A 112,259-nucleotide genomic window follows, 5' to 3' on the forward strand; every position below is an offset into this window, starting at 1 on the left:
GACGTCCTCCTCCGTCGAGCCGTTATCGAGCATCAGGAGGAACGGAAGCTTCTGGCCGTGTCGGGCCCGTCCCGCGAGCGCGAAGTTGAGGTCGCGGGTCACGTCCTCCATCTCGTAGAAGGGGGCCTTGCTCGGCAGCCGTTTGAAGAGGTGTCGGGGTGCCTTCGGATCCTCATGCACGTCGCGGACGAGCCGTTCGAGCGCGAGCTGGACGGGAATGGCCGCACACATGCCGTCGCCGTCGGCGTGATGCCGGACTCGGATCGGTCGGCCGGCGAGAACGGTTCGACGGAGCAGTCGGGCCAGATCGCGGAGGTCCGCATGGATCGGCTCGAACGCCTCCCACTCGACGAGCGGGTCGATCGCGGCCGGCTCGGCGCGTTCGTCGAGGGCCGCCTCGTAGCGCTCGCGGGCTTCCGCGGCGCGGTCGCCGGCGAGCGGCTTCAACGAATCGACCTCAAGCTGGAGGGCGTCCCCGCGGGTCTCCACCGTCCCCGCGACGTGGACCATATCGCCGACCTCGACGCTCGGGTACGCCCGGACGCCCGCCTCGGCGAAGGCCGCACAGGCGATCACGCCGGTCGCGTCCGCGACGCCGAAGATCGTCGGGCCGCCGGTCTGTTTCGCCTGCACGACTTCCCCCTCGACGGTGACCTCCGCACCCGGCGAGAGCCCGCGAACACGGGAAACGTCGGGCTCGTGTTCGACCGTCTCGGTCGTGTAGTCGGCGAACGTCTCGTCGTCGAAGGCGATATCGCCGTTCTCCCTGACGTCGGTCAATCGAACGATCAACCGGTCGCCGACCGCGTACTCGCCGTCGAGGTTCGACTCGTGGATGAGCCCGGAGACGACGTCGGAGACGTCGACGAAGACGCCGTAGTCGACGACGCCGTTGACCTCGGCGTGATAGCACGCGTCGGTTTCGACGTCGGCGAGGGTGCAGTCGGGTGCCAAGTCGTAGACGACCGGCCGATCGGTGGACGCCTCCCCGGCGGTCGCCCCCTCGGCCGTCGTGGCTTCGGGTTCGGGGCTCGAATCGCCCCGCGTGCCGGAATCCCCGGCGGATGGTTCACTCATACACCAGTAGTCGGGAACGACCGGTTTTAAGGCTGTTCTCTTGCGTTTCGCCGGTGCCTCGGCGGCAGCGCCGGTGTCGATCGGGCGGGCGGTCATCCCTACCGCCCGTCCGGAACCCCTATGAGGCGACGGCGACTTCTTCGAGGTATGCGACTGTTCCGGTCGAACGAGCTCCTCGGGATCGCCCGGGAGACCATGGAGTTCATCCTCGAAGCCAGCGAGGAGACTCATCCCAACGAGTACATGGGGTTCCTTCGCGCGGACGACGCGCGAAAGCTCGACATCGACCGGGAGGGCCACGTCATCACCGACGTACTCGTCATTCCCGGCACCGAATCGAATCCGGTGAGCGCGAGCGTCCGCTCGCACATGAAGCCGAACGACATGCGCTCGGTCGGGTCGGTTCACTCCCACCCGAATGGGGCGCTGCGGCCGAGCGCGGCCGACCTCGCGACGTTCGGGCAGGGCGAGGTACACATCATCGTCGGGGCGCCGTACGGATGGGGCGACTGGAAGGCGTTCGATAACGACGGCCGTCCACGGACGCTCGAGGTGCTCGACGTCGAGGTCCCCGATCAGCACTTCTTCGATTTCACCCAGGAGGACATCGACCGCGAACTCATCGAGGAGGGATACGAACGGGGTGTCGTCGAGCCGGACGACCCGACCCGTGACGGCGGCGAGGGCGGACGGAACGACGACGAACGGAAACGAAACGGCGACGAGGACGGACGGGACGGTACCGGCAGCGACGATGCGAAACGCGGCGGGTTCCTCTCGTGGTTGCGATGAGCGGGACCCGGGTCGTCGCGCAGGGAACCTTCGATCTGCTCCATCCCGGCCACGTCCACTACCTGCGGGACGCGGCGGAATACGGCGACGAACTCCACGTGATCGTCGCCCGCGACGTGAACATCACGCACAAGGCGAAACCGATCCTGCCGGCGGAACAGCGACGGGATATGATCGCCGCCCTCGAAGTCGTCGACGAGGCCCACCTCGGCCACCCGGAGGATATCTTCGTTCCCATCGAGCGGATCGACCCCGACGTCGTCGTTCTCGGTTACGACCAACATCACGAGGAGGCGGCCATCGCGGACGCGCTCGCCGACCGTGGACTCCGCTGTCGGGTCGAGCGGGCCACCGCGAGGGAGCCCCGTGACGGCGAGGTGCTCTCGACCGGCGACATCATCGACCGCGTTCTCGACCGCCGGAGCATCGACGGGACGACGGGATAGGGCCGGCCGCCGGTCGGTGGGCGCCTCCCGGTATCGGCGTTTCGACACCGCGCGGAAGCGCGGAAGCTATATGGACCGATCCCTAATCCATACTCAGTGTCGATCCCTGACCGATATCCGGCAGTCCTCGCGTCGACCGCGATGGGCGTCTATCTCCTCCTCATCGTCGGTGCGACCACCTCGATGGCCGAGGCGGCCGCCGCGTGTACGGGCTGGCCGGCCTGTGGCGACGGCTACGCGTTACCCACGGAGCGTGCGGGGTGGGTCGCGCTCGGCCACCGGGCGCTCGCCGTCGCCGTCGGTCTCCTCGTCGTCGTCTCGACGGCCCTCGCGTGGCGAAATCAAGAGCCACGCCGGGTCCGGCTGGCGCTCACGCTTGCGCTCGTTCTCTTCCCTGTCCAGGCCGGTCTCGGTGCGCTCACGGCAACCGGCTGGCTGCCGGCAGCGCTCGGCTCCGCGCACCTCCTCGTCGGCGTCGTCATCTTCGCCGGCGTCATCGCCGCGCTCGCGTGGTGGCTGGAGGGCGAAACCGGGACGCCCGACGACGCGCCGGGCGACTTCGAGCCCGGTACGGATCACCTCCCGCCGGCCGAGGAGGCCCCGGAGGCACCGATCCCGACCGCGACGATCCCCCGCTTAAAAGCGACCGTATTCGCGTACTTCCGGCTGATGAAGCCACGGCTCATGTGGCTGCTCTGTCTCGTCGCCGCCGCGGCGATGGCGCTCGCTGGCGGCCCCGGGTTCACCCCCGCCACGGTCGCGGCGACCCTCGTCGGCGGCTCGCTCGCGATCGGTGCCTCCGGGACGTTCAACCACGTCCTCGAACGCGACGTGGACAAACGGATGCAGCGAACCAGCGACCGCCCGCTGGCGACCGACCTCGTTCCCGTCCCCCGGGCGGTCGCGTTCGGCCTCCTGTTGACGGCCCTTTCGGTCGGGTTGTTCCTGACGGTGAACGTCCTCACGGCCGCGCTCGGGCTGTTCGCCATCCTCTTTTATAGCGTCGTCTACACCCTCGTGTTGAAACCGAACACGGTACAGAACACCGTCCTCGGCGGCGCGGCCGGCGCGCTCCCGGCGCTCATCGGCTGGGCGGCGGTGACCGGCGAACTCGGCGGCGGAGGGCTGTTGCTCGCGCTCGTCATCTTCCTGTGGACGCCCGCGCACTTTTATAACCTCGCGCTGGCGTACAAGGACGACTACGAGCGCGGCGGCTTCCCGATGATGCCGGTCGTCCACGGTGAGACGGCCACCCGCCGGCACATCATCTGGTACCTCGGCGCGACGCTCGTGGCCGCCGCGGTGCTCGCGCTCGTCGCCGAGCCGCTCGGCGGGCTGTACGCCGCCGTCGGCGTCGCCCTCGGGGCGATCTTCCTCTGGATGGTCGTCCGGCTGCACTACGAGCGGACGGAGGCAGCCGCGTTCCGCGCGTTCCACGCCTCGAACGCCTACCTCGGGCTCCTGCTGTTCGCCGTCGTCATCGACGCGCTCGTCATCGATGCCATCATGATCTGATCGGACGAACCGGCCAGCAGCCATCCCACCCATCCAACGATTTCGAATGGCTACCTCAACGATCACCGAACACGTCTCCGACCTCGTGACCAGCGTCCGCGAGGCGGCCCCCTCGCTTCGGACGCTCGGGATCGCGGCGTTCGTTCTCAACCTCCAGCTCGTCGCGGTGGTCGGCTACTACGCCGCGCTCGGGTCGTTCCCGTCGACCCCGCGATACGTCGCCTACGGGCTGATCTGGGTGAACGTCTCCGTGCTCGTCCTCTGGAAGGTGCAGATCCCGTCGGGGTACGGGTTCGAGACGCGCCGGCGGGCGCTGACGATCGCCGCGAGCTACTTCGCGCTGCTCGCCTTCTTCGCGGGGCTCGTCGCCACCGGCGTCCCCGACCACGCGGTCAACACCCGGATCGCGTGGCTGCCACCGGGGTGGGGTCCCGCGTTGGTGCATGCCGGCCCGTGGCTCACCGTCATCGTGATGCCGGCGTACGTGCTCGGCTATCTCGCGTTAGCGAAGTTGATATATATCGCCGTGTTGGAGGCCTCGGGGTCGCTCGCTGCCGGGATCCTCGGGCTGTTTTCGTGTATCTCGTGTACCCTCCCGATCCTCGCGATGATCGGCTCCGCGATATTCGGTGGAACCGGGCTGCTCGCGGCGACCGCGCTCGACGCCTCCTATGACCTCTCGACGGCGGTGTTTCTGATCACGGTCGCGCTGCTGCTCTGGCGACCGGGGATCCGTGGTCGGAGATGATCGCTTCGGGAACACCTTATATACCGAGCGGACACGATCGTCGAGTATGACGCGAGTCGAGGTCGAATACTGCGTGCCGTGTGGGATGTTGAATCGAGCGAACGACGTCGCGCGGGCGGTCCTCGAACAGTTCGGCGAGGGCGTCGAGGAGGTCGCACTCGTCACCGGCGACGACGGGATCTTCATCGTCCGCGTCGACGGCGAGGTCGTCTTCGACAAGACCGAGGACGACTACGACGTCGACGCGATCGTGCGCGCGGTGAAGCCACACGTCGGTGCGGCCGCCTGAGAATGGTCGTTTCCGATCCGTCAGGTCACAGGCGACCTTCCACGTGCAGCGTCAACGATCCGCAAGGATCGCGTCCGCGAACGTCGCCATCGCGGCTTCTGGGTCGTCGCCTTCGAGCCCGACGATGACGTGATCGAGCCCCATCGCCTCCAGCCGGTCGAAGTAGCCGCGAAACCATTCGACGCCCGCCCGATAACCGAGATGAAGCGGTTCGGGTTCCGCTTCCGGGTCATCCGCGAACGCGACACGGACGGCGATAACGAACGGCTTCTCGCCGGCGAGCGCCCGCCACGAGTCGAGATACGATTCGAGCGTCGACTCCGGCAGGTGATAAAAGAGCCAGCCGTCGCCGTGCTCGGCGATCCACTCGCGTGACTGTCTCGCGTTCCCAGTCGGCAACAGCGGAATCGTGCCGGCATGTGGCTTCGGGAGGACGTCGAGCTCGCCGTCCAGGCTTCCCCAACGTCCCGTAACGTCCGGGAACGATCCCCGCCAGCAGGCGCGGATCGCCTCCATCGACTCCCGAACGGCGGCGCCCCGTTCCGCCGGGTCGACATCGAAGGCGGCGTACTCCGGTTCGCGGTCCCCGGAGGCGACGCCCAACACGAGCCGTCCCGCTGAGATCCGGTCGACCGTCGCCGCCGAGGCCGCGACGTGGATCGGGTGCCGAAGCGGGAGGACGACGCTCGATGTGCCGAGTGCGACCTCGTCGGTGTGCGCGGCGAGCGCGCCGAGCAGGGGCCACGGGGCGAGCCCGCCGCCGGCATCGCCGAAGCGCGGCCAGTACGTCGGCACGTCGCGGATCCAAAGCGCGTCGAAGCCGAGCGCCTCCGCCCGGGTCGCGAGGTGCAACTCCGCCGCCACCGGTGCGGTGTCGCGCCGCACGCCGGTGAGCGGGAGGCCGAGACCGACGGTGAGCGCGTCGCCCTCGAAGCATCGCTCGAATCCGACGTTAAACCGCTCGCTCGTGATCGGTTCCGTCACGTGGTGTCCCGTTTCATTACGCGGCGTCGTCCGTCAGCGCTGTTCGAGACCTCCCTCGACGACGCTGGCGAACGCGACGTTCGGCCGGACACGCTCGATCTCCACCGTCGGTCGATCCCCCGGCTGGACGCCCGGGACGATGACCACGTAGCCGCGATCGACCTTCGCGATCCCGTCGCCCTGATCGCCGATCGACTCGACCGAGACCTCGCGAATCTCTCCCTCCTCGACCGGTGGGCCCGGATCCGTGGCGGTGCTACGCGATCCAGCGGATGGGTCCGAAGCGGGTTCCGAGCGCGTATCGGCCGGATCGCCGGCCCGTTGATCCGACGGTTCCGCCGTCAATCCACCCATCGTTGACCCCCCATCGAGGATCGCAACGCGATACGTCTCGCCGGGAACGAGGACCCCGTTTTCGACCTCGTTCATGGGTACATCGACGGTAAAGCCGTCTTCGTCCTCCTCGACGGTGGCGGTAAAGACGGTACGGAGCGAGTCCGGAATATCGACCATTGGATGCATCTAGATTGTGCGCAATCGACTTAGTTCCGCTGGCGCCGACACGGTGTGGGGCCGGGGAGCCAGCGACTACTCGGCCGTCTCCGGGCTCGGTTTGGGGGCGCCGTCACCACACGCGGTTTCGAAGCGTCATCACCGCACGCGGTTCCGAAGGTCATCCTCGCCCGCGGAAAGCCGGTCGACGTTTTCGGCGAGGATATCGGTCACCCGGTCGAAATACGCCGGCGTGTGCCCGGCGTTATGTGGGGTGATCGTGACGTTCGTGAGCCCCCACAGTGGGTGATCCTCCGGAAGCGGCTCTGGATCGGTCACGTCGAGTGCGGCGCTGCGAATACGGTTGCTGCGGAGCGCGGAGACGAGCGCGTCGGTATCGACGACCCCCCCGCGGGCGATGTTGATCAACACGGCATCCGGACGCATCGTCAACAACGCGTCGCCGTCGACGAGCCCCGCCGTCGCCTCGGTGAGCGGACAGGCGAGCACGACGAACTCGGCGTCGATGATCGCCTCGTGGAACTCCTCGAAGCCGTACACCTCGTCCGTCGGTCCGCCCTTTTCGGGCGAGTATCGAACCCCGACGGTGTGGACGTCGAACGGGTCGAGCCGGTCGACGATCGCCTCCCCGATCGCACCCAGACCGGCGATGACGACGGTGGAGCCCTGCAGCTCCGTGGTCGGAAAGCTTCGCCACTCCCGTCGGTCCTGCTGGCGCTGTGCCCGATAGAACTCCCGGGCGTGGCCGATCATCGCGCCGATCACGTACTCGGCGATGTTCGGCCCGTGGACGCCCGAGGCGTTGGTGAGGGCGACCCCGTGTTTCTCGAAGGCGTCAAGCGGGAGGTGGCCGGTCCCGGCGTAGACGCAGGCGAAGAGTTCGAGGTTCTCGGCGTCCGCCAACGCCGCCTCATCGATGGAGAACCCGACCGCGATCCGTGCGGTTTCGAGCAGCTCACGCTCCTCGGCGGGCGTCCTCGCGAACGCTACGTCCAACTCCGGAAGCCGCTCGCGGATCGTCTCCGCGAGATCCGGCGCGGAGAGCCCGTGTATCTTCTGTCGTAACACGACGACGTCTGTCTCGACCATGGCTGTGGATCGATCGGCCGCCTCAAAAGCGTCCGCGTCCCGGCGGTTCTGTCTGGACGGGCGGTGAAGTCGCAGGGTGGACTGACGACAGACGCATACGAACGGCATCACCGGGTCGGACGAAAAATCACCGTGACTGTCGCTGTTCCACCTTGTTCAACTCGATCAAAAGCCGGAAGACCGCCTTCACGAGGTTGGCGTCGAGATCGAACCGCTCGGCGTTCTCACCGGCCCGATCCATCACGCGCTCCTCTTGGCCCTCATCGGTGGTCGGGAGATCCCGTTCGTTTTTGACCGCGGCGACGGTGTCGGCGACGTACGTTCGACGGGCGATCAGTTCGACGATGTCGCGGTCGATCTCCTGGATCTCCGCGCGCAGTTCGTCGAGCGTCATCTCCTCGGGGTTGGGTTGGTCAGTGCTCATGGTGTATCGGTCTGTGTGTTCGTCTCGGTGGCGGGCCCATCGATGACTCGCGCCCCATCGTTCCGCGTCGCCGTCCGCCGAAGCGTTCCGGGACGCTCGCTCCAGCGGTCGGCGACGGCGTCGAGGTCGTGGTCGGGGTTTTCGGGCTCGGCGACGGCGACGACGCTCGGCCCGGTCCCGGACAGCGAGACGCCAGCGACGTCGGGCATCGCCTCGACGGCCGGGTCCGGATCGAAACCGAGCGCGGCCGAGAACGCCAGGCCGTTCACCGACATCGCCTCGACGTAGCGGCCGGTAGCGGCGAGGTCGGCGACGAGGTCGGCCATCCGCGCGACGGCCGAACACCGGTCCACGTCGGCATCGGCGCTGTAGGCGCGCTCGGGCGGCGTCCAAACGAGCACGTCCCACTCGACCGGCTCGCGCGAGCGGAGTTCGTCGTTCGTGTTGTCGGTGAGACAGATCCCGCCGAGCATCGAGGCGCTCGCGTCGTCGAACGCGCCGGTGACGGTGACTCCCGCCTCGCGGGCAGCGCGGACGCCGAGACGACATGCGTCGATACGGGTGACGTCGACCGCCGGATCACCAGCGTCGTCGCCGACGGTCAAACCGAGTGCGGCACAGGTCGCGAGCACGGTCGCGTTGGCGGCGGCGCTCGAACTCTTGAGGCCGGCGGCGAGCGGCACGTCGCTTTCGGTTTCGACCGTGCCACCCTCGCCGTCGCCCCACCGCTCGGTCGCGAGTGCGACGCAGCGCTCGATGAGCGTCGTGTCCGCGTCCGGGGCCCCAGCGATAGTCCCTTCGACGCCGTTCGTCGCCGCGTTCGGGTCGAGTTCGACCCGAGCGCGCGTCTCGACGTCGATGCCGAACGCGGCGCCGGTGCCCGTCGCCAGCGCGTTCAACACGGTTCCCGCGCCGAGCGCGGCGGCCCGTCCCTCCATACACGCACGCCGTTAAGCGACCTCAAAGAGTTGGCGGTCCCGGCCGAGCGTGCCGCCCGCACGAAGGTCAGTCGTGGGCCGGTCCCGGCTCACCCGTCGCTCGGCTCCGCGTGACGAACGGCAGCGTCAACGTCGTACCAGTTCGGGTCCGCACGCATCGCGCCGTCCCGGCTTCGAATATCGACCTCGACGGAGACGGTTTCGTCCCCATCGGAGAACCGATCCCCGGGCCCAAAGCGCGCCCTGCGGTATTCGAATCCGACCGGCTCCCGTGACGGATCGTTCGGACGCGTCTTGTACGCGTCGACGCGGAACTCGAGGATCCCGTACTCGAACCGGCCGGTGTTTTCAACCTCGAGCTCCGCCGTGATGATCGTCCGAGTGTTGCATTCGGTCACGTCCGTCACCGTCGCCTCCGTGACGGTCACCCCGGCGTCCTCGGGATCGACCCGATCCGGGGTTGGCTCTCCATCGTCGTCATCGCCGTCATCGCCGTCATCGTCACCATCGTCGCCATCGTCGTCATCGTCGCCATCGTCGCCATCGTCGTCATCCGCCCCGTTCGCGTCGGTTCCGTCGTCATCATCTCCGTTCCCCCCAGTGTCGTCCGATGGATCGTCGGGCTCCCCGGGAGCGGGTTCCGGTTCCTCGAAACAGCCCGCGAGCGCGATCGGGATCGCCAGCGCGGTCAGCCGCCGGCGACTCAGCCGTGTCGACGCCGAATACACCGGCTTCGGGGTTTCGGAAGTCGCTTCGATCCCGTTCTCGTCATCCATTTCTGTCACATCCATACGGTCTTTTCCCGTCATCCGACCCACGCTCCGAGCATGCCGGTCATTCCACCGACGACGCCGGATCCCACCGTCGTCGCCGCGAGGGCGCCGAGCGCGTCCGAAAAGCCGTACGCCTGGTCGGCCGCCGCACCTTGGGATCCGACGACGAGCCCGATCACGATCAGGCCGTAGCCGAGCGCGCCGACGCCCGAGCCGACCCCACAGGTCGACGCCGCCTCCCGAGCATCGTACGCCCGGGAGCCGACGAGCATGCCGAGGACGCCGGCGACGAGCGGTGCCCCGACGAGCGCCGCCGCGGTGACGGAGAGGTACAACTGGGCGACGAAGATCGGCCCAAATCGTTCGGCGTCCCCGGTCGCTTCGGCCGCGAAGGCGGTCTCAACCCAGCCGGTCGTGACGACCCCGACGAGGCCGACGCCGGCGCCGATGATCGCGAAGCACGTCACGAGGAGGCCGGTCTCTGCGACTCGCATCAGGTCACCACCCATCCATCGGCGAGCGGTCCCTGCCAGCCGGCGCGTTCCTCCCACGCATCCCCGGAGAATCCGGTGGGCAAAAGGAATTCGCCCGCGCGAACGACGTAGCCGTACTGGACACCGGCGTGCTCGTCGAACGCGTACCGTTCCCCCTGCGCCTCGTGATGGTAGATCCGATGCCAGTGTGTCGCCGCGTCGGGACCTTCGGTTCGACTGACGCCCGGATCGATCGGCTCATCGTCCTCGGTACGGGCGTCGACGGCGATCGCATCGAGGTGATCGGCGGCGGTCTCCGCGTCCGGATAGCGTTGAACGTAGACGGGAACTCCATCGAGATCCTCCGGCCAGCCCTCGAACACCTCGTCCGGGTCCTCATCCGGCTGCGGTCGCTCGGCAAAGACGACGAAGAGTTCGGCGGTCCGGTCCCCGGGTCTGACCACCGGCCCGAATCGAGCCCGGATCTCCTCGCGCCGGTCGCCGCCTATCGGGCTGCCATAGATCCGGGGTCGCTGCTCGCGTGAGAACTCGTCGTCGTACGGTAAGCCGACGTATGTGGTAAGCCCCTCGCTCGCGACTGCCAGCTCGATGAGCGTCCCTTCGCGAACCTCCCGTCGGTCGTCACTGTCCACCGGCAGCGGGTACAGCATGCGGTTGAGGAGCCGATTGTGTATCGGATCGCGGGAGAACTGTTCGTCGACATAGGCGTCCGTGGCCATCCCACCGAACGTCCGTCGCATCCGATCGATCTCCTCGAGGAAGCGGTCGACGTCGTCGCGTCTCGCGAACTCCTTGAGGACCGTCACGTGTCGCTCGGTTCGTTGTTCGATCCGCCCTCGGGGTCCGAAGTGTGGTTCGAGCGCGTCGCCCGCGGTCTCGGCGGCGGCCATGCCGACGGCCTCGAGTCCCTCCGCCTGTTCGACGTCGACCGCCTCGTCCTCCTCGACGGCCTCACGTACGGCATCGATCTCGGAGACGACACCACCCACCGCCTCGAGATAGGTCTCGACGGCCTCCGGGTACTCCGTCGCGAACCAGAGGGCGTCGTCGACGACACGGCGGGTCGCCTCCGCGAGCGCCTCGTTGTCCCGACCGTCGTCCGCGGACGCGTCGATCGCTTCGTCGTTCTCCGGCGCGTCGACCGCATCGACTGCGGCGTCGCCGGCATACTCGTCCGGATAGCGTACCCCTTCCGCGCCGAGACAGCCGGCGAGTCCGGCGACGAGTCCGGCACCGAGCACCGCACGCCGGGTCCGTTTCATACCCCCTTTCCACGGTGGCGACGTATAAATATAGCCACGCGATTATCGTGACCGAATATTCGACGGGGGCGACGTCGGTGCATCGCCCGGGGGTTTCCACCGGGCGGAGCGGGTCCCTTTTGAACGACGACGACGGACGTACCGACATGTCCACGCACGCACATGGCGACGTCCCACCCACGTCGATCGGTATCGAACTCCGCGAGGAGGGCGTCGTCGTCGAGTACCTCGACGGGCGAACGACGCTGTATCGGGGCGTGCCCGAAGCGGTCGAGGGATCCTTTATCACCGGACCCGGCAAGGAGACCCATGTGCTCGTCACCGACCCGACGGAGACGGAGGGCGTGATGACCTACGTGAACGACTACAAGACGGACGACGAGATCCTTCGCGACTCCGGCGTCGGACGGGTCATTCTTGAAGACGGCGAACGCGAGGAGGTGTTCCCGGGGGTCATCGTCGGCCGAAAGGGACAGCGCAACGAGGTCGTCGCCGACCCGGAGGTCGCCGGCGGACGCGTGTTCGTCTTCGTCGAGGACGAGTGGCAGGAGGCGAGCTACGAGCTCCTTGCCCCGCCGGAGGACGGTCTCGACGCGTACCGATGAGCTTCCACAAGCCGTGGCGCGACCTCGATCGGGGAACCGTTCGGAGCGCACCGGACCGCTACGCGTGCTATGAACTCGGCGACGCCGACGGCAACACGGTCGGGTTCGGCACCGGCGTCCTCCGCGATGAGCTGAAGGAGACGCTCGCGTACGGCGATGCCGCGAAGGTCCGCTGGGAGCTCGCCACCTCCCCCGAGCACGCCGAGCGGATCCTGGAGGAGCACGTCGAGGGGTAGTCGGTTCTCATTCACCCTGTTCGTCGTCATCGACGAGCGAGGAGAGGACGAGCCGTTTCATCCCCCGCCTGAGGAGCCCGCTCGCCGCGGGCTGAGAGATGTCCAGGTCGGCCGCGACGTCCCCAAGCGTCGCATCGCGCGGCTCCTCGAAGTAGCCCGTCTCGAGCGCGACGAGAAGCGCCTGTCGCTGTGCGTCGGTCACTCCCGCGTCCGCTCGCTCCAAACTGGCATACTGGTTCACACGCAACAGCTCGATCCCGACGTCGTTCCGTTCCGCGTACTCCCAGAGCGAGCTCAGTCGCTGTCGCTCGGGCATCCAAACCGTCAACACCCACCCGTTTCCGTCGTTTTTCATATCGAGGATGACGCCGTTCGCGGCCGAGATGATCGGCGAGATGACCTTCGCCTCGTCGGTGTACTCGAAGCTGTAGATCGCCCGCCCGTCGCCCGGTTCGATCACCCGTTCGAACTCGCCGACGGTGTGATCCAGCCGCAGTCCGTCCTCGAATCGATCGAAATCGTCCGACTGGATGCGATAGAAGAATTTTCCGGACGTCGGGTCGGTCCCCGCCTCCAACACCGAGGTGACCGTCGCGCTGCCGTCATGCGTGACCGTCTTCGTGAGGACGATGTCGGGATGTTCGATACGGATGGCGGCTTTAATATCGCTCATGGATGGTCGGGTGTCGGGTGATGACGGTGGATTCGTGGATCCGCTGGCGTTGTGAGGCGCTGTCGGTTCGACGTCGATCCGATGGTCGTACACCGGATTAACTCGGTCGGTGCCGGCTCCGTGGACTCCCCCGGGTGCGTACCGAGGGTCGACTCTTACTGGGCGTCCCCGTCGCCGGCGTGGCGCTCGGGTCGATCGCGGGCGCTGGGATTGGCCGACGCCCTGAACGGCACCTTCGCCATCGTCGCCTGGACGGGTTCACCGGCCACCTCGGCGAACGCGTCGGGGAGGTGCACGTCGAACGCGAGGTCGACGTCCGTTTTATATATCGAGTCGTCGAGGGGCACGTCGGTCGCGGCCTGAAGCGTCTCCGCCGGCACGAATCCGAGGCCGATGTTGGTCTCGAGCTCCGGGCTCCATCCCGCCGACGTCAGGTAGCCGCACTCCTCGCCCGTCTCGGGGTCCGAGATGAGCCAGTAGTCGGAAGGCCAGCCCGTGATCGGCTCGCCGCCCAGTTTCAGCCCGACCAGCTTGTGTGTAAACGGGAACCCGCCGTCCTCGATGACCGCACGCTGCCGTTCCAGCGCGGCCTTGCCGATGTACTCTCTGCCGCCGTCATCGGGAACGTGATAGCCGAGGTTGACCTGGAACGGCGACGTCTCGTGATCCATGTCCTGGCCCAGAGAGAGGATGCCGGCGGCGATCCGTCGGCGTCCGTTCACCGGCGTCGCGGCGCCGCCGTGAGCTTTGACCGTCTCAAGCACCGGGTTCCAGACGGCCTCCGCGTTCGCGGTCGCCTCGCGGACGTAGATCTCGAAGCCCGCCTCGCCGGAGAACCCCGTTCGGCTCACCAACACCGGGGCGCCGCCGATGGTCGCCTCCAACAGCCCGTAGTACGGTACGTCCTCGACCGCGTCGCCGATGAGCGACTCGATCACGGATGCCGATTTCGGCCCCTGCACCTGCATCGGCGAGACGTCGATCTCGTCGATCTCGACCGCGAAGTCGTGGCCGTCGGTGACCCCCCGCAGCCACAACAGCAGGTCGGAGTCGGCGATGGAGAACCAGAACTCGTCCGTGTCGGGTCGTAACAGGACGAAGTCGTTGAGGATGCCCCCGTCGTGATCACAGCAGATGGCGTACTTTCCGGACATCGGCTCGATGTCGGTCGCATCGCGCGTGATGACGTAATCGACGAACGCCTCGGCGTCGGGGCCTTTCACACGGATCTGTCGTTCGACGGCGACGTCCCACAACGCGACGTGGTTGACCAGCAGGTCGTATTCCGCCGCCGCGCCCCCGTCTTCGGGGTTGATGTAGGCACGCGGGTGGTACATGTGGTTGTACATCGTCGCCTGATGACAGCCCTCCTCGACGGAGAGGTGCCAGAACGGCGATTTGCGTCCTCGCGTGGAGATCACGAGGTCGATGTCCGCATCGCCCGTCTGTCTGAGGTTTCGCGGTACGCTGCGGTCGGACTGGTCGATGCTCGGATGGTTCGGATGGCGCCCGGATCCCGTCATCGTCGGGTTATCCGCGGGTCTCGCCGTCCCGGTCGAAAAGCGATACCCAGAGTCGTTCGAGACGGCGGGTGCCGAACGGCGGAGTACCGCTCGCAGGGGCGTAGAACTTCGGTTCGGCGTCACGGTTTCGACCGACGGCGTCGTTTCGCTGGTGCATACACAAACATAGCCGATGGAGCCACATCGCTCTCGGTGTTAACCGAATAACCCACTTATATACGACCGAGGCCGGACCCGCCTCGGCTCGGTCCGAATATGAACGTGGATCACTGGAGATAGTCGGGCCCGTCGCCATCACAGGACCCCTCGTGTGTCTCCGCCTCCTCCCGGTCGGCGAAGAGTAGTTCACACACCTCACAGGCGTACCAGGTCATCCCGTCCCGTTTCGTCGACGTGACCATGCGTAGTGGTACCATGTCAGGGGTAAAACCGTTGTCGCCGCCACACGCTTCCGACGCCGACCGTCCCGAGCCCCCTCGACGCCGACCGTCCCGAGCACCACCGGTCGGCCCCGACGCATCGGGCAAGCGTAAAGGGTGACGCGCCGCTATCGGATATATGAACGATACCCCTGGCGTCCGGCTCACGGTTCGTGCGGCCGAAAAGCGGGACGCGGGACGCGGTATCGCCCGGCTCCCCGAATCCGCCCGACGGCGACTCGGCCTCCTCAGCGGTGACACCGTCCGGATCGAAGGCGATCGCACGACGGTTGCGAAGGTGTGGCCCGGCGGGCCCGACGCCCATGACGGCTCCATACTCATCGACGCCGACACCCGCGCGAACGCCGGCGTGAAAGTCGGCGACACCGTACACGTCGTCCCCATCGACGTCGCGGACGCCCAGCGGGTCACCTTCGCCGCACCGGCGCGGCTCGCGACCGTCGACGTCAGCCGCGAGGCGGTCGAGCGGGCGCTCGCCCGTGACCTCCGTGACCGGCCGATCACGCGCGGCGAGGCGGTCCACGTCGAGCGGCTCGGCGGGCTCCGCTTCGTCGTCGCCGGCTGTGAGCCGTCCGGCACGGTTCGGATCGTCGATAGAACCAATGTGCGTGTCAGCTACCGCGAGGACGACTCGGACGCGACGTCGAGTTCGGGGTCAAGCTCGTCGACGTCGGACGCCTCCGGGAGCAGGTCGTCGGGACGAGGGTCGTCCGAAGCCGCGGGGGGTGACTCCGGAACCGGAGCTGGGACCGGAACCGATGGTGCCGCAGGGTCGCGATCGGGGAGCCGACGTGGCTCCGGCCGCTCCTCGCCCGTCGGTTCGGGTCCCGACGACGTGGAGCCACCGGCGGAACACACCGCGGGGGCGACCTACGAGGACATCGGCGGGCTCGATGAGGAGTTGGAGTTGGTCCGTGAGACGATCGAGCTGCCGTTGTCGGAGCCGGACGTCTTCACCCGGCTCGGGATCGACCCGCCGAAGGGCGTGCTGTTGTACGGCCCGCCCGGCACGGGCAAGACGCTCATCGCGCGCGCCGTCGCCAACGAGGTGGACGCGACGTTCATCACCATCGACGGCCCCGAGATCATGTCGAAATATAAAGGCGAGAGCGAGGAGCGGCTCCGCGAGCGGTTCCAGCGGGCGAGCGAGCAGGCGCCCGCCATCATCTTCTTCGATGAGATCGACTCGATCGCCGGCAAACGCGACGACGGCGGCGACGTGGAGAACCGCGTCGTCGGCCAGTTGCTCTCGCTCATGGACGGCCTCGACGCCCGCGGCGACGTGATCGTCCTCGGGGCGACCAACCGCGTCGACAGCCTCGATCCGGCGCTCCGGCGCGGCGGCCGGTTCGACCGCGAGATCGAGATCGGCGTCCCCGGCGAGGCCGGACGCCGGCAGATCCTCGACGTCCACACGCGACGGATGCCGCTCGCCGAGGACGTCGACCTCGACCGGATCGCCGCCCGCACCCACGGCTTCGTCGGCGCCGACATCGAGGGGCTCGCACAGGAGGCCGCGATGGTCGCGTTACGACGCGCCCGCGCGAGCGATTCGACCGCCCTCTCGGAAGTGACGGTCGGGAAGGCCGACTTCGAGGCGGCCCACGCCTCGGTCGAGCCGAGCGCCATGCGCGAGTACGTCGCCGAGCAGCCGACGACGGACTTCGACGACGTCGGCGGGCTTGAGGAGGCAAAGGAGAAGCTCGCGCGGGCGGTGACGTGGCCGCTCTCGTACGCGCCGCTGTTTTCGGCCGCCAACGCGGACCCCCCGACGGGCGTGTTATTACACGGCCCGCCGGGGACGGGAAAGACGCTTCTCGCGCGGGCGATCGCCGGCGAGAGCGGGGTCAACTTCATCGAGGTCGCCGGTCCCGAGCTGCTCGACCGCTACGTCGGCGAGTCCGAAAAGGCCGTTCGGGACCTCTTCGATCGGGCCCGTCAGGCGGCACCCGCGATCGTCTTTTTCGACGAGATCGACGCGGTCGCGGCCGACCGCGACGGGGCCGGTGGCGGCGACTCCGGCGTGAGCGAGCGGGTCGTCTCACAGCTGTTGACGGAGCTGGATCGCGCGAGCGACAACCCGAACCTCGTCGTGCTCGCGGCGACGAACCGTCGGATGGCGCTCGATCCCGCCCTGCTCAGGCCGGGACGATTGGAGACGCATGTGGAGGTTCCAGAGCCCGACCGCGACGCGCGCCGGAAGGTGTTCGCGGTCCACACCGAGGGGAAGCCGCTCGTCGACGGGGTCGATCTCGATCGGCTGGCCGACGAGACCGAGGGCTTCTCCGGCGCGGAGATCGCCTCAGTCTGCCGTGAGGCGGCCCTGCAGGCGATAGAACGGGTCGCCGACGAACACGGGGAGGCGGCGAACGACCACGCCGACGAGATCGGGGTTACCGACGACGACTTCAGCGCCGCACTCTCGACAGTGCGGGCCTCACGAGCGTAGACCGGGCCTCACGAGCGCGGATCGGGCGGGCCGCACGAGCGCGGATCGGGCGGGCCGCACGAGCGCGGATCGGGCGAACCGCGCGGACCCAGAACCGCTCACCGCCGGCGCGGGCAACGCCTTTGGTCGGTCCGTACATACCGTCTCCATGGCCGGCGAGGGATCCGGCGTCGATGCCGACGACACCCCGACCGTCCGTGGGCTCGCGAGGAGCGCCGCCGCGGCGATCCGCTCGCGACCACCCCTCGACCTGTTCCTCGTCGCGATCCCGCTGCCGCTGCTTCTCGTCGCGCTCTCGGTGCTCCCCGGCACGGAGACGTGGCGATTCTCGCTCGCCGCCGAGGGCGTCCTCGAAAGTCGAACGACGCTGTGGACCGCCTTCGCCTCCAGTTTCGTCCACACCTCCGGAACCCATCTCATCGACAATGTGGTGAACTACTGGTTGCTCGTCGGGGTCGCATATCCGCTGTCCGTGATCGCGGGGTGGCGACGGCGGCTGCTCTACTCGATGGTGATCTACCTCACCGTCGTTCCGCTCGCCTCCGCGTGGACGACGCTCGCGATCCTCGGCACGGTGACGAACGCCCCGGCGGCCGGGTTCTCGGACGTCAACGGCGCGCTGCTCGGCTACCTCGTCGTCGTCTGGTTCGTCGCGCTGTCGCGTGAGGGTCCGTCGGCTGGTGACGCCGCCACACCGGCAGCCGCCGACGTCGACGCCCGCTGGTCGATCGTCGTCGCCCTCGGAGCCCTCACGGTCGTCTTTCTCGCCCCGGGCGGCGTCTCCTACTTTCCGCCGCTGCCGTCCATCGCCGCCGCATTCGCCATCGCGACGGCCGTCGCTGCCGTCGGCCTCCTCGGCACCGTCGGACGGCCCCGGATCGGCGGACTCGACCTCCCGGCGGCGCGCGAACTGCTCTACGTGACCGCCGGAAGCGTCGCGTTCGCCGGGATCCTCGGGTCGCTCGTCTTCGTGCCGTTCGGGAGCAACGTCTACGCGCACCTCGTCGGGTTCGTCGTCGGGTTCATCGTGCCGTACGTGGCGTTCGTAGTCGTCGGCCGGTCAGCCACGCCGGCGTGAGCGTCCCTGAGGGACCATGCGGTGGTTTGCGGTGGTTTGGGGTGATTTCGACTCGCTTACCCGCGGAACAGCCGGAAGGAGCCCTGGCCGACGACGACCGCCTTCGTTGCGCCATCATCGTCGGTGCTCGTCACCCGCATGTCGCTCACCCCGATGGAGCCACCGGCGCGGACGACGTGCGCCTCCGCGCGGAGGTCGCCGGTCGCGGGCCGCAGGTAGTTCGTGTTGAGATTCACCGTCGCGACGCCGCCGGCGAGCGGATCGTCGAACGTCGTCCGCTGGGCGATCCCGCCCGCGGTGTCGATCAGCGTTGCGGCGACCCCGCCGTGGATGGTGCGACCGTCCTCGTTCGTCAGTTTCTCCGCGAACGGTATGGAGAGGACGATCCGGCCACGTTCGGCGGCGTCAACGCGCGTATTCAGCCAGGAGAGGTAGCCGTGCTCCTCCTCGATCCGCCGCCGGATGAACGAGACCGCGTCCTCCGCGAGCGGCTCGGCGTCGTCCGGGTCGAACTCGTGCATATTCCGGGCTCGCGGGGCGGGGGTTTGTACGCACCGGAACGTCGCGGCGGCTATCGACCGACACCCAGTCGGATCGGGTCCTCGATCGGTCGGATCGTCACCGTCACCGCCTCGCCGACCCCGAAGGCAGCGTCCGGGCAGACCAGTTTGACGCCGATCCGCTCGCGGCGCGACGCGAAAAGCGACAGCCCGACGATCCGCTCCCCGTTCGCACACACCGCCACCGGGTCCCAATCGATCCCTCGTCCCTGCCGGCGACCAACCCGTGTGCCCAACAGCGTGATGCCGCCGGCGTCATCCCCCTGTGTGACGCCGCCGTCCTCCACAGCCTTCGCCCCGGCGCGAGGAAACGTGCCGCCAGCCGCATAGTGGGTGAGTCCGCCGTCGAGCGGAATGCCCTCGTCGCTCGCCAGCGCGGCGAACCGGTCCGCCGTTTCATGCGGTCGTCGCGGGGTATCGAGCACGACGTGTGCCGGGCCGCGCTCGACGACCGTCCCCCGCCCGCTCCAGGCCACCGGTTCCACGTCGACGTCGATGTCGACCGGAAGGGAGCCGCTCGCTCGAAGGGGATTCTGCCCCGGCGGCCGAAAGCCGAGATGCACGTGATCGGCGACCCACCGGCCGAAAAAGCCCGAGCGCGTGGTCGGTCCGAGGTCGTCGCCGACGCCGACGCGGTCGCCCGGCTCGACCGCCGGGACGACGTGGAGCACGCGGGCGGTCGTGCCGGGTTCCGCACCCACGGTCGCACAGTAGTCCGCCGCGAGGTCGATGACGATCACGTGGTCGGTGTCGGCGGCGTACGGCCGGTTCGGACAGCCGACCGTATGGGTCTCCAGAACGGTTCCGGCCACCGGTGAGATCCCCCGCCCATCGCCCGGATAGAGGTCGATGGCCCGGGCGTCGTCGTGTTCCGGGTAAGGGGAGTTGAACCGCGAGAACCGCCGGTAGCGGTGAAGAATTCCGCGCGGGAGCGTGACCGTGGCCGTCACGTCCGGTCCATGCCTGCGTGGCCGCCGGTTCCCTCGGTCTTCGACACCGCATCGCCGTTTCCCTCGGTTCCCGACACGGAACCGGTGGCAGCTTCCGCGTCGGTCCCTTCAACGTCCGGTTCCTCCCCAACAGTCGGTTCCCCCCGGGGTCCCTCGGCGTCGGCCCCCGTGTCAGCTCCCGCGTCGGCATCCCCGTCCGTGTCGGCGAGGGCGATCGCATCGATGCAGAATCGGGCGCCGCCCGCCTCTCCCTCCTCGGCAACGATCGACCAGCCGTGTGCCTCGACGATGTCGCCGACGATGGCGAGCCCGAGCCCCGTGCCCCCGCCGAGCGAAACGCCGCGATCGAACACCCGCGTCCGTTCGTCATCCGGGATGCCGGGCCCGTCGTCCTCGATAGCGATCCGGGCGGTGGTATCGCCACGCTCGATTCGGACCTGAACCGAGACGTCCTCGCCGCCGTGTTCGACCGCGTTTCGGAACAGGTTCGCGAGGAGCTGTGCGAGCCGGTCGGGGTCCGCCTGAATCGTCGCATCCCCGTCGATCGAGAGGGTCGCCTCCGCGGTCTCCAGCCGCGACCAGACGGTTCGGACGGTCGCATCCACGGAGACCGCATCGAGCGAGTCAACCGCCTCCCCCGCGGTCGCGAGCGAGAGCAACCCGTCGATCAGGTCGTCCATCTGCGCGTGGGCCTCGGCCGCCCGTTCCAGCGCCATCTCCCGCTCATCTGGCACGTGTCTCGCGAGTTCGACCGCGGCCGTGGCGGCCGCAAGCGGGTTTCGAAGGTCGTGGCTGACCACCCCCGCGAAGTCCTCCAGCCGCTCGTTCTGCCGTTCGAGCTGTTCCTCGCGTCGCTCGAGTTCCTCCTGGCGGCGCTCACGCGCCGTCACGTCACGGAGCAGGAAGACGTGTCCCCGATCGGCACCGCGTGGGTCGCGGATCGGATCCTCCTGCACGTCGAAGTAGCGCCCGTCGATCTCGATCGGTTGCCCCCGGTCGGAGTCGAGCAGGGGGAGCAGCGTGGAGAGGGTCAAGTCGGCCGCGTCGTGCGGAAGCAACCGCTCGGCGGCGGGATTGAGGTCGCGAATTCGGCCGTCCGAGCCGGCGACGATGACCGGGTCCTGCATCACCTCGACGGCGGTGTCGCGCGCGGCGATCGTCGCATCGAGGGTCCCGAGCCAGAACACGGTTCCGTAGAGGAAGACCCCGTGAAGCACGAACGCGACCGGCGTCCAATCGAGGAAGCCGAAGCTTCCGACGTCGAAGACGGTAGCGACCCCGGCGACGAGCGGAAACGTCGCGCCGAGCAGCAGCAGAAACGTCTGGAGCCGGTATCGATTGCCGATCCGATGATAGACGTCGAGGGCGACCAGCACGCCGACGAGATACAGCGCGTACGCGTAGAGGAGAAACGCGACACCGGCGGGACCGATCCCGAGTTCCAAGAGCGTGAACGGGCCGTCCTGGACGGCCTCGAAGGACCGCCGAGCGAGTCCGTGGGTTCGGCTCGACCACGCGAGCAGCACCCAGATCACCGCCGGTGCCGCGAGCGCGACGATCCAGCGTTCGGTTCGCCAGCGGTCGTAGCCGCCGTACGCGAACGCGAAGCTGACCCAGAGGATCGGGAGGGCGGCCACGAGCGGCGTGGCGAGCTGGAGGGCGATCGCCATCACGTCGGCGGAGGAGGCGGCGATCCGCACGGCATAGAGGAGGGAGACCCCGGCGGCGGCCGCGAGATAGAACGCGACCTCGATCCCGCCCGGCTCGTCGCGTTCGAGCCACGCGTCCCGCGCGAGCCAGAGGGCCACGACGCCCACGACCACGCAGACGAACAGGTAGACCCTGACGGGTAACGCGGCGAGGTCGCTCATCGATACCGAATGGACACTCACGACGGGCAAAACGTTTGCGTCGGACGCCCGTGTCACGACCGTCGTCGGTCCTCGTGAACGGTTCACGCGGCGACGTACAAGGGACATACAACCGTCCACAAGAGCCTTCATCCTCGGCGACTTCGCCGCTTCCATGGAGATCCTCCGCGGCCGGGGGGAGTCGCCGACTGCCGATCGGGAGGTCACCGCGGCGCTGCTCGACCGCGCGGCCGACGCCGGCATCACCACGATCCGCGTCTGGCGGCCCCACCGGCACCTCGCGTTCGGTCGGCGGGACGCCGCGGCGGCCGCATACGATCACGCCCGGCGGATCGCCCGTGATCATGGGTACCCGCCGATCGAACGTCAGGTCGGTGGGCGGGCGGTCGCATACACCGGGTCGATGCTCGCGTTCGGGGTCGCGCTGCCCACGGAGAACGGCCGCCGTGGGATCGACGAACGATACACGACCGCGACCCGAATACTCCGTCGGGCTCTCCGCGAGACCGGCGCATGCGTCGAGGCCGGGGAACCCGACGCCTCCTTCTGTCCGGGTGCCCACTCGCTGCGGGTGCCCGCCGGCGGAAAGGTGGCCGGCATCGCCCAGCGCGTCCGCCGCGATGCGGTGCTCGTCGCCGGGTGTGTGATCGTCACGGAGGCGGACGCGGCGGCCGTCGGAGCCGTCCTCGATCCCGTCTACCGCGCGCTCGACGTCGCCTTCGATCCCGACGCGGTCGGCAGCGTCGAAGCCGCCGGCGGCCCGGTCGCGATCGGCCCCGTCGCCCGCGAAATCGAGGATAGGTTTATAAACAGCGACTGGGGAAACGGAACGCGACGTGTCCGGTCGGTGGAGTGAGTCCGATACGGACGGGTTCGACAACGATTCCTACAGGAAGTACATAAATAACCGGCGACCACGCCGACAAACACTATTTAAAAACAGACGACTACGCTCACGGCAGCTATTTAAATAACGGACAACCACCTCCATAGAGGTTATATAAACAACCGACGATCGCCGACCCCGGACGCTTGACCGTCGATCCAGCTCTATGACCGTCCATCCCGCCTCACGACCGGCCATCCCGCTTTCGACGTGCTTTTTATTCGCGGGTGACTCGGTTCGTCCATGGCCGAATTCAAGATCGTCGTCGCCGACCCCGAGACCGGCGAGACGTTCCAGCGAGAGGTCGACGGACAGGACGCGAACCGATTCCTCGGACGGGAGATCGGCGACGAGGTCGACGGCGACCCCGTCGGGCTCGCCGGCTTCACCCTCGAGATCACGGGCGGCTCCGACGAGACGGGCCGACCGATGCGCACGGACGTCTCCGGGACGCGCCTGAAGGAGCTCCTCCTGGATGGCGGCGTCGGCTTCAAGCCGAGCCGCGGCGGCGAGCGCAAACGGATCACCGTCCGCGGGCGCGAGATCGCCGACGACGTCGCGCAGGTGAACGTCTCGGTCGTCGACGGCGACGGCAGCGTGGCCGACGCCCTCGGCGAGGGCGACGCGGACGAGGAGTAAGGACCCGTTTTCGATGCCGCGCGTTCCCTCCGACGACGAGCACCTCGCTTCCGTTCGCGTCACCCTCGCCCGCAGCGGGGGCACCCGGCGGCTCTGCGTCCGGCTGCCCGGTCCCGAAATCCCCGAGAACCGCCTCGAAAGCGGCGACCTCGACCGCCTCGACGTCGACCCCGACGACCTCGTTCGGGTGACGTTCGACGGCGAGGAGCGCCACGCACGGATCGAGGCCGACTCGCGGGGACGGCTCATCCGCGGCGCGTTCGACCACCGCGGGCTGGCCCGGTCGCCCGGCGACGGGACGGACCGGCTCGCGGCGTGGCTCGATCGACACGGCCGGGAGGCGGGCGACCCGCTCGTGCTCGACGTGCTCGTCCCCGGCGAGTCCTACGGGCTCCGACTCCCCGGCGAGCGGGTCGTCTACGACGTTCACCGCGGACCGCGTCAGTCGCTTTCGGACATCGCGGAGGGGCTCGACGGCTGATCGGCTCGACGGTCGATCGGCGCAACCCGATCCCGCCGAGCGCCAAGCGGGCACCTTATTCTCCCACGCCTCATATCCCGGGTCATGCAACAGGTCGACGCGGACCTCTCGACGCTCGACCGGGCGATCATCAACGCGTTCCAGGGCGGGTTTCCCGTTACCCCCAACCCGTTCGAGCCGGCGGCGGCCGCGCTCCGCGAACGCGGCGTGGACGTGACCGGCCCGGAGCTGTGTGATCGGATCCGTACGCTGGACGAGGAGGGCATCCTCTCGCGGTTCGGGGCGCTCGTCAACGCCGAGGAGATCGGCGGGGCCGCCTCGCTCGTGGCCATGCACGCGCCCGAAGAGCGATTTGAGGAGGTCGTCGAGACGGTGAACGGGTTCCGGGAGGTCGCACACAACTACGAGCGGGAACACCCCCATCTCAACGTCTGGTTCGTGGTGAGCGTCGCCGATCACCCCGACCCCGACAAGGACGGCGACGACCGCGTGGAGGAGGTCCTCGCCGAGATCGAGGCCGCGACCGGCCAGGAGACGTACAACCTCCCGAAACAACAGGAGTTCCACGTCGGCGCGAAGTTCCTCGTCGACGGCCCGATCCCCGAGGGCGACGTCGATCTCTCGGATCTCGGCCCCGCCGTCGAGCCGTCCGGCCGATCGACGCTCACGCCGGAGGAACGCGATCTCGTCGTCGAGATACAGGGCGGACTCCCGATCACCGAGACGCCGTATGCGGACGTCGCGGCCGCCATCGACGCCGACGTCGAGTGGGTGGTAGAGACGATCAAGCGGTTCAACGTGGAGGGGAAGGTCCGGCGGGTCGGCGTCATCCCGAACCACTACGCGCTCGGCTACACGGAGAACGGGATGACCGTCTGGGACGTCCCCGAGGAGGTCCTCCCGGAGGTCGGCCCCGCGGTCGCATCGCTCGAGTTCGTCACCCACTGTTATGAGCGCCCGCGACACGCGGGCGTCTGGGAGTACAACTTCTTCGCGATGACCCATGGGCGGACGGAGGCCGAAAGCGAACGGCGCGTCCAGCAGGTCAAAGAGACGATGAACGAGTACTGGGACGTCAACGAGGACGACTGGGACACGCTGTTTTCGACACGGATCCTGAAAAAGACCGGAATCAGGATGGCCGAACGCGCCGAGAGCAACACCGTCTGACCGCCCGATCGACCCGCGATCACCCGTCCAGCAGAAACCTACCCATGATCCCGCTCTATCACGATTTCGTCGACGAGACGGTGCTTATCTTCGGCGGCGGCAGCGTCGGCGCGCGGAAGGCCCGTCGGTTCGCCGCCGAGGCCCGCGTCGTCGTCGTGAGCCCGACGTTCGACGAGTCGCTGATCGAGTTATCGAGGGAGGGATCCGCCGGCAACAGTGATGCCGACATCGCGGACAGCCTCACGCTCGTCCGCGCGGCACCCGAGGCGGGCGCTATCGACGGATGGATCGATCGGGTGTCGCCGGCGTTGGTCGTGGCGGCCACCGACGACCCCACGATCAACGACGCGATCGAGGCGGTCACCGAACGGGAAGGGGTGCTTATCAATCGCACCGACGTGTCCGGCGGTCGACGGCCCGGGAGCGTCGTGGTTCCCGGTACCGTCGAGGATGGACCCATCAGCGTGGCCATCTCGACGGGCGGCACCAGCCCGGCGCTCACGCGAGTCCTTCGCGAGCGGATCGGCACGGAGATCGACGGGGCCGGGGAGATGGCGGCGCTCTCGGGATCGATCCGAACGGAGCTACAGGAGCGGTCGATCGATCCCGACGAGCGACGGGCCGCCGTCCGCGCCGTCGTGCGGTCGGATCGGGTTTGGAAGGCTTTACAAGAGGGGAGATCCAAGGGCCGAAAAGAGGCAGAAAAGGTGATCGAGGAGGTGTTACACGGGTGAACGAACCGGGCGCGATAACGGGCGTGAGCGTCGACCATACGCGTGCGTCCGTCGACGAGATCGACCTCGCGGGCGAGGATGGCGTTCGGGCAACCGTCTCCGATCTCCTCGCGCGAAAAGGCGTCGAGGAGGCGTTCGCGATCCAGACCTGTAACCGCTCGGCGGCGTTCGTCGTGACCGACCGCCACGCGAGCGCGACGGCGGCGCTACGGTCGTTCGCCCCCGACGTTCGCGACGGCGCGATCCGGCGTTTCGGCCACGAGGAGAGCCTGGAACACCTGATGCGTGTCGCGTCCGGGCTTGACTCGCTCGTCCTCGGCGAGGACCAGATCATCGGGCAGGTCCGCGAGGCCTACGAGGAGTCCCGCTCGGCGGGCGGGATCGGTCCGGTGTTGGAGGACGCGGTGACGAAGGCGATCCACGTCGGCGAACGCGCCCGCAACGAGACGTCGATCAACGAGGGGATCGTCTCGCTCGGTTCGGCGGCCGTCGAGTTGGCCACGGCGGAGACGGACCTCGACGGCGCACGGAGCGTCGTCGTGGGGGCCGGTGAGATGGGAACGCTCGCGGCCCGTGCGCTCGATGAGACGCCGGTCTCGGAGATCATCGTCGCCAACCGGACGATCCCGCACGCCACGTTCGTTGCGGAGGAGTTGGAGACCGAAAGCGACGCGATCCCCCTCGTCGACCTTCCCCGTGTGATCCCGGATGTGGACCTCGTCATCGCCGCCACGGGAAGCCCGGATCCGGTGATCGGCGCGGAGTCGGTTCCCCCGGTCGGCGAACTCGTCTGTGTCGATATCGCCAGACCGCGGGACGTCGACCCCGCGCTCGGTGAACGGCCCGATGTGTCGCTTTTCGACATCGACGCGCTCGAACAGGTCACCCGGAAAACCCGCGAGCGGCGCGAGGACGGGGCACGGGCGGTGGAGACGATCATCGACGAGGAGCTCGACCGGCTCCTCGATGCATATAAACGCAAGCGTGCCGACGACGCCATCTCGGCGATGTACACGTCCGCGGACCGAGTAAAAGCGACCGAGGTCGACGCCGCGCTCTCGAAGCTTGAGGCGCAGGGCGGGCTCACGGACGACCAGCGTGAGACCGTCGAGGCCATGGCGAACGCCCTCGTCGGGCAGCTCCTCGCCGCGCCCACGAAGTCGCTCCGCGACGCCGCCGGCGAGGACGACTGGGAGACGATCCGCACGGCGCTGGAGCTTTTCGACCCCGAGTTCGACGCACCGCCGGGGACCCCTGGAGACGCCCGTGAGTCGGATGGGTCCCAAGATCACGCCGCCACCGCCGAGCGCTCAGACGACTGACCCCGCGTGCGGGTCGATCCAGCGACCCCCGACCGCACGACGCATCGTTTTTACCCCGGCGGGTTGCTCATCCTCCATGGACAGAAGCGAGTACGTGCGTCGTCTCGACGAGCGATTGGAGACCGACGCGTACGCCGATGTCGACGCCAGCGCGAACGGGTTACAGGTCGGCTCGGTCGAGGGCGAACTCGACCACGTCGCCTTCGCGGTCGACGCCGCGGCGGCGACGATCCGCGAGGCGGCCGCCGCGGACGCGGACGTGCTCGTCACCCATCACGGGATCTCGTGGGGCGGGATCGAGCGGGTGACCGGTCGAACCTACGATCGGATCGCCGCGCTCGCCGAGGCGGATATGGGGTTGTACGTCTCGCATCTCCCCCTCGATGGGCACGCCACGCTGGGCAACGCCGCCGGCGTCATCGACGCCGTCGACTTCGAGGACGCGGGAGGCTTCGGCGCGCTGGGGCCGGTGACGATCGGTCGGCTGGCGACGGCGGCCGAACCGGTCCCGGTCGGGGTCCTTCGGGAGCGGCTCGATGGGTTCGCGGAGCGCGAGCGGCCGACGCAGGTGTTGCCGTTCGGCCCGGATCGGATCGAGCGGGTCGCCGTCGTGACCGGCTCGGGGGTCGACTGGCTGGAGGAGGCGGTCGACGTCGGGGCCGACGCGCTGATCACGGGGGAGGGCAAACAGCAGGTCTACCACGACGCCCGCGAGGCCGGGATCACGGTGTTTCTCGCCGGCCACTACGCGACCGAGACGTTCGGCGTCCGCGCGCTGGAGGCGCTCACCGCCGAGTGGGGGATCGAAACGACCTACGTGAGCCACCCGACGGGACTGTAAACTACCCCGACCTACTCACTCACTTCGTTCGTTCCTTGAGGTCGGGGGCTCCACCTCGCATTTGCTGATCGGCGGATACCGGCGACGCGTCTCGGCGCGCCCTTGTCGACGCCGATGAGCGCGGCATCGGCGATCACGATCGACCCGCCAATGGCGATCCCGATCGATCCGAGCGATATCCTCAAGCGGCATCGAGCCGTTCTTCCGGTGTGGTCTCCCGGCCTGCTCCACCGACCGGCTTTGCCCTTGCAGCCCTCGTGACGGTGATGTGCTTTGTGATCGGCGTCGCCGTGCTCGGCGCGTGGCCGCCGTTCGTCGCCGTCGAGAGCGGGAGCATGGAGCCAGCTATCGAGCGCGGCGATCTGGTCGTCGTCACCGCCATCGACCGTGGACCGTGGGGTGGGATCGACGGGTCCTCGACGCCCGGCTCCGAGTCCGGCTCCGGCGACATCATTGTCTTTTCACCCCCCGGACACGAGGGGCCGCCGATCCTCCACCGGGTCGCGTTCGCCGTCGAGTCGGGCGAGGATTGGACGGAGCGAGGGGATGGCGACCTGATCGACGGGGAGTGTGAGACGCTTCGATACTGTCCGGCCCCCCACGACGGCTACATCACGTACGGCGACGCCAACGGCGAGTACGACCAAAGCGCCGGGCTCGCACCCGTCGTGCATCCGGACTGGATCGACGCACGGGCCGCCGTCACGGTGCCGCACCTCGGCTGGCCGCGACTCGGGTTCGACGCCGCCGTCGCGCACTTCGGGACGGTCGGAGTGGTGGCCGTCGGCACGTTCATCGCGTTCTCGGGCGGCGTGCTCGGCGTGCTACTCGGTCGAGTGTATGATCGCCTGTGAGGTAGCTTGGAGCGGTTAGCCCGCCTCCGGCTCCGTGTGGCCGTTTTCGGTGGCCGGCTTATCCTCAGCGGTCTCCTCCAGCGTCACCGAATCGGTCGCGGCGTTTCGGAGGGCGTCGGAGCGACCGAAGGCGCCGGGGGCGATGGCGAGCGTCCGGATCCCGTAGCCGTTGGCGATCTCGAGGACGGGTTTGAAATCCGTATCACGAGAGGCGACCGCGAGCGTCGACATCCGGCCCTCGGCGGCGAATCGCGTCGCGTCGACGGCCAGTTTTACGTCCACGTCGCCGCTCGTCACGACGACCTCGAAGCCACGGGCCTCCGCCGCCTGAATGAGTCCCGGGGTCGCGTGCTCGTCGAGGTAGAGCCGGGTCGCCACGAGGTGACCCTCCGCGGCGGCCGCCTCCCGGATATCGTCGAGGTCGACGTCGAACTCCTCGCGCAACACGTTCGGGCCGTCGACGAAGAGGGCGACCCGTCGCCGCTCGTCCGTCGACTCGCTGTCGTTCATGCCCGGTCTATCGGTGGCTCGGTGATATGAGTGCTGATTTCGGGTGTTTCAGTGTCGGTTTTGAACGATCGGGACTCAGTACGGGCTCGGCGTGTCGAGGTCGCGTTTAAACGTGTAACAGTAGCGCTCCATGTCGTTCGCCTCATAAAAGCGGTGGGCGTTCTCACGCCAGAGGCCGGAGGCGAGTTCCACACAGGAACAGTCCCGCTCGTCGGCCCAGTCGGCGATCCACTCCAGAAACCGGCCGCCGTAGCCGGATCCGCGTCGCGGCTCGTCGACGACGAGGTCGTGTACCCACGTATGTTTCCCGTGATAGAGGTTGGTCGTGACCACGAGCCCCGCCAGCGCGACCGGGTCGCCCGCGGCGTCCTCCATCCGAAAGAGGCGATAGCCCTCCCCGCGCCGCATCCGATCGATCAGCGTCATAAACGTCGCCTCATCGACCGGCCGGAGCTGTGCCATCAGCGGATGACACGCCCGGATCGCGTCCTCGTCGGTGAGTTCGGTGATCGTGACGGGTCCTGCGCCGTCGCTCGTGTCCATGCCGTCCAGTCACCGTGGGATCAGTTAAGTGCCCGCGCTCCGGTGAATGGGCGCATCGAATGGGCCTTCCCTCCTTTGCGAGGCGGAGGACGCTCTCCACCCCTCCATGGAGACGGGGACGCTCTCCACCCCTCCATGGAAACAGGGACGCTCTCCACCCCTTCCTGAAAGCATGAAGACGACTGATCAAACGCGTATGCATGTTCCTTATATCCGTATTATATCCTCAAAGCGCCACCAAGTCGCTATACGAAGCGTTCATTAGGGATGTCCATCTTTTTGGAGATAAGATGTCTACAACCGACACCTACACCGTTACTTCCGAACAGAACGATCATGGTTGCGTCACTGTTCGTGCACATCCACGCAACGCGACCTTCCACGTCGTCGACTACGCAGACGAGAGCGACCGCGAGCGTATCGGCGACCTCCCCGCCGGCTCCGTCGTGAAACTCGAACTCTCGCGTGCGGGCCGCCGCGGTAACGTCTGGTGTGCCGAGTCGGTACACACCGCCCACACGGACGGCGGCGAATAACGGCCACGGCTACCGGGACCCCGATTCGTGCCGATCGGGTCCCGACGGTGTCTGCCGGCTCCCTCCTCCGCGTTTTCCCGATCATTCACACGACAGCGACAGCGAACGCCCCGGCGTCGATCGCGAGATGCCGCCGGCGAGATGCCGCCGGCGAGATGCCGACCGCGACGGCAAGACCTTAGGCGCGTCCCGTGGAGGCTCATATATGACCGAGCGATCGCCACCACTCCACGGCGTCCACGAGGATCGCGGCGCGAAATTCACCGACTTCGGCGGCTGGGCGATGCCCGTCACGTTCGATTCGATCCGCGAGGAACACGCGGCGGTACGCGAACGGGTCGGCCGGTTCGACGTCTCACACATGGGCGAGATCGAGGTCGCCGGGCCGGACGCGACGGCGCTTCTGAACCGGCTCACCACGAACGACGTCTCGGCGCTCTCGCCGGGCGACTCCCAGTACGCGGCGATCACGACCGAGGAGGGCGTCATGCTCGATGACACGATCATCTATCGGCTGCCCGATGGGACCCCGGCCGGCGAGGCCGTGAACGCGATCGAGGGGATGACCAATGGGAACCTCGGGGAGCCCGACGGCGACCCGGCATACCTCTTCGTTCCGAACGCCGGTCACGACGAGGAGACGTACGACCGCGTCGTCACCCACCGCGATGAGTGGGGCCTCGAGGCGGCGGTCGAGAACACGACGACCGGATGGGCGATGATCGCCGTGCAGGGTCCCGACGCGGAGTCGGCCGTCGATGCGGCGGTCACGGCCGGCGACGCCGCCGCCCTCCCCCGGTTCGATGCGACGGTGGCCGACGTCGCGGGCGTCCCGAGCTGGGTCGCCCGAACGGGCTACACCGGCGAGGACGGCTTCGAGATCGTCTGTCCGGCGGACGCCGCCGAGGCGGTCTGGGCGGCCTTCGAGGACGTCCAGCCGTGTGGGCTCGGCGCGCGGGACACGCTTCGTACGGAGATGGGCTTCCTGCTCTCCGGGCAGGACTTCGATCCCGACGATGAGCCGCGGACGCCCGACGAGGCCGGGATCGGGTTCGCCGTCGACCTCGACACGGCGTTCATCGGGCGCGACGCGTTGGCCGAACAGCGGGATGCGGGGCTGACGGAACGGTTCATCGGCGTGCGGCTGCTCGACCGGGGCGTTCCCCGCGGCGGCTACGCGGTCACCGACGGCGACCTCACGCGGATCGGTCACCTCACCTCCGGAACGATGAGCCCGACGCTCGAGGAGCCGATCGGATTGGGCTACCTCCACGTCGATCACGCCGTCGACGGCGCGGAGGTGGCGGTCGTCGTGCGCGGCGACGAGAAACGTGCCGAAGTCGTCGAGCCGCCGTTCCTCGACCGGTAACGCTCGGGCATCGAAGGAGTCGATCCGCCGACGAGCGTCGAAGGAGTCGATCCGCCGAGCACGCATCGATCGGCCTTTTATCCGGCGCGTTCCTATCGGGGGCAATGGGAAATTCGGACCTGCGCGACCTCGCGACCATCCGCGAGGTCACCTTCGATGAACTCGAAGGCAGCGCCATCGCCGTCGACGCGCACAACTGGCTCTACCGGTACCTCACGACGACGGTGAAGTGGACGGCCTCCGAGGCGTACACGACCGACGACGGCGTCGAGGTCGCGAACCTGATCGGGATCGTGAAGGGACTGCCGGCGTTTTTCGAACATGACATCGTTCCCGTGATGGTCTTCGACGGGGCCGTCACCGACCTCAAGGCCGACGAGGTCGCCGAACGGCGCGCCCAGCGCGAACGCGCCGAGGAGCGACACGAGGCCGCGAAGGAGCGCGGGGACGCGATCGAGGCCGCCCGGCTTGAGGCACGGACGCAACGACTGACCGACACGATTCAGGAGACGACCCGAGAGCTGCTTCGGCTGCTCGACGTCCCGATCGTCGAGGCGCCGGCGGAGGGCGAGGCGCAATGTGCCCACATGGCCGCCACCGGCGCGGTCGATCACGCCGGCAGCGAGGACTACGACACCCTGCTTTTCGGCGCGCCGACCACGATACGGCAACTCACGGGGAGCGGAAACCCGGAGCTGATGGACCTCGAAGCGACGCTCGCGGAACTCGAACTCGACCGGCGGGAACTCGTCGATGTCGCCATCCTCTGTGGCACCGATTTCAACGAGGGGGTCCGCGGGATCGGCCCGAAGACGGCGGTGAAAGCGATCCGCGAACACGGCGACCTCCAGAGCGCTTTGGAGGCTCACGACGCGACGATGCCGAACGCGGCCGCCGTGCAGGAACTCTTTTTCGATCCGCCGGTTCGGGACGTCGAGTTCGACGCCGCCATCGAGCCCGACGTCGAGGCCGCGCGCGAGTACGTGATCGAGAAGTGGGACGTTGACAGGGACGAGGTCGCCCGCGGCTTCGAACGCATCGAGGAGTCACAGGTGCAGACTGGACTCGATCGGTGGACCTGAGCGGCCCGCACCGTGTGCCACGACCGGGGGACGCCGCCCGCCGGGAACATACCTTTTATTTCCTCGTCCTCGGAAGCTACGGGTAGCCGGTTCGTGGACGATCCGCGTCCCACGACACCGCGTCAATCCCCATCCATGAGCTTCGAAGTACCCGACGACTTACGGTATCTGGAATCGCACGAGTGGACCACCGACGGCGACGTCGTCAAGGTCGGTATCACCGACTTCGCACAGGACGAGCTCGGCGACATCGTCTTTCTCGAGTTGCCCGCCGACGGCGACGAGCTCAGCGCGGGCGACGCCTTCGGCGTGATCGAATCGATCAAGGCGGTATCGGACCTCTATGCGCCGGTCTCCGGCGAGGTCGTCGCGGTCAACGAGGAGCTGTTCGACCGCCCGGAACTGGTCAACGACGACCCATACGGCGACGGATGGATGCTCGAGGTCGAACTCGACGAGCCGTCCAGCGACCTGCTCGATGCCGACGCCTACGCCGAGCAGATCGCGTAAGGCGGATGGACGCGAGAACGCATCCAGCGGGGACGGACGCGTGAACCGACCCGGCACGGACGGATGCGTGAACGGGCCGTCCGTGCGATCGCACGCCGATCCGCTCCGTTCGCGGATCCACAGCGACAGGCCCATACCGATCCGGTCCTGAGCGATCGATCGGATACCGAAGACACACGACGCATCGGCACCGTGAGAACCGGTCCAAGCGACTCGGACCAGCCCACCGATCCAGCGACACATGACCATGAGACCCACCGGAGGAACACGATCACGATGAGCGGAAGCCCATACGCACCACACACGCCGGCGGAGACGGCGGCGATGCTCGATGCCGTCGGCGTCGACGACGAGGAGGAACTGTTCGACATCCCCGAGGAGGTCGCCTTCGACGGCGAGTTCGGGATCGAGCCGCGAACCGAACGCGAGATCCGCGCCGAATGCGCCCGGTTGCTCGCGCGCAACGACGACCTGACCGAGTTCCTCGGGCGGGGCCACTACGGCCACTACGTCCCGAGCGTCGTCGACCATCTCGCGGACCGCGCGGAGTTCATCACGAGCTACACGCAGTATCAACCCGAGATCACCCAGGGGTTCCTGCAGGCGCTCTTCGAGTACCAGTCGATGCTCGTTGAGCTCACCGGCCTGTCGATCGCGAACTGCTCGATGTACGACGCGGCGACGGCGCTCGCGGAGTCGGCCACGCTCGCGGACCGCGTTCGCTCGACGACCGGCGACGTCGTCCTCGTTCCCGAACAGCTCCGTGAAGGCAAACGGGAGGTGCTCACGAACTACTGTGACGGCGCGGACCTCACCGTCGAGACCTATCCGATGGACGATGGGATCGTCGACGTCGATGCGCTCGCCGAGCGGGCTGGCGAGGACGTCGTGATGATCTACGCGGAGAACCCAACTGTCCGGGGCTGTATCGAGGAACACCTGACGGCGATCGGCGAGGTCGCCGACGAGACCGACGCGCTGTTCACGCTCGGCTCCGACGTGGTCGCGCTCTCGGTGCTGCAGGAGCCCGCGAGCGTCGGCGCGGACGTCGTCGTCGGCGAGGCCGGCGCGCTCGGCATGCCGCCGGCGTACGGGATGGGGCTCGGCCTGTTCGCCTGCGCGGAGGAGTTCCTCCGGCAGGTTCCCGGCCGGCTCGTCGGCGCAGGTGAGGACGCCGAAGGAACGCGAGCGTACACGCTCACGCTCCAGACCCGCGAACAGCACATCCGGAAGGAGCGGGCGACCTCAAACATCTGTACGAACCAGGCGTGGGTGGCGCTTCGGGCGGCGATCCACGCGGCGACGCTCGGCCCCGACGGGCTCGTCGACCTCGCGAACGACTGCGTACGGGAGGCCGAGACGATCGCGGCCGCCATCGACGACCTCTCCGGTGCGTCCGCGCCGGTCCACGACCGACACCACTTCCGCGAGTTCGCGGTCCGAACTGACCAGCCCGCCGCGGCGATCGCCGGCGACCTGGAACGAAAGGGGTTCGCCGTCCACGTCATCGGCGAACACCTCCTGCAGGTCTGTGTCACCGAGTTGAACGCGGGGGAGGCGGACGCGCTCGTTGAAGCGTTCTCGGAGGTGCTCTGAGATGATCTACGATCAAGCCAGCTACACGCGTGAAGGGGAGGACCGGCACGAGCCGCTGCTCTCGGAGAAGGGACAGAAGACGGTCGATGTCGAGGAGGCCTCGCCGCTGCCCGACGCGCTCACACGCGACGAGCTTACCCTTCCGAACCCCTCGGAACCGGAGGTCGCCCGCCATTACACCCGGCTCTCACAGATGAACTGGGCGATCGATTCGGGGCCGTATCCGCTCGGCAGTTGCACGATGAAGTACAACCCCAAGTTCATCGAGGACGTCGCCGCCGACCCGAACGGCGCGGTCCATCCGGACCGGTCGGACCGCTCGGTGCAGGGGACCCTCGAACTGCTCGCCGGGCTGCAGGAGTATCTCGCGGCGATCGGCGGCATGGACGCCGTGACGCTGCAGCCCCCGGCGGGTGCGGCCGGCGAGTTCACCGGCATCCTGATCGCGAAGGCGTATCACGAAAAACAGGGGAACGACCGCTCGGAGGTCGTCATCCCGGCGTCCGCACACGGGACGAACTTCGCGACCGCGGCGATGGCCGGCTATGACGTCGTCGAGCTCCCCTCCGGCGAGGACGGCCGTGTCGACGTCGAGGCGCTCGACGCCGCCGTCGGCGAGGACACCGCCGCGCTCATGTTGACCAACCCGAACACGGTCGGGCTCTTCGAGCGCGACATCGCCGAGATCGCCGACATCGTCCACGACGCCGGCGGGCTGCTCTACTACGATGGCGCGAACCTCAACGCCCTGCTCGGCCGGGGTCGTCCCGGCGATATGGGCTTCGACGTGATGCACTACAACGTCCACAAGACGTTCGCGACCCCTCACGGCGGCGGCGGCCCCGGAGCCGGACCCGTCGGCGTCGTCGAGGAGCTCGCCGAGTTCCTGCCGACCCCGCACATCCGGGAGGTGAACGACGGCAAGATCGGCTATGAGACCTACGAGCCGGAACACTCGATCGGGAAGGTCCACGGCTTCGCCGGCAACTGGCTCGTGTTGATAAAGACGTACGCCTACATCGCCCGCCTCGGCGACGCCGGGCTCTCCGATGCCGCCGCGAAGGCCGTGCTCAACGCGAACTATCTCGCCGAGCAGATCGACTTGGAAATCCCGCACGGGCCGTTCCACCACGAGTTCGGAGCCACCGCGGGCGATCGCGACGCCGCCGATGTGGCGAAGGGGATGTTGGAGTACGGCGTCCACCCGCCGACGACGAAGTGGCCGGAGATGGTGCCGGAGGCGATGTTGACGGAGCCGACGGAAGCGGAGAGTCAGGCCTCGCTCGACCACCTCGCCTCGGCGTTCAACCGGGCGTATGCCGACGACGACGAGGCGCTCGCGGCCGCGCCGACACGAACGACCGCCCGCCGGATCGACCAGGCCGATGCGGCGAGGAACCCACGGCTCTCCTGGCAAGCGCTGGGAGAGAGATAAAATAGCGAAGGGGAGCCCGTACCGGCTTACAGCGCGTCGGCGAGGCGATCGGCGGCCTCCTCGACGCTGCCCTCGTTCTCGATGAACCGGACGGGGGCGTTTTGATCGCGGGCGTACTGGAGCGCGGCGGATCGGTTGAGGTCCTGCTCGAAGGCGATCTTGCGCTCTGTAGCCTCCGGCAGCTCGCGGCTCCCGGATCGTCGACGTTCGAGGATCGTCTCCGGACTCGCCTCCACGAGCGCGATCGTCCCCGGCGAGACGTCCTCGAGCACCTCTGGAGGAAGCCCCTGAACGTAGCCGGCCCGCGTCTCCACGGCCAGGTGCGTCGAGAGGATCACGTTCGTCGTGCTGGCCTCATCGGCGACGAACTCGCCCGCATAACGCTGCAGGCGGCGGATCCGTGTCTGGGAAAGCGAGGCGAGGTCCTTCCGTTCGGTCGTGACGCCCTCCGTCGCGGCCCGTTCGAGCATGACGTCCCCGAAGTTCACGAGCTTGTACCCGTCCCCGAGCTTCCGCCGAACCGTCTGACAGACGCTCGACAGCCCGACGCCGGTGACGCCGGACACCAACGTGACCGACATCAGAAGCTCACCTCGCTTTCCTCGTCCTGCGGCATCGACCCGCGGTCGTCGTAGTACCGCCGTCCGACGAACTGGGCCCCGACGAGCGACATCAACGTGTCATAGAGGTCGTCGGCCGAGTCGAACTCCTCCACGTCGGAGTGCTCGATGACGGCCCCGATCGTCGTGCTCTCCCCGTCCGGCGGTGTCAGCTCGGTGCTCCCGACCGCCTCGATGACCACGTCCCGCGGGACGGGAAACTCAAGCGTTCTCGCGAACAGGTCGCGAGTCTCTGGTAAGCGCATACACGTGTCATACGTACCCTATTGTGAAATGCGTATGCATATCAGCGATCCAACGCGTTCTCCCGTCCGTCAGCGCGCGCTTGCGTTCCCGCCCACGCAACGGACAGGCACGTCAAGGACGGGTTACCGACGACGGTCTCCTCGACGTAGACCGCCATGCCGAATATCGCGAGCACCCCCGCGACGATAATTCCGACGGCGGCGAGCGCCAGCAGCCAGTAGAGCGGGTAGCCCCGCTCGATCGTCAGGTACAGCCCGATCCCGACGAGCGCCGGGCCGATCCCCATCAGGAACAGGATGCCGATGGCGATCGCCCACGTCCAGGCGTACTCCCGCGATTCGTGTTCCTCACGCGTGAGTTGAAACATGACGTAGGTGACGGCCGCCGCGGCGAGGGTGAGCGCCGCGAGAACGAGTGCAGGTGGGCCGACCGCAAGCAGGAGGGGAGTCATCGTGGTTCGAAGACGTACATGTGTTCCATGTTGATGTCATAAAACACCGTTCCGCGCGGCATCCGGGAGAACCGGTAGAGCGCGTACACGTCGCCGACGGACCCGGCGGTGTTCAACACGAGGACGAACAACGCCACGGTGGCGACGACCGGATGGGGAACGGCGAGCAGCGGCAGCGTGATAGCGGTGATGACCACCAGCGGTGCGGCCCCGATCCGGAGGTTGTGCTCGCGGGTGTGAAACTGGTTGAACACGGCCGCATACACCGCCCCGAACCGCCAGTGAATCCCGTAGCTCACGTCGTAGCCGTACCGCTCAAAGACGACCCCGTGAAGCAGTTCGTGGACGACGGCGACGGCGAGGAACGCGAACAAAAGCGGGAGCGCCACCTGCGTGAGCTGTAACACGATGGTAACGTCCCCGGCGGCGTCCGTCTCGAAGACGACGGGGAGGACCGCCGTGCCTTGCAGTTGAAACAGCAGCCACCCATACCCGATCGTGGCGAGTACCGTCATGACCATCCCGGCCACGACGAGGGGAAGCTTGGGGTACTCGAACCGGTAGGGGTCCGCGTAGCCCTCGGGCGTCGGCGGCGGGGAGACGGCTTCCGCGGCCGCCTCCGCTGCCGCGAGCGCGTCCGCGTCGGGTGTCGATGCCATGCTGATCACCCTTCTCGATCACGCGGAATAAATATTGATCACGGCTTCCGCCGGGCGTTGGAACGTTTCAGAGGAACGATTCGATGTGGTCGGCGACCTCCTCGGGGGTGTCGCCGACGGGGACGCCCGCGTCGTTGAGCGCGTCGATCTTGGATTCGGCCGTGCCGGTGCCGGAGCCGGAGACGATCGCGCCGGCGTGACCCATCCGCTTGCCCGGCGGCGCGGTGCGGCCGGCGATGAAGCCCGCGACGGGCGTGTCCATGTGTTCGCCGATGAACCGCGCGGCCTGCTCCTCGTCCTCGCCGCCGATCTCGCCGCACATCACGACGGCGTCGGTCTCGGTGTCGGCCTCGAACGCCTCCAGGGCGTCGATAAAGGAGGTGCCGATGATCGGGTCGCCGCCGATGCCGATGGCGGTCGTCTGGCCGATCCCGCGCTCGGTCAGGTTATCGACGACCTGGTAGGTGAGCGTGCCGGAGCGGGAGACGAGCCCGACGTTTCCGTCCGCGAAGATGTTGCCCGGCAGAATGCCGAGTTTGGCCTCGCCGGGGGTGATGATGCCCGGACAGTTCGGCCCGAGCAGGCGGGTGTCGGTCTCGCCGAGCCGTTTGTTCACCTTCGCCATGTCCTGGGTCGGGATCCCTTCCGTGATGGCGACGGCGAGATCGAGGTCGGTGTCGAGCGCCTCGAAGATCGCATCCGCGGCGAACGCCGGCGGGACGAAGATGACGGACGCGTTCGCGTCCTCCGCCTCGACGGCCGCATCGACGGTGTCGTAGACGGGGACGCCGGCGGCCTCCTGACCGCCCTTGCCGGGGACCGCCCCGGCGACGACGTTCGTCCCGTATTCGATCATCTGTTCGGCGTGGAACTTCCCCTCCCCGCCGGTGATCCCCTGGACCACCACGCGGGTGTCGTCGTCGACGAAAATGCTCATGCGGACACCTCCTTTGCGTTCTCGACGGCACGCTGGACGGCCGCCTCAAGCGTCTTTTCGACCCCCAAGAGGTCGGTATTTAAGATCTCCATGCCCTCCTCGGCGTTCGTGCCGGCGAGCCGGACGACGACGGGTTTCGGCAGCTCGTCGTAGCCCGAGAGCGCCTCGTTGATCCCCTTTGCGACCTCGTCGCCGCGGGTGATCCCGCCGAAGATGTTGAAGACGACGCTGTCGACGTTTGGGTCCGAAAAGACCATGTCGAGCGCGTTCGTCACCCGCTCGGCCTTCGCGCCGCCGCCGATGTCGAGGAAGTTGGCGGGCGCACCGCCGTAGTAGTCGACCAGATCGAGCGTCGTCATGACGAGTCCGGCCCCGTTGCCGATGATACCGACGTTGCCCGAGAGCCGGACGTAATCGAAGCCGTACTCGCCGGCTTTCCGTTCGAGGTCGTCCTCGTAGGCTTCGTCCTCCAACTCGGCGAGTTTCGGCTGGCGGAAGAGCGCGTCCTCGTCGATGTTCATCACGGCGTCGGCGGCGACCACGTCGCGATCGCTCGTGATCATCACCGGGTTGACCTCGATCTCGGTGGCGTCGTTCGCCTCGTACAGATCGTACAGCGTCGAGACGATCGAGGCGACGTCGCCCGCGACGTCGGCGTCGACGCCGGCGTTGTAGACGACCTTGCGGGCCTGATACGGGTGCAGCCCGAACGCGGGATCGACGTGTTCGCGCGCGATCGCGTCGGGTGACTCTGCGGCGACCTCCTCGATGTCGACGCCCCCTTCGGTGGAGACCATGAGGACGGGTTTCCCTTCGCCGCGGTCCATCGTCACGCCGACGTAGAGCTCGTCGACGAAGTCGACGCCGGACTCGACGAGCACCGTCTCGACGGTGTAGCCTTTGAGGTCCATGCCGAGGATCTCCTCGGCGTACGTCTCGGCCTCGTCGCGATCGGTCGCGATCTTGATCCCGCCGGCTTTGCCACGTCCACCGACGTGGACCTGCGCTTTGATCGCCGCCGGATAGCCGATCTCGTCGACCGCATCGAGCGCCTCCTCGACGCTTTCCGCGAGCTGGGAGTCCGGCACCGGAATCCCCGCGTCGGCGAAGATCCCCTTCGCCTGATATTCGTGAAGCTTCATCCACGTAAACGGCCGGTCACCGTCGGCTTAAATCCTGAACATTCGGCTCCGTGGGGTGAGCTCACGCCGGACCGCCTCGGAGTGTGTCGTTCGGGGTCGCCTACGGCTCCCACTCGCCGCCGACGCGGTCGACGCCCATCATGTTCGCGCCCGGGTGTTCGGTGAACACGACCTTCTGGTTCGGCTCGGGGACGTCGAACGCCTCGGTCGCATAGCTCATCACCCCGAGCGCGAACGCGCGCTTCCGCTCGGCCGAGCGCCCGCGCCGGATCTCCGCATCGAGGAACAACAGCGGCCCCTCGACGCCCCGGCCGATGAACAGCTCGCCGGGCTCGCGCTCGCGGATCGTGACCGCGACGTGGCCGCGCTCCGTCGCCATCTCGTCGGTATATACGTCGGTGACGCGTTCGGCGAACGCCCGTCGATCGCTTGGCGACAACGTGAGGGTCGTGTCGAACTGCAGGAGCGGCATACCGGGGAGGGGAGGGGAGGGATCTTGTAGCTGTCGCCGATGGCACCGTCTGGCGTACCCCTTCCGGGGGTTCATGATCCCGGCGTCCACCAAAACGATTTATATAGCGGGACGGTTGGTCGTCTATGGTGATCTCCACGAAAGGTCTCTGGCACAAAGTTGCGGACACTATTTCAACCGAAATGATCGTTGAGATCGAAGAGGCGACCGTGTACGGCGATTTTGAACAGGAGCGGGTCCTTCACTCGGGCCAGGTTCGGATCCTTCCGAACGGCTGGGTTGTGCTACCCACCGACCGTGTCCTGTCCCCCGAAGCGGTTCATCACATCGATGCATAGTGCGTTGCTCCGATGGCCCTATGACGCCGGAAACATGACGGATCGATCGTTTAAGACTTAAGAGGGCGATCGGCGCATGTACGATCGATGACCACCGACTCCACGGATCACGACCGGCGGCTCGTGTCGGGCTGGGAGGGCCGTTACTACGAGGACTTCGCCGTCGGCGACATTTATAAACACCCGTACGGGCGCACGGTGACCGAGACGGACAACGTCTGGTTCACCAACGTCTCGATGAACCTCAACCCGATGCACTTCAACGAGGCGTACGCCGCCGAGACGGAGTTCGGCGAGCGACTCGTCGACGGCACGTTCGTCATCGCGCTGGCGGTCGGCATGAGCGTCATCGACGTGAGCGCGAACGCCACGGCCAACCTCGGGTACGACGAGATCCGCCACCACGCACCGGTGTATCACGGCGACACGCTCTTTGCCGAGTCGGAGGTGCTCTCGAAGCGCGAGTCCTCATCACGTGAACACGTCGGGATCGTCACGACCGAGCTGCGGACGTACAACCAGGACGATGAACTCGTGCTCTCGTTGGAGCGGACCCCGATGGTGCTGAAACGCTCACACGCCGAGCCGAGCGCCGCACAGCCGACCGGCTGGCCGGCGGGGATCGGGACCCAGCCGGAGGACTTGGAGTGACGGACCCCGCCGTGTCCACCGCGCCCACCGCCTCGGATCCGGTTCCGAGCGAACGGCTCATCGGTGACCTCCCGAGACGGACGCCGCGGGAGGCGGCCGAGTTGATCCCCGAACGTGCGACCCTGCTCGTCTCCGGGTTCGGCGGCGTCGGCTACCCGAAACTCGTCCCCGAGGCGCTGGCTGCGGGCGATCCACGGGAGCTGACGGTCGTCTCCGGCGGCGGCGTCGGCGACGAGATCGACCGCGACCTCGTCGAGTCCGGCGACATGCGTCGCCGCTATCCGTTCGTCCCGAACGAGCATGCCCGCGAGGCCGTCAACGAGGGGCGCGTGCAGTTTCACGACCGACACATCTCCCGGCTCGCCGACGAGGTCCGGTTCGGCGGCATCCGTGAGGGGATGGTCGGCGAGCGCGTCGCCGTCGTCGAGGCGGTCGCGGTCGGCCCGGATTGGCTCATTCCCTCCACCTCCATCGGTCACGCCCCCGCATACGTCGAAACCGCCGACCGGGTGATCGTTGAGATGAACCGAGCACAGCCGCTCGAACTCGCCCGTGTCCACGACGTACACGTGCGTGCCGATCCGCCGAACCGGGAGCCGATCCCGCTGTCCGATCCCCTCGACGAGACCGACGGCCCCGCGATCCGGTTCGACGCCGGGAAACTCGCCGCCGTCGTGAAGACGGATCGCGCGGACGATCCCTACGAGTTCCGGGAACCGTCCGCCGTCGACGAGACGATCGCCGAGAATCTCCGATCCTTTCTGGAGGTGGAGATCGGCCGCAATCCGATGCTCGCGTCGGCGGTCAACCTCCAGTTCGGCGTGGGAAGCCTCGGGAACGCCCTGATGGGCGCGCTCGCGGACATCGAGTTCGGCGACCGCGACGTGGCGTACGTCGGCGAGGTGGTGCAGGACGGACTGCTTGATATGCTGGATGCCGGCGATCTTCGCGGTGCGAGCGCCACATCGCTGGCGCTGTCGGCGGAAGGACAGGAGCGGTTCTTCGAGAACGTCGCCGAGTATGCCGCGGACGTGGTGTTACGTCCCGCCGACATCTCGAACGCGCCGGAGCTGATCGACCGCTTCGGCGTCGTCGGCGTCAACAGCGCCGTCGAGGTCGACCTCTATGGCAACGTCAACGCCACCCACATTCGGGGAACCCACATCGTGAACGGGATCGGCGGCGGCGGGGACTTCTCACGGAACTGCCGGCTGGGGATCATCGCCCTCCCCTCAACGGCGGTCGACGGCGACGTGTCACGGATCGTGCCCGTGACGTCCCACGTCGATCACACCGAACACGACGCGAGCGTCGTCGTCACCGAACACGGCGTCGCCGACCTTCGCGGCAAATCGCCGCGTGAACGATCCGCGGCGCTCACGGCCGTCGCCGATCCGTCCTTTCAGGACGACCTCCGGGCGTATCGAGAACGCGCAGGCGAAGGAGGGAACACGCCACACGACCTCGGGTCCGCCCATTCATGGCAGTGATTTGAGTAGATCGGATATTCGTAACACGATCGGATGTCTTAGCTCAAGGTTTCAAAAAAGGAACGAGCTCTGAAGTAGATCCGTAGAATACTCAGCGCAGAAGCAGATCATCATCGTTCGTGACGATACGCTTTTGTATATCCGCCTGTTCGGAACGAACACATGTTAGATGGTGACAAGCCGACTCGGCGCGATGCGTTAAAGGCGATGGGCGCGATGGGCGTCGTCGGACTGGCTGGCTGTGCCGATGACGACGAATCGCACACATTCACGATCGCCGGCACGGCCAGCGGAAGTTCGACCCAGGCGGCGGCACAGGCGCTCGCCCGGGCGGCAGACGAACACAGCGACACGATCGACGTGACGGTCCAGGAGACCGGCGGATGGACGGCGAACGTCTACGACTACGACGCGGGCGAGTTCGAGACGATCGGCGTCGACACGAACTCGATGGCGAAGGCGTTCAACGACGAGGACCCCTTCGATGAGGAACCGGTCGACTCGCTCCCGCAGCAGGGGCCGCTTTTCACCAGCCTGGAGATGATCTGGGTGGCGATGGAGGGATCCGGAATCGAATCGACGGCCGACATCCGCGACGGCGGCTACACGATCTATCCGATCGAACCCGGCTTCGGAACGCGACTCCTCACCGAGGAGGTATTCAGGACGGACGGCCTCTGGGACAACAACGACATCAACAACGAGGACACCGACGATATTCCCGGTGCCGTCGAGGAAGGCCGGGTGGACGCGCTCGCGGTGTACGGCTCGAACCGCGTCGACCTCGCCGGCTGGTGTCAGGAGGTCGACGTGCGAAGCGACGGACAGCTCTACGTCATCGAGGCGGACGACCAGTTCCGCGAGGCGGTCGAGAGCGTCGACGGTGCCCGCGCCGACACGTACGAGCCGTACGGATGGCAGCAGGACGTGACCAGCGAGTTGGGCATCGACGAGGTGTTCAGCTGGATCCTCGACGGTATGTGGGCGTTCAGCCCGGACATCCCCGCGGAGGCGACATACGAGTACACGCGGGTCATGCACGAGCACCACGAGACGATGCGCGAGTCGGACCCTACCGTGCTCGATTACACCGAGGGGCCCGAACAGTTGGCGGCAGCGGTCAACCCGGACATCGAGGTCCACGCCGGCGTCGCCGAGTACTTCCAGGACATCGACATCTGGGACGACAGCTGGATGGAGGGATAGGCGGTTCCGCAGCCGTTCGTCCACGGACGGTGAACGCCCCTTTCAGTATTACCGACATTCGAACGCACGCGGCCTATGAACGCTCTACATGGCAACCGATAGCGGCTCAGAACATGACCCGACGGACGGTATCGACGAGGACTTAACGAAACACGACGTTGAACCCGAACTCGCCGATCGACCGATCGGCGAGGTCGCTCGTGAACGTCTCGCGTGGAGCGCGCTGAAGGAGCGTGCGACGATGAACTCGGTCCTCGGTGTCCTCTCGATCCCCTTCTGGGCCTATGTGATGTACATGTCACTCGGCGGGGCCTCCCGCGCGATGTTCGGGATCGGCTTCCTCGGCGGCATCCTGCTTTTGTACATCCACTCCGAACTCGCCGACAACGTCGGTGGCGGAACGAACTACATCGTTGACGACCTGAAAACGCTGCTTTCCGAGCATCGCTCCGACGTGGCGATACTCTCCGTGTGTGCGGTCATCACCGTTATCACGACGGTGTACATGTTCACGAACGTCCTCCGACTCGTGGAGGGTGGTCGGGTCACCACGCCGGAGCTGGTGATGGCGGCCGCGTTCTCGCTCGTGATGATCTACCTCACGTGGCGGGCGTTCGGGATCACGTTCCTCGCGGTGGTGCTCGTCGGGATCGGCTACGGGCTCTTCGGCTGGATCATCCCGGGAACGCTCGGGCACACCGGCATCTCGGTCAACCGCACGCTTCGGATCCTCGCGCTCGCCAACGACGGGTTCTTCGGCTTCCTGACCCAACTGACGGCGGCGTGGATCGCGTTGTTCCTGCTGTATGCGGGGATGTTACGGGCGTACGGGGCGTTCGACCTGATCCTGCGGGCGGCGGTCCGTGCGGCGAAGTACGTCGACTCCGGCGTCGCCCAGACGGCCGTCATCGCCAGCGCGGTCATCGGCTCGGTCAACGGGAGCCAGACCGCAAACGCCGGAATGACCGGCTCGTTCACGATCCCGATGATGAAAGAAAGCGGCGTCCGTGGCTCGACGGCCGGCGGCATCGAGTCAGTCGCCTCGACGACCGGACAGGTGCTTCCACCCGTGATGGGTGCCGGCGCGTTCGTGATGGCCTCGCTCATCACGGGCATCTCGTATCTCGACGTGATCGTTGCTGGGCTCATTCCCGCGGGGATCATGATGGTCGTCGTCGCGGTCGCCGTCCACTACGCGGCGGCCCCACAGATAGAGGACCCGGAGATGACCGGACAGTTCGACTATCGGCTCACTCAAGGTGAACTCGCACTGGAGGGGATCAAATTCGGCGTTCCGCTTTTCGTCCTGATCTACCTGCTGGGCTTTCTGGGATACACGGTGATGACCTCGGCGTTCGTCACGGTCGTCACGATGGCATTCTTTGGCATCACGATCCCGACCGGCAAGGCCGCGTTCGATACCCGTGATGCTCGCGTGACGTTCTGGCAGTTCGTCGATACGCTGCAACAGACGTTCAACGGGCTTCGTGGGGGCGTCGTCGTGCTCGCGCCCGTCGCGATCATTCTCGGTGCGATCAACGGCGTCGTCGACATCCTGCAGGCGACCGGCGTGCCGACGGCCGTTTCGTTGACCCTCATGTCGCTCTCCGGCGGGGTATTGATCATCGCGGCGGTGATGGCGATGGGTATCTGTATCCTGCTCGGGCTCGGCATGCCGACGACGGCGGCGTACACGGTCGTCGCGCTCCTCGTCGCGCCGACGCTTATCAACCAGTTCTTCCTCCCCGAGTTCTCCGCGCACTTTTTCGTCTTCTACGCGGCGATACTTGCGGGGTTAACGCCGCCGATCGCGACCTGTGTGGCGGTCGCCTGTTCGATCGCGGGGTCGGACTTCTGGGAGACCTGTTTCGAAGCGGTGAAGATCTCCGCGCCGCTTTTCATCCTCCCGTTCTCGTTCATCTATCACCCCGGCATCGTCGATCACGGCGGCGAGTTCACCACGAGCGTGCTGCTCACCTCGGCGATCATCCTCGCGGGCTCGCTGATCATCATCCACGGGCTTAACTACCGCTTCGATCTCGGGCGTGCGCCCGCACTCGGCCTCCGAGCCGTCTTCTTCTCGCTCGGGGTCACCATCATGGTCTTCCCCGACCAGATGGTCCAGCTGGGCGCGCTCGGCGTCGCGACGTTCCTCTACCTGACGCAGGCGGCGGTCGGGCAGTCGTCGCCGCTCGACCGGCTGCGGTCGATCGCGCGATAACCGAGGTAATCGCACACCGCCTTTGTAGACGAACCCGTCGCTGCGCCCTCAGTCCCCTCGACGCGTTTCCACCTTGCCGAGAGCCGACCGCTTATCCCCCGGCCGTGAAACCGGAACGGTAGATGGACCGGTCCTACTGGCGGACGGTTTCGTTGGTCACCCTGTGGCAGGTGTCCGCCAGCATCTGTTATTACACCGTCTTCGCCGCCACGCCGTTCTTCAGGGACGCGTTCGGGCTCTCCCGGTTCGAGGTCGGGATCGTCGTGACGACGCTCACGCTCGGATATGCGATCTTCCTCCTGCCGGTCGGCGCGCTCACCGACCGGGTCGGCGAGCGACGGACCCTCTCGCTCGGGCTCGTCGGGCTCGGTGCCGGGGTGGTCCTCGTCGCCGGCGCACCCACCTATGCGCTGTTGCTCGCGGCGGTCTTCCTGCTCGGCTCGATCTACAGTACGGCGATGCCGGGGACGAACAAGGCGGTGTACGACGCGATCGAGCCCGGCAGACAGAACACCGCGATGGGGATCAAACAGGTCGGCGTCACCGGCGGCAGCGGGATCAGTGCCCTGCTCGTCACGGGCCTTGCAGGGGTCTTCTTCTGGCAGATCGGCTTTCTCATCGCCGGCGTCGTCGCCGTCGCCGTCGCCATCCTCTTTTACCTCGCCTACTCCGGCAACGAGGGCGGGGCGACGACGCTGCCGGACTTCCGCGGGTTAGCGAGCAATCGTCCGTACATGCTGTTGGCGTCCGCCGGCGTCTTTCTCGGGGCGGCGCTTTTCACCACGACGGGGTACACGGTGTTATATATGGAGGAGTCGATCGGGTCGACGGTCGCGTTCGGCGGGGTCGTCCTCGCGGCGGTCCAGCTGTTCGGCAGCCTCGGGCGACTGCTCGGCGGCTGGCTCGCCGACGTGCTGCCCGGCGAACCACGCAGCAGGATCGGCGGCATCCTCATCGTCCAGACGCTCGCGAGCGTCGTCCTCTTCGTGGCCGTCACGGCGGCCAGCACGGAGACCGGAGCGGCGCTCGCCTTCTCGCTGCTCGGCTTCTTCGTGCTCGGGTATACCGGCGTCTACTACTCCTGTATGGCGACGCTCGTTCCCGCCTCGGAGATGGGCAGCGCCACCGCCGGCTGCCAGCTGGCGTTGACCGCCGGGGCGCTCGTCGCGCCGCCGGCGTTCGGCTATCTCGCGGACACCGTCGACTATCGGACGGCGTGGCTGCTGCTCGCGGCGGGCTGTCTCGTCGCCGCCGCGTTGCTTGTCGTCGTCATCAGGACGGATCCGCCGGTCGAGAAGGTCGCCATGATGGAGTGACCGCCGCGCCCGCACTGCCGTCCAGTGCCTACTCGATCCGCTCGACGAGTTCGAGGACGTATCCGTCCGGATCCGCAAGGAAGGCGACCCGCCGACCGATGTGCTCCATCGTCGTCGGTTCCTCGTGGACGGGCGGATCCGCCCGCTCCGTGAGCCGCTCGAATGTCTCGTCGACGTCGGCCACGCCGACGGCGACGTGGTCTACCGTTCCCGGATCGATCGCCGGCCCACCGTCCGGATCGTATTTAAATTGGAACTCGGCGTGTTCCCCGCCGATATAGACGTTCTCGACCCCGTCGCCGCCGGTGAACGACCAGTTTTCCGTGAGCCCAAGCGCGTCGACATAGAACTCCCGGGTGCGATCGATATCCGAGACCCACAGCGCGGCGTGTATCACGTCCATGGATCGTCCCCTCACGCCGAAGGGTTAGTCGTTGCGGCGGACCCGTCCCGGGAACGGGGAAACCAGTCATCGCACTTAATAGACGACACGATAGACCATGCGGTATGTACCGCGTATTGTTGCCGATCGATATCGACGAGGATCGGGCCCGCTCGCAGGTGTCGCTGCTTGAGTCGTTGCCGGGATCGATCGAGGAGATCGAGGTGGTGCTGCTTCACGTCTACGAACAGGTCGATACGCCGGCCGATGAGGCCGGATCCGCGGTCATCGAGGAGATCAACGAGTCGATCGTCGAACTGCAGGGACGGCCCGAGTCGGTCGATGCCGTCGAGGAGGAACTCGACGCGCTCGGTGTCGATCACACCCTCATCGAACACGTCGGCGATCCGTCTGACGGGATCCTCACGGTGGCAGACGAGGAGGACGTCGACGCGATCGTGTTGGGGCTGCGCAAGCGCTCACCGGTCGGCAAGGCGCTGTTCGGCAGCGTCAGCCAGACGGTTATCCTGAACGCCGACCGGCCGGTGTTCCTCGGGAAACCGTAGCACGCCCGGGCGTCATCTCTCGCCCGGATCGGCGAGTCGAAACGACCAATCGCCTCGGCCACGGAGTTCGTCCAATGAAGGCGATTAAAGACAGCGTCCACGGGCACGTCCGACTGGATCCCGTCGCCGCCGACCTGCTCGAGACGCCCGCCTTTCAGCGGCTCCGACACATCAAACAGCTCTCCACCGTCCGACTCGTGTTCCCCTCCGCGAACCACACCCGTTTCGAGCACAGCTTGGGCGTCTATCACCTCGCGACCCGGGCGCTTCGGGGACTCGCACTCGATGACGACACGGCCGCACACGTCCGCGCGGCCGCCCTGCTACACGACATCGGACATGGGCCCTACGGCCACCAGACCGAGGGGATCATCCATCGTGAGACGGGCGCGGATCACGACGACATCGGCTGGCTCATCACGGATCCCGACCGGGAGGTGACCCAGGTGCTCGAAGCGAACGGGCTCAACCCCGATCGCGTCGCCTCCCTCGTCGCCGGGGAGGGCGGGGTCGGCGCGCTCGTCTCCGGCGAGCTCGACGTCGACCGCATGGACTACCTCGTCCGTGACGCCCATCACACGGGCGTTCCGTACGGCTCCGTCGACGTCGGTCGACTCGTGAACGAACTTCGTCTGCTCGGCGGGACCCCGACAGGCACCACGTCCGCAGATACCGCCGACCTCGTGCTCGCCGAGGGCAACGTCGCGACCGCAGAGAGCCTGCTCGTCGCCCGGTCGTTGATGAACGCCGTGGTCTACCGACATCACGTCTCGCGTGTCGCGGGCGCGATGCTCGAACGGGCCTGTGAACGGCTTCTCGCCTCGACTGACCGCTCGATCCGGGAGTTTCGCCGGATGGCCGACCACGACCTGCTCGTCGCGCTTGGCGAGTCGGTGCCTGAACTCGGGCGGCGGATCGAACGACGCGACCTGTATAAACGGGCCGTCTGGGTCGGGCTCGGCGACGTGCCGGCGGGAACGGTCGACGCCGGCCACGCCGAGGAGCGTGCGGCCGAACGGGAGATCGCCGAGCGCCTCGGGCTCGACGCCCACGCGGTCATCGTCGACGTGCCCAAGCGACCGGGGTTAAAGGAGGCCGCCTCGACCGTCATCGTCGATGGGGTACCACAGCGGTTGGAGGACGCCTCGGAACTCGTCTCCGCGCTTCGTGCGGCCGAACGTCGGCGGTGGCGGCTCGGGGTCTACTGTCCGGGCGAACACGTCGATGCCGTTCACGAGGTCGCCCGCGAGGTGCTCGGGATACGCGGCGGGCGGTGATCGGTGCGTCGGCATCACTCCCGCAACGCGACGGCCTCGCGTCCGAAGCGCCCTCCCTCGGACGTCCAGCGCCACGAACCGACGAACGGCGCGCCGTCAAGTGCGCAGATGACGTACGAGTAGCCGTCCCACGTCGCCCGCTCGACATCGGTCCCGCTCGGATTCGGGCCGCCCGCGGGGTGTGAGTGATAGAAGCCGACGACGGACAGCCCCTCGGCCTCCACGCGTTCGATCGTCGAAAACAACTCCGTCGGGTCGATAGCGTAGCGCGTGCGAGGATGTTCGGCGACGTTTTCGGTTCGATGAGCCGCCTCGACGATCGAGTCCTCGGTATCGAAGGTGCCGGCGAGGACGCCACACACCTCCGCTGGAGCGCCGTCCGTGGCGTGTGTGACGACCGCGTCGTAGGCGGCGCGTTCGAAGGTGATCACACCCGATCGAAGGACCCTGTCGGGCATAAAAGGACGCCGAGCGTGTGACGACGGACGTGCCGCTTCAGGCGGTGTGGTCGGCGATCATCGACGACAGATCGGCTTCCGACTGGACGCCGACGGCCCGCTCGACCTGCTCGCCATCCGCGAACAACAGGATGGTTGGGATCCCACGCACGCCGAAGCGGGAGGCGAGTCCCTGGAAGTGGTCGACGTTGACCTTCACCACCGCCGCGGCCGTTCCGGCCGCGAGCGACTCGATCGTTGGCTCCATCATCTTGCACGGTCCACACCAATCCGCGTAGAAGTCGACGAGGACCACGTCGTGATCATCAAGGAGATCTTCGAACAGATCCTCGCTTTCGAGTTCGATGTACTCGCTTGGGGCCGCATCCGTGGATGAGCTCATACCCGATCGTATGACCCCAAGAGGGATAACGGTTGTGGATATAATTTACAATATTCTCGCGTTTTGTACGGCCGTATTCAGCCGACGACGACAGCGTTAGAGGGTGATCTGCGCCGCGGTGGGGGAAAGAGTCTCCTCGCGCTCGGGAGCATTGCACCCCTCGAACTGCCCGGCGCGCTCATGCTCGCGGCGTGGGTGTGGATGCTCGGGCCGCTGCCCGTCGTATCGCGGTCACGGCCCGATTGATCCGCGGCTGCCGACACCCATCGGGTCGGACCGTTCGGTTTGGGCCGTCAGCGTCGATCCGGACCGTACTGTTCGTGTCCGGCTGAGCCACTGTCCTGCGACGAGCACTGCCGCGAACCGCAGGAATACACGCGAGGGTGATTCGAATCAGAGGGCACCGATTGGAGTGAGGTGACGGCGTGGTTTGAATCCGCTCAGAGCCCGAACGGGTTCGCGAGCAGCCCCGCGGTGGCGATGAGCGCGACGGAGAGGCCGGCGGCGGCGTACATAAACGGCTTAGCTTCCCGGGCGGGTTCACGAAGTTTGCCGGTCTCGAGCCCGCGGGAGAGCTTCCCGCCGCCCGCTTCGATCAGGCCGGTGATGAGCAGCCAGAGGACGATCATCGTGAGAACGAGATGCCCGCGACCGGTGCCGGTGAGCGTGTTGACGTCGTAGAGGACCCCGGCCATGTGCCCGCCGGAGACGACGAACGCGACCGCTCCGATTCGCGTGATCCACCGGAGCCGATCGATAAGCGATCCGAGCGCGTCGGTACCGATATCGCCCCGAGTCGCCGGCGGGATCACGGCGACGGCCACGAAGAGAACGCTCCCCGTCCACAGGATCGCGAAGCCGACGTGGATCGTCCACATGACCGAATGGATGAGTGCCATACCGATCCGTCGATCCGACATGACTTATATACCGGCGAAAGCACCCAGGTCGGTCAAACGCGGAGCACTCGCCGCCGTCGCCGGCTTTTAAATATCCGCTACACGTACCTTCGGTCATGTCGTTGCTGAAGAAGATCAAGGGGATGCTCGGGATGGGAGACGACGCCGACGGCGGCAGCGGGACGTCAGTGACGGTCGAACGTGAGGCACCGGTCGACGACGCCGACGAGGATGAGCCGGCCGCGGCCGGAACCGACGCCGCGGCATCCACCGGATCGCTCGTCGAGGAGCCGGACGTCCCCGAGGAGACCGCGGAACCGGCGGAGGCCGTCGACGCCGTCGGCGACGCGACAACGGAGAACGAACCGGAAGGCGACGACGAGACGAACGGTGTCGCCGATACGGAGGCTGAGGAAACGGAAGCTGCCGTCGATACGGAGGGTGAGGAAACGGAAGCTACCGTCGATACGGAGGGTGACGGAGCGGAGGACACCGACGAGGCCTCCGAGGACGTGGACGGCGAGCCCGTCGACAGCATTCGGGGAATCGGTCCCGCCTACGCCGAGCGACTGGGAGAGATAGGCATCCACACCGTCTCCGACCTCGCCGAGGCCGATCCGGAGGCGGTCGCGGAGGGGGCAAGCGTCGGTGAAAAGCGGGCGACGACGTGGATCGATCGGGCGAAGAAGTTCTGAGAGGCGCCGCGAACGGGACGGTCATCCGCGGAACGGTCCATCGACCGCAAGGATTTCCCGACCGCCCCCGAACGGAGTAAATATGAGCGAACGTGTCCACACCGACCGGGAGCGGTTCCGGGCGGTCGCCGCCATGGCCCCCCCGAACGCTCGGGTCCCGGTCGAGTGTCGAGTCACCGTCGAGGATCCGTTTGCGGCCTATCGACGCGCACGCGACGGAACGGGTGGGTTTTTCTATGAGACGACCGGCGGACAGCCGGGCTGGGGATACTTCGGCATCGAGCCGTGCGATCGGCTGACCGCCTTCGCTGACGCCGTCGTGGCGAACCGACCCGGGAGCGAAGCCGAAGACGACGTGGATACCAGCGACGGAGGGGCGAACGACGATGACGGAGGGGCGAACGACGATGACGGAGAGGCGAACGACGATGACGGAGGGACGGACGACGATGGTGAAGAGCCGGCCGGAAGCGGCAACGCACCGGCTACCGACCGGTCGCCCACGGGCGACTACCGTCGGGACGCTCCGACGCTCTCCGCGCTCGACGGACTGCTCGCGGGCGAGTCGCTCGCCCGCGGGGACTGTACGGTACCGTATCCCTGCGGCGTCTTCGGCTGGCTCTCGTACGACGTCGCCCGCGAGTTGGAACGGTTCCCCCCGGCGGGCCCGGACGGTCCGGGCGCGATCGACGACCGGGGGCTTCCGCGGCTCCAGGTCGGCGTGTTCGATCGCCTCGCCGCCTGGAAGTGCCCGACGGCGGACGGCGAGCCCACCACGCTGCGCGTCACCGCCTGCCCCACGATCCCCGGCGATCTCACCGATCCAGTTGCCGATGCGACTGCACTCGACGCCCACTTCGAGGCCGGCGTCGCGAGCGCACGTGAGCTTATCGAACGGATCGAAACCGGCGATCCGGAGGTTGGGCCCGCGCCGGCATCGGGATCGGCGGCGACGTTCGAGAGCCACACGGGACGGGAGGCGTACGCCGAGGCGGTCAGAACGGTGAAACGCTACGTCCGCGACGGCGACACCTTTCAGGCGAACATCTCCCAGCGGCTCGAAGCGCCGGCGGCGGTCCATCCCGTCGAGGCGTACGACGCCCTCCGCGAGGTGAACCCCGCGCCCTACTCGGGGCTTATCGAGTTCGGCGGCGGAGGGGAGCGAAGCGGGGCCGACCTCGTGAGCGCGAGCCCCGAACTCCTACTCGAACGGGTGCCGGCGGCTGGCGAGGTGGGCGACGGCGACATCGACGACGGCGACGGCGACGGAACGGGGGCCCGACTCGTCACTGAACCCATCGCCGGGACGCGGCCGCGGGGCGAGGACGCCGCGACGGACGCCGCGATGGAAGCGGAGCTGACCGGCGACGAGAAGGAGCGCGCCGAACACGCGATGCTCGTCGACCTCGAACGCAACGACCTCGGAAAGGTCTCGCAGTTCGGGACGGTGACGGTGCCGGAGTATCGTCGGGTCGATCGCTACAGCGAGGTGATGCACCTCGTGAGCGTCGTCGAGGGCGAGGCCCGCCCGGACGTCTCGCTCGCCGACGCCATCGCCGCGTGCTTCCCGGGGGGGACGATCACCGGCGCGCCGAAGCCGCGGACGATGGAGATCATCGACGAGCTGGAGCGGACCCGGCGCGGACCGTATACGGGATCGATGCTCGCGGCGGGCTTCGACGGCCGCGCGACGCTGAACATCGTCATCCGGACGCTCGTTCGCCACGCCGACGAGTACCACCTCCGTGTCGGCGCGGGCGTGGTACACGATTCGGACCCGGACGCGGAGTACGAGGAGACGCTTGCGAAGGGCCGCGCGCTCGTGACGGCGATCGACGAGGCCCTTGAGGCGGGCCGAATGAACGTGGAGGGTCACGCGAGATGACGGAAGAAAGCGGTGACGTTGCACACGACGCGGACGGCTGGCAGCCGGGCGTGGGGACACACGACGTGCGGATCCTCGTGATCGACAACTACGACTCGTTCGCGTACAACCTCGTTCAGTACGTCGGCGAGTTCGCGGGCGCGGTGACGGTCCGGCGCAACGACGCGGTCGATCTGGCGGCGATCCGACGGATCGACCCGGACGGAATCGTGGTCTCACCCGGTCCCGGAACCCCACAGGAGGCCGGCGTCTCGATGGACGTCTTCGATCTCGATCGTCCGGTGTTGGGGGTCTGTCTCGGCCACCAAGCGCTCTGTGCCTCGCTCGGGGCGCCCGTCGGCCACGCACCCGATGTCGTCCACGGAAAACCCTCAGCGATCACCCACGACGGAACGGGCGTGTTCGCCGGGCTTCCCGACCCGATCGAGGTCGGCCGGTATCACTCGCTGTGTGTCGAACACGAGGACCTTCCCGACGAACTCGAGGAGACCGCCCGAACGGAGGACGAACGCGAGGTCGTGATGGGCGTCCGGCGGCGGGATCGGCCGCACATCGGGGTCCAGTTTCATCCGGAGAGCATCCTGACGCCCGACGGGAAGCGGCTGGTTGAGAACTTCATCGAGGGCTGTCTGGATGATGCGTGAGGAGCGATTCGATGGTGAGTGAGGAGTGTTGTGATGACGAGTGAGGAGCGTCGGTATCACGTGAACGGCGAGTTGGTGCCGGCATCGGCGGCGACCGTCTCCGTCGAGGATCGGGGATTCGCCTACGGCGACGCAGCCTTCGAGACGCTGCGCGCGTTCGGCGGCGACGTCTTCCGCTGGGAGGCACACGCCGACCGCCTCGCTCGGACCTGTGAGACGCTCGGGATCGATCACGGGCTTTCCACGTCCGATCTGAAGGGCCGGATCGACGCGACGCTCGCGGCGAACGACCTCGCGGACGCCTACGTGAAGCTCTCTATCACCCGCGGGAGCCAGCCCGGGACGCTCGATCCGCAGCCGGAAGTCGACCCGACGGTGGTCGTGATCGTGAAACGGCTCCCCCGCGGCGGGCTTGACGGGGAGCCACCCTACGATGGACCGGCGACGCTCCAGACGACGAAGACCCGTAAGCCGTCGTCGCGTGCGTTGCCGGCGGACGCGAAGACGCACAACTACCTGAACGGGATCCTCGCCCGACTGGAGCTACGGGTGACCGGCGCGGACGAGGCGCTGATGCTCGATCCCGAGGGCAACGTCGCGGAGGGAGCGACCTCGAACCTCTTTTTTTCCGACGGGGCAGCGCTGCGGACTCCCTCGCTCGACGGGCCGATCCTGCCGGGGGTTACCCGGAAGACCGTCATCGAGATCGCGGAGTCGGAGGCGATCCCGATCGAGGAGGGGACCTACACCCCCGATGCGGTGCGGGCGGCCGACGAGGTCTTTCTCACGAACTCGACGTGGGGGATCCGTCCGGTAAAAACGGTGGACGGAATAGACGTCGACGGCGGTCGCCAAAGGGGTCAACCCGATGACGACGGGGAGGGAGTCGCCGGACCGCTCACGACGCTCCTTTCGCGGCTCTATGACCTCCGGATCGAGGAGGAACACTACGACGGCGAGCGGTTGTGAGCCGTCCAAAACAGTCGTGCAGCGATTGGAAAATGACGAAACGCATGCGGCAGACGAGACGCAGATCTTGTCTGGTGTGCATGATTACTTTTCAGTGTGCTCCTGAGAGCGGTCCAGAACGAATACCACCAGTGCAACGGCAACGGCGACGACTGCAACCCAGCGATCCGCTGAGACGTACCAGCCCGGCGTCGGCAACCGTGGAACCGGGATCGGGAACGCATACTGTCCTGAAAGCATCAGCCCATCCGCATACCGTTGTGGAAGGTCAACGACGAGGTGAGAGACCGCACCTCCTGAGAGGAGTACGAACGCACGGCGTCGTTCGCGCGCGGTATGAAACAGGAGCGCGCCGATTCCGGCGAGCAGTATCGATCCCCCGAGGGTGTGTAATCCGTCCCATGAGAAGGGTATCCCGAGAAGATATTCCACGGCTTCATCCGAAACGAGCAGATCTATTCGATTCAGGTCCGGAAGGATGGATCCGATCATCGCCACGGCAACCCACCGTTGATCGACCCACTCGACGAACCAGCTGACGATGGTAAAAAGCGCATAGGCAACGAGGACGTGAGTCAGCCATTCAGCCATTACGACTCACCCCGCTTTTGAAAGCTCAGTTCCGACGGGTTCGGATGCCAGTATCTGAAAAAGTGGACGATCGCAAGCGACATACCGAAAAGCGAGATGCCGAGTACATAGATCCAATCCCGTGAATCCCGGTAATCAACGACGATCTCCTCCGCAACCAACACGCTGGATTCCTCGGATAACGTGCCGAATACTTGGATACGTGCCCCCGGTTCGATCTCCGCAATAACTGACGGGTCAACCGGACGGATCGTTACCTCATGCCGGTCATGAACGACGTCCTCTGTATCAACCCGCAAACCATCAAGAGCGATCCCGACTGCTGAGGTGTTTTTAAAAACCACGACCAACGCCTCCTCACGCTCGTCAACCTCATCGACTTGTACAAAATAAAAGACGTCTTCGCCATCGAACTGAGCGGGGTTGCTGCTTACGTCGGCTTTTTCGGGCGAAGATCGAAGATCGGTCGTTGCATACGGTACATTCATCCCAACCGTAACGACGAGCAAAAAGCCGATAGCGAGGATGCGGCGCTTGCGATTCATTTATTTGACATCCCGCATTCGATCCAAGCATATAAAGCACCACCACCTATCGGTTACGGATCCATCGTGAGAAGCCGAACAAACGAAACACGCAACCCTGAAATCGCTCCCGACCAACCCTCCCGCATGGACGCGGGTCGTCGGATCGTCGCCGTCGATGAGGTGCCGGAGGACAGCACGCTGTTGGTCACACTTAGACCAAAAGACCCGAAGTCGGTCGACGAGGGCGAGGGGGACGTGGGCGTGGACGACGACGGGGACCCGGAGGCGGAGGCGATCCTCATCCGACTCGCCGACGGCGTCGCCGCCTTCCGCAACTACTGTCAACACTGGACCGACGTCCGGCTCGACCGCGACGAGGGGGCGTTCGTGCGCAACGGCGAGATCTTTTGTCAGAAACACGGCGCGACGTTCGAGGCCGACTCCGGCTACTGCAACTTCGGCCCGTGTGAGGGATCGACCCTGGAGGCCGTCGAGGTCGCCATCGAGGACGACGCGGTCTATCTGACCGACGAGGGATACGAGTTCCTCCGACTCGGCCCCGCAACGCGTGAGGCCGACGACGGCGGCTCACGCATCGATTTCACCGGAAGCTGATCGTCGCGGTCGAGCGGCGCGACGCGAGCCATACCGTCGACGTGATCCTTCGGGACGCTCCCCGCGTGTATCGGGGTACTTTTTACGAACACACCCGAACGAGAGGACGTGTTATCGGTCGAGCTGCACACGCACTCGGAGCTGTCCCACGACGGCCGTGATCCCGTCGAGTTGCTCTTAGAGCAGGCAAACGCGATCGGCCTCGACGCGCTCGCCGTCACGGATCACGACGAGATCGACGCCAGCATCGAGGCCGCGGAGCTGGCTCCCGACTACGGACTCGTCGGCATCGTCGGGATGGAGGTGACGTGTGCGGCCGGCCACATGCTGGCGTTCGGCATCGATGAACTCGTCCCGAGCGGGCGCAGCTTCGATGAGACCCTCGAGTTGATCCGCGAACAGGACGGGATCGCCGTGATTCCCCATCCGTTTCAGAAGGCGCGTCACGGCGTCGCAGCCCACATCACCGACGAGCAGCTGGCGAGCGCGGACGCCATCGAGGTCTACAACTCGCGGCTTTTTACCGGCCGCTCGAATCGACAGGCCGAGAAATTCGCGATGCGCAACGGCCTCCCGATGACCGCCGGCAGCGACGCACACATCTCGGAGATGGTCGGGCAAGCGGTCACGGAAGTCGGCGCGGACGACCGCTCGGCGGCGGCGATCCTCTCGGCCATCGCGGAGGGCCGAACGAGCGTCGTCGGGAAACGAACCCCCTGGACCGTCTCCGTTCGACAGTTCGCCGGCGGCGCGAAGCGACGGGCGTTTCGGGCGATCGATCGACTTCGATGAGCCCCTCGGACGGCGGCGAGACGGACGACCGCCTCTTCGGGGCGGACGCCGACCACGTTCGACGGGCGATCGCCGAACGCGACCCGCTCCCGGGGACCCAGGGGTTCGCCGGCCTCGTCACCGACGCACCGGTCAGGGGCGGCCCCGAACCGGCCCTTGTCAGGGACGTTCTCGGGCGACAGCCACTTTTTATCGACCGGGAGCGGACCGACGGAACCGAAACCGAGGGGCTGCCGAGATGGAGCGTCGACCCGACCGATCTCGCCGACCCGGAGCCGCTCCCGCCGGGGAGCCTCTACACCCAGGAGGGTCCGGAGCGCTGGTGGTCGCTGCCGACGCCGGAGCCGGCGACGCCGGCGGCGGCACAGGAGGCGGTGAACGAGGCGCTCGGGGCGGTCCGGTCGGATCTCAGGTCGACGGAGGCCGACGACGTCGCGGTCGCCTTTTCGGGGGGAGTCGATTCCGGCGTCGTCGCCGCGGGACTCCCGGATGCGCCCTGTTACGTCGTCGGCTTCGAGGGGTGTCACGACATCGCCGCCGCACGGGAGGCGGCGGACGCGATGGACCGCGACCTTCGTGTCGTCGAGATCACCCATGACGACCTCCGATGGGCGATCCCGGCGGTGGCGACGGCGACGGGGCGGCGAAACGCGATGGACCTCAACATCGCCGTGCCGCTCTTTCTCGTCGCGGAGGCGGCCGCCACGGACGGGTTCGATCGGCTCGCGGTCGGACAGGGTGCCGACGAACTGTTCGGCGGCTACAGCAAGGTCGTCGAGCCGGCGTCGGACCATCGCGTCGCGGCCGACACCGTGCGGGGCGCGCGCGATGAGACCGTCGCCACCCTGCCCGCACAGCTCGAACGCGACGTGGTGACGCTGCGCGCCGCCGGCGTCGAGCCCGTCGCGCCGCTGCTCGATGACCGCCTGATCGCCGCCGCACTCGAACTTCCCGGGGAGCTGCTCGCGACGGCCGAGGAACGAAAGATCGCCCTCCGGCGTGCCGCCATCGAGGACGTTCCGCCGTCGGTGGCGACCGCGGATAAAAAAGCCGTCCAGTATGGGACGTACGTCTCCCGTGAGATCGATCGACTCGCGCGCCAAAACGGATTTAAACGGCGGATGGACGATCACGTGGGGCAGTACGTGGCGTCGCTAGCGGCATCCGAACGTGGACGCTCACCGTCGCTGACGGATGAGTGACGACGCTGACGGATGAGTGACGACGCTGACGGATGAGTGACGGCGACATCGGAACGAATGAGTCGGTTGACGGCCCGGGTGGACCGTCGACCGAGCCGCGTGTATGGAGTACCAGTCCTGCGGCCGACGCCCGCCCGTGCGGGCGTCTATCTACGGTACCATGGGAGCGTATAAAACGCGGGCTTTTGTGACAAATATAGCTCCGATCCGGGCGTAAAGAAATGACATCCGCATCGTTTTCGGATTCGAAGTGGACGTTTACAGAGTACATCAGCCGTTTCGAAGCCGAAAGCTGACGCTCGTCTTTCCCGACCGGGACGTGGGAGGTTCGGACGGCAGGTTCCGGCTTCCACCCCCTCTCACGCTTCGACTCGGAACACACACTGCACGTCTCCTCCACGGACGGATCACGCGGCCGCCGGTCACCGGACAAAATAGGGATCGCTACCGGCGATGAATCGGCCGAGGTCGCTCTCGCGGCGGAAGTCGGTCGCCTGGAGCGATTCGAGCGCCGTCACGAGCCGTTCGGCGTCGCCGTCGGCCCAATCGGCTGGGTCTTTGATCGGGAGGACCAGCCAGCCGGCGCCGAGCAGTTCCTCGGCGTGAAGCGCCTCCATGTCGAGTGTGGTTTTCCACGCACGTGCCGTGTAGGTTCGGAGGACGTGGTCGGTGGCGCGAGCACCGACGGGCAGGAGGACGTGTGCGGCGATCGCCCGCACCTCCGCGTCAAGGAAGCGCTCCATGTCGTCGTAGTCGGCCGCGGTGGGCTCGCCGTCCGTCGCACACATGTGAAGGTACGAGAGGAACGTCCGTCTGACGCCGAACGGTCCCTCCCCGTTGGTGAATTCCTCACCGGACGACAGCAGCCCCGCCTCCGCGAGCGCGTCGACGAACGCCGCCGACCACGGCATGCCCGTAAACGGGACCCCGGAGTCGATCCCGCCGTGAGCCCCCGGATGGTCGCCGATCACGTGAAAGTCCGCGTTGGCGTCACCGTAGCCCGGCACGTATCGATCGCAGTCGGGTTCCATCCCGAACGGGTTCCGCATCCGGTCGGTAACGTTGTACACGGAACACGATAGGGGATCGACACCTAATAGCCCGTTCGATCGACGACGGCCCGCTCAGAGCAGGAACCGCCAGTAGTACGGGCTGATGAATCCCTCGATGACCGCGGCGATCGCGATCAGGATCCCGACGCCCAAAAGCACCCAGAAGGCGTTCTCCATCGCGTCGGCGAACGCCTCCCGACCGGTCCGGCCGCGGAACGTCCGCCACGCGACGAGCCCGAGGTGAACGCCGAGCGCCCCGGAGATGATGATCGCGGGGATCTCGAAGATCCCGTGCGGGATCACGAACGCGATGAGCACCTCGAGGTTCTCCTCGAGCGCCGCGACCCCGGCCAGGACGAAGCCGTTGAACGCGACCGAGGAGATGGCCGGGATCACGAGCGCGACGCCGGCCATCGCCGTCGAGATGGCGACCGTCCAGTTGTTGCCGAAGAACTCCAGCGTCGCCGACGGCGGGAAGTGGCCCTCCAGACGCGCCTCGATGGACGTCGAGAAGACGTCGACGAACGGGGCCGCCGCGAGCCACCCGAGCACGCCGAAGCCGACCGCGATCGCGACGGTGAAGAGGTGAAGGCCGGGCGTCACCCGAACGAAAGCGGCCATCTCGCGCCAGCCGCGCCTGATCCCGCCGACGAACTGGTCACGGACTCTGGCCTCCGGTGGGTCGACCGGATCGACGGCACCCCGATGGTCGCCGTAAAGCACCGTCTTGAGCAGATCGAGCGCGGGGGCGACGACGACGGCGGCAGCCAGCGCGACCGCCGCGCCGCCGCCGACGAACGCGAGCGCGGAGGCGGCCGAGGACGCCCCGACGAGGACGCCGATGGCGACCACGAGGTAGGCGGCGGCGTCGATGGGGTTCGACCTGATGAAGCCGCCGGCACCGGTGAGCGACCCGGCGACGCCCGCGTCGTCGACGACAACGGCGGCCGGGGCGAACGCGAACAGGATCCGGATCGCCACCAACACGACGAACCCGATCAGGAAGACGCCGAGCGCGACCGCCGCGCCGACGAAGGGGTTGATCACGAAACCGACGCCGATAGCGAGCGTGCCGAGCAGGATCACCCCGATCCAGAGCGCGAACTCCGTGAGGTAGAGCCCGAGGAAGGTGAGCCAGTGGCGACGGACACCCACGATCCCCGCGGTCAGACCGCGCTCGGAGCGCAGCCGGGCGAAAACGGCCCGCATCTGTCCGGCGGAGATCGCCGCGTACGAGCCCGCAGCGATCAGGATCGATGCGCCAATCCCGAGCGCGAGCAACGCGATCGCAACCGGCGAGAGGAGTGGTTCGATCACGGGGAAGATTCCCTCCAGCCACGCCTCGAGTTCGGCCTCATCGAACGCGTCGGGATCGGGTTCCTCGCCGGCGAATTCACCCGGATCGCCGAGATCGGGTGGGGTCAGATCGGCCCCCTCGGCGGCCGCTTGGGCCTCGGCGAGCCGTCCCGAAACTTCGAGATGTACGTACACGGCCGCCAACGAGAGGAAGCCAGCGGTACGCGCGATGATCGGGATGGCGGTGCTGAGCAGGTAAAACGGGAGGAGATCGCCGGGTCGCCGGCGGAGGGTGGAGACGACCGCGGTGATCGCGGAGGACAGGTCCATACCTGTAGCTACCGGGAGAACGGGTTAAAAACCGGGGATCCGCTCACGTTCGCTCCCACGCCGAGCGATCGTCCGTCCCCGATCCGGCGTCGATGCCCACACCATCTTCCACGTCGGCGGCATCGAGCCGGTCGATGACCCGCCGAAGGAGGGCCCGGCCGGGCGCCCGGTCGCGAACTGGGGCGTCACCGAGATAGTCGATCAGGGCGTCCCGAAGCAGCGCCAGCTCCTCGGGAGCGAGCGAGCGCTTCCGTTCTATCCGTCCCAGCGGGCGGACGTGCGGTGGGTCGTCGTCGCCACCGTCGACCGCGGTCTGCCCGGCGGCCAACAGCGCGGCGTGGGCGACCCACGCCTCCTCGTGGCTAGCCGATGGGAGGGGATGGTCGTCGGTCGGTGGAGGGGTCATTCACGTGGGTCCACCAGAGGAGGGGTCATAAACCTATGTGTGTCGGTCGCACGCGTACGGCGCTCGCTCCGTGGATACGAGGGGGATAAAAAAAGCGGTCCCACGCTATCGTCCGGGGATGCCCGGGAGGTAACGGTGGTTACCCGAGGAGGTAGCGGGCGACGGGGAACCGCTCGACGAGCGGCTGGCCGCCGATCTCGATCTGCTCGATGTAGGCGTCAAGGCCGAGGATGCGCCCCGCACCGAACGCCGCGACCGTCGCGAAGACGACCGCGTAGATGAGCGTCGAGTCGAACGCGGCGAGCCAGTTGCCCTCTATTCCACCCATGTAGAACATGAGCATCTGGAGCGCACCACCGAAGGCGGCGAGCCGGACGAACACGCCCGCGATGAGCGCGAGGCCGATCAGCACCTGCGTCAACGGCACGAGCACGTTCGCCATCTCGACGAACCACGGGGTCGCCGCCATCGCCCCGTAGATCCCGCTCACCGGGCTCACCGGGTCCACGTTCGCGAGGTAGCCGCTGGCGTCGAACGCCTCTCCACTAATAAAGGCGTACTTGCCAAGGCCTGCAAACAGCATCATCCCGCCGATGACTGCCCGCAGCGCCACGATGAACAGCGCCGACAGCGAGTGCGCCTTGCCGAATAACTCTACTCCACCGAACTGCCCGCCAAATTCGTTCCGCGCTTGGGTTGACATCTGCGTTCTCCCTCTGATTGAACGGACGACCGGTGAGAGTATATAAACAATAGGCCGTTCTCCCTTCCGGAGAATCGGTAGCTCTCGGCCCGAATAGTTCAGACTTTTATATACTGGCCATCGAAATCAAACGATCGATCATCGACTATCTCGGCGGAGGGAGCGTGCTCGCCGCTTACAACACGAAGAACGCCGCGATCCCGATCGCACCGCCGCCAAAGATGAGATAGACCGCATCGACGCCGCGGGTAAACAGGACGAACGTCACAACTGCGAGGAGCACCGTGAGCGGATCGAGGATGCCGTCGACGATGAACGAACTCGTCTACAGCGACATTGAAGATATCCCCCCGGACGGCTTCAAGAATTATCTGGACAATGACGAGGTCACGATCTATCTTATTGTCGATGAGGGCGGCACGATTGGTTACGTCATTCTTCAGGAGGGTCACCATCCATCTCGTCGGCATTCAGACTTCTTCCGTATTGTTGATCTGTACATCGACGAAGACCGACGAGATCGTGGCTACGGGAAAACGGCCGGCGAACAGGTGAAAGAACTTGCCCGTGATCAGGGATATGATCACATCAAGGTCTCTTGTGAGTGGGAAAATGAAGATGCTCGACGGTTCTATCGGAATACAGGGTTCCGACCCAAGCAGGTAGAGTACGTGCAGTCGCTGTAGTGACCGATTCGCGCTCTGTATCTCGCACGATCCCCGAAACCTATCACCACTCGTAGATTTCAACAGAGCCTGAGTAGGCTACGGACAGCTCTCAACAAGTTGCCGTCTTGTCCAAATGATTTCAGTCGTATTAGTAATTTTCAACAATTCTGCCAGAAGGAACGAACACCCAAATGAATACAATCCCTAAGTAGAGTGCTCTATTGAAAATGGAAGACGGAAACGCGATCACGCCGTAATGAGTTTAGGAAAACGAGGTCGAGAAGACGGTAATGGGAGTCGCCTTGCTCGACCTCGTTGAGACAGCACTACGCGTAGCTAAACAAGCGTTGGGGAAGCGAGCGGGCAAGCCCGTCTCAGGCGGGCTTGCCCGCGAGGCGCATATTGTCGCGCACGTTATTCGCAAGGAAGAAGGCCACAGATACGTCGAACTCGTTGATCGGCTTAGCCTCATGCCGGATGTGTGCGATCGTCTTGGGATCAGCTCGGATGCTCCACCCGATCCAACCACGTTCTACCACTCGTTTGATCGATACGCGATGCATGTTTGGCGGGCGTTGCTGCGCGTTTCAGCGCAACAACACCCACAATCTGGTTACGCTGCACTCGACAGCACGTTCTTCGAGCGATCTAACGCGTCCCAGTACTACTGTCAGCGGAAAGGACAGCGGGTACAGACGGTTAAAGCGACGACATTGACCGATACAGAGTCGCTGGCGGTGCTGGACGTGCACTGCTGTATCGGGCGTGAGCATGATACGAAGGCTGGCCCGCGGGTCGTCCGCCGGAACGCGGACGACCTGCGGGCCGTCGCTGCCGATAACGGCTTCCAAGATTGGTACTCAGAATACGAGATCGCCGCATTAGATGTGGACTACCCCATTCAGTACCGTGGATCGACTCCGAAAGCAGCAGCAAACAACGCGCTGATCCGGGCAAAAGGCTACACACAGCGGTGGATGTCAGAAACATCCTACTCAACGGTCAAGCGAACGCAGGACTCCGCCCTGCGTTCGCAATTCTGGTACCGACAGTTCCGTGAGATCATCCTCTCATTCGCCCTCAACAACCTCAAGAAGCTCGCCAAAACACTATGATCCCGCTCCCGTACCGCATTTTCAATAGAGCAAAGTAGAGCACTCTCGTGTAATCGAGTTACGATAACCCGATCAAGACGATTTTAGATTGACAGGATACTACACGCTATCAGCGGATCTGATAGCAAGCTACCAACTTGTCGGCTATTTTGTAATCCACAAACCTGAATCATTCAAATTTTGAAGATAGTGGGTTACACTGGCGATCAGGGTAGATTGAAACATATCCCCGCTCTTGTTGCCGCTGTGATGACACCCAGTTATCAAGATGTAACATCCCTTGTTTCGTGAGTAACTACACCCCCGATTCCAAGTGTAAACCACAGCCCAACGGCTCAGTGTCATAACCGAGCTGTTTCGTTCTCTGCTCGCTTAACCGAAAACAGCGAACTCCGACGAGCCTGCTGCTCTACTCAGGGATTAAACGGTTCGTCCAGAAAAATGTCATCGAGGTCGACCGCTGTGTCGCGTTGCTCTGAGTCATCCGGATCGTAGTTGACCGGCCTTTTCGCGACGGCCTGACAGGCCTGATCCATCAGTTGTTCGTGCGCGATAACGGTCTCTGAGCCGTCGACAGGCCGCTGCTGGACGTAGCTTCCGGCGGCATCCATCACCCATCGTTTGCGGTTGTCAGTCATCAAGGTGTCTAGGACGTCGTCGAGTACATCCTGAAGGTCTGCACTTTCGACTGGGGTGACGGCCTCGATCCGACGGTCAAGGTTTCGAGTCATCCAGTCAGCCGAGCCGATATAGTACTCTGGATCGCCGTTATTGGAGAATTTAAAGATGCGGGAGTGTTCGAGAAATCGCCCGACGATGCTCTGGACGCGGATCGTCTCGCTCAATCCCTCAATGCCGGGCCGAAGCCGGCAGATGCCCCGAACAATGAGGTCAATCTCCACGCCTGCCTGCGAGGCGGCGTATAGTTCGGCGACGATCTCGGGGTCTTCGAGAGCGTTCATTTTGGCAACGATTGTGCCTTCGCCACCGTTGCGGGCATGGGTAGCCTCGCGTCGAATTAGCTCGGTGAGTTGTCCCCGAAGCGTTTCGGGGGCAACCAGCAGCTTCCGATAGGATTCGTGTCGAGAGTGGCCAGTAAACGTGTTGAACAGTCGTACGAGATCTTGGCCGATGTCACGGTCATCAGTGAACAGCCCCAGATCCTCGCAGCTTTTGGCGGTCTCTGAATGGTAGTTGCCGGTGGCGACGTGCGAGTAGAGTCGAACGCTGTCACTGTCGCTTTCCTCGCGGACGACAAGTGCGACCTTGCTGTGAGTTTTCAGGCCGATGGTGCCGTAGGTGACGTGAATTCCCTCCTCTTCGAGGCGTTTGACCCAACGGAGGTTGTTCTCCTCGTCGAAGCGGGCTTTGAGTTCGACCATCACGGCGACCTGCGTACCGTTTTTTGCGGCATCGATCAGCGACTGAATCACCTGCGAGTCGGGAGCAGTCCGGTAAATAGCAACCTTGAGTGCAAGCGTCTTGGGATCGTGAGCCGCCGCGTCGAGGACGGTCTGAACCGTCTCGGAAAACAAATGGTAGGGGTGATGCAGCAGGATGTCATCGCGAGCGATTTCAGCAAACAGCTCGTCGGGACTATCGCTGTCGTGGTCGACGAACCGTGGGTGTGGTTGTGGATTCCATGCTGGGAGTTTCAGCTCATCGTTGTCGAGTTCAAACAGTCAAAAATAGTCGTCCAACCCGAGCGGCTCGGGGAGTTCGAACAGTTCGCGTTCGCTGATTTCTAGTTGCTCAACCAGCATTGATCGGACCTCTTCGGGCATTGCCTCGTCGACCTCGACCCGGACAACCGTGGCAAACCGACGCTGCCTGAGCACGTCTTCGATCATCTCAATCAGTCCCTCAGCAACCTCCTCGTTGCGCCTGACCTCGGCGTTGCGCGTCACCCGGAACGTCGAGCAGTCCAGCACCTCGACGTTCGGAAACAGCAGGTTGACGTTGGCGGCGATCACGGCTTCAAGCCGGACGAACTTGTCCGCATCAGCGTGCTGAGATGGTTCGTCGATTGCACCGCGGGGCACTTCGCCGTCGACAATCGGAATGAGCCGTGGACGGTTCTCCGGTAGTTTGACCCGCGAGAACTTTTTTGTACCGTCGTCGACCGTCAGCACTGCTAGTGAGAGACTCAGATTGGAAATAAACGGGAACGGATGGGCTGGATCGAACGTCAGCGGCGTCAGCGTTGGCAGCACCGCGCGCTCGAAATACGCGCGCAGAGATGTCGTTTCGGCGTCCGACAGCTGGTCGTAGTCAGCGATTTTGATACCGTGGTCAGATAGGGAGGTGCGACCGCTTCGTGGTAACACCGGGATTGGGTATCAACAATCGACCGGGCAAAGTCGAGGGCTTGCTCCCACTGTTCGGTGGGTGTTCGACCGTCGACAGTAGGCTCAGTCATCTCGGCCGCGATTTGCTGTTTGAGGCCGCCGATCCGCTTCATGAAGAACTCGTCCATATTCTTCGTGAGGATAGCGAGAAACTTCAGCCGCTCAAGCGGTGGATTTTGGGTATCGAGTGCCTCGAACAGCACTCGCCACTGAAATGAGAGTTCACTGAACTCGCGGTTGAGGTAGGCAACAGGGTTCGACAGGTGGTCGGGCTGTTCATCGCTGTCAGCACACAGCTCTGGCCAACTGCTTGAGTTGGGGCAGTCGACTGTTTGGTCGTCGGTAATTGGTGGTGTTCGTGGCGGATGCTCGCCAGTCCACGTCGACGGCGGGTGTCGGTCCAAACGCATCGTAGCTGATCCGGTCATCGAGTCAGACGTTAGGGCGTCGGGACCACGCTCACTTTTGGGTCGAGAATTTTCTCCTCGCTCCGATCGATGGCTGTCTCGGCGGCTGGAACGGCCGTCAGCTCGCCGGTTCGCCAGTTGTAGGCCGTTAGCTCGCCACCGTACACACAGCCGGTGTCGAGACCAACAGCATGCTCACGGACGACCGGTTTCTCAAGCACCGTATGCCCGAAGAAGACACGCTCGGGACCGGCGTACTCCTCAAACCAGTACGGTGGGTCGTAGCTGCCGCCCGGGACCATCGACCGCGTATTCTGGAGGTCGTCGACCGTGTGGTCGGCCCGTGGTTTTCGTGGGTCGATACCGCCGTGGACGACCAGCGTGTTGGGTAGCGAGATCACGACTGGCAGCGAAGCGATCCATTCGAGATCGTCGTCGGTAAGTTCGTCGAGCTGCTTGTCGCCACGTAGCAGCTTTTCTTCGTTGTTGCCTCGGACGGTGAGCATGTTTGGAGCGTTCCGAACGCGGTCGACGACACCTTTGCTGTCAGGTCCCTTTCGCACGATGTCACCGACGAACACAACTAGGTCGTTGTCAGTGAGATCAAGCGTTGCACAGAGTTCGTCGAGTTCGGTTAGGCAGCCGTGGGGATCGCCTACAATATAGATCTGGTCCCAGTTTGCTACGTTGACGCGGCGGTGGTCAGCCTCGATTGCCTCGCTGAACGGAGTCATTCTCAAATTGAATTACTCATCGCCGGAATTAAACAGTTGATAAGAGTGCTCTTTATCACTATATATCCGTTTATAGTCATATATTCGCCGGTGGACTATCGCCAACAGTGACTACAGGCTGTAGTAAACTACCCCACCCTACTCCCTCGGCGCATACGCGCCTTGGTTCGTTGAGTGGGGTAGTTTCCTTATTGCTGAGAACTGATCAACGATTGCCTACCCAAGAACAGCTACTGTTTCCCACGAGGCGGATGTCACGCAATGTTCGTCACGATCGGGATCAGCTCCTCTAGGCTGTTGATCTCGACGGTCGGTTCGACGTTGAGTGTGACGTCGGCGTTGTGGTCACGGCGGATGAAAACGGAATCGAGTCCGGCGTTCTTGGCAGCGAGAATATCTGTCTCACGATCGCCTACGTAGTAGCCTTCCGACGTATCGAGTGCGTTGAGCGCCTCCTCAAGGTAATGGGGGTCGGGCTTCCGGCGACGGAACCCGTCGGGGCCGAGATCCCGCCCGCGGACGAAGCCGAACGCATCGAGCCGGAAGTGATCGACGACGAACGCGACGGTCGGGTCGTAGTTGTTGCTTACGAGCCCGATCGTCGTGTGATCGGACAGCCAGTCGAGCGCCTCAGCATCCGGACAGAGCGTGCGCGTCCCCGCGGCGATCCGTTCGATACTTCGTTTGGCGCTGCGGCGCTCCCGTGCGGTGTAGAACTCGGCTGGATCGACGCCGAGCGTCTCGCAGGCGCTCACGAATGTCTCGGTGTATTCGTACGTCTCCAGGGCGGGCCTGAGGTCGTCTCCGATCTCCATCCCGCGCTCCTGGAGTACGTCGTCGAGGGCGCGGCTGTGGACGATCGAATCCGTGCCGTGGCCCTCCAGTACCACGCCGTCCATGTCGAACAGAACAGGTATGTCGATGTGAGCGTTGCTGTCGACACGCTCGTTCGAGTTGTGTTTCTGGCCTTCCTGTCTTTCTGGTTCGCTTCCACCGTACTGTGGCCGGTTTACGCCTGTCATCGTATTTTCTTTCTGCTGTAGGCTGAAACGCCCTCGCTGACGAGTACTACCACTAGAATCGCGAGCAGGATGGTGAGTACTGCTTGCCAGTCGAAGGCGTTGATTCGGTTGTTCAGTTCAACGCCGATGCCACCTGCGCCAACGAGCCCGATCACTGTCGCCTCGCGTACGTTGATATCCCAGCGATAGACTGCAATCCCGACGAAGGCAGCTTTCACCTGTGGAACGATTCCGTAGATGAGTACATCGAGTGTGTTGCCTCCCGTCGCCTGGATCGCCTCGATTGGTGCGTGGTTGATTTCTTCTATCTCCTCTGCCAGAAGTTTGGCAATAAATCCAATCGATCGAAACGTGATAGCCAAGATACCCGCCAATACACCACCGCCGAACATTATCACGAATACCAGCGCCCAGATGAGCGAGTGTACCGAACGCGAGGCTGCAATTATCACTTTTCCGAGTGCGTAGGTCGACCGGTTCGGTGTCGTGTTCTCTGCACCGATGTACGCAACCGGTAGTGCCATAAGAATCGCAAAGAGCGTTCCCACCACTGCGATGTTTACGGTCGCTATCATCGGCTCGACGATAGTACTCGAGTAGGCCAAATCCGGCGGATACATCCGTTCTATCAGGTTACCCATGTTCTCTGGAGCGGTGCGAACGTACTCGTATCGGACCGCCAGTGCCTGGTAGGAAACTATCGTGAGAACAAGAGCACCGAGTAAGGCAAAAAAACGAATGAGTCGAGTTCGTCGGTCGTATCGCTCCCAGGTGGGATTCGTGTAGGCGTCACCGTCTGTGTCAATCGTCGCCATCATTGAACCCTCCGTCGTGCGTACGCGCTAAGCATCTCCCCGAGCACGACGAACGCGATGATGGTGAGGAGAATACCCATGCTGAAGTCGTACTCGTACGTGTCGAACGACGTGAGGAGTGCTGCACCGATGCCACCAGCACCGACCACGCCGAGAATCGTGCTCGCTCGAAGATTAATATCCCACCGATAGATAGTCAGACCGATAACGCGCGGTAGAACCTGTGGTAAGACGCCGTAGATGAGCACCTGCAGTGGACTCGCGCCCGTTGAGCGAATCGCTTCAAGTCGTGACTGGTCGATGTCTTCGAGATCCTCCGCGAGAAGCTTTGCGTAGAATCCAGGCGTGGCGAACACGAGTGCGATAACCCCCGCGAGTGCTCCGAACCCGAACCCGACGACCACGACGATTCCGATGATGAGTTCGTGGATTGCACGCGTAACCGAGATGATAGCCCGTCCAACGTAATACACCGGTCTAGGTGCGAGATTTTCCGCACCCATCACGGCGACCGGAATACTCACGAGAACGCCGGCGACTGTTGCGACGATAGACATCGCGAGTGTCTCTACCATCCCGTCATATATTCGCCAGAACCGGTCACTAGTTTCGATGCCACCGGCCGTAACCGTAATTCCGAAATCTGGTGGGAAGAACGCTCCGAGCAGAACGCCCGCCTGCCCGGCTCCGTAGATGAGTCGATCGAATGAAACGCGAGCTTCCCAGACGTTCCAGATGAGAAATAGAATCGTCACGAGATACACCCCCCATTTCACCGTGTGATTGTAGAACACCGTCGGTCGACTCCAGTCGGTCTCGTAGGCTTCAAGAGATCGTGCAGCTCCCATTACCGAACCTCCTTGGAAACCGACTCTTCGCTTTGGTGCTCTGGTTGGTTCCCGCCTCGTTCGGTGTTTCTGCGGGGAGATTGTCCGTTGTTGTGTTCTCCCAATTGATTCCCGTGTCGTCCCAGCTCCGCCAGTTCGGTGCGTTTCCGGTCCGTCCCTTCCTGGCCATTGCGGTAGATACGGTTCATCGCATCTTCGTCGAGTGCCGTTGGCGGTCCGTCGAACACCAACTGTCCATCGGAAAGGCCGATAATTCGGTCGGCGTACTCGCGTGCGAGTGGAACCTCGTGGATGTTGAACAGAACAGGAATTCCTTCGTCTCCTGCAATTTCGGTCAGTAAATCCATCACGGCATGTGATGTTTCGGGGTCGAGACTCGAAGTGGGCTCGTCTGCGAGGAGAATCTCGGGTCGTTGTAAGACGGCGCGAGCAATGCCGACTCGCTGTCGCTGTCCGCCCGAAAGTTCATCTGCCCTGTCATTTTCGTGTCCAGCGAGTCCGACACGGTCGAGAGTGGCGTAGGCTCGTTGAATGTCCTCTGCGGGGAATTTCCGCCGGAATGCCTGCCAGGTACTGACCGCTCCGAGTCGTCCCGAGAGTACGTTTTCCATGACCGTCAAGCGTTCGACGAGTGCATACTCTTGAAACACCATCCCGATATCCTGCCGTGCGGTCCGGAGTTCGTCTTTCGAAAGCGCGGTTATATCCGTGTCGTTCAGATGGATAGTCCCATCCGTTGGCTCTGTGAGCCGGTTTATACACCGAACGAGCGTACTCTTTCCGGCACCACTCGGTCCGATGATGGCGACCACTTCCTCGCTGCCAATGTCGAACGTAACGCTGTCGAGTGCGCGGTCGCCGCCGGGATAGGTTTTTCCGAGGTCTGTTATCGAGAGCATTGTCTGTCGATCGCTCTCAGTCGCTCAAATTTCCTCGACGCGATAGTCGACCTCGTTTTGCTCTTGAATCTCCAGAATGACGTCCCAGTGTGTCGCGTAGTCGATTTCGACGAACGAATCCCGCCCGAAGTACTCGTCGAGTGCCGTTCCTTCGTAGTCGTAGTCGAGATGTGCACGTTGGATCGCCTCCTGTAGCTCGGGCTCGAGTGCGTGGTGATAACAGAAAGACGTCGTCGGGAACGGGTCGCTCTGCCACACGACTTTCAGGTCGTCACTATCGACGTGACCCGCATCGATCTGTCGTTGAAGGACTGTGCTAGCGATCGGTGCGGCATCATAATCACCTGCGTCGACGGCACGAATACTGTTCTCGTGGCTCCCGGAGAACTCGACGTCGTAATCTTCGCCGGGCTCGACACCTGCTGCTGTGAACAGGGCAGAGGGAGCCTGGTGTCCCGAGTTCGACGATTCCTCGACGTGAGCGACCTCCTGGCCGGCGAGGTCGCTCAGTTCCTGAATCTCATTGTCTGCCTGCGTAATAACCCACAACCGGTAGCCGAAGGTCCCATCCGCGATCTGTATACCGAATGGAACGGCACCAGCAATATTTACTGCGAACGCGGTTGCACCAGTTGCGAAACCTGCGATGTGGAGTCTATCCGCATTCATCGCCTCTACCTGTGCGGCGTAGGAGTCGAGTGGATTGACCACGACGTCACGTCCTGTTTCGGCTTCGATGTTTTCTACTAACGGTGTGAGTACGTCGTCGTATACGGCCGGGTCCTCTGTCGGCACGAGCGAGAAATCGAGCGTGTCGGGATCGAGCCGTTCGGACGAGTCATCGGGCGTCGCTTCAGGTGGACTACCGTATCGAGGCTCGTCGCGTGGGTCCATCTCGGCGAGGAGGTCGTCGGTACCGACATGGAAGTCGTCGGCCAACAGCGTCGAGACGGTTTGTGGAAGCTCTGGATCGTTCGGGTCCCAATCGGGCATGGTATCATCGTCCCCGGAACCACCTTCACTGCCAGATGACCCTCCATTTCCTGTGGAACCCTCGTTTTCATCCTCACTCCCTACACAGCCGGCAAGCATCGCTGTGCCCAGTGCACACCCTGTGGTCAGTACGCCTCGACGGGTTCGGCTAGAACGGTTCTGTGACATCAACTGATGGTCGGAAAAGGCACATAAATAAGTTTTATAATATTGATACTTTTTGCTATTGGACAGTATATACGTGTCGAGAGCAATCGATAGAACTACTCACCGCACGGTACTGGGTTATATGATATTTATGACAAAGGGGGCGTCGACCGGCTCTCACTGGTGGGAAATCCTCGCTCGTACTGTGCCGGTGGTTCGTTCCGCTCGCCGACACCCAGTTCACGGGCGGCGTGCAGTCCGAAATACGGCTCACGGAGGGACGCCAGCCCGACGATAGCCAGGTCGGGCCGGTCGTTTCGAACGAGTGCGTCTGCCTGCTCGGCGATGCTAGCTTGTGTGACTGGGTCGACACTCCGCGTCCGCTACGGTGACGTCTGCACGCTCGGTGAGGAGGTCAGCGTACTCGGTAATGTGTCGGATAGACGACCACGGAAGAAACGAAACCAGCCCAAATGAATCCTGTCGCTCCGTTGCAAATCGTCATCGGCGGTGAATCATCTCACGTTCGATCGTCCGCCGAAGGTCACGGAGTCGGTCGCCGATCAGCGCGACCGTCGAGAGAACTGGATACGTTGCCGAGAGATCCTGATACAGGTAGGTCGCGACGTCCGGCACCGTCTCATCGGGTCGGAGCGACCGATCGACCTCGTCCAAATCGTCTTGACGGCGTCGAACGACCGCGTCGCAGTTCTGTTCAAGAGTTTCGGTCCGCACCCGATACGCGTCCAGCGTTCCGTACTCAAGGTTTGCGAGGGGATTCTGTGAGAGTGACATCACTTCCTCGGTGATCGGAAGCAACCGTTTGATCGCCCGATCGAGGGATTTCTGTTCGAGATCGATCGCCTCGACAAACCGCTCCCGTTCCTCGATCGCCTCCGTCGTCTTCGAGATCAGCGCCCGTTTATATGGCTCGGCGAGTTCCGGCTCCTGTGTGAGCGCGACGGCGAGGTCTGGACCGAACTCGATCGCGATACTCGTTTCATAGGTGTCGTCGTACTCCTCCTCATAATGTGGCACCGACATCACCGTCTTCACATACGCGTCGCGGACCGCAATGAGCCCGTTTCCGGGGCGTTGGCTGCATCCGCCGCCGATACCGGCGGTGCCACCACCATCGCTGCCTACCCCGGCTCCAAACCCCATACCCGTGCCGACGCCACGGAGTGGAGACGTCCCTGTCGCTGGTCCCGCTCGGGTTGGAATGGCAGATACACGGTCGCGAAAGGCCTCGAACGCCTCGCGCTCATCGACGACGCGGCGACGTTCAACCCGCAAGGTATCGTGGGCGGCCCGGAGCACCCCTGCCAGTTCATCTCTGTCGGTAGTCGTCGAAGTCATGACAGCGGTAACGACTAACACCTTTTTAATCGCTTATATGAGGGGAACAAGGGGGAATCGACCGCTCCGGAGACGTCCATAGCTCGGCCCCCTCTGTACGCGGCACCTCGGTGTCGAGTCTCGTGCGTAGACTATCGGGAGGTAGCCGGATCATTCAATTACTTCGTATCCCCAAGATATGACAATTTAAATACGATATTTCTACATAGGAGTATTGAGACATATTGCGCTCTATGAGTGGTTCATACCAATACTGGGAGCTACCGCTCGGATTATATGTCACATAGCATACTACTTAACGGCTACCGCGTTAGGCGAGGGTGATGGCACCCAGCCAGCGAAACCCAACGCGCGGTATCACTCGACGAAAATCGCTCGCGACGATCGCGGGCGTCGGCGCGGTCGCGGTCGCGGGCTGTATGGGCGGCAACGGCGGCGATGAAGGTGGCGTCGCCGGCACCATCGACGCCTCCGGATCGAACACGGTCGCACCCATCACCTCGTGGGCCGGCGAGAACTTCGCCGAAGAGTTCCCTGACGTCCTCGTCGACGTCGCCCCCGAGGGGACCGGCGCGGGCTTTCAGGAGTTCTGTCGAGCCAACTCGGCCGTCCAGAGCGCGAGCCGGGAGATCAGCGACGAGGAGATCGCCCTCTGTGAGGAGAACGACGTCGACTACGACTTCCTTGAGGTCGGTCTCGACGGGATCTCGGTGGTGAAAAACTCCGAGAACGACTGGATGGAAGAGGTCACCCTCGACGAGCTCAGGATGGTTTGGGAGTTCGATGCGACCGGCGAGATCACCCAATGGAGCGACATCCGCGACGAGTATCCCGACGAGGACCTTCAGTTGCACGCCCGTGACTCCGCGTCGGGGACGTTCGACTACTTCACGCTGGAGATCAACGGCGAGGTGGGCGACATCCGCGACGACTACTCCGCCACCAGCCAGACGAACGAGATCATGGGCGCGGTCGCCGGCGACCAGTACGCTTTCGGGTGGGGTGGACTCGGCTACCTTCGTGACATCGAGGACGACGAGCCGATCGAGGCCGTGCCGGTCGAAAGCGACCAGGACGGCGAGTTCTACCTCCCCGAACAGGAGACCATCGAGGAGGGAACCTACTCCCCGCTTGCGCGGCCGCTCTTCGCGTTCTTCAACCTCGCGAGCCTCGAGGAGGAGCCGGAGCTGATCGGCTCGTTCGCCCGCTTCTACGCGAACCGCGCACAGGAGTTCGCGCGCGACGAGGGCTTCTATGCCGCCCCCGACGAGGTCACCGAGCAGAACCACGACAAGATCGACTCGTGGCTCGAGAGCGTCGGCTACTCGCCGGACGATCTGCCGGTCCAGCGCGAATAACGGGGTCCCACCGAATGAGCACTGACACGAACCCGGGACCGGGGATCACCGGCGACGCGGCCGCGACGGATGCGAAGCAGCGGAACAAGCGGGCCAGACAGGTGTTGTTCGGCTGTGCCGCCTTCACGGTCCTCACGACGCTCGCCATCTTTTTCGTCCTGATCGACAACGCCGTGAGCTACTTTTACGGCGCACGCGCGACGGAAATGATCTTCCTTGGCGTGGAGCCGCAAAGCGCGGTCGGCCTCATCGAGTTCTTAAACGTCCGCGAGCTGCTCGCGGGTGAGGCCCGCTGGGCACCCGAGCACGCGACGCCGAGTCACAACGCGTGGCCGATCATCTTCGGGACGCTCGCGATCACGGTCGGCGCGGCGTTCGTGTCGATCCCAATCGGCACGGCCACGGCGCTATACGTCTCCGAGTACGCCTCTCCGCAAGTCCGCTCGAAGCTCAAGCCGACCCTTGAGGTTCTCGCCGGCATTCCGACGATCGTCTACGGCTACTTCGCGATCGCGTTCATCAACCCGGTCGTGCTCGGCCCCATCGCTGGGTTGTTCGGGATCAACATCGGCCGGTACAGTATGCTGTCGGGAATGCTCGTGGTCGGGATCATGACTATCCCGATGGTTTCCTCGATAAGTGAGGACGCAATGCAGGCAGTCCCCGATGATCTTCGAAACGGCGCATATGCGCTCGGGGCGACGAAATATGACGTCTCCGTCAGCGTCGTGACGCCCGCGGCGATCTCGGGGATCTTCGCCTCGTACATCCTCGCGGTCTCACGGGCCATCGGCGAGACGATGGCGGTGACGCTCGCGGCGGGCTTTAACGCCAACATCACCGCGAACCCGTTCTCGGAGATCATGACGATGACCGCCTACATGGTGTCGATGGCGCGGGGAACCTCTGCGATCGGTACCATCGAGTACCAGAGCCTGTTCGCGGTCGGGCTGGTGCTGTTCTGCATGACGCTCGTGATGAACCTCCTCAATGATTGGTTCAAGCGTCGGTTTCAGGAGGAGTACCGATGAGCGACGATTCGGACCGGAAACGACGACCCGACGGCGGGACCGCGACGGAGCGAAACCGGGGGGAGGAGCTGTTTGCGGACATCGACCTGCGCCGGGAGCATCTCAAAAACCGGGCCTTCCTTGGGCTCATCTTCGCGGCCTCGATGTTCGGCGTCGTCGCGCTCGCGCTGTTGTTGCTCGACGTGGTCACCGACTTCTACGTCGGGATCACCGAGTTCGAGATCAGTCTCATCCAATTTTTCACCGTCGACGGCTCACGCCGACCCGAGAACGCCGGCTTCTTCGGGGCGATCATCGCCTCGGTGATGCTGATGGCGCTGACCGCGGTGCTCTCGTTTTTCGTGGGCGTCGGGGCGGCCATCTATCTGGAGGAGTACGCGCCGAACAACCGGATCACGCGGCTCATCAAGGCGAACCTCTCGAACCTCGCTGGCGTCCCCTCCATCGTCTATGGGCTGCTCGTGCTCGCCGCGCTCGTCAACGGGATCGGCGTCGGGCCGATCCTCCTCGCCGGGTCGGTCGCGCTCGCGCTGCTCGTGATGCCGATCATCATCGTCTCCGCACAGGAGGCGATCCGGGCGGTTCCGGATGGCGTCCGAAACGGCTCCTACGCCACCGGCGCGACGAAGTGGCAGACGATCCGGCAGGTCGTTCTCCCATCGGCGATGCCGGGAATCCTCACCGGCACGATTCTCGCGCTCGCTCGCGCGATCGGGGAGACAGCACCGCTTCTGATGGTCGGTGCGCTCTTCGTGAACCGGACGCCGTTCGGTCCGTTCGACCGGTTCAGCGGGATGCCGACGCAGATCTATGCGTGGGCCGCCGAACCAAGCCAACACTTCATCCACCTCGCGGCGGTCGGGATCGTCGTTCTGTTGACGATCCTGTTGTCGATGAACGCGGTGGCGGTGTACCTGCGGAACAAATACGAAACGGCGGTGTAACCATGTCAACAAGCGAAGACTCACTCATAACGACGGAGGTATCGAGCGAACGAACCGGCCGCAGCGACCGACCAGACGAGACCGTGCTCGCCGCACGTGATCTTGATGTCTACTACGGCGACGAACGAGCGCTCGCGTCCGTCGATGTCGAAATCCCCGAACACAAGGTGACGGCGATCATCGGTCCGTCCGGCTGTGGGAAGTCCACCTTCCTGCGGTGTATCAACCGAATGAACGACCAGATCGCGGTCTGTCGGGTCGACGGCGACCTCTCGTTCCACGGAAAGAACGTCTACGACGACGACGTGGATCCGGTGGCACTCCGCCGGCGGGTTGGGATGGTGTTTCAGAAACCCAATCCGTTCCCCAAGTCGATCTACGACAACGTCGCATATGGCCTTCGGATTCAGGGCTTCGATGGCGACATGGATGCCCGCGTCGAGGAGGCGCTTCGCGGCGCGGCGCTGTGGGACGAAGTGAAGGATCAACTCGACTCCTCGGGGCTCGACCTCTCGGGCGGCCAGCAACAGCGACTCTGTATCGCCCGTGCCATCGCGCCCGACCCCGAGGTGATCCTCATGGACGAGCCGACGAGCGCGCTCGACCCGGTGGCGGCCTCGAAGATCGAGGACCTGATCGACGAGCTCGCCGAGCAGTACACGGTCGTCATCGTCACCCACAACATGCAGCAGGCGGCCCGTATCTCGGATAAGACGGCCGTCTTCCTCACCGGCGGCAAGCTCGTCGAGTTCAACGAGACGGCGAAAGTGTTCGAAAATCCCGACGAACCGCGCGTCGAGGAGTACATCACGGGGAAGTTCGGATAGATGCCCCGAGAGGAGTTTCAGCGACAGCTCGATACGCTCCGCGACGACGTCGTCGCCATGGGCGATCTCGTGTTGACGCGCTATGATGAAGCGATCGAGGCGGCCGCGACGGGCGACAGCGAACGGGCTCAGCGGGTGATCGAGGGCGACGCGGACGTGAACGAGCGCTACCTCGAACTCGAAGAGCGGTGTACCCAGATCATCGCGCTCCAACAGCCCGTTGCGGGCGATCTCCGATTAGTGACGGCGTCGTTCAAGATCATCACCGACCTCGAACGGATCGCCGACCTCGCGACCAACCTTGCGGGCTACGGTCATCCCGACCGCGGGATCCATCCCGATATCGACGTCCGCGACCTCGCGGGCGACGCGGGTGAGATGGTCGCGATGGCGCTGGAGGCGTACGAGGACGAGGATCCGGAGGCGTGTTTCACCGTCGCTGACCGCGACGACGCGCTCGATGAGCGGTGTGAGCGAGCCAGCAAGCGTGTCGTTCGGGGGCTGCTCGACGCTCAAGCCACGAGGACACAGACGGTGGACAGAGACGACGCGTTCGCGGCCGGACTCGACGAGGTGTCGCGTGCGCTGCTCACCGTCCGCGACCTCGAACGGGTCGGCGACCACGCCGTGAACATCGCCGCACGCACCCTCTACATGATCGAAACCGACGACGCGTTACTCTACTGATGGGCCGAAACGAGCCGTACGAACGGAAGATCCAGCTGACCGGCGGCACGACATATACGGTTTCACTACCCAAAGAGTGGGCAAACGAACAGGCGCTTGAGACCGGGAGCCGACTTCGTCTTCATCCTCGCGGTGATCGCCTGTTGTTGACGCAGCCGGCGGAAGATGCGCAGCGGCGAACGATCCGTATCTCGGCCGCGCGGCACGACACCGACCAGATCGGCCGGTTGATCGAGGCCGCCTACATCGCGGGCGCGGAGACGATCCACATAGTCGATGGTCCAAAGCGGACGGAGTGTGTGGCCGTGCGTGACGCCGTCGCCGGATTGGTCGGTATTGAGATCGTCTCGGAGGAAGACGGAGCCGTCCAGATCCAAGCGATGCTCGACGTCGAGGATCTCTCACCGAAACAGACCGTCGTTCAGATGGAGCGGATGGCGGCGTCGATGCACGAGGAAGCGATAGCGGCGGTGGTTACGGGAGACCCCGAAACGGGTGCCCACATTGCCGGACTGGACGACACCGTCGATCGGCTGTTCCGCCTTGTCGCCCGCGAGTTTCAGGGATCGCTCGTCGATGTCCGGCTCGATCGTGCCGGCAACGGGCTCACCGCGTTCGACTACTACACCGTCGCCCGACAGATCGAGCGCGTCGCTGACCACGCCGAGAAGATAGCTGGTACAGCGACGCTTCTCGATCGAGAACCACCCGACGAGATCGCCGGAAGGCTGACCCAACTTGGGACGGACGCACGCGAGGTCGTCCGAGGAGCCGTTAGCGGGACGATGAACGGCCGTGACATAGATACGCTGGCGGCGGTACTCGACGACGGCCGTCGGGTCACAGCGGCGGCCGCGGAGCTTGACCGTGAGCTTCACGAGTGTGACCTCGCTGATGGGTACACGCTCGCGACGGTCCTAGACAGCGTCGAGCGAACCGCGGAGTACGGCATCAATGTCGCCGAGGCGGGGCTTCAGGCCGCGCTTCGTCGGAACGATGGTGTCCTGCGATCAAACGTGAGCGAGTGACTTACTTGGACACGTACCGCACTGAACGAATACGAACGAATACGAACGGAGACCCAATAGATGCCAACCGACAATACCGACCTTACAGACGCTGCACCGGAACACGACGAACCTCGGTCGACGACGCCGACCACGCTCACGTTCATGTGTGTGCGCAACGCCGGACGGAGTCAGATGGCGACCGCCTTCGCCGAACGTGAGCGAGCGGCACGTGGTCTTGAGGACGAAGTCGAGATCATCACTGGCGGGACCGCTCCCGCCGATGCTGTCCACGAGGTTGTCGTCGAAGCCCTTGCCGAGGTGGGCCTCGACGTTGCTGAGCGTACCCCGAAACAGATCTCCGAGATGACCCTTGAAGCGTCTGATTTCGTCGCAACGATGGGCTGTTCGACGCTCGAACTTGACGATGTCGACACCGAGGATTGGCCCCTAGAGGATCCCGGTGAACGGCCGATCGAGGAGGTTCGACCGATCCGCGATGAGATCGAACGGCGAGTGACCGCGCTCTTCGATGCACGGTTCGACGAGCGATAACGTCGAGACGGCGTCGAAGCGATTGACGACCCGACAGCGGAACGTACATACCTCGCCGTGGCCAACCCTCGTTCATGACCGAAGCAGTCGTCGAGCACCGCCGTCTGCTCATCGCCGGCACCGGCATCGCCGGGCTCACGGCGGGCATCTACGCGGCACGGTCGAACAACGCACCCCTGATAATCGAGGGCGACGAGCCGGGCGGCCAGCTCACGCTCACCACCGACGTCGAGAACTACCCGGGCTTCCCGGAGGGGATCTCCGGACCCGAGCTCATCAATGAGATGAAGACACAGGCGAAGAAGTTCGGCGCGGAGACCCGAAACGGGATCATCGAACGCGTCACGCGCGAGGACGCGGGGCACTTCCGGGTCGAACTCCGCAACGGCGACGTCTACACCGCCGACGCCGTCATCGCCGCCTCCGGTGCGTCGGCACGAACCCTCGGCGTCCCCGGCGAGGAGGAGCTCATGGGCTACGGGCTCTCCACCTGTGCGACCTGTGACGGGGCCTTCTTCCGCGGTGAGGACATGCTCGTCGTCGGCGGCGGCGACGCCGCGATGGAGGAGGCGAACTTCCTCACGAAGTTCGCGGACACCGTCTACATCGCGCACCGACGCGAGGAGTTCCGCGCCGAGGACGTCTGGATCGACCGCACGATGGAAAAGGTCGACCAGGGCGAGATCGAGCTCCTCTTAAATACCGAACTGACCGAGATCCACGGGACGCCCGAGGACGGCGTCGATCGCGTGACGCTCATCGAACACCCAGAGGGCCATCCCAAGGAGAAGCTGGAGGATCCAGGGACGGCCGACGAGGTCCGTGAGTACGACTTCGACGTCGGCGCGGTCTTCTTCGCCATCGGCCACACGCCGAACACCGAGTACCTCTCCGAGCTTCCGGTCGAAACCGACGAGGAGGGCTACCTGCTCACCGAGGGTGGACGGGGCGGCAACCAGACGGCGACGGGCGTCGACGGCCTCTTCGGTGCGGGCGACGTCGTCGACTTCCACTACCAGCAGGCGGTCACGGCGGCCGGGATGGGCTGTGAGGCCGCCATCGACGCCGACGAGTATCTCTCCGAACGCGAACGAGCCGGTGAGCTATATGAACCCGAAGAGGTCGCCGTCGCCGAGGGCGACGACTGAGGGCACACGGACCGGTTTCCCCGATCGGCTGGGGAGACGTCGCAGCAATAACAGTGGTGCTTCGACAGTCGGGCCGACAGAGACCCGCGACAGGTCGGACGCCGGATGAAGGCGCTCTCCCCATCGAAACACATCGTTGGATGCGCTCTTGTGCGATCACGTTCGTCCCTGTGACCAGATCCGGCACGCTTGTGATCTCCGTGATAAGAGCGATGCGGTTGACGGTCGGCGGTTCGGTGAAACACGGCGAGGCGTTCGGGAGGATCTGGTCTCCACGTCGGCGATCCGATCACGTTCTCGACCCGAGATCGGTATTCGTCGAGCAGGCTACTCCATCCTTCGCCGGCTCGACGCAAGGACGCCGATCGAGAGGAGCGCGAAGAGCGCGACGACGATACCGAAGCCGGGCGCCTGTTCCTCCACAGTCGGTTCCTCTTCCGGTGCGTCTGCGGTGTCATCGGTCGGCGAGTCCACCGTTTCGTCCTCGTCCTCGGTATCATCAGGATCGTCAGCCGTACCGAGGGTAAACGTTCCTGTGTAGGTGTCTTCAGCGGTCGTGACCTGGTACGTGTGCTCTCCATCATCCAGATCGGAGACGTCCACATCAGTGAACTCGACCGTAACTTCTCCGTCCGATCCCAGCCGCAGTTCCTCTTGGGCGACCGGTTCACCGTCGATCACTAGTTCAACCGTTTGGTCGTCCGATGGTCCGCCGGTGTTTGTGATCGTCGTGGTAATATCGATCGGTGTGTCTCCATCTTCCTGTTCCAGCACCTCGGAACTGGTGATCTCGAATCGCTCATCGTCCGGGCTCGGAGCACCAGCACCGCCTCCGCCGCCTCCGCCGCCTCCGTTACCATTCCCGGCGGTTGTGTCGTCCGTACCGGGAGTGACCACATCGATGGTACGACGGTCGGAGTCACCAGTTACATCAACCATGAGCGGTAGGTCCTCACCCGTGTCGTCCGACGCAAGGTCTGTTTCAATAGTGACACTTTCGGCTGACGCGCCCGCGACCGGCACGGTTTCGGTCCCCAGAACCACCCCATTAAGTATCAGATCGACCGTCGTTTCGCCGTCGATATCACCGACGTTGGCGACGTTCGCTTCGACGCTCAACGTATCGTCCGCGGACAGCTGATCGGGCGCGTCAGTCACTTCAACATCGAACTCGGGTCCACTGAGAACGTCAACGGCAGCGCTTGCCTTGTCATCCTCGCTGGTGATGACAACCGTGACTTCCGGCTCGTCATCGCTAACGTCCGGGATCTCGATATCGATCGTTCGGGACTCGCTGCCATTGAGCGAAACGCCCCGGGTTTCGGTTACGTCGTTTGCCTCGATCTCGATCGTCTGTGCGCCTGGGATGTCCTCGGTGTTCTCGACGCTCACTTCGCCGTGTATGCTATCGCCGTCAACCACCTCATTGTCGAGGCGATCGATTGTCACGTCGAAGCCGCCGTCGACCGGGGGCGGTGAATCAGTGTCGAGCACCGGACCGAACGTATCGCTCGTCCCCGTCGTCGACGGAGTTGCATCCTGGACCAATGGATCGACAAACAACTCAAGGGATTCATCGTCCTCCGGTCGGTCAGTAAGCTCCACGAGGACGTCCTCGTGAACGGTCGCGTTCGTGGTGGATTCGACGAGGAACGTTTCCTCCCCGATCACGCTGTCGCTCTCGTTGCGGATCGAGAGCGTAGCGATGGCGTCGAGATCCCCTGAGTTCGATATGCCAACATCGGCGACCAATACCCCCGACCGGTTCTCGTACGTGGTCGATCCGTCGATGGCAAGATCCGGCTGTAGCAGCCAGACGCTCCGTCGTTCACCGAGGTCAGCGATCCAGTCTTCCGGAAGTTCACCGTCCGGGTCGAGTACAATCGTCTCCGAAACCGTTTCGTCAAGTTCTGACTCGTCTATCTCGACCGTCGTCGTCGCCGTTGCGTTCGCTTCGACACGATCGATTGTCGCGTTTGCCAACCGTGTCGATCCGCTGTAAACAGCGAGCGGGACGTCAGTCGCCGTCGCATTTCCGGCGTTGGACACGTCGATATCAGCGGACGTATCCGATTCGTTCACCGTGGTCGAAACGGCTCCGACGCCGATCTCCGGTTCGGCTACCGTGATGTTCGCGGACGTCGGCAGCCAAGGCTCCTGTTCGCTGGAAGATTCGGTCCTCTCGCTCGTCGTCAATTCGGGCAATACGGATGTATCGTCGATATCAAGCTGAAGGGTGCCAGACTCACCGACCTCTACTTCGAACGTTCCCTCAACCTGTTCGTTCATGTCCAACGGGCCGAGTGAACTCGAATCGAGAACCTCGCCCCCGCTGGCTATTTCGAGATCTATGCCCTCGGATGCGTCCAGACCCACGTTTTTAACCTCATAAGCGACCGTAACCTCATCTCCGACGGAGGGATCCTCATCATCAACCAGCTCAGCAGAGACGGTGTATGCGGGCGAGGGTGAACCCTCGTTTATGAAAACGTCATTCACCGCATCGGTTCCGGTGGGGCGCTTCGCGTACGCCGTTTGGAACGTATCGTCGCGTAGCTCGGTCGCGGCGTGCCACACCGCGACATCGTCGTCTCCACCGGCGATCCGACGATCCGCCGTCCAGTCACCGTCCTGTTCGATACGGTATATGATATCCCTCGTGGACTCCCCGAGCGGCGTCCCGCGATACGTTAAGATGTTTTGATCGCCGGCGCTCCGAAGGTCGATATCATCGATCTCCGAGATGTTTCCGTCCAATTCTAACGTCTCGGGAGCTGTCTCCGCATCAGCGTCTTGGATCCGGTCCTCCCCATCGACGCGTTCACTCCACATGATCCGGTCTTCACTCACCGTGAGGTCGCCGAAGCGCTCGATTTCGTGGTTTTCTACGGATTCAACCCCTGTCGAAGCGTTGAGCACGCTTCGGGTGACGGTCCCCTCAGCTCGGTCTGCAGCCGGCTCGAAGTACCCCACGGTAAACGTGCCATCGTCGTTACCGGCGACGGCGGGCTGTATCGCGTTTTCCACCGTCCCGCTCCGTTCGATTTCCACGGGTGCGTTCGACGTGGCGTTCGACTGAGATAGGAGCGCATAATCGACATGTGTGTCGTCCACGTTCTGGGGATCGTTCGCCTCGTTTCGCTGCCACGCGACTAACCACTGGTCACCGGCGGACGCCACGGCCGGTTCGTGTGTCATGACCGATTCGTTCGTCACCGCTTCGGAGAGGAGCATCGGCTCCGTCCATGTGTTCGGGTCTTCGGTGGTGGCGACGGCGACCTCGGTGTTCGGGAACGCGTCCGCGGGCGTTCCCTCCTCGGAGAGTTCGGTGTCTACCCGCTCCCACGCCGCGAGCAACGTGTCACCGTCCTCCCGCGTTTCGAGTTCAGGATGGCTATCGTGATATCCATCATCAGTCACCCACTGAGTATCGCCCCAGTCATCACCCTCGATACGAACGGCAAGATCTCGACCCTCAACGACGTCCTTTGCTTCATCCTGTCGACTCCACATGACGACTGTCTCGTCTTCAGTCTGTGCGATCGCCGGGTGTGTATCTTCCAAGTCCCGTTCGGAGAGACGACGATCATCATCTTCCTGCACGGCCGAAGACTCCGCCTGCATCACCCCTGCCGGTTCGGATGACTCCGGTGGCTCGCCGTGTTTGTCCGCGACTCCCCAATCGGAGTGGCGCTCGACCGTAGTCAGCCCATCCGATGTCATAGCCTCCGTGTTTGCGGATGCGAGTTCGATCTCGTCGTCGACGATAACGAACGTGAACTCACCCTGGTAAACCGTTACATCAACCTCCCCAAAGATATTGCTCTCAACCGGAACCCCGATGCTACGAAGATATGGATCCTGCAGGCCGAACGCCGCACTTCCGCCAGTTGAGCCGTCCACACCGGCCGTGACCTCACCACCGGACACCCCGAACGTAGAGTCCGCGGTCAGCCCGATCATCGGTTGGATCGTTCCCTGCTGAAAGTCCAGTCCCGTGTCGTTCCCCTCGAACTCGGCACCGGTCGTCGCGTCGCCTTCAGCACGAACCTGAATGGACTGTTCCGGAACGAACGGCGGATCAAATGAGGCCTGCCACACCGGTGCGGAGATCCCTCCACCCAAGCTCGCCTCGGCGCTTTGAAGTTCGTAGTCACGGTCGACGGTTCCGGCACCACCCCCCTCAAGCTCGACTTCGACACCCTTCACTACCACTTCGCCTTCCCCGTCCAGCGTCACTTCGACCAAGCCCTGCGGGGCCGTGATATATACACCCGTGTTGAGTTCTTTTAACGCAGCAAAGTCGCGCTCCCAAGGGAACACCCCGGAGAGCACGTCGACCTGTCGATCAAAGTCCAAAAGCACCACCTCAACACCCGCCTCAACCTCTCGACCGTCGAGTTCCTGTACGTCTTCAGCGTTTTCCAGCATCCACGTCAACCACTCGGGTGTCGCCTCGTACCGGATACTGCGCTGTTCGATGTCCTGCCGGCCAAGGTCATCGGTGGCGATAACTTCGACGACGGTATCGTCTTCAATGGTGGAAAGGTCGACATCCGCCTCCCACGTGTCATCCCCGTTTGGCACCATGTCGTAGGTTTCGTTTTCGATCTCTAGGATGACGCTCTCGACATCCCGTTCGGACTCGACATCGACACTGAATTCAGTGTCGACCGACAGCCCGTCGATCACCGCTGCCCCGTCGGTAAACGTTGACTCGACGGTGGAGATAGCGATCGGGCCCTCCTCGATCGCGATGATCCGTGTGACGTCCTCATCCCCGGTGATCATCGTGACCTCGTATACGCCGGGTTGTAAGAACGTGTGTGTCGGGGATTCCCCGACTGCGGTCGTCCCATCGTCGAAATCCCATTCGTACTGTTCACCGTCCGGCGACGTGAACTCTACCTCCTCTCCGACTTCTGCTGTCGATGGGTTGATAACGAATGCATCACTGTCGCCGTCGCTGACTAGCACATCAACCGTCGCGGTGTCAACTCCTGTCGGGCCGGTGACCCCCAACACCACCGTGTATGCACCCGGTTCATCGAAGCTATGATCCACCGATTCGCCGGTTGTGTCTGTCCCGTCGTCGAAGTCCCATTCGTATGTGTCTATTTCGCCGTCAGAGTCCCCTGCGTCAAACACCACCGTCTCGTCAACCTCAACCGCCGCCCGTGACGTGTCGATGCTCGCCTCCGGTGCATCCGGAGTCCGGGCCTCCCAGAAGAAGATTGGGTAATCATCCGGGTTCGTTCGGACTAACCACCTATCATCAAAGCTAAAATTACCCATGTTTGCCCGCACGTCCTCGCCGGTCATCTCCTCGGTGGTGAGCCCTATGGGTTCTGCGCGGTCAGCACCAGGTTCGGCTCCGGATGTAAAAGACCCAACATATTCGCTATCCTCGACATCCTCGTCCCAGTAGACGTCCGGGAACTGGTCAACCCCGTCACTGCCGGATCCGTCGTCTCCGATACGACCCACGACGGCACCGCTGTCGCCCGAGGCCTCGACGGTTGCGGATACGTACATCTCGTCGAACGTCGACGGGTTGAACGAGGAGAAGCCGACGAGCCCACCGACGTATTCGTTTCCATCGACCATTGCATCCTCAACGTATCCAACACCCATCTCGGTTCCAAAGTTCGACCGACCAAGGAGGCCGCCGACGTATTGATCTCCGGTGATTTCACCGCTAAACCGGTTCTCTTCGTCGAGTACTGGCCCATATGCACTCTGACCGGATCCGCCACCCGTCGCAAACGCGACGATACCACCCGCGTAGAGACCGGATGTCGACTCGATCGTTCCTTCCACGGAGGTGTTCATCACGAAGGAGTCAGCGGACTGTGGCTCGTCAACCGTTCCAGCGATACCGCCCGTTCGGTCATCACCGACGATCGAGGCGTTCTCCAACCGAACGTTCTGGATCGTCGTCTGGTCCGCGTATCCGAAGAGCCCGACGTTCGATTCGTCCGGTCGGTCGATCGTGAGACCCTCGATCACGTGTCCTCGTCCGTCAAAAGTTCCGGTGAATGGCGATCCGGAGCTTCCGATCGGCTCGAAGCCGGCCCCGTCGTTCCAGTCTTCGGTTTCCGTCGCGTTGATGTCGTTTCGAAGGATAACATCCGCGTCCAAGTTGTCATTCACCTTCTGCAGGTCCTCTACGTCATTAACAATGATTTCGGTCCCCTCGCTCTGTATAACGGCTGTTTCAACGTCACGATCGATATCCTCCGCGGCAGCCTCATCAGATTCGGGATCGCTGTCTCCTTGATCGGCGTCCGCGTCATCGTCGTCGTCGTCCTCCGCTTCCCCATCTACCGTCGAAGTGTCGGTGTCATTGTTTGATTCAGCATCCGCCCCATCATTGGAGCCAGTCGTCTGCCATGTCCCCGTACCGTCGATGACAGCGGATCCGACGTCGCTCGTGCTGCCGCTTTCTACCTCTTCAATCGCCGCTGAACCGCCGCCGAACATAGCAACGCTAGCGATCATGGAGGTGACCATCATCACCGATAACACGATCGCGTTTATTTGCCGTCGTTCGAGCGTCATTATCGCCCCCCGCCGGCGGTTAGCCGGACCTCGAACCACATACGTCGATTCAACCCTTCCCCGGACTGAGCTTCCATAGCGCCGGTGATTCCCCGCTGGAAAAATCGCACCTTGCTATCCATTGACAGGGCAACAAGGTACTATACCACTATAAGTATTATCCCGTTGGCACGGTTCAACGACTCATTGATAGATCGATCGCTACTTCAGGGCTCGCCTGAAGCCACATATGATCGCTTCGGTTGGCTGATCCCGTCAAATCAGTCACTCTCTCGCTCGCCTGACAGCCTCCGGACGGACGTTTTTGTGCCCCCTTACGAGCCCAGGCAGGCCTCCACACGATCGTCGGAATAAACCGATGCCCGGAATTATACGGCGTGGTTCGTAGCGGGATGGAGAAGACGATGACTTGGGCATGACATCAAGTAAGGAAACAGGGTGACGACTGGATCGGGCGTCCTCCACAACGCGTTCCATCGCCATGGGGGACCGTCACAGCAGTATCCAGAGGCCGAGCGACACGAATAGGATCCCCACAGGTAACAGAAGCAATCCTTTGCGCAGGTGTGAACGCATGAGTGAGCGCCGGTTTTCGTCGGAGATCCGGAGGTCACTCCCTCCGGATAACAACCGCATGTCGGCATCGTTATGATCCTGTGTCGGCTCAGACGATCCCTGTACGTAGACCTTTTCGCCCGGTGAGACCGCCCCCTCATAATACCGTCTTCGCCCGGCTAACGACGGTTTCGTCTCCACCTCCTCGCCGATTTGATCCTCGTCGACATCGGAGACCCGCTCCATCGATAGGAACAGGTCCTCTCCGGATGGGTCGACGTATCCAACCGCAGTCCCATCATCGATAAGAAACGGCAGGCACTCGCTTCCCGAATCGAGCGGCGACCACGAGTTGCCGCTCCGTCGCTCGATTCGGAACTCATATGCAACGCAGGTTTCCCCGGCAACCGGGGAGGTAAGCCGGGATTCACCGATCGGACGAACCGTTCCGCCGATCATGACGGAGCCATCGGTTACCGCTGCGTCACGAAGCGACACGAAATCAATGAGCCGCGTTTGATTCCACTGACGAAGCGATGAGAGCCCGAGGATCGACACCGCACTCCCAAGCAGCAGTATGATCGCGGCACCGGCGATAGAGGTCAACGACATGGCCAATGATGATTTTTCTAACAAATTAAATATTACTTTGAGTGGACGCTTTCAATATCACTATGAAAGCTAAAATTTGATCGCCACTCTCCGGTATACTGGGTGACGTTTCACCACACACCAGCCAGGGAGAAAACTCGTCGAGAAAGGTACTTGTATTTATATGGCTGTATGGAATGAGGACGAACTGCGATACCAGGTGTCGTATCTCGCTGAGCGCCTGATGAACTACCCGTACTCCCCGATCAACCGCTCCAGCGTCGCCCGATCCTGTGCGCCGACGAGTCGCTCAACCGGCTGGCCGTTCGCGTAGAGAACGAGCGTCGGGACGCTTCGCGCGCCGAGCGCGGCGGCGACCCCCCGGTTGCGGTCGATGTCGACCGTCGCGACCGCGGCCGGGGTGTCGGCGGCGACCGCCTCGATAGCCGGCTTCATCATCTGACAGGGACCACACCACTCCGCGTAGCAGTCGACGAGGACGACGTCATACGCGTCGATCGTCTCCTGTAGCTGCGTCTCGCCCGTGATCTCGATCGGCTCCGTCGGCGCGGTTCGACCGGCTCCCGCGTCCTCGACGCCGCTCGTGGCATCGCCGCCCGCGGTTGCGCCGCCATCCGCACCCAACTCCCCCGCTTCGAGCCGTTCCTGCAGCTCCTGCAGCTTGCGCTCACGGATTCGCTGCCGCTCGGCATCCGGATCGTCGGTGGATCCTTCGCTCATGGCTTACGGTATGCCGGCCGCGTCAGTAAACGTCACGGCCGCGGGCGGTTGGTCACACCGTCACGTCGACGGATTCGTGCCCGGTTCTAGTCGTCCGCGTGTGCATGCACGCCGGCCTCGACATCGAGCATGTCGTGATCGGCGAGCAGCGCGACCGTCGCCAGTCGGATCGCGTGGGGCCACCCGAGCGGCGTCGCGCTGTCCGGCGTGCCGTCATCGAAGAACTGTTCGGGGAGGTAGCTCGTTTCCGCACGGAGCGTGCCTCCCGGGGAGACCTCCGCGAGGAGTTCCGTCGCACGCGCGGCCATCGCCTCGGCGCGCGGGTCGTCCCGTGACGCGAGGAGGACGGCCAGCTGGGCGCAGGCGTTCGCCCCCCACGCCGTCGAGACGGTCCAGACCTTCTCGCGGCCCTGTTCGGCCTGTCGCCACCCGTCCGCTTCGTACCGGAAGAGCCCGCTGATCGCGTCCGTCTCCCGTGAGAGTCCGTCGACGACCGTTTCGACGTGTGAGACGAGTCGATCGAGACGCTCCGGATCGACGGCTCCGGATCCGTCGGATCCGAGGGCGTCGAAGGCGCGGTGTGCCCCCGCGAACGCGAGCGTCGCGGAGTCGATCCGACCGTCGAGGTCACCGTGAGGCGTCTCACGGAGCGCGTAACAGCCACGGTCGGCCACCCAGAGGTCGTCGAGCGCGTCGTACACCTCACGTGCCCGCGCCTCGGCGTGTGTGGCCACGTCGCCGTCGATCCGGTCGTCATCGAGGCCGACCTCCGCGCCGTGTCGGGCGAGTTCGGCATACGCCTCGAGGAACGTCGCGGCGGTGTGGCCGAACCGGCCGATCGAGTCCTCCCAGGCGTTCTGACAGACGACCGGGAGTCCGTCCGCTTCGAGGGTCTCATCGAGCCCGAGGAGCGCCGAAACGAGCGCCTCGGAGAGGCCATCGACGTCGATCCCCGCCTCACGGGCCCGTGCGAGGAACGCCACGACGCTGCCCGTCTGGTCGGCCTGATAGTCGTGATCCGGGCCGGCCTCTAAGCGGGCGTTCGCCCACCCGGGCGCAATGGCACCGGAGAACGGCCAGACGCGGTGGGGCCACGAGCCGTCCGCACGCTGGGCGTCGATATAGGCCCGCGCGGAGCGTTCATGCCAGTCGTCGAGGCCGAGCGCGAGCCGCTCGTCCGCATCGAGCAGGAAGCCGGCGATCTCCGCGTCGTCGCGGAACCAGGTGTAGCCGTAGCCACCGGAGTGTTGGTAGTGAGGATCGAAATCCGGACCGGCGATACGCAGCCCCGAAGCCGCAGAGAGCAACGAGAGCACGCGGAGGTCCGCGGCGATCGCGTCCCGATCCGGAACCGATTCGGGAACCGACGGCACCGACCCGTCGACCAACGAGACGAGCGTCTCGCGGGCGTCCGCTGCCCCGTGTGCGGGATCGACGACGTCGAACAGGCCGTCCAGCCGCTCGAAGGCCGCCTCACGTGGCGTCTCCTCCAGCTTCGAGAGGAGGCTGGCGACGGTCGTCCGTCCGGACTCGAACGGAACCTCGAGGACGACCTCGCCGCAGAGGCGCTCCTCCTCGTATCGGCCGCCGTGGCGGTCGCGGGGGAGACCGATCGCTCGCCCGTCGAGGAGTTCGGGGATCGTCATCGGGAGCTGTCCCCGAAGCTCCGTAATCCCGGTCGCGCTCGCGAGGTAGTCGTGTTCGGCCGTGTGGTAGAACTCCACCGCGTCCGTGTGTCGAAGCTGACCGAGTCGGTCGTCGCGGCCGTCCGGCGTGAAGCGCGCGTACACCAGCAACGAGGCGTCGGAGGGGGGCGACGCGTCCGTCCCGGTCCCCTCCACCGTCACGTTCTCGGCCGCTGCATTCCCGACCGCCGCATGTGTGAGATGGACGTCCCCGACGGTCGCGTCGTATCGACGGACGGTCCCGATGTCGGTGTGGTGGGTCGTCTCGATCACCGTCGTCCCGTCGACGTAGCGCTGGGTCGTCCCGTCCGCGCCGAACCAGCGACGCTCGCCGTCGACTGCGAGTCCGAACCGCCCGATGGCGAGCCCGGAGAGCCCCGTCAACGGATAGCCGAAATCTCGGAGGCTCCCGTCTGCGTCGACGTGAACCAACCGCCCACCGCCGCCGGAAAACCGACCCGAGTGCGTCCGGCGTTCACCGGGGAATCGCGTCGGATGGCCAACGTGGCGTTTGTAATCGTCGATCGCGTCGCGTAGCTGCATGGTCGTCCTGACGGCACCGCGAGATATCAATGTTTGGTGTAATTGTTATTCATGAATTTCGATCCGCACCGACCGAGATAAGTGACCCCCGGCGGTGACTCCCATATGGATGACCGGACGTTGAGCGAACTCCTCACCGGGTTCGGCCTCTCGGAGAAGGAGGTCGATACCTATCTCTCGCTGCTCGAACACGGGGAGGCGAAAGCGAGCACGATCGCGGCAGCCGCGGGCGTCTCCAAGCGCTACGTCTACAGCGTGAGCGAGTCCCTCGCGGCCCGCGGGTTCGTCGAGGTGAACGATCACGCCGTGCCGACGACGATCCGCGCGACCCCCCCGGAGGAGGTGATCGAGCGGCTCCGTTCGGACGTCGAGGCGATGCGTCCCGCCCTCGAAGAGCGGTTCGCGCAGGTGGAGCCCGACGTCGAGCAGTTCGAGGTGGTCAAATCGCGCGTGACCGTCCTCAAGCGGATCCGAACGCTGATCGAGGGTGCAGACGAGGAGCTGACGCTCTCGTTACCCGCGCCGTTGCTCGAGGAGTTCCGCGATCCGCTCGTTGCCGCCGTCGATCGCGGCGTGCTCGTCCTGTTGATCCTCAGCGGTGCGGGCGATGAAGCCGTGGAACCGCCCGACACCGAGGGGGTTGCGAGCGTCGTGCGACGCTGGGAGGCGGCGATGCCGACGCTGTTGACGGCGGACTCGGCGGTCGGGATGGTCGCCCCCGCGGAGCTGCTGCAGCGGGCGAACTCCGACCGACAGGCCATCGTGTTCGCGCAGGCGCAGCTCGCGCCGGTGATCGCGGGATCGTTCCTCGGGAACTACTGGCCCGTGGCCGTCGAGACGTGGACCGCGGGTCCGGCCACGCTGCCCGCCGAGTACGTCAACTTCCGGCACGCTGCGTTTCAAGCCACGGTTCATCGACGTGCGGGAACGACCCTCCGGGCGACCGTCGGTGGACGCGATACCGCGGCGAACGAGCCGGTGGAGGTCACCGGTGAGGTGTCCGCGGTTCGACAGTCGCTGGTCGAGCCGACGAACAACGAGTTCCCGGTCCAACATACGATCGTCATCGAGACCGAGGACGGCACCGTCGCCGTCGGTGGGCGCGGCGCGTTCGTCGAGGACGTGGAGGCCGATCTCGTCCGACTTGAGGCGGAGTGAGGCCGATCCCGTTCAGCGACACGGAGTGAGGCCGGTCCGTTATCGGCGCGATCCGACCGTGGATCCCTCGTCGCGTCCGAGCGCCTGTTTGAGAAACCGCATCCAGCGCTTTCGGTCGGCCGCCGCCTGTCGCTCGGCCGCCGTCTCGGGACCCGGCGCACGAAGGCCCTCCAGCGCCTCCAACGCTCGATCGATACCGATGATCGAGGCGGCGAGCCTCTCGCCCTCCGCGTAGCTGATCGCGCCCTCCTCGATCCGTTCGATCCGTTCGAGCCGCTCACGTCTGAGGTTGCGTTTCGCCCGCTCGACGCGTTCGCGCTCCCCCTGTGGGATCGAATCACGGCGCTTGATCTCGAAGACGAACGAGCGCAACGCGATCGGCTCGCCCTGGATCTCGATCTCCTCGGGGATCTCCGCACCCACGGTCGCAGCTTCGCGGCTGACCCGTTCGAGCAGCACTTTCCGCTCGTACTCCTTCACGTCCACGTGATACGGCCGGGACACACTTCGCTCCTTCGCCGTCGGTCCCGGCGTGCCATTCATCGCGGCGGGACGACGGTGTCCTCCGCGTCGCGGCGGGGCGATTCTGGGCCGCTCAGAGGTCCGCACCCTCCGCGAGCCCGGGTATCAATCGCGAGGGGTTCTTCGCGAACACCCGTCGCATGAGGTCCTCGGAGACGTCGAGCGTGAGGACCTCCATCACGCCGACGTTCGGGTGGACGTTGGGTGCACCGGAGCCGAACAGCACCCGATCCGGATGTTCAAGCACGCCGCGTTCGAGGATTTCGCGGTAGCGAACCGCGCTCGTCTCCACGTGGAGCCGGTCGTAGTCGCCGAGCATATCGAGGGCCCGATTCATCAGAGTCGCATCAAGCGGGTGGCCCCCAAAACTGGAGAGGACGATCGGAAAATCGTATTCGAGCAGTTCGCGTTCGACCATCGTGGGTGGGAACTCCCGTCCGGCGTGCACGATGACCGGAAGGTCGGCGATCTCCAATCGTTCGAGCACGTCGGCGTTCGGCAGGCCATCGTGTGCCGGCACGAGGACGAAGCCATGAAACCGGTCGTCATAGGCATACTGCTCGACGTCGTCGGGACGGGTGTGATGATCCTCGCGCTCCGCACGGAGGTTACGGACCGCAGCCAACGGGCCGCCCGTCGCGTCCCGGGGCCCGTTGAGGCGGGCGAACGCGACGAAGGGTCGGTCGACGGAGAGACGGGCGACGGCGTTGTTCGCGCGGAGGTAGCTCCGCCCCGATGTACGCGGCCCGGGGCTGGCGACGGAGCGGACGACCCCCGCCTGATGCATCTCCCGCTCCAACCGCTCCGGGGTGATGTCACGGCCGTGGACGGCGACGGAGGCCTCGTCGGGGTCCAGCGTCGCACGCGTGTCCACGATCCGGAAGTCGTGTTCCAACCCCAGCATACGTCCGTTACTCCCGGCGGTCCGACATGTGCCTGTCGGTCGGGCCGGGAAGCCGACCGATCGACCCGTCGAAACGGTCGTGCTCGTGGGGAACCCGGTCCCCTTCGTCACTGCTGTGGCACTCACTACCTCGCCGCCATCCCACGGTTTTGATCGGAAGATACCGATGAATATATATAGAACCGCAAACCATCATTCCGAATGAGTATGGCCTCTCGTATGCAACAGCCCCTGTACATTCTCTCGGAGGACAGCGATCGAACACGCGGTCGAGCCGCCCAGGACTCGAACGTCGCGGCCGGCAAGGCGGTCGCCGAGGCGGTACGCACCACCCTCGGCCCGCGAGGGATGGACAAGATGTTGGTGGACTCGACGGGCGACGTCGTCGTCACGAACGACGGCGCCACGATCCTCAACGAGATGGACATCGACCACCCCGCCGCACAGATGATCGTCGAGGTCGCGGAGTCCCAAGAGGAGGTCGTCGGCGACGGCACGACGACCGCCGCGGTGCTCGTCGGCGAGCTCCTCGCCCGCGCGGAGGACCTCGTCGACGACGACATCCACCCGACCGTTATCGTCGAGGGGTACGCCGAGGCCGCCCGGCTGGCCAACGAGGCCATCGAGGCCAGCGTCCTCGATGAGAACCTCGACGACGACCTGCTCGCGTCCGTCGCCGAGTCCTCGATGACCGGCAAGGGAACCGGCGACGTCGCCGCCACACACCTGGCCGAGCTCGTCGTGCAGGCGGTCCGTGCCGTCGAGGACGCCGACGGCGAGATCCGCGACCGCATCCATATCCACCCGCGCGCCGGCGCGGCCTCCTCCGCGACCGAGGTCGTCGATGGCGTGGTCGTCGACGAGGAGCCCGCCCACGACGGGATGCCCCGTGAGGTCGAGGACGCGACCGTCGCGATCCTCGATGCGAAACTCGAAGTTCGGCAGGGCGATGTCGACGCGGAGTACTCGATCAGCTCCGTCGAGGGCCTGAACGCCGCCATCGAGGCGGAGGACGCGGAGCTTCGTGGCTACGCGGAGACGCTCTCGGAAGCGGGCGTCGACGTCCTCTTCTGCCGCAAGAAGATCGACGACCGCGTCGAGGGCTACCTCGCGGACGCCGGCATCCTCGCGTTCGAGAGCGTCGGCTCCTCCGATGCGAGCGAGGTCGCCCGCGTCACGGGCGCGAAGCGGCTCGGCACGCTCGACGACCTCGAGGAGTCCGACCTCGGCCACGTCGAGTCGATCTCGATCGAGCGCTACGGCGAGGACGAACTCGCGTTCATCCGCGGCGGCGACGCCGCCGAGGCGGTGACGCTGTTCGTCCGCGGGACGACCGAGCACGTCGTCGACGAACTGGAGCGGGCGATGAACGACGCGGTCGACGTCGTGGTCGCCGCGCTCGATGACGGCGGGGTCGTTCCCGGCGCGGGTGCGACCGAGATCGCGATCGCCGCGCACGTCCGTGACGCCTCCGCGGGTGTCGAGGGGCGTAAACAGCTCGCGATCGAGGCCTTTGCCGACGCCGTCGACGCGCTGCCGCGCACGCTCGCGGAGAACACGGGTGCGGACCCGATCGACACGCTCGTCGACCTCCGTGCGTTACACGACCGCGAGGGCCGCGCCGGCGTCATCGCCGAGGGCCGCACCGCCCACGTCGGCGACCCGCTGGAGGCGGGCATCGTCGACCCCGCCGCCGTCAAGCGTGAGGCCGTCGAGTCCGCCACCGAGGCGACGACGATGATCCTCCGCATCGACGACGTCATCTCGGCCGAGTAGGGCGGCATCGCCGCCGAATAGGGCGGCATCGCCGCCGAGTAGGGCGGCATCGGCGCACACGATACGGCGACGACAACGGCGAAGCCGATCTTTATATACAATCACGGGAAGGCCGATAGCGTCTCCGCCGAATGCGACCAGGATACTGAAGATGCGACGCGAATGCGGTATTTTTGTCCTCCGGCGCGCGCGAGGAACGCGCGCGAGGGTCCGACCGACGCCCGAAGCGACGCGGAGGGCGTCGGTTGGCGGCTGGGGAGGGGGAGGCTGACGGTGCGAGCACGTTCGGCGGAGCGAACGGGACGAATCGAGCCGGGTTATAAGCGATCCCGCCGGGGCGGGTTGATATCCGACCGTTCAGGACCCGCCATGCTGACGCCTCATCGGCTCCAGCGTCCCCGGTGTGATCCAGAAAGCGACAGGTACAGAACGGTCCATCACATAGGAATGTACCGTGACAGACGACGCTGACGCCGACGCGACGGCGCACGGCGATCCCACGCGACGCACCGCGAGTGTCAACGCCGCGACCGACGCGGGCGAGGCGGACCGGCCGACCGATCGGGTGGCGTCGGAGACCCCCGATGACGACCGCTTCAGGCCCTCCGAGGATATCGACTTCTCGGACCTCTCGCTGCCACAGCGGGTGTTCGTCGCCGCCCTCCAGAACCCGATGCGGGGCGTGTTCATCCTCATCCTGTTCGCGTTCGCGTTCTCGTTTTATATCGCGTTCTGGATGGTGTTCCCCCAGGTCGCCGCCTTCATCTCGGCGCTGGGACTCGTGTTGATCGCGATCCTGATCGGGATCTACTACGTCCTCGATCGGGTGACGTGAGGTCGTGGTCGGTCAACGGATTTGGGAGCTGCATTTATAAACAAAGATGCGCTGTTGAATTTCTCAATCGGTGACAGTTTTCGGTTCTTGTGCAGGATACAGAGGGTGAATTCAGCACTCTCTCCATAGAAGTATTTGTTAGTTAATATTTAATCAAGTGGAGACCTACAGTGATTGTCGCTACTCTTTACCACCACAGGCTCTCAATCCGAGGCTTCAGGCCGCAAAAGCCCATTCACGCCATGTGGTCAGGAACAAGTCCGTAACAAGCACTTTTAGAGATCTAATTGGTCAGATAGAGAGTCGATATTGAGATTCGGATGTGGATTTGGGGACAGAAACTGAATTTCACTCTTTGTTTTCTAGGAGTGGAATGTACAATTGTGTCGTTGCATCCATATTGCCGATCTCCATTGTAAGGTCCGCTGCGTGCATGCCGGTCTTATTCGATGCTTTCTTGATTAAATCCGGCGTCCACTTATCTCCCGGCCTGATTCGGCTTGATGTAGTATGGTAAGGAACATCAGTTTTTTTTGTATTGAATGTGATGTGTCCTCCAGATATAATTTTTCGGATGGGTCCATACCATTTATCCTGCTGTTCCGCGTCCTCGTCATATCCCTTCCCGATGAATCGGCGAGTCACGAGCGTTTCAAGACACGTTTCCACGTGCTCTGGTTCTGTAAGTTCCGGATACTGAGAAGAAACCTCGTCGAACTCTCGCTGTATTCTTGCAGCCCAATCAGCTGGTAACATCGCCATATCGAGTTCTCTGATTACAAGAAGTAACTGACGTGTGTCTTCGTTAAGTTCTGACTCATTGGGAGCAGATCTCTCGGCTTCACTGAGCATAATACGGAGACCACGGGCAACCTCTGGATATTCCTGCTCTAAAGCGTTGGCTGCTTCTAAGTATTCTAAATCATCGTACCGCCTTGGGTCTTCAAACATATTGACTCAATCACACTAGATCAATGTAATTTTTACTAAACATCTATTATTAGTTAGATTACAGAACATCTAGCAATCCAACTTATATCTAATGCAAGACTCGCGCTCTATATGCAGCACGATAACAGAAACATGTCTCCGATTGAGGATTTCAACAGAGCCAGTACAGAGTATCCGTTCACCGTTTCTTGATGTACTGAAGCCCAGTAGGTTTATTCAGTTTTACTTCAAGTTACTCCTATGAATCAACATATTTCCGGGACTCTTGATGAGGCAGCAATCAAAACGTTCCTTGAGAATCAATCGACGGGGACACTCGCGCTGGCGGATGAAAATGATTCGTATGCTATTCCCGTTGGGTTTACATTCGCACCAGAGACCGAGGATTTCTATTTTCGACTCAGTTACGGTGTTGAAAGCCGGAAGCGGGCGTATATCGAAACGACCGAACGGGCGACCTTCGTTGTCGCTGCCGAAACAGAATCGGGATGGAAAAGCGTCGTCGCAAGCGGTGAACTTGAACACCGGAGTACCGTCGAGAACGTGGACCAAGTGACGCCACCTGATCGAGAATACAGCGATGCTGAATATGAACTGCATATCCCGTTCTACCATGTTTTCGAGGCCCCGTCTGAACTGCTGTTTACGCTTGTGCGCCTGCGCACAGACGAACTTACCGGAGTCGCAGAAGCCACTGACGTCTGACCCGAACCGCGTTGCTGCATATGCGCCCTGTATGCAGCACGATTCTCGTGTCAGTTCTGGAGTATTTCGGCAGAGCCAAACAAGCCCGCCGGTATATAAATCAGATTTCGAAGTAGATAAATCGACAACGCTGCACGGGCTTCGCGCCGTTCCCGGCTGCGACGTGTCTGCGCAGATCTCCCGGACGTTTTTTCAACACTGATGACTCGTTTCGCTCGTCAATATAGTGTTGGAAAAGCGTCCTGACGGAGTTCCACGCGAGCGCCAGCGAGCGTGGAGCAAGTCAGGACGTGAATGACGAAGCGGCTGCTGCAGAATGCAGCAGCCGCGAGGAATGAACGTCCTGACGGAGATTTGAACTCGTCAAGACGGTCCGGGCGTGCGGCGCTTCGCGCCGTTCCGGGCTGCGACTTGCCTGCTCAAATCTCCCGGACGTTTTCACTTCGCAGACCGCTCGCTTCGCTCGCGGAGTTGCTTCGTGAAAACGTCCTGACGGAGATTTGAACTCCGGTCCCTGGCTCCGCAAGCCAAGAGGATAGTCCACTACCCTACCAGGACTCAACTTCAACTATCCGGGAAGTACTTAAGACGGTTACGGTCCGGCCGTCCCGTGTCCGGTGATCGCATGCGGGATCGCACGCGACACGGCTATATCGACGCGTGACATCCGGACCCTATGAATCGACGGACCCTGCTTGCCGGAACGGCGGTCGCACTCGCCGGCTGTACGGCACGCGGCGAGCAGCCGGATGGGTCCGACGCGGGGGACGGCAGCGGTATCGACGCAGTCGACGACGCCGCCGACGGGAGCAGCGACGTCGAGGACCGCGACATCGACAACCACGGCATCGATGATGACCTGACGATCGACCTCGGAAAAACCGCACCGGAGATGGCACCCGGCGCGGTCGACGTCGCCGTCGACGCCGACGAGCTACACATCGACGGAACCGTGACGGGAGCGACTGGCTGTCACGTCCCCGCGGTCGAGACGGCGACGGTCGAAGGCGACGAACTGCAGTTGGTCGTGATCGCCGTCTCCGATGCCGCCCCGGATCAGCTCTGCACGCTCGCGCTCACCGAGGTCGGCTACGAGGTAGACGTGGCGTTCGGGGGGGACCTTCCCGCGGAGATCACGATCGTGCACGACGACGCGACCGGGCGGAAAACGGCGGCGACGGAGTCGCTCTCGGCGGATCCAGCCGCTTTCAGCGGGGGGTAGCCCCGCACGACGCCGAGCGCTTTTATCCTCTCCCCCTCCAAGCCCCTTCCATGCGGCTCGACGAGTTCCTCGAATTCGAGACGAACGAGCGCGCCGAGCGCCGGCGACTCGCCCGCGAGAAGGACTACGGGATCCTCGACCATCTCGACTCCTTCGAGCGACGCTTCGAGGAACACGTCTCCGAGGACGCCATCGTCGGCAGCGTCTCGCCCTCCATCTTCGTCGGTCGTGCGAACTATCCAACCGTCTCCACCGGCCTGCTTTCGCCAGTCGGACGGGAGGCCGACGCCGAACGCTTCGCGACCTCAGCGGCGTGGTACGACGAGGGGGTGTCCATTACGGACGTCTTCGACCGGCGGACGAGCCTCCTCAACTCGACGAAGGGCGTCGACGTGACGGGCGTTTCGGGGACGGCGACGGCATCGACCGGGAACGCGAGGCTGGGCGGCTCCGTCGAGGACGTCTGGGAGGGCTGGCTGGGCGTCCAGCGCGAGGTCGCGATCGCCGATCGGCCGGTCGACGTCGAGATCGGTCTCGACGGCCGGCCGAACCTCGACCTCGAGGTCGGCCTCGACGACATCAAGACGCCGACCGGCCCACGGGCGACGGCCCGGACCGCGGCACTCGGCGAGAACCCGTACGTTCCACGGCCGGTAAAAAAGACCCTGGAGGACGACGACTGGCGCGCACAGGGGGCGATGACCTACCTCTACCGGCGCGGGTTCGACGTCTACGACATCAACTCCATCCTCTCGGCCGGCGCGTTGGGGCGGGGAGCGAACCGGCGGCTCGTCCCGACGCGCTGGTCGATCACCGCCGTCGACGACACCATCGGCCAGTACCTTCGGGGAACGGTTCGGGACGCCCCCACCATCGACGCCGTGGAAGTCCACCGAAACGAGTACCTCGGCAACGCATTTTGGGTCATCCTCGTCCCCGGTTACTGGGAGTTCGAGTTGGTCGAAATGAAGGCCCCGGGCTCGGTGTGGAACCCCGATCCCGACGCCGGGATCTACCTCGCGGCCGCAAGTGAGGGGCGGGACGGGCGGACCGGCTACGTCGAGGAGACCGCGGGCGCGTACTACGCCGCGCGGCTCGGCGTCCTCGAACACCTCCACGGCCGGGATCGGCAGGCGAAAGCCCTCGTCTGCCGACATGTCTCCGACGACTACTGGGGTCCCGTTGGTGTCTGGGGGGTTCGCGAGGCGGTCAGAAACGCCTTCGAGGGCGAACACGGCACCGCGGAGACCGTCGGGGAGGCGCTCCGTGGCGTCGCGTCATACCTCCCCATCTCGCTCGCACGCCTGCGCCGGAAGTCGACGCTCGCGGCCGGCTTACAGTCGACGCTCGGTGATTTCAGCGACGAGGACTGAGCGTCCGCGTCAGAGGGTCACTCGACGCGTTTCGCGAAGCCGAAGCGCGGCTTCAGATCCTCGATCACGACGGTGACCGTCTCGCCGACCGCCGTGTCGGGAACGAACAGCGTGTAGCCGTCGAGGTAGGCGATCCCGTCGCCCTCCTCGCCGACCTCCTCGATCTCGACGTCGACCCGGTCGCCCGCAGAGACGGGTGCCGTGAGCCGACCCTTCCCGACGAGGTAGACCTCGGACGACGAATCGCGGGAGGCCGGCGGCGACATCGTTCGGACGTACTCGAACGACGGCTCGACGTCACGACGGAAGTCGTCCAGATCCTCGCCCTGAAAGACCTTCACGACGAAGTCGCCGCCGGGCCCGAGCAACTCCTCGGCGACGTCGAACGCCTGTCGGGCCAGATGGACCGACCGGGCGTGATCCAGCGAGTACTCGCCGGTCATGTTCGGCGCCATATCGGAGACGACGACATCCGCGCCGTCGTCGCCGACGGCTTCCCGGAGGTAGTGGCGGGTTCGCTCCTGAGTCATGTCGCCGCGGAGCGTGACCACGTCGTGGTCGTCGAGGTCGTCGATCCGCTGGAGATCGACGCCGACGACGGTCCCGGTTTCGCCGACGGCCTCCGCGGCGACCTGCAGCCAGCCGCCCGGGGCGGCCCCGAGGTCGACGACGGTGTCGCCGGGCGAAAACAGCCCGGCCTCCTCGTCGATCTGTTTCAACTTGTATGCGGCGCGGCTCCGATAGCCCTCCTGTTTCGAGCGGTTGTAGTAGTCGTCGCGTCGAGTCATGCGCGGCTCACCGACGGGGTGCCGGACCGCAGGGCGACCGTGGACGAATTCGTCTCCATGGGCTCCGAAGACGTTCCACTCGGAAAGCGACATCGGATGTCGCTGGGACTTGTGAGGGGGCATGGCCGGGACTCAATCGCCCGCGTCGGCCTCCGCACGGTATCGCCTGCTCACCGCCTTCCAGCGGCCCGAGCGGAACAGCCCGTAGTTGATCCCGCCGGGGACGAACGACTCTAAGACGAGCGCGAGATAGAGCCCGGCGACGCCGAGCGGGGTGACGAGCCCGATCAGCGCGGCGGGTAACGCGAACAGGTAACGCCCGACCAGCGAGGCGACGAACGGCCAGCGGGTGTCGCCGGCGCCGACGAGCGCCCCGGTGGAGGTGCCGTCGAGTCCGAGGCCGACGGCGCTGATCGCGGCCACGGCGACGAACGTCGTCGTGACGGCCAGCTCCTCGCCCCCGGACACGAAGATGGAGGCGATGGGGGAGGCAAGCAGGATCACGCCGCCGGCGACGACGAGGTACGTGACCATCGCCAAGCGAATGATCCCCGCGCCGTACGCCGCCGCTTCGGCCTCCTCGTCGGCACCGAGATGGCGGCCGACGAGCGAACTCGACGCCAGCGACATCCCCCAGTTGATGCTGTTTATCATCGACCTGACGCGCCGGGCGACCTCGAGGGCGGTCACGACGACCGGCCCGAACGAGGCGGCGATCCAGAGCAGCGGAAAGATGACGAGCCCCCCGGCGAGCCGACGGCCGATCTCCGGGGCGGACACCTCCAGAAGTCGGGTGATGACGCTCCACTCGACGGACGCGGTCGCCCGGGTGATCGGAACGGGGCTCGGCTCCATCCCCAATCCGCCATATGAGCGCCCGAGCATGCCCCACGCGAGGACGACCATCACCACGCCGGTCGAGACGGTCGTCCCGAGTGCCGCCCCGGCGACGCCCATCCCGAATCCGAAGATGAACAGCGCGCTGAGGACGACGTTGAGGAGCGCGCCCGCGGCCCGGATAACCATCTCGGTGAAGGTGTCGCCGACGGCGGTGTAGGTCCGGCTGGCGATGAGGTTCAACAGCTCGAAGAGAACCGCAGGCGTCACGAAAAGCAGGTAGAGCGTCCCGTACCGGAGTGCGTCCGGACCCGCGCCCAACACGCCGATCAGCTCGGGGGTGAAAAAGACGAAGACGAGCATGACCGGGATCGAGACGCCGACCGCGACGAGAACGCTCTGGGTGACGACGAGCGCGGCACGGTCCTCCCGGTCGGCCCCGTAGTTCTGCGCGACGAGGCTTACGGTTCCGCCCGCAAGCCCCAAACCGAGGAGCACGACGATGCTCCAGTAGCCGAGCGCGAACGCGAGCCCCGCGGTTCCGGCCGTCCCGACCGCGATCCCGACCATCGCGAGGTCGGCGGTCTGTTTCGACATGATCGCGAGGCCGGTGACGATCCGCGGCCACGCGAGATCGAAGGTCGGTCGGAACCGATCTGCGCCGATGATCCCCAGCCGATCGAGGAGACGCGAGAGCGCGGCGAGCGGATCCGCACGGGGACTCGGCATTGTCATCCCTTCCGCGGGCGTACACTTGCCTTTGGCGACAGCCGGCCCGGTTGCCGGTGATGGGTCAGACGGGCGAGCGGGCCGGGAAATCGATCGTCAGGCGTCGTCCTCGGCGTCGGCGACGAGTTCGTCGTAACGTGCGCCCGTCTGTTTCAACGTCTCCGTCGAGTAGAGCCGCTCGTGCTGGAAGGGGAGATACTCGGCCGCAAGCTCGTCGATCTTCGCGTCGACGGCCTCGGCCTCCCGGCCGTGGATCATGGTGAACAGGTTGTATTCCCACTCCTGTTCGGGTCTGCGCGGTCGGTGATAACACAGCGTGACGTACGGGAGGCTCCCCACCGACTCGCCGCGTGCGTCGAGCTCGTCGTCGGGGACGTTCCAGACGACCATGCAGTTGTTCCGGAAGCCCGTGACGACGTGGTTGACGACACAGCCGATCCGCTTGATACAGCCGTCCGCGAGGAGCCGGTCCACCGCCGCGAGCGTCTCGTCGAGGTCGGCGTCGATGGCGTCGGCGATATCCGCGTAGGGGGTCGCCGTGAGCGGGAAGCCGTCCTGGATCTCGATGAGCAGGGCCGCCTCCAAGGGCGTGAGGTTTCCGCGAGCCTCCTCGGAGATGCGGGTCGCGGAAACCGTCGTCGACTCGACCGACTCGCGGGCGAACCGGTCGTCGTTGACCACGGGGAACTCGAGGTCGATGTAGTAGTCGGTGAGCATCGGGAGGTTCAACACCGTACATCCGGTTCGCTCCTCGATCTCCGCGAGGATCGCGTCACGCCGCTCTCTGGAGCCCGCAGTGACAACGAACCACTGGTTCCACTCGTGATCGCGGCGATAGTTGTGGTTCACCTGCCGATAGCCGTTTATTACCTCGGCGACCTCCTCGAAGCGGTCCTCGGGTGCCTGCACCGCCGCGAGCGTCGAGGAGCCGATAACGGGTGGGTTCAACACCGCGCCAAACCGGCGGAACACCCCCTGCTCGCGAAGGGTGCGGACGCGTTCGAGGACCGCGTCGCCGTCGAGCGATCCGAGGCTGGTCACGTCGCCGTCGATCGGCGCGTCATCCACCGCTCCATCTGACGATCCCTCGGAGAGCGTCGCCACGATTTCGCGGGCGACACGCTCAAACGGGTTCGGCTCCACCGGAAATCCGCTCTGGTACTCGTCGATCAGGACGGCGTCGACGGCGTCGATCCCCGCCCGCCAGTCGGCCTCCACGCTCATTGGTCGAGTAAGGGGTCGTGGCTATCTACGGGTTTCGATGGGAAAGGGAGCATCCGGGTCCGGGGGCCGGACGCGCTGGCTGGCGGTTCAGTCGGTCGATCCGCTCGCGGTCCCGGTGGTCGGTTCGAAGGGCCGGGCACTCGCATGGAGCTGTTCCGGGGAGCAGCCGGCGACCATCGCGGCCGCCTCGATCGTGAGCGTTCCGGACCGGTAGAGCGTCAGCGCGCTTGCCACGGAGTGGGTCGTCATCGTGTTCAACCACACATATACTGCAGGTATTTATAATTCTATCGGGTTTTAGCGTTCGTACGTAGCTCGAAAACGGATCGAGCGTCATGTATTCTGCATCACAAACGCGTATGAGTGCGCGTTTGTAAAATTCATATATGTGCCTGAGTGACACACTACGGGGGCGTGAACCACCGATCCATCCACCTTCGGTGAGTTCGCCGCGCGCCGCCGGCTCACCGGTGATCCCGCAGTCGGCCGGAGCGAGGGATATCGACGGCCGTCGCCGCGTGTCCCACCGCGGTTTCCCACGCGTTGGGAGACGAACGGGAGGCTTTTGGGTTGCGCCCCCGAATTCGCGGACATGGCTCAGGCGACCCAGGAGTTCGGCGAGTGGCCCCTCAAGCGGCTGATGACCGAGGTCTGCGGATCGGGACATAAGTCCGCGGACGACTTGACGCGCGCACAGGCGACCGAGGCGTTCGAGCGGATCCTCGCGGGCGAGCCCGACCACACCACCCTCGGGGCGTTCTGGCTCGCGAACCGCTGGAAGCGGAACACCCCCGAGGAACTCGGCGCCTATACCGACGTGATGTGTGAGCGCGTGGAGTACGCCGAACCGGACTGTGACCCCGTCGACTGCGGGGCCAACTACGACGGGAAGGGCCGAACCGCGATCCTCGGCGTCGCCGCCGGCTGCGTCGCGGCCGCCGCCGGCACGCCGATCGTCGTCCACTCCGGCGATCGCGTGCCGACCCAGAAGCAGGACGCGTATAAACACGTCCTCGACGAGCTCGGCGTCGCCACCGAGCTGACGCCGCGCGACTCCGCCGCGATGGTCGATGAGACCGGCTTCGGCTTTTATTACCAGCCCGCGTTCAACCCCGCGATCGACGACCTGTTCGAGCGCCGCGACATGATGGGCGTTCGGACGTTCGTGAACACGATCGAGACGATCGCCAATCCCGCAGGCGCGTCGACGCACCTCGGCTCCTTTTATCACCTCGCGTTCGCGAAGAAGGTGACCGACACGTTCGTCGCGAGCGAGTTCCACGACCTCGACCGCGTTCTCATGTTCCAGGGGATGGAGGGCTATGACGACGTGCGACCCGGCTACACCAAGGTCGCCGAGTGGGACGCCGACGGCGGCGACGGCGAGCCGACCTTCGATGACTTCGAGATCGAGACCGCCGAGTACGGCATGGACCTCGAAAGCGAGGACCTCGAAGTGGAAGACGTCGCCGTCGACTCCGCAACGATCACCGAGGCGGTGCTCTCGGGGGAGCGGGAGGGTGACTTCGCGGACGCCGTGGCGCTCAACGCCGCGTTGCGGATCTACGCCGGCGAGGATGCCGACTCGATCGACGAGGGGCTGACGCTCGCATGCGAGGCCATCGACGACGGGTCGGCCGCGGCCGTACTTGAGGACCTCCGGGCGTTCTGAGAGCGCCCGGACCGGCGACCCACCTTTTAAAAGCCGGGCGTTCGCTCACTCGGGAGCCGGCGGCATCGACCGTTTGTGGGCGCTCCGTTCGTAGAGTTCCACGACGCGGTCGACGGCCGCCTTCGGGACGTCAAGTTCCCGGACGATCGCCGACCGTGAGAGGCCGCCGTCGACGTGAACGGCGAGGATCGCATCGACGGTGTCGTAATCGAGCCCCATCTCCTCGGCGTCGGTTTGTCCGCTCCACATCCCCGCGGTCGGCTCCTGCATGACGAGGTCGTACGGGACGCCGACGTGGGCGGCCAGCTGGCGAACCTGCATCTTGTAGAGGTTTCCGATCGGGTTGCAGTCGACCGCCTGGTCACCGTATTTGGTGAAATAGCCCGTCATCGCCTCCGCACGGTTGCCGGTGCCGAGGACGACCCGGTTCTCCGCGTTGGCGACGAAGTAGTTACAGACCGCCCGCGTCCGGACGAAAACGTTCCCCTTCGCCATTCGGCTCTCGGCCGCCTCGGGAAGCGCCTCGAAAAATGCGTCCGCGATCGGCTGGATCTCGACCACGTCGTACTCGATCCCGAGGGCCTCGGCGACGCGCTCGGCGTCGCTCATCACGTCCGGGTCGTTGACTTCGGATGGCATCGTGATCCCGTGAAGCCCCTCCGGGCCGAGCGCCTCGACCGCGAGATACGCGGTGAGCGTCGAGTCGATCCCGCCGGAGAGGCCGAGGACAGCACCGTCAGCCCCCGCCCCGTCGACCGTCTCGGCGATGAACGAGACGATCCCTTCACGGGTCGTTTCGAGTTCGTCCTCGGACAGTCGAAGGTCGAGCGGCGGGTCGTCCGACAGCAGTACGGTCTCCGTCGACGTCTGGCTCATGGAGGTGAAGTGGGGCTCGGTCGACTAATAGCTCGTCGTTCGTCGGATATCGGTGGTCGTATATCCGATTTTATACGGAAAAGAAAACGGATAGGAAATAATCGGCGCGTTCCGGACGGCTCATGTGTGGATCGACCGTCCCTTATTCGTCTTCGAACACGCCGCGCCGGATCAACGGAACGAGCCCGACGAGCCCGAAGACGACCGCGAACCCGCCCACGTAAAGCAGTTGGGAGACCGGATCGGGCGGCGAGAGGATCGTTCCGGCGATCACGGCGACGACCACGGTGAGCGCCCCCCACGCGAGCAGGAGTTCGGTCCGTGACGCCGGCTTTCTCCGGGCTCCGATCCAGCGGGTGAAGACGGCATAGACCGGAACGACGAGGAACGGGACGAAGATCGCGGCCGCCGTGAGAAACGTTCGAGCGAGGCCGCCCATGCCGCGTGCGGCGGCATCGCGGTTGAGCACGTAGCCGATCGCGACCACGCTCGCGAGGAGCAGGATCGCCAGCACGCCCGCGAGAACGGCCCCGCCGAGTCCGAGAGCGGTCATGGTGCCCTCCGCAGGTGTGTCGGCCTCCGCAGCTGTGTCGACCTCGTCGGGCGACCGCCCCCAGCGACGAGGGACTGGTGGGCCGGACCGATCGCATCGACGATACCGCGGGCGATTCCGATCGGGATTCGGTTCATACAGGTGGAGTGATAGCCGATCACTAATAGACCCGCCGTCGTGTGGAGCCGATCCGCCCGATGTGGCGGGAACACTCGACGGCGTTCAGGTGGTATCGCGGCGGTACCTGACCTCGCGAAGGAGGTCGCGACGTGTCCGTTCGCTCGTCCGCAAGGTGGCGTGAACCGCGAGCGAGGCGGCGAAGGCGATCGTTCCGAGCTTGCCGCCGGTTCCCGCGAGGAACGGCGCGGTCGCGACGACGAGGACTCCCACGAGCAGCCCGGCGACCGCGACCCATCGGGTGTGGGAGATCCGTCCCGTATCGGTCATTCCTGCGAAGGACGCGCCGAACGCGGTCGCGGCGAGGAACGCGCCGTCGCCGACCGGCAAGAACGGAAGGCCGATCGCGGCTGCGACACCGACCAGCCCGGAAGCAAGCACGGTGTCACCGGTGAGCCGAACGTGCAGGAGGAACGTCGCGGCCGCAGCGAGGCCGCCGACCGCGAGCGCCATCGCCGCCGTGGTCGGGTCGGGTATCATCGTCGTCGGCGTCTCGGACGACGCGAGCAATGTGATGGAGACGACGCCGACGAACGCGGTCGTCCCGAGCTTTCCACCGACGCCCTGATAGACGGGCCGGGCGACGAGAAAGAGCATCGAGGCGGCGACCGCCGCAGCGGCCGTCGACGCGTAGCTTCCGAGGACGGCCGGTGAGGTCATGCCAACGAACGCGCCACAGTAGGCCGGGACCGCGCGGTGCGGGAACAGGAGTCCCGCACCGACGCCGACGAGGGAAGCCCCGAGAACGACGGATACCTCGCCCTCCACGGCGAGTCCATAGGTGACGATCGCGCCGGCGACGATCGCGACCGCGATCGCTCCATCCTCCCGCGCCCCCGGTCGATCAGCGAGCCGGCCGATGAGCTGATCGGGACGCTCGCGACTCGGCCGCGTGGAGGAGTGCTCCCACCGCGCACGGATGACGAGCGTCCGGAGGAACCGCCACTCCGCGACGATAGCTACGAGGACCGCGAACAGCCCACCGACGAGCCCGAGGGTGACGGGAAGCGGCGCGTGTTCGACCGTGCCGGCGATGCCGACCGCGACGAGCGTGATCGCGGCGAGCGAAAGGAGCAGACAGCCGATCGCCGTCCATACGCCGATTGCGACGGGTCGGTCTCGACTCCCTGCGGTCACAATGCACCGTCGTACGCCGCGAGGAGAAGTCCTTCGAGCGTCGCGTCGTTCGTCGGCGGCTCCCGGGCGACCGCGATCGCCTCCTCGACCGGGACGGTCCGGGGGACGAGGAACTCGTTGGAGTCGGCCTCCGCCTCCACGGGTTCGAGCCCCTCGGCGAGGACGTACCCGCGTGCGTGTCTGAGCAGACCGGTCGTGCACCAGACCTCCTGCAGCAGGGTCGTCGAGTCGGGTGCAAAGCCGGTCTCCTCGGCGAGTTCGCGGGCACCGGCCTCCGTGTACGACTCGCCGGGTTCGACGATCCCTGCGGGCAGTTCGAGGCTCGTCTGCCGTGTCGCCGGGCGGTACTGCTCGACGAAGAGGACGTGTCCGTCCGCGATCGCGATCACGACGGTCGCCGGCGGCAGCTCCGCCCAGTAGTAGTTTTTCAGTCGACCGTCGGGCTGTTCGACGCGATCGTAGCCGCCGACGAACCAGCCGGAGTCGTACTCGACGGCGACCTCCTCGACGGGCCACTCCGGCTCGCCTGGGAGCGAATGGAGACGGCCGTCGGAAAAGGCGGGCAGGTCGCGGAGATCCGCCGCGGGATCGACGGCGAGGGGCGGTTCGTCACCGTCGTTACCGACCGGCGATCCGTCATCGTCGTTACCGACCGGCGATCCGTCATCGTCGCCACCGGCCGGCGTGGGATCGGACTCGCCGGTCATGGTTGGACGATCCGCACGTGGTAGATCCGTCCGTCGTACTCGACGCGGACCCCCTCGTCGGTCTCGGCCGCCGAGAGGGTGTGTGTCAGCGAGTCGACCTCATCGAACGGGGTGTGTGTGAACCACTCCTTGAGCCCGAACGGACCCATCTGGTAGCCCTCCGATCGGCCGTCATCGCTCGCGAGCGCGCTCGTCAGATAGGGATACCGGCGTTCGGAGACGTCGTTGACGTCGACGGCTTCCTCGTCCGTTTCGATCGCATCGACCGTGAGATAATACGGGTCGCCCGTCCCGAGATAACTCGGGAGCGCGCCCAACGCGAGCAGCGCGACGATGACCAGCGCGATGGCAATGAGGAGATTCCGGGTGACCCGGCGCATGGACGGAGATACGTGCCGACGCCGAATACCGGTTTCGAACCGATCCAACAACGGACGGCAGTGTGGCTCGTTCGGGTCACGCCGAGACGGACACCGACGATCGATGCCTACTCGATAGCACGGATGAGATCGAAGAGGTCCTCCGCATAGCGGTCCGGTTCGAGCCCGAGATCGACATCGATGGCGACCGAGATCGCCGAGGAGAGGTCCTCCTCGACGCTCGTCTCGACGTTTTCGGCCGGAAACGCACCGCCGCCAACAAGGACGCTGCCGTCGACCCGCCAGACGGCCATCCGTCCGACGACGACGATGTCATCCATCTCGATCGCCACCGGGGCACCGTCCGCGGCGGGAAACGAAACCGGCTCGAAGGGGACGACCCCCTCGAGGTCGGTTTGACGGGCCTCCATCCCGGCGTCGACGGTCAGCGTGTCCGTCCCCACCTTCTCGATCTCCTCCACGCCGTGTGCGGCCATCTGCGCTTCAAG

General features: G+C 64.9%; 114 protein-coding genes, 1 tRNA gene and 2 pseudogenes (2 of these 117 cut by a window edge). 56 read left to right on the top strand and 61 right to left on the bottom strand.

The features are described 5' to 3' along the window. A protein-coding gene (locus CHB65_RS01655) for a DHH family phosphoesterase (RefSeq protein ID WP_089383459.1) crosses the window boundary here: on the bottom strand, positions 1-1,077 show its 5' portion. The gene continues 885 nt to the left of window position 1, outside the view; the window shows 1,077 of its 1,962 coding nt (coding positions 1-1,077); the start codon lies at positions 1,075-1,077; its stop codon lies beyond the left edge, outside the window. A 147-nt stretch (positions 1,078-1,224) separates the two neighbouring features. Between CHB65_RS01655 and CHB65_RS01660 the strand changes: the two are divergent. The 5 genes and pseudogenes from CHB65_RS01660 to CHB65_RS01680 form a co-directional block, all read left to right on the top strand. Next, a pseudogene (locus CHB65_RS01660) lies at positions 1,225-1,704 on the top strand (Mov34/MPN/PAD-1 family protein); the annotation flags it as partial. 161 nt (positions 1,705-1,865) lie between these two features. Continuing rightward, positions 1,866-2,315: an adenylyltransferase/cytidyltransferase family protein gene (locus CHB65_RS01665; RefSeq protein WP_089383301.1), complete on the top strand. Its 450-nt coding sequence runs from the start codon at positions 1,866-1,868 to the stop codon at positions 2,313-2,315. A gap of 141 nt (positions 2,316-2,456) precedes the next feature. Then, the gene (gene cyoE / locus CHB65_RS01670) at positions 2,457-3,830 is read left to right on the top strand and encodes a heme o synthase (protein ID WP_394335401.1); all 1,374 of its coding nucleotides are present in this window, start codon (positions 2,457-2,459) and stop codon (positions 3,828-3,830) included. Positions 3,831-3,876: 46 nt separating this feature from the next. After that, on the top strand, positions 3,877-4,578 hold the full coding sequence (locus CHB65_RS01675) for a DUF7546 family protein (protein ID WP_089383303.1): 702 nt from the start codon (positions 3,877-3,879) through the stop codon (positions 4,576-4,578). Positions 4,579-4,624: 46 nt separating this feature from the next. Further along, positions 4,625-4,867, top strand: a complete 243-nt coding sequence (locus CHB65_RS01680) for a SelT/SelW/SelH family protein (protein ID WP_089383304.1) — start codon at positions 4,625-4,627, stop codon at positions 4,865-4,867. Between the two features lie 51 nt (positions 4,868-4,918). On the opposite strand, the gene CHB65_RS01685 is transcribed toward CHB65_RS01680, so the two are convergent. The 8 genes from CHB65_RS01685 to CHB65_RS01720 all read right to left on the bottom strand — a co-directional run bounded on the left by CHB65_RS01685 (position 4,919) and on the right by CHB65_RS01720 (position 11,344). Beyond that, a complete protein-coding gene (locus CHB65_RS01685; protein WP_245809885.1) occupies positions 4,919-5,851 on the bottom strand; it encodes a TIGR03571 family LLM class oxidoreductase in 933 nt (310 codons plus the stop codon). 33 nt (positions 5,852-5,884) lie between these two features. Further along, positions 5,885-6,364 (bottom strand): TRAM domain-containing protein, encoded by a 480-nt coding sequence (locus CHB65_RS01690; protein WP_089383305.1) that lies wholly within the window; start codon positions 6,362-6,364, stop codon positions 5,885-5,887. 138 nt (positions 6,365-6,502) lie between these two features. Then, positions 6,503-7,453: a D-2-hydroxyacid dehydrogenase gene (locus tag CHB65_RS01695; RefSeq protein ID WP_089383306.1), complete on the bottom strand. Its 951-nt coding sequence runs from the start codon at positions 7,451-7,453 to the stop codon at positions 6,503-6,505. A gap of 127 nt (positions 7,454-7,580) precedes the next feature. Further along, on the bottom strand, positions 7,581-7,877 hold the full coding sequence (locus tag CHB65_RS01700) for a chorismate mutase (protein WP_089383307.1): 297 nt from the start codon (positions 7,875-7,877) through the stop codon (positions 7,581-7,583). Beyond that, complete coding sequence (locus CHB65_RS01705; protein WP_089383308.1) at positions 7,874-8,815, bottom strand: shikimate kinase; 942 nt, start codon at positions 8,813-8,815, stop codon at positions 7,874-7,876. Before CHB65_RS01705 ends, CHB65_RS01700 begins: the two co-directional genes overlap by 4 nt. A gap of 89 nt (positions 8,816-8,904) precedes the next feature. Next, complete coding sequence (locus CHB65_RS01710) at positions 8,905-9,606, bottom strand: hypothetical protein (protein ID WP_143420334.1); 702 nt, start codon at positions 9,604-9,606, stop codon at positions 8,905-8,907. Positions 9,607-9,620: 14 nt separating this feature from the next. Next, entirely contained in the window at positions 9,621-10,082 is a 462-nt protein-coding gene (locus tag CHB65_RS01715; protein ID WP_089383461.1) for a hypothetical protein, read from the bottom strand. Continuing rightward, a complete protein-coding gene (locus CHB65_RS01720; RefSeq protein ID WP_089383310.1) occupies positions 10,082-11,344 on the bottom strand; it encodes a hypothetical protein in 1,263 nt (420 codons plus the stop codon). Before CHB65_RS01720 ends, CHB65_RS01715 begins: the two co-directional genes overlap by 1 nt. Before the next feature lie 146 nt (positions 11,345-11,490). On the opposite strand from CHB65_RS01720, the gene CHB65_RS01725 reads away from it, so the two are divergent. Both CHB65_RS01725 and CHB65_RS01730 read left to right on the top strand, forming a co-directional pair. Then, positions 11,491-11,949: a DUF5796 family protein gene (locus CHB65_RS01725; protein WP_089383462.1), complete on the top strand. Its 459-nt coding sequence runs from the start codon at positions 11,491-11,493 to the stop codon at positions 11,947-11,949. Further along, complete coding sequence (locus CHB65_RS01730; protein ID WP_089383311.1) at positions 11,946-12,185, top strand: DUF7508 domain-containing protein; 240 nt, start codon at positions 11,946-11,948, stop codon at positions 12,183-12,185. The genes CHB65_RS01725 and CHB65_RS01730 overlap by 4 nt, the downstream gene beginning before the upstream one ends. Positions 12,186-12,192: 7 nt before the next feature. On the opposite strand, the gene CHB65_RS01735 is transcribed toward CHB65_RS01730, so the two are convergent. The 4 genes from CHB65_RS01735 to CHB65_RS17860 form a co-directional block, all read right to left on the bottom strand. Next, positions 12,193-12,858, bottom strand: coding sequence for a helix-turn-helix domain-containing protein (locus CHB65_RS01735; RefSeq protein WP_089383463.1), 666 nt, complete (start codon positions 12,856-12,858; stop codon positions 12,193-12,195). A 155-nt stretch (positions 12,859-13,013) separates the two neighbouring features. Beyond that, positions 13,014-14,381, bottom strand: a complete 1,368-nt coding sequence (locus CHB65_RS01740; protein ID WP_179213554.1) for a glycine cleavage T C-terminal barrel domain-containing protein — start codon at positions 14,379-14,381, stop codon at positions 13,014-13,016. A gap of 7 nt (positions 14,382-14,388) precedes the next feature. Beyond that, positions 14,389-14,538 carry a hypothetical protein gene (locus CHB65_RS17235; RefSeq protein ID WP_179213555.1) on the bottom strand — a complete coding sequence of 50 codons (150 nt, stop codon included), beginning with the start codon at positions 14,536-14,538 and terminating at the stop codon, positions 14,389-14,391. A 109-nt stretch (positions 14,539-14,647) separates the two neighbouring features. Then, the gene (locus CHB65_RS17860) at positions 14,648-14,782 is read right to left on the bottom strand and encodes a DUF7128 family protein (protein ID WP_281251543.1); all 135 of its coding nucleotides are present in this window, start codon (positions 14,780-14,782) and stop codon (positions 14,648-14,650) included. A gap of 157 nt (positions 14,783-14,939) precedes the next feature. On the opposite strand from CHB65_RS17860, the gene CHB65_RS01745 reads away from it, so the two are divergent. Next, on the top strand, positions 14,940-17,270 hold the full coding sequence (locus CHB65_RS01745; RefSeq protein ID WP_089383312.1) for an AAA family ATPase: 2,331 nt from the start codon (positions 14,940-14,942) through the stop codon (positions 17,268-17,270). Between the two features lie 148 nt (positions 17,271-17,418). Beyond that, positions 17,419-18,348 carry a hypothetical protein gene (locus tag CHB65_RS01750; protein WP_089383313.1) on the top strand — a complete coding sequence of 310 codons (930 nt, stop codon included), beginning with the start codon at positions 17,419-17,421 and terminating at the stop codon, positions 18,346-18,348. A 56-nt stretch (positions 18,349-18,404) separates the two neighbouring features. On the opposite strand, the gene CHB65_RS01755 is transcribed toward CHB65_RS01750, so the two are convergent. Genes CHB65_RS01755 through CHB65_RS01765 form a run of 3 tightly spaced genes read right to left on the bottom strand, consistent with a single transcriptional unit; the run spans position 18,405 to position 21,729 of the window. Then, a complete protein-coding gene (locus CHB65_RS01755) occupies positions 18,405-18,869 on the bottom strand; it encodes a PaaI family thioesterase (RefSeq protein WP_089383314.1) in 465 nt (154 codons plus the stop codon). A 50-nt stretch (positions 18,870-18,919) separates the two neighbouring features. After that, the gene (locus CHB65_RS01760) at positions 18,920-19,858 is read right to left on the bottom strand and encodes a hypothetical protein (RefSeq protein ID WP_089383315.1); all 939 of its coding nucleotides are present in this window, start codon (positions 19,856-19,858) and stop codon (positions 18,920-18,922) included. Beyond that, complete coding sequence (locus tag CHB65_RS01765) at positions 19,855-21,729, bottom strand: sensor histidine kinase (RefSeq protein WP_089383316.1); 1,875 nt, start codon at positions 21,727-21,729, stop codon at positions 19,855-19,857. The genes CHB65_RS01760 and CHB65_RS01765 overlap by 4 nt, the downstream gene beginning before the upstream one ends. A gap of 154 nt (positions 21,730-21,883) precedes the next feature. On the opposite strand from CHB65_RS01765, the gene CHB65_RS01770 reads away from it, so the two are divergent. From CHB65_RS01770 to CHB65_RS01805, 8 genes are all read left to right on the top strand, one after another. Continuing rightward, on the top strand, positions 21,884-22,585 hold the full coding sequence (locus CHB65_RS01770) for a lipoyl protein ligase domain-containing protein (protein WP_089383317.1): 702 nt from the start codon (positions 21,884-21,886) through the stop codon (positions 22,583-22,585). 273 nt (positions 22,586-22,858) lie between these two features. Further along, entirely contained in the window at positions 22,859-23,254 is a 396-nt protein-coding gene (locus CHB65_RS01775; RefSeq protein WP_089383318.1) for a 30S ribosomal protein S6e, read from the top strand. Between the two features lie 13 nt (positions 23,255-23,267). Beyond that, complete coding sequence (locus CHB65_RS01780; RefSeq protein ID WP_089383319.1) at positions 23,268-23,735, top strand: DUF7112 family protein; 468 nt, start codon at positions 23,268-23,270, stop codon at positions 23,733-23,735. A gap of 84 nt (positions 23,736-23,819) precedes the next feature. After that, positions 23,820-24,905: a siroheme decarboxylase subunit beta gene (gene ahbB / locus CHB65_RS01785; protein WP_089383320.1), complete on the top strand. Its 1,086-nt coding sequence runs from the start codon at positions 23,820-23,822 to the stop codon at positions 24,903-24,905. 44 nt (positions 24,906-24,949) lie between these two features. Further along, positions 24,950-25,639 carry a precorrin-2 dehydrogenase/sirohydrochlorin ferrochelatase family protein gene (locus tag CHB65_RS01790; RefSeq protein ID WP_089383321.1) on the top strand — a complete coding sequence of 230 codons (690 nt, stop codon included), beginning with the start codon at positions 24,950-24,952 and terminating at the stop codon, positions 25,637-25,639. Then, the gene (hemA, locus tag CHB65_RS01795) at positions 25,636-26,961 is read left to right on the top strand and encodes a glutamyl-tRNA reductase (RefSeq protein WP_089383322.1); all 1,326 of its coding nucleotides are present in this window, start codon (positions 25,636-25,638) and stop codon (positions 26,959-26,961) included. Before CHB65_RS01790 ends, hemA begins: the two co-directional genes overlap by 4 nt. A gap of 76 nt (positions 26,962-27,037) precedes the next feature. After that, a complete protein-coding gene (locus tag CHB65_RS01800; protein WP_089383323.1) occupies positions 27,038-27,802 on the top strand; it encodes a Nif3-like dinuclear metal center hexameric protein in 765 nt (254 codons plus the stop codon). A 209-nt stretch (positions 27,803-28,011) separates the two neighbouring features. Beyond that, positions 28,012-28,656, top strand: coding sequence for a S26 family signal peptidase (locus tag CHB65_RS01805; RefSeq protein WP_245809886.1), 645 nt, complete (start codon positions 28,012-28,014; stop codon positions 28,654-28,656). Positions 28,657-28,671: 15 nt separating this feature from the next. Here CHB65_RS01805 and CHB65_RS01810 read toward each other — a convergent pair whose 3' ends face one another. Beyond that, a complete protein-coding gene (locus CHB65_RS01810) occupies positions 28,672-29,166 on the bottom strand; it encodes an NYN domain-containing protein (RefSeq protein WP_089383325.1) in 495 nt (164 codons plus the stop codon). A 75-nt stretch (positions 29,167-29,241) separates the two neighbouring features. After that, entirely contained in the window at positions 29,242-29,709 is a 468-nt protein-coding gene (locus CHB65_RS01815) for a GNAT family N-acetyltransferase (RefSeq protein ID WP_089383326.1), read from the bottom strand. 290 nt (positions 29,710-29,999) lie between these two features. On the opposite strand from CHB65_RS01815, the gene CHB65_RS01820 reads away from it, so the two are divergent. The 6 genes from CHB65_RS01820 (at position 30,000) to gcvPB (ending at position 36,237) form a co-directional block, all read left to right on the top strand. Beyond that, positions 30,000-30,245: a hypothetical protein gene (locus CHB65_RS01820; protein WP_089383327.1), complete on the top strand. Its 246-nt coding sequence runs from the start codon at positions 30,000-30,002 to the stop codon at positions 30,243-30,245. A 205-nt stretch (positions 30,246-30,450) separates the two neighbouring features. Then, positions 30,451-31,614 carry a glycine cleavage system aminomethyltransferase GcvT gene (gene gcvT / locus CHB65_RS01825; RefSeq protein ID WP_089383328.1) on the top strand — a complete coding sequence of 388 codons (1,164 nt, stop codon included), beginning with the start codon at positions 30,451-30,453 and terminating at the stop codon, positions 31,612-31,614. 104 nt (positions 31,615-31,718) lie between these two features. Beyond that, positions 31,719-32,696 (top strand): flap endonuclease-1, encoded by a 978-nt coding sequence (fen, locus tag CHB65_RS01830; protein WP_089383329.1) that lies wholly within the window; start codon positions 31,719-31,721, stop codon positions 32,694-32,696. A 135-nt stretch (positions 32,697-32,831) separates the two neighbouring features. Then, positions 32,832-33,206: a glycine cleavage system protein GcvH gene (gene gcvH / locus CHB65_RS01835; protein ID WP_089383330.1), complete on the top strand. Its 375-nt coding sequence runs from the start codon at positions 32,832-32,834 to the stop codon at positions 33,204-33,206. A 276-nt stretch (positions 33,207-33,482) separates the two neighbouring features. Further along, complete coding sequence (gene gcvPA / locus CHB65_RS01840) at positions 33,483-34,802, top strand: aminomethyl-transferring glycine dehydrogenase subunit GcvPA (protein WP_089383465.1); 1,320 nt, start codon at positions 33,483-33,485, stop codon at positions 34,800-34,802. Between the two features lies 1 nt (position 34,803). Further along, the gene (gcvPB, locus tag CHB65_RS01845) at positions 34,804-36,237 is read left to right on the top strand and encodes an aminomethyl-transferring glycine dehydrogenase subunit GcvPB (RefSeq protein WP_089383331.1); all 1,434 of its coding nucleotides are present in this window, start codon (positions 34,804-34,806) and stop codon (positions 36,235-36,237) included. Between the two features lie 26 nt (positions 36,238-36,263). Here gcvPB and CHB65_RS01850 read toward each other — a convergent pair whose 3' ends face one another. The 7 genes from CHB65_RS01850 to CHB65_RS01880 form a co-directional block, all read right to left on the bottom strand. Beyond that, positions 36,264-36,818, bottom strand: coding sequence for an adenylate kinase (locus CHB65_RS01850; protein ID WP_089383332.1), 555 nt, complete (start codon positions 36,816-36,818; stop codon positions 36,264-36,266). Then, the gene (locus CHB65_RS01855; RefSeq protein WP_089383333.1) at positions 36,818-37,102 is read right to left on the bottom strand and encodes a DUF5789 family protein; all 285 of its coding nucleotides are present in this window, start codon (positions 37,100-37,102) and stop codon (positions 36,818-36,820) included. Before CHB65_RS01855 ends, CHB65_RS01850 begins: the two co-directional genes overlap by 1 nt. A gap of 41 nt (positions 37,103-37,143) precedes the next feature. Beyond that, entirely contained in the window at positions 37,144-37,554 is a 411-nt protein-coding gene (locus tag CHB65_RS01860) for a hypothetical protein (RefSeq protein ID WP_089383334.1), read from the bottom strand. Next, positions 37,551-38,213 (bottom strand): DUF3267 domain-containing protein, encoded by a 663-nt coding sequence (locus tag CHB65_RS01865; RefSeq protein WP_089383335.1) that lies wholly within the window; start codon positions 38,211-38,213, stop codon positions 37,551-37,553. Before CHB65_RS01865 ends, CHB65_RS01860 begins: the two co-directional genes overlap by 4 nt. Positions 38,214-38,280: 67 nt before the next feature. Then, entirely contained in the window at positions 38,281-39,150 is an 870-nt protein-coding gene (gene sucD, locus CHB65_RS01870) for a succinate--CoA ligase subunit alpha (protein ID WP_089383336.1), read from the bottom strand. Next, entirely contained in the window at positions 39,147-40,292 is a 1,146-nt protein-coding gene (sucC, locus tag CHB65_RS01875; RefSeq protein ID WP_089383337.1) for an ADP-forming succinate--CoA ligase subunit beta, read from the bottom strand. Before sucC ends, sucD begins: the two co-directional genes overlap by 4 nt. A gap of 100 nt (positions 40,293-40,392) precedes the next feature. Continuing rightward, a complete protein-coding gene (locus tag CHB65_RS01880) occupies positions 40,393-40,764 on the bottom strand; it encodes a tautomerase family protein (RefSeq protein ID WP_089383338.1) in 372 nt (123 codons plus the stop codon). Positions 40,765-40,889: 125 nt separating this feature from the next. Here CHB65_RS01880 and CHB65_RS01885 point away from each other — a divergent pair, with 125 nt between their 5' ends. From CHB65_RS01885 to CHB65_RS01910, 6 genes are all read left to right on the top strand, one after another. After that, positions 40,890-41,102, top strand: coding sequence for a hypothetical protein (locus tag CHB65_RS01885; protein WP_089383339.1), 213 nt, complete (start codon positions 40,890-40,892; stop codon positions 41,100-41,102). A gap of 87 nt (positions 41,103-41,189) precedes the next feature. Then, positions 41,190-41,753: a MaoC family dehydratase gene (locus CHB65_RS01890; protein ID WP_089383340.1), complete on the top strand. Its 564-nt coding sequence runs from the start codon at positions 41,190-41,192 to the stop codon at positions 41,751-41,753. Then, complete coding sequence (locus tag CHB65_RS01895) at positions 41,750-43,243, top strand: acetyl-CoA hydrolase/transferase C-terminal domain-containing protein (RefSeq protein ID WP_089383341.1); 1,494 nt, start codon at positions 41,750-41,752, stop codon at positions 43,241-43,243. Before CHB65_RS01890 ends, CHB65_RS01895 begins: the two co-directional genes overlap by 4 nt. 162 nt (positions 43,244-43,405) lie before the next feature. Further along, positions 43,406-44,449, top strand: coding sequence for a TAXI family TRAP transporter solute-binding subunit (locus tag CHB65_RS01900; RefSeq protein ID WP_089383342.1), 1,044 nt, complete (start codon positions 43,406-43,408; stop codon positions 44,447-44,449). Between the two features lie 88 nt (positions 44,450-44,537). Next, positions 44,538-46,670, top strand: coding sequence for a TRAP transporter permease (locus CHB65_RS01905; protein ID WP_089383343.1), 2,133 nt, complete (start codon positions 44,538-44,540; stop codon positions 46,668-46,670). A 122-nt stretch (positions 46,671-46,792) separates the two neighbouring features. Then, positions 46,793-47,986, top strand: coding sequence for an MFS transporter (locus CHB65_RS01910; protein WP_089383344.1), 1,194 nt, complete (start codon positions 46,793-46,795; stop codon positions 47,984-47,986). A 28-nt stretch (positions 47,987-48,014) separates the two neighbouring features. On the opposite strand, the gene CHB65_RS01915 is transcribed toward CHB65_RS01910, so the two are convergent. Beyond that, entirely contained in the window at positions 48,015-48,389 is a 375-nt protein-coding gene (locus CHB65_RS01915; RefSeq protein WP_089383345.1) for a VOC family protein, read from the bottom strand. A gap of 104 nt (positions 48,390-48,493) precedes the next feature. On the opposite strand from CHB65_RS01915, the gene CHB65_RS01920 reads away from it, so the two are divergent. Both CHB65_RS01920 and CHB65_RS01925 read left to right on the top strand, forming a co-directional pair. Further along, a complete protein-coding gene (locus CHB65_RS01920) occupies positions 48,494-48,934 on the top strand; it encodes a universal stress protein (protein WP_089383346.1) in 441 nt (146 codons plus the stop codon). A gap of 74 nt (positions 48,935-49,008) precedes the next feature. Further along, on the top strand, positions 49,009-50,211 hold the full coding sequence (locus CHB65_RS01925) for an HD domain-containing protein (protein WP_089383347.1): 1,203 nt from the start codon (positions 49,009-49,011) through the stop codon (positions 50,209-50,211). 14 nt (positions 50,212-50,225) lie between these two features. Here the strand turns inward: CHB65_RS01925 and CHB65_RS01930 are convergent, their stop codons facing one another. Further along, complete coding sequence (locus CHB65_RS01930) at positions 50,226-50,642, bottom strand: desampylase (RefSeq protein WP_089383348.1); 417 nt, start codon at positions 50,640-50,642, stop codon at positions 50,226-50,228. Between the two features lie 64 nt (positions 50,643-50,706). Beyond that, positions 50,707-51,051, bottom strand: a complete 345-nt coding sequence (gene trxA, locus CHB65_RS01935) for a thioredoxin (RefSeq protein ID WP_089383349.1) — start codon at positions 51,049-51,051, stop codon at positions 50,707-50,709. A 63-nt stretch (positions 51,052-51,114) separates the two neighbouring features. Between trxA and CHB65_RS16710 the strand changes: the two genes are divergently transcribed. Continuing rightward, the gene (locus tag CHB65_RS16710; protein ID WP_143420335.1) at positions 51,115-51,297 is read left to right on the top strand and encodes a hypothetical protein; all 183 of its coding nucleotides are present in this window, start codon (positions 51,115-51,117) and stop codon (positions 51,295-51,297) included. A 194-nt stretch (positions 51,298-51,491) separates the two neighbouring features. On the opposite strand, the gene CHB65_RS01940 is transcribed toward CHB65_RS16710, so the two are convergent. After that, positions 51,492-51,950, bottom strand: coding sequence for a transporter (locus CHB65_RS01940; RefSeq protein ID WP_089383466.1), 459 nt, complete (start codon positions 51,948-51,950; stop codon positions 51,492-51,494). Between the two features lie 116 nt (positions 51,951-52,066). Here CHB65_RS01940 and CHB65_RS01945 point away from each other — a divergent pair, with 116 nt between their 5' ends. The 4 genes from CHB65_RS01945 (at position 52,067) to CHB65_RS01960 (ending at position 56,143) form a co-directional block, all read left to right on the top strand. Further along, positions 52,067-52,645 (top strand): helix-hairpin-helix domain-containing protein, encoded by a 579-nt coding sequence (locus CHB65_RS01945; RefSeq protein WP_089383350.1) that lies wholly within the window; start codon positions 52,067-52,069, stop codon positions 52,643-52,645. Between the two features lie 82 nt (positions 52,646-52,727). Next, positions 52,728-54,530, top strand: coding sequence for an anthranilate synthase component I family protein (locus tag CHB65_RS01950; RefSeq protein ID WP_089383351.1), 1,803 nt, complete (start codon positions 52,728-52,730; stop codon positions 54,528-54,530). After that, positions 54,527-55,174: an anthranilate synthase component II gene (locus CHB65_RS01955; protein WP_089383352.1), complete on the top strand. Its 648-nt coding sequence runs from the start codon at positions 54,527-54,529 to the stop codon at positions 55,172-55,174. The genes CHB65_RS01950 and CHB65_RS01955 overlap by 4 nt, the downstream gene beginning before the upstream one ends. Positions 55,175-55,207: 33 nt before the next feature. After that, the gene (locus tag CHB65_RS01960) at positions 55,208-56,143 is read left to right on the top strand and encodes an aminotransferase class IV (protein ID WP_089383353.1); all 936 of its coding nucleotides are present in this window, start codon (positions 55,208-55,210) and stop codon (positions 56,141-56,143) included. 84 nt (positions 56,144-56,227) lie between these two features. Here CHB65_RS01960 and CHB65_RS01965 read toward each other — a convergent pair whose 3' ends face one another. Together CHB65_RS01965 and CHB65_RS01970 are read right to left on the bottom strand one after the other, a co-directional pair. Beyond that, entirely contained in the window at positions 56,228-56,734 is a 507-nt protein-coding gene (locus CHB65_RS01965) for a metal-dependent hydrolase (RefSeq protein ID WP_089383354.1), read from the bottom strand. Then, positions 56,734-57,279, bottom strand: a complete 546-nt coding sequence (locus CHB65_RS01970; RefSeq protein WP_089383355.1) for a hypothetical protein — start codon at positions 57,277-57,279, stop codon at positions 56,734-56,736. Before CHB65_RS01970 ends, CHB65_RS01965 begins: the two co-directional genes overlap by 1 nt. Before the next feature lie 126 nt (positions 57,280-57,405). Here CHB65_RS01970 and CHB65_RS01975 point away from each other — a divergent pair, with 126 nt between their 5' ends. The 3 genes from CHB65_RS01975 (at position 57,406) to CHB65_RS01985 (ending at position 59,870) form a co-directional block, all read left to right on the top strand. Continuing rightward, the gene (locus CHB65_RS01975) at positions 57,406-57,876 is read left to right on the top strand and encodes a Rieske (2Fe-2S) protein (protein ID WP_089383356.1); all 471 of its coding nucleotides are present in this window, start codon (positions 57,406-57,408) and stop codon (positions 57,874-57,876) included. A gap of 108 nt (positions 57,877-57,984) precedes the next feature. Then, positions 57,985-58,668, top strand: a complete 684-nt coding sequence (locus CHB65_RS01980) for a PHP domain-containing protein (RefSeq protein ID WP_089383357.1) — start codon at positions 57,985-57,987, stop codon at positions 58,666-58,668. Further along, positions 58,665-59,870, top strand: coding sequence for an asparagine synthase C-terminal domain-containing protein (locus CHB65_RS01985; RefSeq protein WP_089383358.1), 1,206 nt, complete (start codon positions 58,665-58,667; stop codon positions 59,868-59,870). The genes CHB65_RS01980 and CHB65_RS01985 overlap by 4 nt, the downstream gene beginning before the upstream one ends. A gap of 422 nt (positions 59,871-60,292) precedes the next feature. On the opposite strand, the gene CHB65_RS01990 is transcribed toward CHB65_RS01985, so the two are convergent. The 4 genes from CHB65_RS01990 to CHB65_RS02005 all read right to left on the bottom strand — a co-directional run bounded on the left by CHB65_RS01990 (position 60,293) and on the right by CHB65_RS02005 (position 63,657). Continuing rightward, positions 60,293-60,940 (bottom strand): uracil-DNA glycosylase family protein, encoded by a 648-nt coding sequence (locus CHB65_RS01990; RefSeq protein WP_089383359.1) that lies wholly within the window; start codon positions 60,938-60,940, stop codon positions 60,293-60,295. A gap of 54 nt (positions 60,941-60,994) precedes the next feature. Beyond that, entirely contained in the window at positions 60,995-62,548 is a 1,554-nt protein-coding gene (locus CHB65_RS01995) for a stage II sporulation protein M (protein ID WP_089383360.1), read from the bottom strand. Positions 62,549-62,591: 43 nt separating this feature from the next. Beyond that, positions 62,592-62,954: a DUF7853 family protein gene (locus CHB65_RS02000; RefSeq protein WP_245809887.1), complete on the bottom strand. Its 363-nt coding sequence runs from the start codon at positions 62,952-62,954 to the stop codon at positions 62,592-62,594. A 139-nt stretch (positions 62,955-63,093) separates the two neighbouring features. After that, entirely contained in the window at positions 63,094-63,657 is a 564-nt protein-coding gene (locus CHB65_RS02005; RefSeq protein WP_089383361.1) for a DoxX family protein, read from the bottom strand. Positions 63,658-63,968: 311 nt separating this feature from the next. Here CHB65_RS02005 and CHB65_RS02010 point away from each other — a divergent pair, with 311 nt between their 5' ends. Together CHB65_RS02010 and CHB65_RS02015 are read left to right on the top strand one after the other, a co-directional pair. Continuing rightward, entirely contained in the window at positions 63,969-64,343 is a 375-nt protein-coding gene (locus CHB65_RS02010; protein WP_218818905.1) for a GNAT family N-acetyltransferase, read from the top strand. Between the two features lie 272 nt (positions 64,344-64,615). Further along, on the top strand, positions 64,616-65,440 hold the full coding sequence (locus CHB65_RS02015) for a transposase (RefSeq protein ID WP_089383363.1): 825 nt from the start codon (positions 64,616-64,618) through the stop codon (positions 65,438-65,440). 413 nt (positions 65,441-65,853) lie between these two features. Here CHB65_RS02015 and ppk1 read toward each other — a convergent pair. The 8 genes and pseudogenes from ppk1 to CHB65_RS02060 form a co-directional block, all read right to left on the bottom strand. After that, positions 65,854-68,198 (bottom strand): annotated as a pseudogene (gene ppk1, locus CHB65_RS02020) (polyphosphate kinase 1). A 29-nt stretch (positions 68,199-68,227) separates the two neighbouring features. Then, positions 68,228-68,929 carry a metallophosphoesterase family protein gene (locus tag CHB65_RS02025; RefSeq protein WP_089383364.1) on the bottom strand — a complete coding sequence of 234 codons (702 nt, stop codon included), beginning with the start codon at positions 68,927-68,929 and terminating at the stop codon, positions 68,228-68,230. A 254-nt stretch (positions 68,930-69,183) separates the two neighbouring features. Continuing rightward, positions 69,184-69,828 (bottom strand): HAD family hydrolase, encoded by a 645-nt coding sequence (locus tag CHB65_RS02030; protein WP_394335402.1) that lies wholly within the window; start codon positions 69,826-69,828, stop codon positions 69,184-69,186. Between the two features lie 119 nt (positions 69,829-69,947). Further along, on the bottom strand, positions 69,948-70,766 hold the full coding sequence (gene phnE, locus CHB65_RS02035; protein ID WP_089383467.1) for a phosphonate ABC transporter, permease protein PhnE: 819 nt from the start codon (positions 70,764-70,766) through the stop codon (positions 69,948-69,950). Then, positions 70,766-71,614 carry a phosphonate ABC transporter, permease protein PhnE gene (gene phnE, locus CHB65_RS02040; protein WP_089383366.1) on the bottom strand — a complete coding sequence of 283 codons (849 nt, stop codon included), beginning with the start codon at positions 71,612-71,614 and terminating at the stop codon, positions 70,766-70,768. Before phnE (CHB65_RS02040) ends, phnE (CHB65_RS02035) begins: the two co-directional genes overlap by 1 nt. Further along, entirely contained in the window at positions 71,614-72,513 is a 900-nt protein-coding gene (gene phnC / locus CHB65_RS02045) for a phosphonate ABC transporter ATP-binding protein (RefSeq protein ID WP_089383367.1), read from the bottom strand. The genes phnE (CHB65_RS02040) and phnC overlap by 1 nt, the downstream gene beginning before the upstream one ends. 24 nt (positions 72,514-72,537) lie before the next feature. Continuing rightward, on the bottom strand, positions 72,538-73,506 hold the full coding sequence (gene phnD, locus CHB65_RS02050) for a phosphate/phosphite/phosphonate ABC transporter substrate-binding protein (RefSeq protein WP_245809888.1): 969 nt from the start codon (positions 73,504-73,506) through the stop codon (positions 72,538-72,540). A 648-nt stretch (positions 73,507-74,154) separates the two neighbouring features. After that, positions 74,155-75,012 (bottom strand): DUF7260 family protein, encoded by an 858-nt coding sequence (locus tag CHB65_RS02060; protein ID WP_089383369.1) that lies wholly within the window; start codon positions 75,010-75,012, stop codon positions 74,155-74,157. A gap of 323 nt (positions 75,013-75,335) precedes the next feature. Here CHB65_RS02060 and CHB65_RS02065 point away from each other — a divergent pair, with 323 nt between their 5' ends. The 8 genes from CHB65_RS02065 (at position 75,336) to CHB65_RS02100 (ending at position 82,569) form a co-directional block, all read left to right on the top strand. Beyond that, a complete protein-coding gene (locus CHB65_RS02065) occupies positions 75,336-76,370 on the top strand; it encodes a PstS family phosphate ABC transporter substrate-binding protein (protein ID WP_089383370.1) in 1,035 nt (344 codons plus the stop codon). A gap of 14 nt (positions 76,371-76,384) precedes the next feature. Then, complete coding sequence (pstC, locus tag CHB65_RS02070) at positions 76,385-77,401, top strand: phosphate ABC transporter permease subunit PstC (protein WP_089383371.1); 1,017 nt, start codon at positions 76,385-76,387, stop codon at positions 77,399-77,401. After that, the gene (gene pstA, locus CHB65_RS02075; RefSeq protein WP_089383372.1) at positions 77,398-78,345 is read left to right on the top strand and encodes a phosphate ABC transporter permease PstA; all 948 of its coding nucleotides are present in this window, start codon (positions 77,398-77,400) and stop codon (positions 78,343-78,345) included. Before pstC ends, pstA begins: the two co-directional genes overlap by 4 nt. A gap of 2 nt (positions 78,346-78,347) precedes the next feature. Beyond that, a complete protein-coding gene (pstB, locus tag CHB65_RS02080) occupies positions 78,348-79,172 on the top strand; it encodes a phosphate ABC transporter ATP-binding protein PstB (RefSeq protein ID WP_089383373.1) in 825 nt (274 codons plus the stop codon). Then, positions 79,173-79,859, top strand: coding sequence for a phosphate signaling complex protein PhoU (phoU, locus tag CHB65_RS02085; protein ID WP_089383374.1), 687 nt, complete (start codon positions 79,173-79,175; stop codon positions 79,857-79,859). It abuts the gene before it with no gap. Continuing rightward, on the top strand, positions 79,859-80,887 hold the full coding sequence (locus CHB65_RS02090) for a phosphate signaling complex PhoU family protein (RefSeq protein WP_089383375.1): 1,029 nt from the start codon (positions 79,859-79,861) through the stop codon (positions 80,885-80,887). The genes phoU and CHB65_RS02090 overlap by 1 nt, the downstream gene beginning before the upstream one ends. A 60-nt stretch (positions 80,888-80,947) precedes the next feature. Then, on the top strand, positions 80,948-81,421 hold the full coding sequence (locus CHB65_RS02095) for an arsenate-mycothiol transferase ArsC (RefSeq protein ID WP_089383376.1): 474 nt from the start codon (positions 80,948-80,950) through the stop codon (positions 81,419-81,421). Positions 81,422-81,495: 74 nt separating this feature from the next. Next, positions 81,496-82,569: an NAD(P)/FAD-dependent oxidoreductase gene (locus tag CHB65_RS02100; RefSeq protein ID WP_089383377.1), complete on the top strand. Its 1,074-nt coding sequence runs from the start codon at positions 81,496-81,498 to the stop codon at positions 82,567-82,569. 327 nt (positions 82,570-82,896) lie between these two features. On the opposite strand, the gene CHB65_RS02105 is transcribed toward CHB65_RS02100, so the two are convergent. The 4 genes from CHB65_RS02105 to CHB65_RS02120 form a co-directional block, all read right to left on the bottom strand. Then, positions 82,897-89,130, bottom strand: coding sequence for a PKD domain-containing protein (locus CHB65_RS02105; RefSeq protein ID WP_089383378.1), 6,234 nt, complete (start codon positions 89,128-89,130; stop codon positions 82,897-82,899). Positions 89,131-89,622: 492 nt separating this feature from the next. Beyond that, positions 89,623-90,297 (bottom strand): hypothetical protein, encoded by a 675-nt coding sequence (locus CHB65_RS02110; RefSeq protein WP_089383379.1) that lies wholly within the window; start codon positions 90,295-90,297, stop codon positions 89,623-89,625. A 228-nt stretch (positions 90,298-90,525) separates the two neighbouring features. Then, positions 90,526-91,017 carry a thioredoxin family protein gene (locus CHB65_RS02115; protein ID WP_089383380.1) on the bottom strand — a complete coding sequence of 164 codons (492 nt, stop codon included), beginning with the start codon at positions 91,015-91,017 and terminating at the stop codon, positions 90,526-90,528. A gap of 86 nt (positions 91,018-91,103) precedes the next feature. Beyond that, a complete protein-coding gene (locus tag CHB65_RS02120) occupies positions 91,104-93,245 on the bottom strand; it encodes a glycoside hydrolase family 15 protein (protein ID WP_089383381.1) in 2,142 nt (713 codons plus the stop codon). Between the two features lie 105 nt (positions 93,246-93,350). Between CHB65_RS02120 and CHB65_RS02125 the strand changes: the two genes are divergently transcribed. Beyond that, on the top strand, positions 93,351-94,403 hold the full coding sequence (locus CHB65_RS02125; protein WP_089383382.1) for a TrmB family transcriptional regulator sugar-binding domain-containing protein: 1,053 nt from the start codon (positions 93,351-93,353) through the stop codon (positions 94,401-94,403). A gap of 39 nt (positions 94,404-94,442) precedes the next feature. Here the strand turns inward: CHB65_RS02125 and CHB65_RS02130 are convergent, their stop codons facing one another. Continuing rightward, a complete protein-coding gene (locus CHB65_RS02130) occupies positions 94,443-94,883 on the bottom strand; it encodes a DUF5788 family protein (RefSeq protein ID WP_089383468.1) in 441 nt (146 codons plus the stop codon). A 115-nt stretch (positions 94,884-94,998) separates the two neighbouring features. Further along, positions 94,999-95,829, bottom strand: coding sequence for an amidohydrolase family protein (locus CHB65_RS02135; RefSeq protein ID WP_089383383.1), 831 nt, complete (start codon positions 95,827-95,829; stop codon positions 94,999-95,001). 219 nt (positions 95,830-96,048) lie between these two features. Here CHB65_RS02135 and thsA point away from each other — a divergent pair, with 219 nt between their 5' ends. Then, entirely contained in the window at positions 96,049-97,605 is a 1,557-nt protein-coding gene (gene thsA / locus CHB65_RS02140; protein WP_089383384.1) for a thermosome subunit alpha, read from the top strand. A 454-nt stretch (positions 97,606-98,059) separates the two neighbouring features. Further along, positions 98,060-98,440 carry a hypothetical protein gene (locus tag CHB65_RS02145; protein ID WP_089383385.1) on the top strand — a complete coding sequence of 127 codons (381 nt, stop codon included), beginning with the start codon at positions 98,060-98,062 and terminating at the stop codon, positions 98,438-98,440. Between the two features lie 348 nt (positions 98,441-98,788). Here the strand turns inward: CHB65_RS02145 and CHB65_RS02150 are convergent, their stop codons facing one another. Then, a complete protein-coding gene (locus CHB65_RS02150) occupies positions 98,789-99,391 on the bottom strand; it encodes a hypothetical protein (protein ID WP_089383386.1) in 603 nt (200 codons plus the stop codon). Positions 99,392-99,631: 240 nt separating this feature from the next. Here CHB65_RS02150 and CHB65_RS02155 point away from each other — a divergent pair, with 240 nt between their 5' ends. Further along, positions 99,632-100,096, top strand: a complete 465-nt coding sequence (locus CHB65_RS02155) for a pyridoxamine 5'-phosphate oxidase family protein (RefSeq protein WP_089383387.1) — start codon at positions 99,632-99,634, stop codon at positions 100,094-100,096. Positions 100,097-100,581: 485 nt separating this feature from the next. Here the strand turns inward: CHB65_RS02155 and CHB65_RS02160 are convergent. Continuing rightward, a tRNA-Arg gene (locus CHB65_RS02160) sits at positions 100,582-100,654 on the bottom strand. 118 nt (positions 100,655-100,772) lie between these two features. On the opposite strand from CHB65_RS02160, the gene CHB65_RS02165 reads away from it, so the two are divergent. Continuing rightward, positions 100,773-101,318 (top strand): hypothetical protein, encoded by a 546-nt coding sequence (locus CHB65_RS02165; RefSeq protein ID WP_089383388.1) that lies wholly within the window; start codon positions 100,773-100,775, stop codon positions 101,316-101,318. Between the two features lie 50 nt (positions 101,319-101,368). Beyond that, positions 101,369-102,691 (top strand): DNA repair protein NreA, encoded by a 1,323-nt coding sequence (nreA, locus tag CHB65_RS02170; protein WP_089383389.1) that lies wholly within the window; start codon positions 101,369-101,371, stop codon positions 102,689-102,691. A gap of 17 nt (positions 102,692-102,708) precedes the next feature. On the opposite strand, the gene CHB65_RS02175 is transcribed toward nreA, so the two are convergent. From CHB65_RS02175 to CHB65_RS17240, 4 genes are all read right to left on the bottom strand, one after another. Next, positions 102,709-103,479, bottom strand: coding sequence for an RlmE family RNA methyltransferase (locus tag CHB65_RS02175; protein ID WP_089383469.1), 771 nt, complete (start codon positions 103,477-103,479; stop codon positions 102,709-102,711). Between the two features lie 132 nt (positions 103,480-103,611). Beyond that, the gene (locus tag CHB65_RS02180) at positions 103,612-105,045 is read right to left on the bottom strand and encodes an MATE family efflux transporter (protein WP_089383390.1); all 1,434 of its coding nucleotides are present in this window, start codon (positions 105,043-105,045) and stop codon (positions 103,612-103,614) included. A gap of 96 nt (positions 105,046-105,141) precedes the next feature. Further along, positions 105,142-106,269, bottom strand: coding sequence for a siroheme decarboxylase subunit beta (gene ahbB, locus CHB65_RS02185; protein ID WP_089383391.1), 1,128 nt, complete (start codon positions 106,267-106,269; stop codon positions 105,142-105,144). 87 nt (positions 106,270-106,356) lie between these two features. Next, on the bottom strand, positions 106,357-106,518 hold the full coding sequence (locus CHB65_RS17240; RefSeq protein WP_179213556.1) for a DUF7317 family protein: 162 nt from the start codon (positions 106,516-106,518) through the stop codon (positions 106,357-106,359). A 343-nt stretch (positions 106,519-106,861) separates the two neighbouring features. Between CHB65_RS17240 and CHB65_RS02190 the strand changes: the two genes are divergently transcribed. After that, positions 106,862-107,941, top strand: coding sequence for an anthranilate phosphoribosyltransferase (locus CHB65_RS02190; RefSeq protein ID WP_089383392.1), 1,080 nt, complete (start codon positions 106,862-106,864; stop codon positions 107,939-107,941). A gap of 45 nt (positions 107,942-107,986) precedes the next feature. On the opposite strand, the gene CHB65_RS02195 is transcribed toward CHB65_RS02190, so the two are convergent. The 6 genes from CHB65_RS02195 to CHB65_RS02220 all read right to left on the bottom strand — a co-directional run. Beyond that, the gene (locus tag CHB65_RS02195) at positions 107,987-108,817 is read right to left on the bottom strand and encodes an NAD+ synthase (RefSeq protein ID WP_089383393.1); all 831 of its coding nucleotides are present in this window, start codon (positions 108,815-108,817) and stop codon (positions 107,987-107,989) included. A 142-nt stretch (positions 108,818-108,959) separates the two neighbouring features. After that, entirely contained in the window at positions 108,960-109,370 is a 411-nt protein-coding gene (locus CHB65_RS02200) for a hypothetical protein (protein WP_089383394.1), read from the bottom strand. Between the two features lie 222 nt (positions 109,371-109,592). Continuing rightward, the gene (locus CHB65_RS02205) at positions 109,593-110,684 is read right to left on the bottom strand and encodes a hypothetical protein (RefSeq protein ID WP_089383395.1); all 1,092 of its coding nucleotides are present in this window, start codon (positions 110,682-110,684) and stop codon (positions 109,593-109,595) included. After that, positions 110,681-111,391, bottom strand: coding sequence for an NUDIX hydrolase (locus CHB65_RS02210; RefSeq protein WP_089383396.1), 711 nt, complete (start codon positions 111,389-111,391; stop codon positions 110,681-110,683). The genes CHB65_RS02205 and CHB65_RS02210 overlap by 4 nt, the downstream gene beginning before the upstream one ends. Continuing rightward, the gene (locus CHB65_RS02215) at positions 111,388-111,771 is read right to left on the bottom strand and encodes a hypothetical protein (RefSeq protein ID WP_089383397.1); all 384 of its coding nucleotides are present in this window, start codon (positions 111,769-111,771) and stop codon (positions 111,388-111,390) included. Before CHB65_RS02215 ends, CHB65_RS02210 begins: the two co-directional genes overlap by 4 nt. 107 nt (positions 111,772-111,878) lie before the next feature. Next, positions 111,879-112,259, bottom strand: the final stretch of a protein-coding gene (locus CHB65_RS02220) for a twin-arginine translocation signal domain-containing protein (protein ID WP_089383398.1). Its footprint extends 390 nt past the window's final position; the window shows 381 of its 771 coding nt (coding positions 391-771); its start codon lies beyond the right edge, outside the window; its stop codon occupies positions 111,879-111,881.

It is taken from the genome of Halorubrum vacuolatum (assembly GCF_900188065.1).
Lineage (GTDB): Archaea > Halobacteriota > Halobacteria > Halobacteriales > Haloferacaceae > Halorubrum > Halorubrum vacuolatum.

What these genes read in the sequence shown, in the direction of transcription:
- CHB65_RS01780 (WP_089383319.1), top strand. Translation starts at nt 23,268, where the DNA reads ATGCCGCGCGTTCCCTCCGACGACGAGCACCTCGCTTCCGTTCGCGTC.
- CHB65_RS02000 (WP_245809887.1), bottom strand. Translation starts at nt 62,954, where the DNA reads ATGACCCCTCCACCGACCGACGACCATCCCCTCCCATCGGCTAGCCAC.
- CHB65_RS01890 (WP_089383340.1), top strand. Translation starts at nt 41,190, where the DNA reads ATGACCACCGACTCCACGGATCACGACCGGCGGCTCGTGTCGGGCTGG.
- CHB65_RS01940 (WP_089383466.1), bottom strand. Translation starts at nt 51,950, where the DNA reads ATGGCACTCATCCATTCGGTCATGTGGACGATCCACGTCGGCTTCGCG.
- CHB65_RS17860 (WP_281251543.1), bottom strand. Translation starts at nt 14,782, where the DNA reads ATGGTCACGTCGACGAAACGGGACGGGATGACCTGGTACGCCTGTGAG.
- sucD (WP_089383336.1), bottom strand. Translation starts at nt 39,150, where the DNA reads ATGAGCATTTTCGTCGACGACGACACCCGCGTGGTGGTCCAGGGGATC.
- pstC (WP_089383371.1), top strand. Translation starts at nt 76,385, where the DNA reads ATGAGCACTGACACGAACCCGGGACCGGGGATCACCGGCGACGCGGCC.
- CHB65_RS01865 (WP_089383335.1), bottom strand. Translation starts at nt 38,213, where the DNA reads ATGGCATCGACACCCGACGCGGACGCGCTCGCGGCAGCGGAGGCGGCC.
- cyoE (WP_394335401.1), top strand. Translation starts at nt 2,457, where the DNA reads ATGGGCGTCTATCTCCTCCTCATCGTCGGTGCGACCACCTCGATGGCC.
- CHB65_RS02095 (WP_089383376.1), top strand. Translation starts at nt 80,948, where the DNA reads ATGCCAACCGACAATACCGACCTTACAGACGCTGCACCGGAACACGAC.
- pstB (WP_089383373.1), top strand. Translation starts at nt 78,348, where the DNA reads ATGTCAACAAGCGAAGACTCACTCATAACGACGGAGGTATCGAGCGAA.
- CHB65_RS01985 (WP_089383358.1), top strand. Translation starts at nt 58,665, where the DNA reads ATGAGCCCCTCGGACGGCGGCGAGACGGACGACCGCCTCTTCGGGGCG.
- CHB65_RS01675 (WP_089383303.1), top strand. Translation starts at nt 3,877, where the DNA reads ATGGCTACCTCAACGATCACCGAACACGTCTCCGACCTCGTGACCAGC.
- CHB65_RS02025 (WP_089383364.1), bottom strand. Translation starts at nt 68,929, where the DNA reads ATGACTCCGTTCAGCGAGGCAATCGAGGCTGACCACCGCCGCGTCAAC.
- CHB65_RS01715 (WP_089383461.1), bottom strand. Translation starts at nt 10,082, where the DNA reads ATGCGAGTCGCAGAGACCGGCCTCCTCGTGACGTGCTTCGCGATCATC.
- CHB65_RS01665 (WP_089383301.1), top strand. Translation starts at nt 1,866, where the DNA reads ATGAGCGGGACCCGGGTCGTCGCGCAGGGAACCTTCGATCTGCTCCAT.
- CHB65_RS02125 (WP_089383382.1), top strand. Translation starts at nt 93,351, where the DNA reads ATGGATGACCGGACGTTGAGCGAACTCCTCACCGGGTTCGGCCTCTCG.
- CHB65_RS01810 (WP_089383325.1), bottom strand. Translation starts at nt 29,166, where the DNA reads ATGAACGACAGCGAGTCGACGGACGAGCGGCGACGGGTCGCCCTCTTC.
- gcvT (WP_089383328.1), top strand. Translation starts at nt 30,451, where the DNA reads ATGACCGAGCGATCGCCACCACTCCACGGCGTCCACGAGGATCGCGGC.
- CHB65_RS01740 (WP_179213554.1), bottom strand. Translation starts at nt 14,381, where the DNA reads ATGACGGGATCCGGGCGCCATCCGAACCATCCGAGCATCGACCAGTCC.
- CHB65_RS01815 (WP_089383326.1), bottom strand. Translation starts at nt 29,709, where the DNA reads ATGGACACGAGCGACGGCGCAGGACCCGTCACGATCACCGAACTCACC.
- CHB65_RS02195 (WP_089383393.1), bottom strand. Translation starts at nt 108,817, where the DNA reads ATGAGCCAGACGTCGACGGAGACCGTACTGCTGTCGGACGACCCGCCG.
- phnE (WP_089383467.1), bottom strand. Translation starts at nt 70,766, where the DNA reads ATGGCGACGATTGACACAGACGGTGACGCCTACACGAATCCCACCTGG.
- ahbB (WP_089383320.1), top strand. Translation starts at nt 23,820, where the DNA reads ATGCAACAGGTCGACGCGGACCTCTCGACGCTCGACCGGGCGATCATC.
- CHB65_RS02210 (WP_089383396.1), bottom strand. Translation starts at nt 111,391, where the DNA reads ATGACCGGCGAGTCCGATCCCACGCCGGCCGGTGGCGACGATGACGGA.
- CHB65_RS02175 (WP_089383469.1), bottom strand. Translation starts at nt 103,479, where the DNA reads ATGACTCGACGCGACGACTACTACAACCGCTCGAAACAGGAGGGCTAT.
- CHB65_RS02155 (WP_089383387.1), top strand. Translation starts at nt 99,632, where the DNA reads ATGAATCAACATATTTCCGGGACTCTTGATGAGGCAGCAATCAAAACG.
- CHB65_RS01730 (WP_089383311.1), top strand. Translation starts at nt 11,946, where the DNA reads ATGAGCTTCCACAAGCCGTGGCGCGACCTCGATCGGGGAACCGTTCGG.
- CHB65_RS02015 (WP_089383363.1), top strand. Translation starts at nt 64,616, where the DNA reads ATGGGAGTCGCCTTGCTCGACCTCGTTGAGACAGCACTACGCGTAGCT.
- CHB65_RS01880 (WP_089383338.1), bottom strand. Translation starts at nt 40,764, where the DNA reads ATGCCGCTCCTGCAGTTCGACACGACCCTCACGTTGTCGCCAAGCGAT.
- CHB65_RS02090 (WP_089383375.1), top strand. Translation starts at nt 79,859, where the DNA reads ATGGGCCGAAACGAGCCGTACGAACGGAAGATCCAGCTGACCGGCGGC.
- sucC (WP_089383337.1), bottom strand. Translation starts at nt 40,292, where the DNA reads ATGAAGCTTCACGAATATCAGGCGAAGGGGATCTTCGCCGACGCGGGG.
- CHB65_RS17240 (WP_179213556.1), bottom strand. Translation starts at nt 106,518, where the DNA reads ATGACGACCCACTCCGTGGCAAGCGCGCTGACGCTCTACCGGTCCGGA.
- CHB65_RS02150 (WP_089383386.1), bottom strand. Translation starts at nt 99,391, where the DNA reads ATGTTTGAAGACCCAAGGCGGTACGATGATTTAGAATACTTAGAAGCA.
- CHB65_RS01955 (WP_089383352.1), top strand. Translation starts at nt 54,527, where the DNA reads ATGACGGAAGAAAGCGGTGACGTTGCACACGACGCGGACGGCTGGCAG.
- CHB65_RS01975 (WP_089383356.1), top strand. Translation starts at nt 57,406, where the DNA reads ATGGACGCGGGTCGTCGGATCGTCGCCGTCGATGAGGTGCCGGAGGAC.
- CHB65_RS02105 (WP_089383378.1), bottom strand. Translation starts at nt 89,130, where the DNA reads ATGACGCTCGAACGACGGCAAATAAACGCGATCGTGTTATCGGTGATG.
- CHB65_RS01920 (WP_089383346.1), top strand. Translation starts at nt 48,494, where the DNA reads ATGTACCGCGTATTGTTGCCGATCGATATCGACGAGGATCGGGCCCGC.
- CHB65_RS02180 (WP_089383390.1), bottom strand. Translation starts at nt 105,045, where the DNA reads ATGCCGAGTCCCCGTGCGGATCCGCTCGCCGCGCTCTCGCGTCTCCTC.
- CHB65_RS01885 (WP_089383339.1), top strand. Translation starts at nt 40,890, where the DNA reads ATGGTGATCTCCACGAAAGGTCTCTGGCACAAAGTTGCGGACACTATT.
- phnD (WP_245809888.1), bottom strand. Translation starts at nt 73,506, where the DNA reads ATGCCCGATTGGGACCCGAACGATCCAGAGCTTCCACAAACCGTCTCG.
- CHB65_RS01900 (WP_089383342.1), top strand. Translation starts at nt 43,406, where the DNA reads ATGTTAGATGGTGACAAGCCGACTCGGCGCGATGCGTTAAAGGCGATG.
- CHB65_RS01965 (WP_089383354.1), bottom strand. Translation starts at nt 56,734, where the DNA reads ATGGCTGAATGGCTGACTCACGTCCTCGTTGCCTATGCGCTTTTTACC.
- phnE (WP_089383366.1), bottom strand. Translation starts at nt 71,614, where the DNA reads ATGGGAGCTGCACGATCTCTTGAAGCCTACGAGACCGACTGGAGTCGA.
- CHB65_RS02120 (WP_089383381.1), bottom strand. Translation starts at nt 93,245, where the DNA reads ATGCAGCTACGCGACGCGATCGACGATTACAAACGCCACGTTGGCCAT.
- CHB65_RS02190 (WP_089383392.1), top strand. Translation starts at nt 106,862, where the DNA reads ATGGCTCAGGCGACCCAGGAGTTCGGCGAGTGGCCCCTCAAGCGGCTG.
- CHB65_RS02165 (WP_089383388.1), top strand. Translation starts at nt 100,773, where the DNA reads ATGAATCGACGGACCCTGCTTGCCGGAACGGCGGTCGCACTCGCCGGC.
- CHB65_RS01745 (WP_089383312.1), top strand. Translation starts at nt 14,940, where the DNA reads ATGAACGATACCCCTGGCGTCCGGCTCACGGTTCGTGCGGCCGAAAAG.
- CHB65_RS01790 (WP_089383321.1), top strand. Translation starts at nt 24,950, where the DNA reads ATGATCCCGCTCTATCACGATTTCGTCGACGAGACGGTGCTTATCTTC.
- CHB65_RS01995 (WP_089383360.1), bottom strand. Translation starts at nt 62,548, where the DNA reads ATGGACCTGTCCTCCGCGATCACCGCGGTCGTCTCCACCCTCCGCCGG.
- CHB65_RS02135 (WP_089383383.1), bottom strand. Translation starts at nt 95,829, where the DNA reads ATGCTGGGGTTGGAACACGACTTCCGGATCGTGGACACGCGTGCGACG.
- phoU (WP_089383374.1), top strand. Translation starts at nt 79,173, where the DNA reads ATGCCCCGAGAGGAGTTTCAGCGACAGCTCGATACGCTCCGCGACGAC.
- CHB65_RS01720 (WP_089383310.1), bottom strand. Translation starts at nt 11,344, where the DNA reads ATGAAACGGACCCGGCGTGCGGTGCTCGGTGCCGGACTCGTCGCCGGA.
- CHB65_RS01925 (WP_089383347.1), top strand. Translation starts at nt 49,009, where the DNA reads ATGAAGGCGATTAAAGACAGCGTCCACGGGCACGTCCGACTGGATCCC.
- pstA (WP_089383372.1), top strand. Translation starts at nt 77,398, where the DNA reads ATGAGCGACGATTCGGACCGGAAACGACGACCCGACGGCGGGACCGCG.
- CHB65_RS02060 (WP_089383369.1), bottom strand. Translation starts at nt 75,012, where the DNA reads ATGACTTCGACGACTACCGACAGAGATGAACTGGCAGGGGTGCTCCGG.
- fen (WP_089383329.1), top strand. Translation starts at nt 31,719, where the DNA reads ATGGGAAATTCGGACCTGCGCGACCTCGCGACCATCCGCGAGGTCACC.
- CHB65_RS01970 (WP_089383355.1), bottom strand. Translation starts at nt 57,279, where the DNA reads ATGAATCGCAAGCGCCGCATCCTCGCTATCGGCTTTTTGCTCGTCGTT.
- trxA (WP_089383349.1), bottom strand. Translation starts at nt 51,051, where the DNA reads ATGAGCTCATCCACGGATGCGGCCCCAAGCGAGTACATCGAACTCGAA.
- CHB65_RS02030 (WP_394335402.1), bottom strand. Translation starts at nt 69,828, where the DNA reads ATGGACGGCGTGGTACTGGAGGGCCACGGCACGGATTCGATCGTCCAC.
- gcvPA (WP_089383465.1), top strand. Translation starts at nt 33,483, where the DNA reads ATGAGCGGAAGCCCATACGCACCACACACGCCGGCGGAGACGGCGGCG.
- CHB65_RS01770 (WP_089383317.1), top strand. Translation starts at nt 21,884, where the DNA reads ATGGAGATCCTCCGCGGCCGGGGGGAGTCGCCGACTGCCGATCGGGAG.
- thsA (WP_089383384.1), top strand. Translation starts at nt 96,049, where the DNA reads ATGCAACAGCCCCTGTACATTCTCTCGGAGGACAGCGATCGAACACGC.
- CHB65_RS01860 (WP_089383334.1), bottom strand. Translation starts at nt 37,554, where the DNA reads ATGACTCCCCTCCTGCTTGCGGTCGGCCCACCTGCACTCGTTCTCGCG.
- phnC (WP_089383367.1), bottom strand. Translation starts at nt 72,513, where the DNA reads ATGCTCTCGATAACAGACCTCGGAAAAACCTATCCCGGCGGCGACCGC.
- CHB65_RS01705 (WP_089383308.1), bottom strand. Translation starts at nt 8,815, where the DNA reads ATGGAGGGACGGGCCGCCGCGCTCGGCGCGGGAACCGTGTTGAACGCG.
- gcvPB (WP_089383331.1), top strand. Translation starts at nt 34,804, where the DNA reads ATGATCTACGATCAAGCCAGCTACACGCGTGAAGGGGAGGACCGGCAC.
- CHB65_RS01695 (WP_089383306.1), bottom strand. Translation starts at nt 7,453, where the DNA reads ATGGTCGAGACAGACGTCGTCGTGTTACGACAGAAGATACACGGGCTC.
- CHB65_RS01725 (WP_089383462.1), top strand. Translation starts at nt 11,491, where the DNA reads ATGTCCACGCACGCACATGGCGACGTCCCACCCACGTCGATCGGTATC.
- CHB65_RS02215 (WP_089383397.1), bottom strand. Translation starts at nt 111,771, where the DNA reads ATGCGCCGGGTCACCCGGAATCTCCTCATTGCCATCGCGCTGGTCATC.
- CHB65_RS01710 (WP_143420334.1), bottom strand. Translation starts at nt 9,606, where the DNA reads ATGGATGTGACAGAAATGGATGACGAGAACGGGATCGAAGCGACTTCC.
- CHB65_RS01905 (WP_089383343.1), top strand. Translation starts at nt 44,538, where the DNA reads ATGGCAACCGATAGCGGCTCAGAACATGACCCGACGGACGGTATCGAC.
- CHB65_RS02005 (WP_089383361.1), bottom strand. Translation starts at nt 63,657, where the DNA reads ATGTCAACCCAAGCGCGGAACGAATTTGGCGGGCAGTTCGGTGGAGTA.
- CHB65_RS01820 (WP_089383327.1), top strand. Translation starts at nt 30,000, where the DNA reads ATGTCTACAACCGACACCTACACCGTTACTTCCGAACAGAACGATCAT.
- CHB65_RS02100 (WP_089383377.1), top strand. Translation starts at nt 81,496, where the DNA reads ATGACCGAAGCAGTCGTCGAGCACCGCCGTCTGCTCATCGCCGGCACC.
- CHB65_RS01800 (WP_089383323.1), top strand. Translation starts at nt 27,038, where the DNA reads ATGGACAGAAGCGAGTACGTGCGTCGTCTCGACGAGCGATTGGAGACC.
- CHB65_RS01945 (WP_089383350.1), top strand. Translation starts at nt 52,067, where the DNA reads ATGTCGTTGCTGAAGAAGATCAAGGGGATGCTCGGGATGGGAGACGAC.
- CHB65_RS01850 (WP_089383332.1), bottom strand. Translation starts at nt 36,818, where the DNA reads ATGTCGGTCACGTTGGTGTCCGGCGTCACCGGCGTCGGGCTGTCGAGC.
- CHB65_RS01915 (WP_089383345.1), bottom strand. Translation starts at nt 48,389, where the DNA reads ATGGACGTGATACACGCCGCGCTGTGGGTCTCGGATATCGATCGCACC.
- CHB65_RS01960 (WP_089383353.1), top strand. Translation starts at nt 55,208, where the DNA reads ATGACGAGTGAGGAGCGTCGGTATCACGTGAACGGCGAGTTGGTGCCG.
- gcvH (WP_089383330.1), top strand. Translation starts at nt 32,832, where the DNA reads ATGAGCTTCGAAGTACCCGACGACTTACGGTATCTGGAATCGCACGAG.
- CHB65_RS01735 (WP_089383463.1), bottom strand. Translation starts at nt 12,858, where the DNA reads ATGAGCGATATTAAAGCCGCCATCCGTATCGAACATCCCGACATCGTC.
- CHB65_RS01950 (WP_089383351.1), top strand. Translation starts at nt 52,728, where the DNA reads ATGAGCGAACGTGTCCACACCGACCGGGAGCGGTTCCGGGCGGTCGCC.
- ahbB (WP_089383391.1), bottom strand. Translation starts at nt 106,269, where the DNA reads ATGAGCGTGGAGGCCGACTGGCGGGCGGGGATCGACGCCGTCGACGCC.
- CHB65_RS02065 (WP_089383370.1), top strand. Translation starts at nt 75,336, where the DNA reads ATGGCACCCAGCCAGCGAAACCCAACGCGCGGTATCACTCGACGAAAA.
- CHB65_RS02200 (WP_089383394.1), bottom strand. Translation starts at nt 109,370, where the DNA reads ATGACCGCTCTCGGACTCGGCGGGGCCGTTCTCGCGGGCGTGCTGGCG.
- CHB65_RS02115 (WP_089383380.1), bottom strand. Translation starts at nt 91,017, where the DNA reads ATGAGCGAAGGATCCACCGACGATCCGGATGCCGAGCGGCAGCGAATC.
- nreA (WP_089383389.1), top strand. Translation starts at nt 101,369, where the DNA reads ATGCGGCTCGACGAGTTCCTCGAATTCGAGACGAACGAGCGCGCCGAG.
- CHB65_RS01855 (WP_089383333.1), bottom strand. Translation starts at nt 37,102, where the DNA reads ATGCGCTTACCAGAGACTCGCGACCTGTTCGCGAGAACGCTTGAGTTT.
- CHB65_RS01690 (WP_089383305.1), bottom strand. Translation starts at nt 6,364, where the DNA reads ATGGTCGATATTCCGGACTCGCTCCGTACCGTCTTTACCGCCACCGTC.
- CHB65_RS01680 (WP_089383304.1), top strand. Translation starts at nt 4,625, where the DNA reads ATGACGCGAGTCGAGGTCGAATACTGCGTGCCGTGTGGGATGTTGAAT.
- CHB65_RS01700 (WP_089383307.1), bottom strand. Translation starts at nt 7,877, where the DNA reads ATGAGCACTGACCAACCCAACCCCGAGGAGATGACGCTCGACGAACTG.
- CHB65_RS01765 (WP_089383316.1), bottom strand. Translation starts at nt 21,729, where the DNA reads ATGAGCGACCTCGCCGCGTTACCCGTCAGGGTCTACCTGTTCGTCTGC.
- CHB65_RS17235 (WP_179213555.1), bottom strand. Translation starts at nt 14,538, where the DNA reads ATGCACCAGCGAAACGACGCCGTCGGTCGAAACCGTGACGCCGAACCG.
- CHB65_RS01755 (WP_089383314.1), bottom strand. Translation starts at nt 18,869, where the DNA reads ATGCACGAGTTCGACCCGGACGACGCCGAGCCGCTCGCGGAGGACGCG.
- CHB65_RS01910 (WP_089383344.1), top strand. Translation starts at nt 46,793, where the DNA reads ATGGACCGGTCCTACTGGCGGACGGTTTCGTTGGTCACCCTGTGGCAG.
- CHB65_RS02010 (WP_218818905.1), top strand. Translation starts at nt 63,969, where the DNA reads ATGAACGAACTCGTCTACAGCGACATTGAAGATATCCCCCCGGACGGC.
- CHB65_RS01775 (WP_089383318.1), top strand. Translation starts at nt 22,859, where the DNA reads ATGGCCGAATTCAAGATCGTCGTCGCCGACCCCGAGACCGGCGAGACG.
- CHB65_RS02110 (WP_089383379.1), bottom strand. Translation starts at nt 90,297, where the DNA reads ATGTCGTTGACCTCTATCGCCGGTGCCGCGATCATACTGCTGCTTGGG.
- CHB65_RS01750 (WP_089383313.1), top strand. Translation starts at nt 17,419, where the DNA reads ATGGCCGGCGAGGGATCCGGCGTCGATGCCGACGACACCCCGACCGTC.